We start from the raw sequence: 115,343 nt of genomic DNA, 5'->3' as shown, positions 1-115,343 counted from the left end.
GCTGATCGCTGCGCTCCGGCAAGATAATCAGGAACTGCTTTATGTCTGCGATCCCGTCATGGGCGATCTCGGCGGCCTCTACGTGCCGGAAGCGACCGCAGAGGCTATTCGCGATCATCTCATCCCGCTCGCCTCGCTGGCGACGCCGAACCGCTACGAACTCGCATGGCTTTCGGGGGCAGCGCTTGAAGACAACAGCGCGATCATGGAGGCGGCGCTGGCGCTCGGACCATCGCGCATGCTCGTCACCTCGGCCGTGCCGATGATGGCGGGCGGTACCGGCAATCTCTATCTTTCCGGCCGTCACGCGCTTCTTGCCGAGCACCGCGTCGTCGAAAATCCGCCGAATGGGCTCGGCGACCTGCTTGCTGCCGTCTTCCTGTCGCGCCTGCTTTCCGGCCTCGAGGACGAAAAAGCGCTTCAGCTTGCCACCGCCAGCGTCTTCGAGGTGCTTGCGCGCGCCGTCAAGCGCGGCAGCAACGAATTGATGTTGGCAAGCGATGCTTCCAGCCTTTCGACGCCGATGGCCATGGTGCAGATGCGCCGGCTCGTGCATCCGGCGCAGCGGCGGAAAAAATGACACATCGGCCAATGCGTTCATTTTGCAGTGCAGCAGTTGATCTTGTCTTCCGCGCGCGCTAATCCAGAAGCATGCAGCGTTTTCCAAATCCTCTTCTGGACGGCTATCGCAACTTTATGAGCGGACGTTATGCCGACGCCCGCGACAGGTATCGGCAGCTTGCCGAAAACGGTCAGAGTCCCCATACGCTGGTCATTGCCTGTTCGGATTCACGTGCGGCACCGGAGCTGATCTTCGATGCCGGCCCGGGCGAGCTCTTCGTCATTCGCAACGTTGCCAACATGGTGCCGCCTTACGAGCCGGACGGTCACTTCCATTCGACGTCGGCCGCGCTCGAATTTGCCGTGCAGGCGCTGAAGGTCTCGGATATCGTCGTGATGGGCCATGGCCGCTGCGGCGGAATCCGTGCAGCGCTCGATCCGAACGCCGAGCCGCTGTCGCCCGGCGATTTCATCGGCCGCTGGATGTCGCTGGTCAAGCCCGCCGCCGAGCAGATCCAGAGCAACGATGTGATGACGGCGGCCGAGCGGCAGACGGCGCTGGAGCGTGTCTCGATCCGCAATTCGATCGACAATCTCAGAAGCTTTCCCGACATCAAGGCGCTCGAGGAAGCAGGAAAAATGCACCTCCATGGCGCATGGTTCGATATCTCCACAGGCGAACTCTGGGTGATGGATGCTGAGACTCGTGACTTCATTCGTCCAGAAATCTAGGGCCAGAAATCTAGGGATCCGCCGCTTTATCAGTTTATTAAGAATTGCTGCTAAGATGCCGTCAATTGGTCGCGCACGACCGACGTTTTGATCACCGTGGCGATTGGCGATGAAGTTCGAAACCATCAAAAGGGTTATCCTGGCCGCCATCATGCTGCCCTTCGTCTTCATGCTCATTGAAGGCGTCGTCGTCATAAGGTCTTCGCTCAGACAATACAGGGATCTCGAAAAGGACAGGCAGTTCGCCGACGTGCTTGCCCGCGGCGGGTCGATCGCCGCCACGGAGATCCTGAGTGAAATTGGCGCCACCCGCCTCTACCTCGCACGTCCCAACAACGCGACTGCCGCCGACATGCAGAGAAGCCGGGTGACGCTCGATCGCGAGCGCTTGGCCTTCTATGCCACGCTGCCCTCCCGCGATGCGCTCGACCCAGGGCTGGCCGGCGAATTATCGATTCTCAGCCTTGCCTATAGCCGCATCGTTGCCGCCCGCAACGCCGTCGACCAGGGCCTTTACGCCGGCAGCGATCCCGGTTCTATCTACTGGTATGCAGCTCTCAAGCAGCTTGCCGTCGTCGACACGCTTTCACCACTGATCAGCGATCCGGTGCTGCTTGAGAAATCCAACCAGCTGATGGGTATTCTGCTGACCTATTACGGCGAAAGACTGATTACCGGCGTCGGCACCCGCTACCTCGATCACCGTGTTTCCGCGCGGTTTCCGGTGGAGCTGTTCGTACAGGGCAAGGTAATGCTCGGTGAGGGCATGGACCACATGGTCTTTCATTCCACGGCGCCGATCGTGCGCGACATCGTTGCCTATCTTGCCCGTAGCGACCAGGTGAAGGCGAATGCGATCACCGATGCGATCCTTGCCGGATCGCAGCCGACGCGCGTAGTGCGCGACGTCTGGGCTACTGCGCAGAGCGAACGCATGATCTTCCTGCAGCAGAAGATGGTCGAGGCCGCAAAAGATATTCATGAGACCGGCGAAAACTTGTCGACGCGCGCGCATATACATCTGACGCTGATCCTGGGGCTGTGTGCCGGCCTGTTGCTTCTCGCCACATTGGTGATGACGCTGGCGGCAAGGGGCCTGCGCCTGATCGACCGGCTGACGCGGGATCGCGAGACACTGGTCAGCGAGTTGCGCAACGCCGCCCAGACCGATCTTCTGACTGGCTTGTACAACAGGCGCGGCTTCGAGGTCGCCGCATCGGCGCTTCTGACGCAGGCCGAGCACGGGTCGCGCTGGATCTCCGTCGTCCTCTTCGACCTCGATCATTTCAAGAAGGTCAACGATATCAACGGGCATGATGCCGGCGATGCCGTGCTCCGGCAGGTCGCGGGCGTCGCGCGTCAAAATTTTCGCTCCTTCGATCTGCTGGTGCGCCATGGCGGCGAGGAGTTTTTGGCGCTTCTGCCGGATTCGACGCCTGACGATGCTGCAATCATTGCCGAGCGCGTGCGGCTGGCGATCGAAGCGGCGGAAATATCTTTGGAGAGCGGCGATGTTCTCAAGGTGACGGCGAGTTTCGGATGCGCCGGCCGGGCAAATGAAGCCGCCAACCGGAACTTCGAGGATCTGGTCAAACGCGCTGATCTGGCGCTCTATGCCGCCAAGGCCTCCGGCCGCAACTGCGTCGTTTCGGGACCGATCGTGCAGGCGCCGGCGAAGGAGGAGCGACGCAAGAAGGCGTCGGGCGGCGGTTTTGATACCCGAACATGAAAAACGCCGCATGTCGCAGCGGCGTTTTCGGGTATCGTTGTCGATGAGGGCCTATTTGCCGTCGATCTGCTGGCCGATATAGGCGATCGCCTGCTGGTAGACGCTGGCGGCGTTCCAGCCCTGGATGGCGACGAAATTCGGCTCTCCGGGCTGATAGCCGGCGCCGGCGCTCCAGCCATGGCCTTTGAGGAAATTCGCAGTCGAGGCCAGGGCATCGGCGCGGGAACCGACCATGTCGACGCGGCCGTCGCCGTCGCCATCGGCGCCGAAGCGTACGACATTGCGCGGCAGAAACTGCGTCTGGCCGATTTCACCGTGGGCAGCACCCTTGGCCTGCGGGCTCAGATAGCCCTCGGAGACGAGCTGGAGCGCGGCATAGAGCTGGTCGGTGAAATAGTCCGAACGACGGCAGTCATAGGCAAGGGTCGAAACAGCCGACAGCGTATGCTGGTTGCCCATATAGCTGCCAAAACCGGTCTCCATGCCCCAGATCGCGATCAGCGGGCCGGACGGAACGCCGAAACGGCGTTCAATCGAGGCAAAAAGTGCCTGGTTGGCGGCCTTCATGCTGCGGCCGCGGGAAATGACGGTGGCACCGCCGCGCTTCTGCATGAACGCGTCGAAGGAGAGTTTGAAGCTCTTCTGGCCGCGGTCGGCGGCGATCGTCGGTTTGTTGTAATTGACGTTGGCGAAGGCGCGGTCGAGGACCGAGCGGCTGACGCCGTTTGCCGCCGCTTCCTGCTTGAAGTCGGCGACCCATGCACTGAAACCGCTGCTATTGTTGCCGCATTGGGCGCCCTGGGCCGCTGCCGGCAGCGCGTGGAGGACGCCGGCTGCCATAGATGCGGCCAGAAGGAATGTTGTCATGCGCATGAGAAACCCCGCTCCGGTCTGCTGAAGCGCGCCGCGGCCATCAGAACCATGCGACGCGCCTTAAATCTTTGTTCTGTTCATGCCTTTGTCCCAAAACCGCTATCGGTTTCGGGCGGCATAGCTTGGCTTGACGCCAGGCAGAATGCCAGCCGACGGCGATCTTGTCACGATCACCTTTCAGTAAGCGCTTATGGATAAGGGCGCTTACTGTTCGGCAAAAAGCCCTGCCTTCATCAGCAGGGCTTTAGCATATTATGGTTTACAAATGGTATCAGGCGGCCTGCTTGCGCGGTTTGACAAGGCCACGATTGACGAGCAGCTCAGCGATCTGGATGGCGTTCAATGCCGCACCCTTGCGCAGATTGTCGGAGACCACCCAGATGTTGAGGCCGTTTTCGACCGTCGCATCTTCGCGGATGCGCGAGATGTAGGTCGCGTCCTCGCCGGCGGATTCATAAGGCGTGATGTAGCCGCCGTCCTCGCGCTTGTCGATGACGAGGCAGCCCGGCGCATCGCGCAGGATGTCACGGGCCTGGTCGGCGGTGATCTCGTTTTCGAACTCGATATTGACCGATTCCGAATGGCCGATGAAAACCGGCACGCGCACTGCCGTGCAGGTCACCTTGATCTTCGGGTCGAGCATCTTCTTCGTCTCGGCCAGCACCTTCCACTCTTCCTTGGTGTAGCCGTCTTCCATGAAGCTATCGATGTGCGGAATGACGTTGAAGGCGATACGCTTGGTGAACTTCTTATTTTCGATCGGATCGGCGACAAAAACGGCGCGTGTCTGATTGAAGAGCTCGTCCATGCCGTCCTTGCCGGCGCCGGAGACCGACTGGTAGGTCGAGATAACGACACGCTTGATCTTGGCGAAGTCATGCAGCGGCTTCAACGCCACCACCAGCTGGGCAGTCGAGCAATTCGGATTGGCGATGATGTTGCGCTTGGTGAACAGGCTGATGGCATCCGGGTTCACTTCCGGCACGATCAGCGGCACGTCGGCGTCGTAACGCCAGGCCGAGGAATTGTCGATGACAACGCAGCCCTGCTGGCCGATCTTCGGCGAGAACTTCTTGGAGATCTCACCGCCGGCCGACATCAGGCAGATGTCGGTATCGGAGAAATCGTAATTCTCCATATTGGATACCTTCAGCGTCCGGTCACCGTAGGAAACTTCGGTACCCTGCGAACGCGAGGAGGCAAGCGCCACGACCTCATCGGCGGGGAAGCCCCGCTCGGAGAGGATGTTGAGAATCTCCCGGCCGACGTTTCCGGTCGCTCCCGCAACTGCTACTTTGAAACCCATTTCTCAAGCTCTCTTTCTCTTCTCTCCTCTTTTCCGGTGAGGGGAAAGGCGCGACGGATCGCGTCTTCCTGTCCCCAGCCGAGCCGGGGAGAGAGCGGCAGGCCAGAGACATCAGACGGTTTTCGTCGTCGTTTTGGCCTTGGTTTTGGCAGAAACCGGAACGGCAATGTCCACCCCGGCAAACTGTGCCCGGTCATTGCGGTCGGCAATGGCATGTTCGTCGTGAACCATGGAGATTCCTTTTCCGTTGTTGCTCTTAGAAGGTTTTCCACAGGAGTCAAGGTTTTTGCGGTCAGAGCCGGACGGCGAAAGCGGCGGCCACAATGCTGCGACATTTTGTCATGCCGCTGTCATCCTCGAGAGATATCCCGGCCCGGTTGTTACTGTCTGCAACGAAAACGGGGGTTTTCCATGCGTACGCTTCCTGCCGCTTTTGCGGCCACCACCATCCTTGCGGGCGCCGCTCAGGCGACGACGGTCTATCCGCTTGATCGCGCGACGATTCTTGCCGGTTCGCCATTCGATTTCAAGGTCGAACTCAACAAGCAGGTCAAGCCCGAAGACGTGAAGATCACGGTCAACGGTCAGGACTACAAAACCGTCCTCGGGGGCGAGGCACGGTTCGTCGAGCTGGAAAAGGGCAAGGATGACAAGGCTCTCGGCTCCGCTCTCCTGCTGCGCGGCCTGAAGATTTCCGCTCCAGGCGCCTACAAGGTCGAGGTCGCTGCCGGCGACGAAACGAAATCCGTCACCTGGAACGTTTACGAAACCGCTGGTCAGCCAAAGGCTAAGAACATCATCTTCCTGCTCGGCGATGGTCTTTCCGTCGCGCATCGCACCGCCGCCCGCATCATGTCCAAGGGCATGACCGAAGGTAAGGCGAATGGCCGTCTGAACATGGACGATCTTGATCGCATGGCCTTTGTCGGCACCTCGGCGACGAATGCCGTTGCCACCGACTCCGCCAACACCATGTCGGCCTACATGACGGGCCACAAGACGGCCGTCAACGCGATCGGCGTTTACGCGGACCGTACGCCGGCCTCGCTGGACGACCCGCGTGTCGAAACCTTCGCGGAAGCCGTTCGCCGCATGACCAAGAAGTCGATCGGCATCGTCGCAACCGCCGAAGTCGAAGACGCCACGCCGGCTGCTGTTGTTTCCCATACCCGTAACCGCAATGACAAGGCCGACGTCGTCGGCATGCTGCTCGGCGTCAAGCCTGAAGTCCTGCTCGGCGGCGGCTCGGCCTATTTCCTCGGCAAGGAGGTCGCCGGTTCCAAGCGCAAGGACAACCAGGACTACATCAAGCTGTTTCAGGATGCCGGTTACAAGCTTGCGACCGACAAGAACGAGCTCGCAGCCAATGCGTCGGCCGAAGGCAATCTCCTCGGGCTCTTCCACACCGGCAATATGGACGTGACGCTCGACCGCGAGTTCCTGAAGAAGGGCACCGTCGACAAGTTCCCGAACCAGCCGGGTCTCGTCGCCATGACCAAGGTTGCGATCGACCGCCTCTCCAAGAATCCTGATGGTTTCTTCCTGATGGTCGAAGGTTCCTCGATCGACAAGATGTCGCATCCGCTCGATTGGGATCGCGCCGTCGTCGAAACCATCGAATTCGACCAGGCGATCGGCGTCGCCCGCGAATTCCAGAAGGCTCATCCCGATACGCTGATTGTCGTCACCGGTGACCATACGCATGGTGTCTCGATCATCGGCACCGTCGATGATGAGAAGCCCGGCACCGAAATGCGCGAAAAGGTCGGGACCTATGCCGAGGCTGGTTTCCCGAACTACAAGGACGAAAACGGCGACGGATACCCTGATAAGATCGACGTCAGCCGCCGCTTGTTTCTAAGTGCCAATAACGGCCCTGACCACTACGAAACCTTCCGTCCGAAGCTCGACGGTCCCTTCGTTCCGGCCGTCCAGAACGAAAAGAAGGAATATGTCGCCAACGAACAGTACAAGGATGTTCCCGGCGCGGTCTTCGTTCAGGGCAATCTTCCGAAGAGCAGCGAGAGCGGCGTCCATGCGGTCGACGACGTCGTCCTGCAGTCGGCCGGCCCGGGCTCGGAAGAGTTCCATGGCTACCTCGAACAGAGCGACGTCTATCGCGTGCTCGCCGACACCTTCGCTCTCGGCGCCAAGCAGACGAACTGATCGCAAGCCGATCCGGCAAGGCCGCTTGGCGGCCTTGCCTTTCTTGTCGATTATTATCCGGCCGGCTACAGCGCCGCGCGTCTTTTCAGATGCGCAAAGGACGCTGTAACACTTTGAATCTACGCATCGTGCTTTCTGAAAATCGATTCCGATTTTCAGAAAGCACGATGCGCTAACGGCCGGGATTTGCTTCCTGGAGGTCGCTATGGATATATTCTCTTCGCTGCATCTCAGCCGCCGCCGGCTGATCGGCGCCGCCGTTGCGCTTCCTTTTACCGCTTCCGTCGTTCGCGCTGCCGATCCCTCGCTCTCCTTCGACGAGCTCTATGGCAAGTTCGGGGTACTCGGCCTTGAATTCTCCGACAAGGTGAAGCGCCTCGCCGAGCAGGAAATCAGCATGAAGGGCTTCATGGCGCCGCCGCTGAAGGCCGAGGCGCAGTTCTTCGTGTTGACCGAAGTGCCGATGTCGCTCTGCCCCTTCTGCTCCTCGGATGCGGACTGGCCGGATAATATCGTCGTCGTCTATCTCTTGGAGAAACAGACCTTCGTGCAGCCGCGCCAGACGATCGAGGTGCGCGGCACGCTGGAATACGGCTCCTGGACGGATCCGGACACCGGCTTCGTCAGCCTGTTGCGTATCCGCCAGGCCGAATATTTTTCTGTCTGATCCGATATGCTCGCTCTTGATATCGAAAACCTTGACGTCACCTTCTCGGGCCTGTCCTCGCCGGCGCTGGCAATCGGTCGTCTTTCGATCGATGCCGGCAGCAGGGTCGCCATCACAGGTGCGTCCGGCTCCGGCAAGAGCACCTTCGTCAATATCGTTGCCGGGCTGGAGCGAACACGCCGGGGCCGCATCCGCTGGAACGGCGAGGATATCGCCAGTTTTTCCGAGAGCCGGCGCGATCGGTTCCGCGCCGCCAATATCGGCCTGGTCATGCAGGAGTTCTATCTCTTCCCCGGCCTGTCGGCGGTGGAAAATGTGCTTTTGCCGGCGCGGCTTGCTTGGGCCGCCACCCCCGCCGTCATCGAGCGGGCGCATGCGCTTTTGAGTTCGGTCGATCTTTCCCGCCCAGGCCAGAAGATCGAAACCATGTCGCGCGGCGAGATGCAGCGCGTGGCGATCGCCCGGGCGCTGCTGCGCAAGCCCGGCGTCATCATCGCTGACGAGCCGACAGCGAGCCTTGATGCCGAAAGCGGCGAGACGGTCGGCGATCTCATCCTCGATCTTGCCGCGGCCGAAGGCAGCACGCTGATCATCGTTTCGCATGATCTGCGCCTGGCCAGCCGCCTCGACCGGCGCATCACCTTCGGCTCCGGCCGGATCAGCGACGATTCCGCTGCAGCGGCGGGAGAGGCTGTATGATCCGCTTCATCCTTGCCGATCTTCGCCGCCTCTGGGCGGGGTCGCTGGTGGTCGTGCTGCTGGTGGCGCTGGCGACGGCGCTCGGCGTTTGCGTCGTGCTGCAGGAGCGGGCGCTTCGTCTCGGCAGCGCGCGCGCCGCCGACAAGTTCGATCTCGTCATCGGCGCAGGCGGCAGCGAGACGCAGCTGGTGCTGTCCTCCGTCTTCCTGCAGCCCTCGCCTTTGCCGCTGATGCCGGGTGACGTGCTGGTCAGGCTCGCCGCCGATCCCCGTGTCGACTGGGCAGTCCCGATCGGCTTCGGTGATTCCTTCTCCGGCTATCCGATCGTCGGCACGACGGTGACGCTGGCGGACAAGCTGTCCGGCGGCTTTGCCGAGGGTACGGTTTTCGCGCGCGAGGGGGAGGCAGTGATCGGCTCCGCCGTCAAGCTTTCGCTCGGGGCTGAGATCAAGCCGATGCACGGTTCGGTGGAAGAGGGCGGCGAGACCCATACCGAACTCGTTTATCATATCGTCGGCCGCTTGCGGCCGACAGGCACCGCCTGGGACCGGGCCATTCTGGTTCCGATCCAGGCTGTCTGGCATATCCATGGTCTGGGGGCGAGCGAGCATGAAAGCGCGGGGGCGACCGGACACGATCATGAGCATGCCGGCGCCGATCCCCACCAGCATGAGCATCACGGCGAGATCGACCCGGATGCCGTACTTGACGAGAAATGGGCTGCAGATGCTCCGGGCCTTCCCGCCATTCTGGTAAAACCGAAGACGATCGCCGATGCCTACAAGCTGCGGCAGGACTATCGCAGCGGCAATACCGTCGCCGTCTTCCCCGGCGAGGTGCTGACCAATCTCTACGCCACGCTCGGCGACGCCAAGCAGATCCTCGTCGCGGTCGCTGCCGGCGCCCAAGCTCTCGTCGCAGCCTCGCTGGTGCTGGTCACGGTCATCCATATCGGCCAGCGCCGCCGCCAGATCGGCGCGCTGAGGGCCTTCGGCGCTCCGCGCGGCGCGATTTTCGGCATCGTCTGGTTGGAGTTCTTCTTCGTGGTGGCAGTCGGCATCGGGCTCGGATTTGCACTTGGGTTTGCCGCGGCGCTGACCTTGTCCGCCATGATCTCGCAGACGAGCGGGATGGCCATCCCGGTCGGCTTCGTCCGTGACGACGCCGGGCTTGCGGCGGTGCTGCTCGTCTTTGCCACAATTCTTGCCGCGCTGCCGGCAGTGCTCGCCTACCGGCAATCGCCGGCGCAAGCGCTGAGGGCGTAACCTGGGCCGGAGGATCGCGTCGCTGGCTGCCAAAGCTCGCCCCCGTTAGACTAAAGTCATAATCCCAAAGCCTCTCTCTTTTTGATCTGTCGTTTCTGGCACACTCTCGTCAGGCGTGTCGCGGCCAGGGGTCTGCTTTGAGGAGAGTAGGTCGCGCGCGTTTTCATCACTCTGTGGAGGACAGACAATGGCAAATGTCGCAAGCATCGACGGCGCGAAGGCCGGTCCGATGACGAGGGAGGAGAAGAAGGTCATCTTCGCTTCTTCGCTCGGCACCGTTTTCGAATGGTATGATTTCTATCTCTATGGTTCCCTCGCCACCTATATCGGCGCGACCTATTTCACCCAATATCCCGAGGCGACGCGCAACATCTTCACGCTGCTCGCCTTTGCCGCCGGCTTCCTGGTGCGTCCCTTCGGCGCGCTGGTGTTCGGCCGTCTCGGCGATCTGGTCGGCCGCAAATATACCTTCCTGGTGACGATCCTGATCATGGGTCTGTCGACCTTCCTCGTCGGTATCCTGCCGGGTGCCGCCACCATCGGCATCGCGGCGCCGATCATCCTGATCGGGCTGCGCCTGCTCCAGGGTCTGGCGCTTGGCGGTGAATATGGCGGTGCTGCCACCTATGTCGCCGAACATGCGCCGAACGGGCGCCGCGGTTATTTCACGTCATGGATCCAGACGACGGCGACGCTCGGCCTGTTCCTGTCGCTGATCATCATCGTCCTGGTGCAATATCTGATGGGCGCGGTTCAATTTGCTGCCTGGGGCTGGCGCATTCCGTTCCTGGTATCGGTCGTTCTGCTCGGCGTTTCGGTCTGGATCCGCTTGAAGATGAACGAATCGCCGGCGTTTCAGAAGATGAAGGCGGAAGGCAAGGGCTCCAAGGCGCCGCTAACCGAAGCCTTCGGGACATGGAAAAATGCCAAGATCGCGATCATCGCGCTTCTCGGCGCCACCATGGGCCAGGCGGTCGTCTGGTACGGCGGCCAGTTCTATGCACTGTTCTTCCTGCAGAACGTCCTGAAGGTAGACCTGCAGTCGGCCAATATCATGGTCGCCATCGCGCTCTTCCTCGCGACGCCATTCTTCGTCATCTTCGGTGGCCTCTCCGACAAGATCGGCCGCAAGCCGATCATAATGGCGGGCCTTCTCATCGCGGCGGTGACCTATAATCCGCTGTTCAAGGCGATGACCTGGACGGCGAACCCGGCGCTTGCCGAAGCACAGGCCTCGATCCGGGCAACGGTTACGGCCGATCCGACGGATTGTAAATTCCAGTTCAATCCGACCGGCACGTCGAAGTTCACCAATTCCTGCGACGTGGCGACGGCATTCCTGACGAAAAACTCGGTGCCTTATGATGTCGTTCCCGGCCCCGCCGGTCAGCCGGCAACGGTGAAGGTCGGCAACGGGACGATTACGAGCTTCGACGTCGTCGCCGCCGGCGACAAGGCCAAGGGCATGACCGCCGCCTTCGAGAAGGGCGTCAACATCGCGCTCCACGATGCCGGCTATCCGCTGAAGCGCGGCGCCGTCAAGGTGCCGGATGCCAAGCTCGATGCCTTCATCGCGGCCAATCCGGAACTGTCGCTCAACGCCGATACCGTGCGCGCCGGCGAGAAGGAAACTGTACCGGCGGCGAAGCTGGTCGAGACCAAGCTGCTGACGGCGGATGAGGCCAATGGCGTCACCGACATGGCGGTCTACAACGTCGCCAATGGCGGCAGCTTCGCCATGACCGCCGACCCTGCCCGGGTCAATTGGACCGGTACGATCGCCATATTGTTCGTGCTCGTCCTCTATGTGACGATGGTCTACGGACCGATCGCCGCTCTGTTGGTCGAGCTCTTCCCGACCCGCATCCGTTATACCGGCATGTCGCTGCCCTATCACATTGGCAACGGCTGGTTCGGCGGCTTGCTGCCGGCGACGGCCTTCGCGATGAGCGCAGCTGCGGGCGATATCTATTACGGTCTCTGGTACCCGATCGTCTTTGCGTCGATCACGCTGGTGATCGGCCTGCTCTTCCTGCCGGAAACGAAGAACAGAGATATCCACGCAATGGATTGATCTGCGTTCAAACTTGACGAAAAAGGCCCGGCCCTCACAAGGCGCCGGGCTTTCCTATGTCAGGGAACAGTTGCTTCGACAGCGGCCATCCATCCGGCGCCAGTTTGAAGAGCAGGCCGCAGCGAGCAAAGACGATCGCCGTCAGCAGCGAGAACCAGGCGCCGAAGGCAAGGCCGGCGATGACGTCGCTCGGATAATGGGCGCCGACCATGACACGCGTCATGCCAAGCCAGATGGCGCCGGCGATGAAGACAATGCGGTAGCGCGGAAACAGCAGGGCAAATGCGGCGAAGAAGGCACCGACCGTGGTGGAATGGCCGGACGGGAAACTTTCGAAAGCGGCGTGGCCTGAAAAAGGCGTGAAGGAAAACATGCCGTAGTCGTGAAAATGATCGGGACGCGCCCTGCCGATTGCCCGCTTCAGCAGATTGGCGAGAAGCCCGGAGAAGACGACTGTGGCAAAGAGGTAGGCGCCGATCCAGCTGACATATAGCGCCTGTGCCTTGGAGCGCGCCGTCTTCACAAGCTTGTAGCCCGCCCGGCCCTGAAAGAACAGCAGGATGCTGGTGTAGATCAGCCAGGCGGAATCGCCGAAACCGGTCATCAACTCGCCGAGATGCTTCACTGGCGCGGGCACTTCGCTGGCGCCGATCGGCGCATCGAAGAGCAGCATGGAGAGGATCACGGCATTGAGCGTGATAAAGAGGCAGGCCTGCCAACGCAGAGGCGGCATGCCGACGCCGCTCCGGCGCCAGCGCCTGTCCAGGGAAGCCCAAAATGCCCGCATTGCCGTCGTCCGTTCGAATTTTGCCCTACAGCGCCGCCCGTCTCTTCAGACATGCAAAGGACCCTGTCGAACTTTGAATTGGCGCATAATCCATTGCGAAAATCGCTTCCGATTTGGGGTTAGCGCTCGCTGAAATCCGGCGCAAAAATACACGAGATTGTGGCCGAGAATAGTCCGTTTCGGAGAATTCGACCGAGCGGCTTGCGACTCCTCGGCCGTGGATTAAAAAGCCCTTCGCATCCGGGATGCGAAGGGCTGGAACTGTTTCACGTGAAATATCAGGCGGAAAGCGTCTTGAACTCGCCGAGAATCGCATCGCCCATCTCGACGGTGCCGACCTGCCTTGCGCCATCGGCCATGATGTCGCCGGTGCGGATGCCCTTGTCGAGCACGTTGGCGATCGCCTTTTCCAGGTCGTCGGCTTCCTTCACCAGGTTGAAAGAGTAACGCAGGCACATGGCGAAGGAGGCGATCATCGCGATCGGATTGGCGATGCCCTTGCCGGCAATGTCGGGGGCCGAGCCGTGCACCGGCTCGTAGAGCGCCTTGCGCTTGCCGGTCTTGCCATCAGGCGCACCGAGCGAGGCCGACGGCAGCATCCCGAGCGAGCCGGTCAGCATGGCGGCGACGTCGGAGAGCATGTCGCCGAAGAGATTGTCGGTGACGATGACGTCGAACTGTTTGGGCTGGCGCACCAGCTGCATGCCGCCGGCATCGGCCAGCATGTGTTCGAGCTGGACGTCGGAATATTTCGCCTTGTGCGTCTCGGTCACCACCTGGTTCCAGAGCACGCCAGACTTCATGACGTTGCGCTTTTCCATCGAGCAGACGCGGTTCTGCCGCGTGCGGGCCATTTCGAAGGCGACGCCGGAGATGCGCTCGATCTCGTAAGTGTCGTAGACCTGCGTGTCGATGCCGCGCTTCTGGCCGTTGCCGAGATCGATGATCTCCTTCGGCTCGCCGAAATAGACGCCGCCCGTCAGCTCGCGGATGATCAGAATATCGAGGCCTTCGACCAGTTCCGGCTTCAGCGACGAGGCCGAGGCAAGAGCCGGATAGCAGATGGCGGGGCGCAGGTTCGCAAACAGCTGCAGATCCTTGCGCAGCCGCAACAGGCCGGCTTCCGGGCGCACTTCGTAAGGCACGCTATCCCATTTCGGGCCGCCGACGGCACCGAAGAGAACGGCATCCGCGGCAAGCGCTTTCTGCATGTCGGCTTCCGAGATCGCCGCGCCGTGGGCATCATAGGCAGAGCCGCCGACAAGGCCTTCGTCGGTGACGAAACCGCCATCCATCGCCTCGTTCATATAGGCGATGATCTTGCGGACCTCGCCCATGGCCTCGGGACCGATGCCGTCACCCGGCAGCAGGAAAAGATTGCGCACAGTCATGAAACCCTCCTGGGAAAAACAAGTTGCGGTTTCTTAGACCCCGGAAATGGGCATTTCAAGCGAGAGAAGGGATGAATCGGTACGCTTCGCTTTGAGCTGCGACGGTTGCTCCTGTGCCCGCAAAAGGATTAGAACCGGTCAGCCACCTTTATGTCCCCGGATGTTCCCCATGCCTTCAGCACCCCTCCATCTCGATACGCCCTTGGTTCAGACAGCACCTGGCTACAGTGCCAGCGGCAAACCGCTCTGGCTGAAGCTCGATGCGCTGCAGCCTTCCGGCAGCTTCAAGCTGCGCGGCGTCGGCCGGCTTTGCCAGTACGAGGTGGAAAATGGTGCACGCGAGATCTTCTGTGCGTCCGGCGGTAATGCCGGCATTGCCGCCGCCTATGCCGGCCGGGCGCTCGGTGTGCCGGTCACCATCGTCGTGCCGGAGACGACGGCCGCCGATGTGCAACAGACGATTGCCGCAACGGGCGCGAAAGTGCTCGTTCATGGTTCGGTTTTCGACGAGGCCAATGCCCATGCGGTCGAACTCGCCCGCAGCCGCAAGGCGACCTATGTTCACCCCTTCGACCATCCGCTTCTGTGGGATGGCCATGCGACGCTGATCGACGAGGTGGTGGCGAAGGGTGCGAAATTCGATTGTGTCGTTACCAGCGTCGGCGGTGGTGGGCTGCTTGCCGGCATTGTCGAGGGGTTGAAGCGCAACGGGCTTTCCGATGTGCCGGTGATCGCCGTCGAAACCGAAGGGGCGGCCTCGCTGAATGCCAGCCTCGAAGCGAATGAGCGTATCACTCTTGCCGCCATAACCTCGATTGCCACTTCGCTCGGCGCGCGGCAGGTGGCGCAGCATGTCTTTGACCTGCCGAAGCAGCATCCGATCGAAAGCATTGTCGTCAGCGACGCCGATGCCGTTGCCGCCTGCCTGAAATTTGCCGATGCGCAGCGCATTCTGGTCGAGCCGGCCTGCGGTGCGGCACTGGCCGTTGCCGATGTGCATGCCGGGCTGCTCGCGCGCTTTAACAATCCGCTCATCGAAGTCTGCGGCGGCATCGGCGTGTCGCTCGAAAAGCTTAAGGGCTGGAAAGAGAAGTTTCTCTGATCTGAGATCAAAGAAAAAGCCGGGCGAAGCCCGGCTTGATCGATAATTTATTGGAGAGCACTTAGGCCGCCCAAGGGTGCGAAGCGGCGTTCTTCTTTTCGAAGCTGTCGATCGCCCTGCCCTTTTCCAGGGTCAGGCCGATATCGTCGAGGCCGTTCAGCAGGCAGTGGCGCTTGAATTCGTCGAGATCGAACTTGATCAAGCCACCATCGGGGCCGGTGATCTCCAGGTTCTCAAGGTCGATGGACAGGATGGCATTGGAGCCGCGCGAGGCGTCGTCCATCAGCTTGTCGAGATTTTCCTGGCTGACCATGATCGGCAGGATGCCGTTCTTGAAGCAATTGTTGTAGAAAATGTCGGCGAAGCTGGTCGAGATGACGCAGCGGATGCCGAAATCGAGGAGAGCCCAGGGCGCGTGCTCGCGCGAGGAGCCGCAGCCGAAATTGTCGCCGGCAACCAGGATCTTGGCATCACGGTAGGCCGGCTTGTTCAGCACGAAATCGGGGTTTTCGGAGCCGTCCTCGTTGTAGCGAGCTTCGGCGAAAAGACCGGTGCCGAGGCCGGTGCGCTTGATCGTCTTCAGATAATCCTTCGGAATGATCATGTCGGTGTCGACGTTGACGACCGGCAGGGGCGCTGCAACGCCCGTGAGCTTCACGAATTTATCCATGACCCATGCTCCATTTCAGCAAATCTACTTCCTGATTTTGCATCTAGTCCAGTTTTCCGCCGAAATGAAGGAGAATCTTTCTAAAGCGTGTCACGATCTTTCAGATGGCTTGTCACGCTTTAGGTCTTTGCTTCCCGCATGTCGTCATCGCAAAAACCGCTGCACACTTTTGCGCGACATGCTTTAAATGGCGGCCACGCGACGTTTCGCGCGGCCTGCCCTCTGCGTACGTGCCGTTACTTGGTCGGTGCGTTCAGGCCCCAGAGGACGCCGAACGGGTCGCGAAGCTGGCCGTAGCGGTCGCCCCAGAACATCAGTTCGACCGGCATGACGACCTCGGCACCGGCGGCGACAGCGCGCTCCCACCAGAAATCGATATCGTCGATAACCAGCTGGATGGCGAAGCCTTCATGGCCTTTGAAGGGATGGCCGTATTCGGGATAGGCATCCGACAGCATGAGGGAACTGCCGTTGATGTAGAGATGCACATGCATCGTCCGGCCGCTCTCGTCGACCGGCACGATATAGGCTTCTTCGGCGCCGAAGGCTTTTTTGTAGAATTCCGCGGCTTTGACCGCGCCACCGACCGTCAGATAGGGAAGTAGGCCATTCTTGACCGGCGGCATCTTGACCGGATTGTTTTCCGTCGTCGCATCCATGCTCGTCCTCCATTCGTTGTGAAGCGCCGGCAGAATGCCCGGCTGCTTCAAAGACGTATGATGGAAGCATGATGCGACAATGTCGGTCGGCTTTTTTAGCGAGAGCTGATCAGAGATCGATGATCGTGCCGCGACCGTCGTTCCAGATGCGCATCTCCGGCTTACCGTTGTTTGCCTTGGCGCGGACCGGGGCGGGCTTCATCTTCATCGAAAGCGCGCGTCCGACCATAAGCACGGTCAGGATGCCGCCGACGGCAAGCGTCACCGAGAAGGTGAAAAGCAGCATGGCCACGAAAACGGTGGCGCCGGCAAGCATGAAGAAGATGGAGCGAATGTTCTGCATGGGTTTGAGACCTTTCTTCGGAAAGGAATGTGGTCCTTCTTTTTCCTCTCTGCAAGGCAAGCGTGGCTTTTTGTTGTTCTGCGGGTCGTTCCGGGGTGGGCTGCTTGCTTCGGCCTTCAAAGCTTGGCACTAATTCAGCCATGAGCCGAAACCCAGCGACCCGCTCCGTCCGCCTGCGCCGTTCGGTGCTGAGTGTGCCCGCCATCAATCTGCGTGCGCTCGAAAAGACCCATGCGGTCGATTGCGATGCGGTGATCTTCGATCTCGAAGATTCCGTGGCGCCGGAAAAGAAGGCGCAAGCGCGGGAAAACCTGAGGCGCTTCTTTTCGGATCGGCCACTCGAAAACAAGGAGCGGATCATCCGCATCAACAGCCTGGCATCGGATTTCGGCCCGGCCGACATGGAGCTGGTGACGGCCCTTGGGCCTGATGCCGTGCTGCTGGCGAAGGTCGACGAACCGCAGGATGTCATGGCGGCCAGCGACCTTCTCTTCGAAGCGGATGCGCCGGAAGATCTGCGCATCTGGGCGATGATCGAGACGCCGCGCGGCATCCTGAATGCCGCGGCGATCGCGGAAGCCGGGCGCACGCCGGGCTCGCGGCTCGATTGCCTCGTCGTCGGGCTCAACGACCTGCGCAAGGAAACGGGCGTGCTGGCGCAGCCGGGGCGGACCTATCTCGTGCCATGGCTGATGCAGGTCGTCCTGGCGGTCAGCGCTTACGGGCTCGATGCAATCGACAGCGTCTTCAACGATTTCAGGGACGAACAGGGTTTCGATGCCGAATGCCTGCAGGGCCGGGCCATGGGTTTTGCCGGCAAGATGCTGATCCACCCCACCCAGATCGAGCCTGCCAACCGCCATTTCGGCCCGGATCCGGCGGCCATTGCGGAAGCAGAGGCGATCATATCAGCCTTTGCCGACCCCGCTTCCGATGGTTTGAACGTCATCAATTCAGGTGGGCGGATGATCGAGCGGCTGCATCTTGTCCAAGCCGAAGCTCTGGTTCATAAAGCTCGCCTGATTTCTGCAAGAAAGCCCGCCTGATGAAACTCTACCGCTTCCTGACCGGTCCCGACGATGCTTCCTTCTGCCACAAGGTCACCGCCGCCCTCAACAAGGGCTGGTCACTGGAGGGCTCGCCGACATATGCCTTCAATGCCGCGACCGGCGCGATGCAGTGCGGCCAGGCCGTCGTCAAGACTGTCGAAGGCAAGGATTACCATCCCGAGGTGAAGCTCTCCGAGCAATAGCTCGTTCTGCCGGACACCCGGCTTCAGCGATCGGCGGCTTCCTCGGCGCTTTCCTCGATCCGCTCCATATCATCGTCGCTCAGCCCGAAATGGTGGCCGATTTCGTGGATCAGGACGTGGGTGATGATGTCGCCGAGCGTCTCGTCATTCTCAGCCCAGTAATCGAGAATAGGCCGCCGATAGAGGCGGATGCGGTTGGGCATCTCGCCGGTTTCCACTGTGAAACGTTCGGAAATGCCCCTGCCCTCGAAAAGACCAAGCAGATCGAAAGGGGTTTCCAGCGCCATGTCCTCGAACACGTCGTCATCGGGGAAATCTTCGATCTCGATCGTCAGGTTGGTGGTCAGCTGGCGGAATTCTTCCGGCAGATGGCTGTAGGCCTCCATGGCCAGCGACTCGAAGGCGCTTATCGTCGGCGCATGGCGGTCCCGCCAATCATCGCTCTGGTCTATGCGGGCCATGAATAATCCTTCCTTTGCGGGCCATATAGAACCTTTATCGCCGATTTTCGAGTGCGGAATCAAAGGCAGGAATAAATTCATATAAAATGGCCGTTGACTCTTCATTAGCTCTCTGGAATCTATAAGAACATAACAGGAACAAGACGGATTGGAGAAACGCCATGGCGCAGCACGCCCTGGCGCGCGAGCGGCTTTTTGCGCTCCGCGAAACCATCGCCAGACTAGAGGGGAAGCCGGCGCCGGCGCTTGCGGCGGCCGAGCGGGAAACCCTGGCGGAAGGCGGCAAGGCGCCCCGGAGATGCATTCTGCCGCCGCTGGCGTTTGGGGTGGAATGTCTTGATGAGGCGCTGGAAGGCGGTCTGCCGCTCGATGCAATCACCGAATTCCGCTCGATTTTGTCTCGCGATGCAGGTGCTGCCAGCGGGCTGGCAATGGCTGTCGCAGCGCGGCTGCAGAAGCAGGAAGCGGATGCCGGCAGGCTTTCGCCGTTCCTCTGGATCGGCGATGCTGTCGGCACGCTGGAGGCCGGCCGTCCCTATGCCCCCGGGCTTCTGGATTTCGGGCTGAGCCCGGAGCGGTTTCTCCATGCGGCGCCGCGCAAGCTGGACGAGGCGCTCTGGCTGGTGGAGACGGCGGTGGAAAGCGCTGCTTTTTCGGCCGTCATCTTCGAAGTGCGCGGCAATCCCGCCCATTTCGGTCTGACCGAAAGCCGCAGGCTCAGCCTTCGGGCGCGTGCTGCCCGCCGTCCGCTCTTTATTGTCCGTCAAGCCGGGGCGGAGGAGGCGAGCAGCGCGGCCTTCCGTCTGCATGTCGAGCCGGCCCCGTCCGGTCTGCGGCCATTGCCGGATGGATCGAAGCTTTCCGGCAGCATCGGCAATCCGATTTTCCGTCTGACGCTGGAGAAGAGCCGTAACCCGGCCCCGCTCTCCTTTTTTCTGGAGTGGAACCCCCATGAACGCGAATTTCTCCCTGTCGCCGAACCAAACCTCGTTCGTCCTCCAAGCGAACAGTCAACGGATTCTAGCGCTCAGCTTCCCGCATCTGCCAACGGACCGAATCGCCCGCAGGCGGTGGGGGCTCTCCTGGCGTTCGAAAGGGCGTCCTGAGACGCCGCCTATCGTCTGTTCCGGCAAGCTCAACAATGCGATGCGACTGACGGCTCTGGACGAGTTGGCCGAGAGGCTGGGCCTGAAGAAGGAGCAGGGCGTTGCCGAAGCGCGCGCCATGTACCCATTGCTCGAGGTCGCGGAAGAGGATCCGGAGGCCGACCGCCGGTTGCTGGAGGCCATTGCCGACTGGTGCGACCGCTATACGCCGCTGGTGGCGTTCGACGGCAAGGACGGCCTGTTTCTGGATATTAGCGGCTGCGCCCATCTCTTCGGCGGGGAAAAGACGCTTCTCAAGGATGTGCTGTCGCGGCTTTTTCATATGGGGTTCGATGCGCGCGGGGCGATCTCGTCGTCGCCAGGCCTTTCCTGGGCCGCGTCGCGCTTCGGGCAAGGCGGCGTGATCGAGGACGAGGAAACGGAGCATGTGCTGCTGCCCTTGCCGGTCGCGGCCTTGCGGCTGGAAGGACGAACCGTCGATGCCCTGAAGAAGCTCGGTCTGAAATATGTCGGCGACGTCATCGATGCACCGCGGGCGCCGCTGACCCGCCGGTTCGGCCCGGGGCTGCTTCTGCGTCTCGATCAGGCGCTCGGACGTGAAGAGGAGCCGGTCTCGCCCCGGCGTCCGGTTGCCAGTCTCTCGGCCGAAAGCCGCCTGATCGAGCCGATCGGGACGGAAGAACAGATCCTTGCCGTCACCAGGCAGGTCGCCATGTCGCTGCAGCCGTCGCTGGAGGCGCGAGGCGCCGGCGGGCGGGTGTTCGAACTGGTGCTGTTCCGGGTCGACGGCAGGGTCTTTCGTATCTCCGTCGGCGCTTCGCAGCCGCTTCGCGAACCAAAGTTCATTGCCGGGCTTTTTTCCGAGCGATTGCAGGCGGTCTATGACGATCTCGATGCCGGCTATGGTTTCGAAATCCTGCGGTTGAATGTGTTGCGGCATGATCCCTTCAACGAGGCACAGGCTGATTTCGAGGGCGACCGCCAGGGAGAAATCTCGCTTTCGGCCTTCGTCGATCGGGTCTCGGCCCGGCTTGGCGCGGATTGCCTGCAAAGCTTCCAGCTCCGCGAGAGCCATGTGCCGGAACGCGCCGTCATCACGGTTCCTGTGATGGATAGTCTTCCCAGGCGGAAAGCGGCGCAGGACATCCAACTTCCTTTCCGCCAAGAGCGTCCGCTACGGCTCTTTGCCACGCCGGAGCCGGTCGAAATCATGCTTGCCGAAGTGCCCGATGGCCCGCCGCAGGTTTTCCGCTGGCGGCGCATGCAGCATCAGGTGGCAAGAAGCGAAGGGCCGGAACGGATCGCCATGGAGTGGTGGATCGACGGGGATGACGCCGAGGCGCGTGACTATTTCCGTATCGAGGACGAGACCGGACATCGCTTCTGGATCTATCGTCGCGGTTTCTACGGCCGGGAACTTGATCCCCGCTGGTTCATGCACGGTGTGTTTGCATGAAGAGCGGGTCCGCATTTTTCGAGATCGGCGTGAGAACGAATTTTTCGTTTCTCGAAGGCGCCGCCAGTCCGGAAGAGATGGTCGTGCAGGCCGCTCATCTCCGGCTCGGCGGTCTCGGGATTGCGGACCGGAATTCGGTTGCCGGCGTAGTCAGGGCGCATGCGCAGGCGGAGCAGCTCGAGGAGAGATACAAGAACCGCGATGCGATTATGGCCCAGGCGGAGAAGCAAGGGAAAAAAGAAACGATTCTCCATCCGATCCGGGTTCAGCCGGGCGCCCGCCTCGTCTTTTCCGATGACACGCCTGATATCCTCGCCTACCCACGCAATCGGCGGGGCTGGGCAAATCTCTGCCGTCTTCTCAGCGCCGGCAATCTGAAGGAAGAAGCGGTCAAGGGAAGCTGCATTCTCACGGAAGCGGAGCTGATGGAATGGGGGGACGAGATGATGCTTGCGCTCGTTCCCGATCGCACCCTTATCGATCATCAGGCGGGTCAGTCGACGCTGGAAGATTATCTGGAACGATTTCGCAGACGGTTCCGCAAGGCTTTTTTTATGGCGCTGGCGCCAGCCTATGACGGCCGCGACAGGCAGGTCTTTGCGGTGCTTGCCATGCTTGCGGCACAAAATCGCGTGCCGCTGATTGCGACCAACCAGCCGCTTTATCATCATCCTGAACGCCGGCCGCTTTCGGATGTGGTGATCGCGATCCGGGAGCATATACAGATAGCGCAAGCCGGATTCCTGCTGGCGCCGAATGCCGAGCGCTACCTCAAGGATTCACGTGAAATGGTCCGGATCTTCCGGGACTATCCTGGTGCGATCGAAAATAGCCAGGCCTTCTTCGGCAAGCTGAGCTTTTCGCTGAAGGAATTGGAGCATAATTATCCACCTGAAAACGATCCCGGCGAAACACCGCAGCAGACGCTCGAGAGGCTGACGAGGGCAGGAGCCGCAAGGCGCTATCCCGAGGGTGTTCCGCTCAAGGTGGCGACGCAGATCGATTACGAGTTAAAACTCATCGGCGACAAGAACTACGCTTCCTACTTCCTGACGGTTCACAGGATCATCCAGCACGCCCGTTATGACCTCAAGGTCTTGTGCCAAGGACGCGGATCGGCGGCAAATTCGGTCATCTGCTATTGTCTCGAAATTACGGAAGTCGATCCTCAAAAGAGCACGCTGCTGTTCGACCGTTTCATTTCGATGGATCGCGACGAACCGCCGGATATCGATGTCGATTTCGAGCATGATCGGCGCGAAGAGGTCATCCAGTTCATCTACAGAACCTACAAAAGAGAACATGCCGGGCTGACGGCGGGGGTGACCACCTACCGTACCCGTTCGGCCGGCCGCGAGGTCGCCAAGGCCTTCGGGCTGTCGGAGGATGTCCAGTCGGCGATCAGCAGCCTCATCTGGGGCTGGTCGGAGGATAATCTTTCCGAGAGGGATGCAAAGGCGGCTGGTCTCGATATCAAGGATCCGGTCACCAGGAACGTGCTGAAATATGCCTCCGAGCTTCTCGGCTTTCCGCGCCACCTCACCCAGCATGTCGGCGGCTTCGTCATCACGCGGGACCGGCTCGATGAAGTGGTGCCGATCATGAAGACGGCAATGCCGGATCGCTACATGATCGAATGGGACAAGGACGATCTCGACAATGTCAAGATCCTCAAGGTGGATGTGCTGGCGCTCGGCATGCTGACCTGCTTGCGGAAGGGTTTTTCGCTGCTTGAACTGCATTACGACGTGAAGAAGACGCTCGCAGATCTCGGCAACAGGGAGCATGGAGACGAAGGCAGGCCGGTTTACGAGATGATGGGCCGGGCCGATACGCTTGGCGTCTTCCAGATCGAGAGCCGGGCGCAGATGAGCATGCTGCCGCGTCTTAAGCCGAAGGTATTCTACGACCTCGTCATCGAGGTGGCGATCGTCCGGCCAGGACCGATCCAGGGCGATATGGTACATCCCTATCTGAAGCGCCGGGAGCAGCGGGCCAAGAATATCCCGATCGAATATCCGAGTAAGGAGCTGGAAGCGGTTCTGGAAAGAACCCTCGGCGTGCCGTTGTTCCAGGAACAGGCGATGCAGATCGCCATCACAGCTGCAGGCTTTGCGCCTGGAGAAGCCGACAAGCTTCGCAGAGCGATGGCGACATTCAAGCGAACCGGCACGATCGGCAATTTCGAGAAGCGGTTCCTCGAGGGAATGGTCTCAAAGGATTATGCCCCGGAATTTGCACAGCAGTGTTTCAACCAGATCAAAGGCTTCGGTGAATATGGTTTCCCTGAAAGCCATGCCGCCTCCTTTGCACTGCTGGTCTATGCCTCCTCATGGCTCAAGGCCTATTATCCCGACGTCTTCTGCGCGGCGATGCTGAATTCCCAGCCCATGGGGTTTTATGCGCCGGCGCAGCTGGTGCGGGATGCACGCGAGCACGGGGTAAAAATCCTGCCGGTCGACATCAACGAATCCGACTGGGACTGCGGTCTGGAAGCGGCCGCTTTCGATCCGAATGCCATCGATTTTCGCCACCATGAGATGCGCGGGGTCATCAAGGCACGGCACGCGGTGCGGCTCGGCTTTCGGCAGATCAAGGGCGTTTCGGATAAAGAGATGGAGCTGCTCATCAGAAATCGAGGCAAAGGCTACAGCTCCGTTCGGGATCTCTGGCTGCGGTCTGGCCTGCAGAAATCCGTCATCGAGCGACTGGCGGATGCGGATGCGTTCCAATCCCTCAAACTATCACGACGCGACGCGCTCTGGGCTGTGCGGGCGCTGGATGTGAAGAGCGCCGCCGAGGAGCTGCCGCTTTTCGAGCAGGCCCGTCATCTCGACCTCCAGATCGAGCCTGCAACGAAGCTGCCTGAAATGCTGCCGGGAGAGCAGGTCATCGAGGATTATCGTTATCTCTCGCTGTCGCTGAAGGCGCATCCGGTCTCCTTCCTGCGCGAGGAATTGCGCAAGGTGGGCGTGACGCGCAATGTCGATCTTTTAAAGGTCGCAAACGGGCATCGGGTGACGATTGCAGGCCTCGTGCTGGTGCGCCAGCGGCCGGGTTCGGCCAAGGGCGTGATCTTCATGACGCTTGAGGACGAGACCGGGGTGGCCAATGCAATCGTCTGGAACAAGATATTCGACACATACCGTTCGGTTGTGATGGGCGCCCGGCTGGTGAAAATCCGCGGCAGGCTGCAAAGCCAGAGCGGTGTGATCCATACCGTCGTCGAGCATATCGAAGACATGACGCCGACGCTCGGTATCCTGCAACGCGAGGCCCGGCGTTTCGGGGTCTGCGAGCGAGCAGACGAAGTGCTGAGACCGGGAGTCGATCAGCGGCAGAAAAAGCTTGCACAAGAGAGGGCGGAGCTGGAAAAACGGATGGCTGCCACAGACAGCAATTCCGGCGCAGCGGAAACCGCTGTGGTGATGCCGCGCGGCCGCAACTTCCATTAATAAATATCGCACCGATCAGGGCCATGCGGTGCGCCTTCATCTGCTTTCTGGCTGCATCCCCCTGGAACCGCTACATAATCACCAGCGATATGCCTGTGGCCCGATTCGGACGCCGCTGTTCTCTGATGCGGGGCTCGAATTTTTTCTTGACAGCCACCATCTTCTTTAGCAGAAAACACGATAGTCAGTGTCATGTTTGGAATGAAGACGTGCTTGTCTGCAGCTGCAATTATATAACCGACAAGGAAATCCGGGAGGTTATCACCAACCTTCTCGACGAAGACTGTTGGCAGCTTATCGTGCCGGCGAAGGTCTATCACGCCATGGAAAAACGCGGTCGTTGCTGTGGCTGCTTTCCAAACGTCGTCGACATCATTGTGCAGACAACCGAGGAGTATCATGCCCGTCGCCACTCGACGGAGGCCGAGATATTTGATTTCATGTCCCGCTTGAAGCAATTCCATGAGGAAAACAGGAGAGCGGACATTGAAAGGCGACAAAAAGGTCATCGAGCGGCTTAACGAGGCGTTGTTCCTCGAGCTCGGGGCGGTCAATCAATATTGGGTTCACTATCGTCTGCTTGAGGACTGGGGCTACACCAAGCTCGCCAAAAAGGAGCGCGCCGAATCCATCGAAGAGATGCATCATGCCGACCGGCTTGTTGCCCGCATCATTTTCCTCGAAGGCCATCCCAATCTGCAGACCCTTGCGCCTCTGCGCATCGGCCAGAACGTCAAGGAAGTGCTGGAAGCCGATCTCGCCGGCGAATACGACGCCCGCGCGGCCTACAAGAAATCGCGCGATATCTGTCACGAGGCCGGTGATTACGTTTCGATGAAGCTCTTCGAAGAGCTGCTGATGGATGAGGAAGGCCATATCGACTTCCTCGAAACGCAGCTCGATCTGCTCGGGAAAATCGGCGAGAGCAAATACGGCCAGCTCAACGCCGATTCCGCCAACGAAGCTGAATAGTATTCGATGACAAACCGGCCGCCTGGGCGGCCGGTGTTCCGCATCTGACAGTATCAGGTGCCGACCAGTCCGCTCAGCCCGTATCGATCAGTCTTCCGATTGCAGTCCTGCCAGATGCTGGAATTCGGCCACCACCTGATCGTAGACGCTGCGCTTGAAGGAAACGATCAGCCTCGGCAATTCCTGCATCGGCTTCCATTCCCAGGAATCGAATTCCGGCTCGTGGCCGCCAGGCGGCGGATTGATGGCGATCTCGCTGTCGTCGCCGTCGAAGCGGAAGGCGAACCAGCGCTGCGTCTGGCCGCGGAACTTTCCCCTTAGCCCGATACCGATCAGTGCCGGCGGCAGATCATAGTTGATCCAGTCTCTCGCTTCGGCAAGCAAGGTCACCGTCTTGATGCCGGTCTCCTCGTAGAGTTCGCGGTAGGCGGCGTCCAATGGATCCTCGCCCTCGTCGATGCCCCCTTGAGGCATCTGCCAGAGCTGCGGCGAGCCGTCATACTCCGAATTGCCGTCGGGAATGCGTCGTCCAGCCCAGACAAGGCCAGCGCGGTTCAGGATCATTACGCCGACGCAAGGGCGGTAGGGCAGATCCTCGGCTTTCACGGTCGCCTGGCTCATCTTCTTCTCCGTTCAAGGATTTTCTCGGGGATTTCAGGGGTTACGAGGATCGGTGGAAAGGGCGGCGACGCCGACGATCTCGATGCCGCGCATCGCAGCCTCCTCGCTCCATTTGGCGATGGCGTCAACACTCTCATCGAAAGCCGAAGCGACGCCGATTGCCTGGCCGTTCTTGCGGGCAATGCGCTCGAGCTCGTCGAGCTTCTTCAGTACGGCGTTTATATCGAGCTGGCCATCGAGCTGCAGATCGGCGAAGGCATAGGGCAGTTCGGTTCCCTTGGCGACCGCCGCCGTCTTCGACTGCGCCGACGTGCCGTCGTCGAGGAACAGCAGGCCGCGCTTGCCGATATCGCGCATGACAGGTTCCATGGCGGTGGAATCGGACAGGAAACGTCCGCCGAGATAATTCATGACGCCGGTATAATTGGTGATCTCGCCCATCGCCTTGTGCAGGTTCTCGATATTGCGGGCGGGCGGTTTCGTGGTCAGCAGCGTTTCCGGACCGGGATCATTCGTCGGGTAATCAAACGGCTCGAGCGGCACTTGCAGAAGAATTTCGTGGCCGCCGCGGCGGGCTTCCTGCATCCAGCGCTGCAGGCTGTTGCCGCTTGCGGCAAAGGCAAAGGTGATTTCCTCCGGCAATTCAGCGATGGCGCGCTGCGTTCCGGTCTGGCTGAGCCCGAGGCCGCTGACGACGATGGCGATGCGGACACCGCGCGCGCCGGACGCGGGACGGGCATATTGATCCATCGGCCGCCGGCCATCGGGACCGACGATCGGAAGCCTGCCAAACGGGGTTTGTTCGAGCAGTGCTTCATTCGGCTGGGCCGCCATGCGCGGATCCTGGCCGATCTGCATGGCATCCACAAGCACCGGCCCGCTGCCATCGCGCGGGCGGGGGCTGTATTTGGTGACGACGGAGCCGTCGCCGGTGACCATCTGTTCGACAGTGGCGCCTGAGCGCGGTTCGGCGCGCGGCATGCCGTCCGGCGTCTTTGTGGCGGTTGTCGTCGGTGGCGGAGGCGTATTGGGGGGCGTTGCGGCTCGTTCTGCCGCTGGTGGTTTGGTGCGTTCGAGCCCATCGCCGCGAAACGCCGTATAGAGGGAAAAGCCGCCTATCGCGAAAAGACAAAGACTGGCGGCGATGCGGCCCAGGCGCAAAACACCCGGCCGCCGGCTGCCGGTTTTGCGGTTGCCGCCCAAAGGCGCATGCAGGTCCGTTCCCAATTTTTCGCCCGCTCCAAAACCGGGAAACAGCAGAAAGGGTCAAGGCCGGGCAACTCGCCCGGCCTTGAGGTGATCATTACTTGGCGACGACGGCTTTGTCAGGGTTTGGCGGGAAGGCCGGATCGGTCTTCTTGCCGCGCAGCAGATCGAGCGCGTAGTTCAGCTGAACGTCGTCCTTCGGGTCCGGCGGCACATAGGCAACCGAGCCCGAACCTTCGTCCGTCTCGCTCTGGCCCTTGATATGGCCGCGCAGACTGGATTCGCCTTCGGTCACCATCTTGCCCTGCAGTTCCTGCGGCAGCGGCTCCTCGACCTTGATGTCGGGGGTGATGCCGGTGCCTTGGATCGAGCGGCCCGACGGCGTGTAATAGAGCGCCGTGGTCAGGCGCAGCGCGCCGTTTTCGCCGAGCGGGATGATCGTCTGGACGGAGCCCTTGCCGAAAGAGCGTGTGCCGAGAACGGTGGCGCGGCGCAGATCCTGAAGAGCGCCGGCGACGATTTCCGATGCGGAAGCCGAACCGCCGTTGATCAGCACGATAACCGGCTTGCCATCCGTCAGGTCGCCCGGACCGGCATTGAAGCGGCGGGTTTCATCGGGATTGCGGCCGCGCGTCGAAACGACTTCGCCACGCTCCAGCAGGGCATCGGAGACATTGATCGCCTGGTCGAGCAGGCCGCCCGGATTGAGCCGCAGGTCGAGGACATAACCTTTCAGCTTGTCGGCCGGAACGGTGTCCTTGATCTTCTTGATCGCCTTTTCCATATCAGGATAGGTCTTCTCGGTGAAGGAGATGATGCGGAGATAACCGACATCGTCCTCGACACGCGACTTGACGGCCTGGACGGCGACGACGTCACGGACGATCGTCAGCTCGATCGGCTTGTCGGCGCCCTTGCGGATCAGCGTCAGCTTGATCGGTGTGTTGACGGCGCCGCGCATCTTCTCAACGGCGTCTTCCAGCTTCAGGCCGCGCACGGACTGGCCGTCGATCTCGGAGATATAATCGCCGGCGAGAACACCGGCCTTGGCGGCGGGCGTATCGTCGATCGGGGTGATGACCTTGACGAGGTCGTCTTCCATGGTGACTTCGATGCCGAGGCCGCCGAACTCACCCTTCGTCTGGGTGCGCATGTCCTCGGCGTCCTTCGCATTCATATAGCTCGAATGCGGATCCAGCGAGGAGAGCATGCCGTTGATGGCGTTCTCGATCAGCTTGTCTTCGGCCGGCGGCGTCACGTATTGGGCGCGCACTCGCTCGAAGACATCGCCGAACACCGAGAGTTCCTTGTACGTCGAGGATCCGGCCGCTTCTGCCGGCGCACCCGCCGAGTAAATGACGCTCATTGCGGTCGCACCCATCAATGCGCCGACCAGAACAAAAGAAGCCCTACGAATCATTGCGTGCCTTTCCAGTGTCTTTGGCGGTCCACCATGGTCGGGAATCGACCGGTTTACCGTCCTTTCGAAATTCAATGTAAAGCGTTGGCCGGTCCGTTGCCAGCGCCAATGCAGTTGCGCTTGCCACTCTTTTCGCACCCATCACGGCGAGCGGCTCGCCGGAGAAAACGAACTTTCCCTGACGGGTATTGATCGTATCCATTCCCGAGAGAACCAAGTGGTACCCATCGCCGGTGTCGAGGATGATCATCTGGCCGTAACTGCGGAAAGCGCCGGCGAAAACCACCAGCCCATCCGCAGGCGCCGTCACCACCGTCTCCGGATTGGTGGCGACCGTCATTCCCATGGCCTCGTGCCCGGTGCCGTCGGCATCGCCGAACTGGCGCAGGATATCGCCCGCGACGGGCACCTCCAATTTCGCCTTCAATTCTCCGAAGGGATATGCGGGCGCAATGCGGTTTTTATCGGGCACGCCGCTGTCGGCCAAGGCCTTGGCCTGGGCGCGCTGCTCGTCCGTCATCAGCTTGCGGTTCTCCTCCGCCTGGCGGGCAGCGGCAGCAGCGTCGCGCACCGAAGCGATCTCGGATTCCATAGAGGCGACAAGGCCTTCAAGGCTGGTCGCCTTGCCCGCCAGCTCCTCGGAGCGTTTTCTCTCGGCGGTGAGTTCGGTGGCATTGCTGCGGCTGAGCTTGTCGTTTTCGGCAAGCAGCAGGTCCATGCGCCGCTCTTCCTCGATACCGTTCGTCATCGTCGCGGTCAGGCCGGCCTTCTCGGCGGTACTTGCGGTCTGCAATGCGGCGAGGCTTGCAAGGTCTCCGGCAAGCTTGTCAGTCTCCTTGCGGATACCGGGCACGACGGCGCCGAGCAGGATGGCGCTGCGCACCGAGGCGAGCGCGTCATCAGGGGTGACGAGCAAAGCGGGCGGTGGGTTGCGGCCCATGCGCTGGAGGGCTGCCAGCACCTCGGCCAGGAGGCCGCGGCGCTCGTGCAGGGAGCGGCGGATGCCATCCTCCTTGACGCCGAGATCGGCAAGCTTCTTCTCGCTTGCCAGGATCTGCTTGTCGAGCGCCTTGCGGCGGGCCGCGGACTCGATCAGTGCCTGGCGGATGCTTTGCGTGCTCTTTTCCAGATCGGCGATGCTCTGTTTAAGCGCACTCACCTTGTCGGAGGAGAGGCTGATCGTTTTCGACAGGGTTTCGAGTTCGGTACGGGTCTGATCCCGTTTGGCGGCCAGTTCGGCGGCCGGATCGGGAGGCGCCGGCTCACCTGCCGGCTGCGGTGCCGATTGTGCTGCCTCGGGGGCGGCATCTTGCGCCAGGACGATGAAGGGATTTGCCGACACGGCAATCACCGCCACGCCGACCCCGGCTGCGATAGCCGGCAGGATCATGCGGTATCGCCTGGTTGCTTCTCTCGTCATGCGTGTTGGGGCACTTTCTCAAAACGCGTGCAGACTAAGCTGATTTGGCACGCTTTGCCAGAAAGTTTGAAGCATAACAGCCGGCTGACAGAACACGGCTGCGTGACAATGCGAATTGCCGAGCGGCGGGGAATCAGACGCGGTGATAGGGGTGGCCGGACAGGATGGTCACGGCGCGATAAAGCTGTTCGGCGATCAGCGTGCGCACGAGTTGATGCGGCCAGGTCATCTTGCCCAGGCAAAGCGTGGTGTCGGCACGGTCGTAGAGGGATGGATCGAGGCCGTCGGCGCCGCCGATGGCAATGGTCAGCTCGCGTTTGCCCTGGTCGCGATAGGAGCCGAGCAGGTTTGCGAAGGCTTCGCTGTCAAGCGCCTTGCCGCGTTCGTCGAGAAGGATGAGGATGCTGCCATCGGCAAGCGATTTCAACAGCAGCGCCGCTTCCTCGCGCTTGCGGGTTTCCCCGTTGGAAGCACGGCTTTCGGCAACTTCGGCAATACGGGACAGTTCGAGGCCGACGGCAGGGCCGGCCTTGGCGAAACGGTCGAAATAACGGGCCGCAAGATCCTTTTCGGGGCCGGATTTCAGCCGTCCCACCGCAAAAAGACCAACTCGCATTCATCCGCTCCTGCTGATGCGGCACATCTTGCGCACAAGGCGTCACCGGCCGGCTTCTGATGTTTTCCGGCCAGTCAATGCCACGTTTCAGGCGTCGGGCAGAATGCCGGACCGCCTGTCAGTGCCGTGTTTCTTCATCCATATCCGGAGCCGCCCACATCTTTTCGATGTTGTAGAACTCGCGGATTTCGGGACGGAACACGTGCACGATAATGTCACCGGTGTCGATCAGGACCCAATCGCCGCCCTCCTGACCTTCGACGCGGGCCGTGCCGAGGCCGTCGTCCTTCAGGTCGGTGAGCAGGTGATCCGAGATCGCCATGACATGCCTGCTCGAGCGGCCGGAGACGACGATCATGTAGTCTCCCAGCGCCGATTTTCCGGCAATGTCGATGGTGACGATATCTTCAGCTTTGGAGTCCTCGAGGCTGGCGAGGACGGTTTCTAGGGCGCGGGCGGCGGCATCGGCGCCACGTTCCGCACTCTTCGGGATAACGGCGAACGTTTTTCCCTTGGCGTGTACTGTTGTCAGTGCTTTCCCTTTCCTGGAATGACAAACCATGCACAACACAGATCCGATCGAGACCGGACCATGGTTAAGATAGGCATCAAACCACTAATGTTTCAAGACGCGCTAAGATACAGAACGGTCGAAAATCCGATCTGGCGTCCGAATTGAAGAATATTGCCGCGCGGGCTGCTTGTGCGGCCCGTGTACAGTTTCCGTACCGCGGCGTAAAGTGCGGCAAATTTCACGATTTCACGATTCGATGACCGATCCAGCCGCAAAAACCCTCGTGCCCGTCCTGCGAATCAGCTTCCCGGATGAGGATCGGCTCGGCCATGGGAAGATGGAGCTGCTGGAGCATATCCGCCAGACCGGATCGATCTCGGCGGCGGGGCGGGCGATGGACATGTCCTATCGCCGCGCATGGCTGCTGGTCAGCGAGATGAACCGGATGTTCTGCGAGCAGGTGGTGGAGCCGCAGCGCGGCGGGCAGAAGGGCGGTGGCGCAGCGCTGACGCCGTTCGGCGAGGAATTGCTCGAGCGTTTCCGCCGGATGGAAAAAACGATGCGCACGAGCCTTGCCGGCGATCTCGCCTGGCTCGAGGGCAAGCGCAACCTGCAGCAGCGACACGGCTGATCAGGCCTCCAGGGCCACGGTCTTGATGACGGCGAAGACGACACTTCCCGGTTGGAGATCGAGACGCTCGCAGGAGAGTGTGGTGATGCGGGAAAGAATGATATCGCCGTCGCAATCAAGCCGGATTTCCACCGTTCCGTCCTCGTCCGACGATATCGCCGCGATCCTGCCTTCGAGAATGTTCAGCGCGCTGAGGCCCTCGGGTCTGGTGGTCGCCAGCATGACGTCGCGGGACGGAATGCGGATGCGCACCGGTCTGCCTGAAGTAAGGGCTGCACTCGGAATATGGAGCTGAGAGGATTTCAGGGCGACGGTCGACAGGCGGTGACGCGGATCGAAGCTTTCGACGGTGCCTTCGAGGAGCGCGCCCGCCTCTTTCCGGTCGGCCGCCGCAGAGGGACGGCTCAATATGTCGACGGCGGGACCCGTCGCTTCGACCTTGCCGTCGCGCATGACGACGACCTGGTTTGCCAGCCGCGCCACCTCGGCGATCGAATGGCTGACATAGACGATCGGGATTTCCGTCTCGTCGCGCAGCCGCTCCAGATAGGGCAGGATCTCGGCCTTGCGCGCCTCGTCGAGGGCGGCGAGCGGCTCATCCATGAGAAGCAGGCGGGGCGCGGAGAGAAGGGCGCGGCCGATGGCGACACGCTGCTTCTCACCGCCGGAAAGTTTTGCGGGGCTGCGTTCCAGCAGCGGCTCGATACCGAGCAGGTCGACGATGTGATCGAAGCTTTCACCGCGTGCCGTTCGGGCCGCGAACCAGTGGCCATAGGCGAGATTGGCCCGAACGCTGAGATGCGGGAAAAGCCGGGCCTCCTGGAAGACATAACCGAAGCGGCGGCGATGTTTCGGGACGAAGATGCCGGTTGCTGTTTCGGTCAGGGGCTCGCCGTCGAGGACGACGCGGCCTTCGTCCGGGCGGGCGAGGCCGGCGATGATGCGGATCATCGAGGTCTTGCCGGAGCCGGAGCGGCCGAACAGCGCGGTGACGCCGCGTTCGGAGGTGAAGGCGGCGTCGAGCGAAAAGGTGCCGAGCCTCTGTTTTGCCTCGACAATCAGCGTCATTCCGGGTCGATCCTTTGGCCGGCGAGACGGGCGAGGAATTCGGAGGCGAGCAGCGCGGCCATGGAAATGACGATGGCGACGAGCGTCAGGCGCAGTGCGCCGGCATCGCCGCCCGGCACCTGGGTGAAGGTATAGATCGCCGCCGACAGCGTCTGGGTTTCGCCAGGAATGTTGGAAACGAAGGTGATGGTCGCGCCGAATTCGCCCATCGCCTTGGCAAAAGAGAGGATCATGCCGGCGATGATGCCGGGCAAGGTCAGCGGCAGGGTGATCGTCAGGAAGACCCAGAAGGGACCGGCGCCGAGCGTTCCGGCCGCTTCTTCGAGCTTGCGGTCGACCGCCTCGATCGACAGGCGGATGCTGCGCACCATCAGCGGAAAGGCCATGATGGCGCAGGCGAGCGCCGCACCCGTCCAGCGGAAAGAAAAGACGATGCCGAAATACTGGTCGAGCAGGCTGCCGATCGGACCACGGCGGCCGAACAGGATGAGGAGAAGGAAACCGGTGACGACAGGGGGCAGGATCAGCGGCAGGTGAACGATGCCGTTCAACACCGACTTGCCCCAGAAGCGACCGCGAGCAAGCAGCAGGGCGACGAGGATGCCGAAGGGCAGGCTCGCCAGCATGGCGACAATAGAGACACGCAGGCTGAGCAGGATCGCCGTCCATTCCTCATTGCTCAGGCCCAATATATTCAAATGCAGCTATCTCCAAGATCGAAGGCTCGCTCAGGCGAGCCTCAGTTTGACGACAAATCTCGCTCCTTCTCCGATGTCATCCTCGGCCTTGTGCCGGGCAGATGCTCGGGACAAGCCCGAGCATGACGAAAGAGGAGTTGCCGACTTTGAACCTATGTGAGCCTTCACGCTAAGCTGTCACTGTTGATTCCGCAATCAATTCAGCCCATCATTTCAGGACAGTAAAACCCTGCGCCGTGAAGAAGGCGGCTGTCTTGTCGGATTTCAGGAAGTCGAGATAGGCTGTTGCGTCCGGATTCTTGCTCTCGGCAAGTATGGCGATCGGGTAGATGATCGGCGGATGCGAATCGGCCGGGAAGGTGCCGACGATGGCCACACCCTTATCGGCCGCGGCGTCCGTCTGGTAGACGATGCCGTAAGGCGCTTCGCCGCGGGAGACGAGGGCGAGAGCAGCACGGACGCTTTCGGCGCCGGCGACCTTGGTTTCCACCGATTTCCAGACGCCGAGTTTTTCCAGCGCGGCCATGGCGTATTTGCCGGCCGGAACCGATTTCGGCTCACCCATGGCAAGCTTGTCGTCGCCCAGGAGCCCGGCAAGATCGAAGCCCTGCTTGATCTCGACCGATTTTGCCTTGTCCTTTTCGGCAACGAGCACGATGCTGTTGCCGAGCAGGTTGGAACGGGTGTCGACCTTGATGAGGTTTTTCTTGGCGACGTAGTCCATCCAGTCGAGGTCGGCCGAGATGAAGATATCGGCGGGAGCGGCGTTTTCGATCTGCTTGGCGAGCGCCCCGCTTGCCGCATAGGAGGCAACGGCCTCCTTGCCGCTCTCCTTGGTCCAGGCGGCATTGACGGCGTCGAGCGCATCCTTGAGGCTCGCCGCCGCAAAGACGGTGAGCTTTTCGGCCGCGCCGGCGGGCGCTGGAAGCGCTGCTGCGCCAAACCAAAGCGCGGCGAGCGCGACGGTTGCCAGTTTCATCCATCGGCGGCGGTCTTGCATAAATCATTCTCCAAGGTTCGAAATATTGCGACGAATATAACGGGTAGCGCGCCTTGGCTAGGGATATATCCGGAAAAATATAGCGCACCGGCCGTCTCGTTCGTAGGAACCCAATGCTTCAAACATTCGGCGAGTGCATGGCTTGGACGCAAAATGGGATCTATAGAGCCGGAATATCCAGGCTGCACTTTTGTAAACTTCAAGAATTCTCCGGCGGCAGAACCATGCTCCGTTGATTCCGCCGATAAAAACGGCAGCGCCAAAGCGGCCTATTCGGACAGGATTGCAGTTGGTGCATTGCTGCAATGCACCAATCGATATTCACCTTCGTGCGGAATATGATAAAACACGAGCATCGAAGCGGCGACCTCCTCCTCCCATAGCCGCTCGATAGGTCGACAACACTCCTCCTCCCAGTTGTCGATCGAGTTTATAAGCCCGACGGATCCTCCCCCGTCGGGCTTTCTCGTTTTCGAACCTTCCTTGAAATTTATTCGGCTTGGCCGTGCGACGAGCCGTTGCGGATTGCCGTCGAGCTCAGGCCGGAGCGCGGCCCGTGGATGAAGGTCCAGGCCGGGGCCTGCTTCTTCCAGAGAATACGGGCATCATCTTCGTCGACACGGGCGAAATCGAAGGTCCGCGTCATTTTCGAGGAGAGGTAGGAGAGCGTCGCGCCCGGCCGGTCGATCACGGCGATCGGGAAGGTGCGGACAATTTCCTGCCATTTCTGCCATTTGTGAAAGGTCTGCAGGCCGTCGGCGCCCATGACCCAGATGAAATGCACATGCGGATTGCGGGCCTTGACGCGGGCGAGCGTATTGGCGGTGTAGCTGACGCCGAGTGTCTGTTCGAAGGCGGTGACCTTGACGCGCGGATCGGCGGCAACACGTTCACTTTCGGCAATACGCTCGGTAAGCGGTGCCAGCTGGTTGCGGCTCTTCAGCGGATTTCCGGGGGTAACCATCCACCAGAGCTGGTCGAGGCCGAGCCGCTTGATGGCGATCTCGGCGACGAGTGCGTGGCCCTGGTGCGGCGGATTGAACGAACCGCCGAACAGACCGACGACCATGCCGCGCTCGCTGTGCGGCATGCGGAGATAATGCCGGTCCAAACTCTCCGCCGTCACGTCAGGGCCGCGTCTGTCCGGCGCCGTGCACCCGATATTTGAAGGAGGTGAGCTGTTCGACACCGACGGGGCCGCGAGCGTGCATCTTGCCGGTGGCAATGCCGATCTCCGCACCCATGCCGAACTCGCCGCCATCGGCAAACTGGGTCGAGGCATTGTGCAGCAGGATCGCCGAATCGACTTCGGTGAAGAAACGCGCGACGACGTGGGGATCCTCGGCGATCACCGCCTCGGTGTGGTTCGAGGAATAGGTCTGGATATGGGCGATCGCGCCCGATATGCCGTCGACGACGGCGACCGAAATGATCGCGTCGAGATATTCGGTCGACCAGTCCTCTTCCGTTGCGGGCTTCAGGCCGGGGGCGACCTTCAGCACGGTTGGCGAAGCGCGGACCTCGCAGCCGGCATCGATGAGAACCTCGAGCAGCGGCGTCAGGTGCGTGCCGATCGCCGCACCGTCGACGAGCAGGGTTTCGGCCGCGCCGCAGATACCGGTGCGGCGCATCTTGGCATTGACGACGATCTTCTTCGCCATCTCGATATCGGCCGAGCCATCGACATAGATATGGCAGAGGCCTTCGAGATGGGCAAAAACCGGCACCCGGGCCTCGTTCTGCACGCGGGCGACCAGGCTCTTGCCGCCGCGCGGCACGATGACGTCGATTGCCCCGTCCAAACCGCGCAACATGGCGCCGACGGCGGCGCGGTCGGTGACCGGGACGAGTTGGATAGCATGCTCTGGAAGTCCTGCCGCCTTCAGACCTTCGACAAGGCAGGCATGGATCGCCTGCGATGAACGGCGCGAATCCGAGCCACAGCGCAGGATGACTGAATTGCCCGCCTTGAGGCAGAGGGCGCCGGCATCAGCCGTGACGTTCGGCCGGCTTTCGAAGATGACGCCGATGACGCCGAGCGGCGTGCGGACGCGCTCGATCTGCAGGCCGTTCGGCCGGTCCCAGGCGGCGATGACTTCGCCGACCGGGTCGGCAAGGGCGGCGATGGCGCGGAGCCCCTCGGCCATCTCGGCGACGCGTTTGTTGTTCAGCGTCAGCCGGTCGACGAAGGAGGCAAGCGTCTCGGTGCCTTCGATGTCCTGCAAATCCTTGACGTTCTCGGCAAGAATCTCAGCCTTGTTGGCCAGGATTGCATCGGCCATGGCGTTCAGCGCCCTGTTCTTCGCCTCGGCGGACGCAAAGCTCAGCGGTCGTGCGGCAGCCTTTGCCTTGCGGCCGATGTCATTCATCAGCGCGTCAATGTCAGGGCTTGGCGCAACGGTATCAAGCATAGCTCGCGTCCTTCTTCTGCCTTTCCGATTTCGAACCGACCTGTGCGGTCATCACCATGTCGTCACGATGGACCATGGCCGCGCGGCCGGGATAACCGAGAATGGCCTCGATCTCCGCCGACTTGCGGCCGGCAATCCGGCGGGCGTCCTCGGCATCGTAGCTGACCAGGCCGCGGGCGATCTCGCGGCCGGCGGGGCCGATGATCGCCACCGGATCGCCGCGGCTGAACAGGCCGGTAACGCTGCGCACGCCGGCGGGAAGCAGGCTCTTGCCGGCCCCGAGTGCGGTGACGGCGCCGTCATCGACATGCAGTTCGCCGGCCGGCTGCAGCTGTCCGGCGATCCAGGTCTTGCGGGCGGTCACCGGTGTGCCGGACGGCGCGAACCAGGAGGAACGCGCGCCGTTTTCGATCGCCGACAGCGGGCTGTCGGTCTTGCCGGAGGCGATGATCATGGCGCAGCCCGATGTCGTCGCTATCTTGCCGGCATCGATCTTGGTGCGCATGCCGCCACGCGAGAGCTCGGAGGCTGCGCCGCCGGCCATCGCCTCGATCTCCGGGGTGATTTCGGAAATCGTCTCCAGGAAGGTGGCGTTCGGGTCGAGATGCGGCGGCGCGGTATAGAGGCCGTCAATATCGGAAAGAAGGATGAGCAGGTCGGCGCCGGTCATCGTCGCGACGCGGGCGGCCAGGCGGTCGTTGTCGCCATAGCGGATTTCGCTGGTGGCGACCGTGTCGTTTTCGTTGATGATCGGCACGGCGCCGATTTTCAGAAGCTGATTGATGGTAGCCCGCGCATTGAGATAGCGGCGGCGCTCCTCGGTATCGCCAAGCGTCAGCAGGATCTGGCCGGCGACGATCTCGCCGCGCGACAGGCTCTCCGACCAGGCGCGCGCCAAGGCGATCTGGCCGACGGCGGCAGCGGCCTGGCTTTCCTCCAGTTTCAGCGCACCCGAGGGCAGGTCGAGCACCGAGCGGCCGAGCGCGATTGCGCCTGATGACACGACGAGCACATCGATGCCTTTGGCCTTCAGGCCTGAGATATCGGCGCACATGGCGTCGAGCCAGGCCTTCTTCAGCCCGGCCTTTCGGTCGACGAGCAGGGCCGAGCCGATCTTGATGACGACGCGGCGATAGCGGCCAAGCGGCTTACGGCTGGTCATCGGCTCCATCCTCGCCAACGTCCTCAGCCTCATCGGTGACAACAATGTCGCGATGGCGCTGCTTCAGCACCTTGGCCGGCTTTTCCTCGGCATTTTCCTCGACGATGATGTCGCGCAGCGCGCGCAGCACCTCGGTCATGCCCTTGCCGGTGACGGCCGAAATCTGGAACGGCGTCTTGCCGCAGGCCTTGGCCAATTCCTTGGTCTTCTTCTTCAGTTCGGCCTCGTCGAGCACGTCGATCTGCGACAGCGCCACGATCTCCGGCTTGTCCGTCAACTCGTTGCCATAGGCTTCGAGCTCGTGCTTCACCGTCTTATACGCCTTGCCGACCTTTTCCTCCTGGGCGGAGACGAGGTGCAGCAGCACGCGGGTGCGCTCGACATGGCCGAGGAACCGGTCGCCGATGCCGACACCCTCATGGGCGCCTTCGATCAGGCCCGGAATGTCGGCCAGAATGAATTCCCGTTCGTCGATGGTGGCGACGCCGAGATTGGGATGCAGCGTGGTGAAGGGGTAGTTGGCGATCTTCGGCCTGGCGCGAGTGACGGATGCAAGGAAGGTCGACTTGCCGGCATTTGGCATGCCGACGAGGCCGGCATCGGCAATCAGCTTCAGCCGCAGCCAGAGGGTCTTTTCCTCGCCGGGCAGGCCGGGATTGGCCCAATCCGGCGCCTGGTTGGTCGAGGTCTTGAAATGAGCGTTTCCGAAGCCGCCATTGCCGCCATGGGCGAGGCAATAACGCTGGCCTTCGACGGTGAGATCGCAGATCAGCGTTTCCCGATCTTCCTCGAAGATCTGGGTTCCCACGGGAACCTTCAGCGTCACGTCGCTGCCATTGGCGCCGGTGCGGTTTCTGCCCATGCCATGGGTACCGATCGTCGCCTTGAAATGCTGCTGAAAGCGGAAATCGATCAGCGTGTTGAGGCCGTTGACGGTCTCGACCCAGACATCGCCGCCACGTCCGCCATCGCCGCCATCCGGGCCGCCGAACTCGATGAATTTCTCGCGCCGGAAGGAAACACTGCCCCCGCCGCCGTCTCCGGATCGAATATAGACCTTTGCTTCGTCGAGAAATTTCATTTTACTTCCAGTATCCGGTGGCAGTTGGACGGCCCGTCTTGGCCCATTCGATATAGGCGGTTCCGACGGAGGTCAAAGATTATCGTGAATTTTGCGAGCTATAACATACAGTACGGCTTTGGTCTCGACGGCAGGTACGATCTCACGCGCATTGCCCGGAGCCTTGAGGGCGCCGATGTCATTGCGCTGCAGGAGGTGACCCGCGGCTTCTCGCGCAACGGTTTTGCCGACGCGGTGGCCGACATTGCAGCCGTGTTTCCCGACCATTTCTGGGTGTATGGACCGGCCTGCGACATGTTTGTCGAGGTTGATGAAGGCAGGCGCCAGCGGGTGCCGGGCACGCGCTTCCAGTTCGGCAACATGGTTTTGTCGCGCTGGCCGATCCTTTCGACCCGAACGCTGCTTCTGCCGCGCAGCCGGACGGTCGGCAAGATCAACCTGCAGCGCGGCGCAACCGAGGCGGTGATCGCGGCACCCGGCGGGGCGATCCGCGTCTATTCCGTCCATCTCGACCACGTCTCTCCAGACGAGCGCATCGCCCAACTGCAATTCCTGAACGCCCGTATCAACGCTTTCGTTCAGGAGGGTGGATCGCTGACCGGGGGCGGCGAATTCGATCTGCCGGAGCCGCCGCTGCCGGAGGATTACGTCATCATGGGCGATTTCAACATGGAGCCGGAATCGCCGGAATATTGCGCCTTTGCCGGCGCCGTCGGCGGATATTACGGCCGTATCGCCAGGATCGGCACGCCGGTCGACGCCTTTGCGGCGCTCAAGGCCTACCGCCCGGAGAGCTACAGCTGGATGAATCCCGAGGATCACGGCGAACGCATGCATCTCGATTATTGCTTCGTCAGTTGCGGCCTCGAGGGCCGGTTGAAATCCGCCCGGATCGATACGCAATCCGTTGGCTCCGATCATTTCCCGCTATGGGTCGAGATCGGCAATTGACGGAGACGCCGCCGCGGGGCGGCGACATCTCCTTTTTGATTAAGCCACCTTGCGCGGCTGCAGCATGCCCGGCTGCAGCACGGTTTCGATGTGCGAGACCATGGTGTTGCGGGCGAAACAATAGATTTCGCCGCAACCCGTCATGCGGAAACCGAGCTTCTCCTGCAAGCGCAGCGAAGCCGGGTTGTCGGAGAAGACGCCTGAATGGATCGGCGTCTCCGGCATGCGGCGCGAAAAGCGCTCGATGATCGCCGCCACCGCCTCGCTCATATAACCGCGCCGCCAGTAGTAGCGGTTCAGCCAGTAACCGAGGTGCCAGCGGCCATGCCGCAGCTCGATGGCGACGTTACCGATATGGACATCGTCCTTGCCGGTGATCGCCAGCGGCCAGTCCGGCAGGGCGCCTGATGTGACCGGGACCAGCCAATCCAGCGCATCCTGCCGGTCGAACGGCGCGGGTACGCGGGACAGCATGCGCGTGACGGCGAAATCGGACAGCGATTCCGCAATCGATGGCGCATCGCTCAGCCTGTGAGGGCGGAGCGTCAGCCGGGCGGTCGAGATGACAGGCGCGGGGCCTGGCATCATCGGCTTGGTCTCCGGCCTTTGCAGCGCGGTCGTGCTCATGCGATGTTCCCCCAGCTTCTGAGGGACATCCAGGTCTTGCGGTCGAGCCTGTACCATTCCACAGGCACGTTGCTGCCGAGCGCCAGCGAGGCGGCGAGCCCCGAACCCTGGAACTGGAAGCCGCACTTCTGAATGACGCGGCGCGAGGCGACGTTCATCACCCGGCAACGGGCGTCGATCTGATCGACGTCCTGACGGGTCCTGAACACCATATCGACCAGGGCATGGCAGGCCTCGGTCGTATAACCCTTGTTCCAATAGGGCTCGCCCAGCCAGTAACCAATCTCGACGGTTCTGCCGTCGGCATGCGGCTCGACGCCGCAGCAGCCGACGAAGGCGCCGTTTTCGGCTTTGGTGATCGCATAGACGCACTTGCCAATTTCGCCATTTTTCGTGCGACGCACGAAGTCAGCAGCATCATCGGCGGTATAGGGGTGCGGCATACGCGATACCATGGTGGCGACTTTGGCGTTGTTGGCGAGATGGGCAAGGGCGTCGATGTCTTCTTCGTGGGGCGCGCGCATGACGAGCCTTTCCGATAACAAGACAGGGCAATCGGTCCTTAACCGTTCCGGCCTCAGCCGTTCTTCGGAAGACACCTGGTCTTCCCGGGGCGACCGTGATTGGTCTACCCTTAACAATTCGCCTTGCATGGTTCAGTCCTCCTGTTTGGACAAAGAAAAAGGGGAGATGGCGCCCCATCTCCCCTGTTTTCTAGACTGAACCTGATACGGACAGCCGGGTCGATGAGACGCCGGCTGTTTTTGAGCGCTACCGGCTTATTCCGCTGCTTCCGCTTTCGGCATGACAGACACGTAGACGCGACCGTTGGCCTTGGTTCGGTAGTTCACATTGCCGGCGGTAAGCGCAAAAATCGTGTGATCCTTGCCGAGGCCGACGTTGGAACCCGGATGCCACTCAGTACCGCGCTGACGCACGATGATATTGCCTGCGATGACGGCTTCGCCGCCGAACTTCTTCACGCCAAGGCGCTTGGACTGAGAATCGCGACCGTTGCGCGATGAACCGCCAGCTTTTTTGTGTGCCATTGGAGTTCTCCTTTAAACCCTGTCCCGTTGATCTTACTTGGCAGCCACGATGTCCGTGATACGGACGACCGTGTGATGCTGACGATGGCCGCGCGAACGCTTCGAATTCTGACGACGGCGCTTCTTGAAGGCGATGACCTTCTTGCCGCGGTTCTGTTCGACGACTTCTGCCTTGACAGAGGCGCCGGTTACGAAGGGCGCACCGATCGCAGCGTCGGCGCCTTCGCCGATCACGAGCACTTCGGTGAATTCAATGGAATCGCCAGCGGTGGCTTCCAGCTTTTCGATGGTCAGCACGTCGTTGGCTGCCACACGGTACTGTTTACCGCCGGTCTTGATGACTGCGAACATTTTTTATCCTTTCATGTTCGTTCCAGCTCTCCCCGCTGCTTCAGCAGGGTGGCCGTCTTTTTATCAGTCGAAGTTAAGCAGGGATTTCAGAGGCTAATCCTCGAATTCGTCCTGCCGGTGAAGCCCCGCGCGAGCGCGGGACGGCCGAGGCACGGATTACTCCGAACCTAGTGCGCAGCCGAGATACGCGAGTGACAAAAAGGTGTCAAGGCAAAAGGATGGAATGCTTCGACTTTTCGGCTTGCCAACCTGTCATAGGCCCGTTATGAGAACGCCCGCGCCGAACAAGCGCCGACCAGACCGCGGAGAGGTGGCAGAGTGGTCGAATGCACCGCACTCGAAATGCGGCATACCTGCAAGGGTATCGTGGGTTCAAATCCCACCCTCTCCGCCATAAGCTCCCGGGCGTCAACGCCAGCAATTTTTGAACGTCGGCATAGCTGGTGTCACTGGCCCAGCACCTTCTTCACCCAGGCTCCAACCTCATCGCCGCTGCTCATATCTGCCTGCACCAGCCCGTCGATCGTGAAGGTCGGCGAGACGTGGATGCCGTTTTGCCGGGCGTATTTGCAGTGCCATTTGATCTCCCGGTCGAGATTCGGGATTGCGAAGGCGTCCTTCAGCTTGATGCCGCTGTAGCCTTCCAGGCGCTCGATGATCTGGTTCGGTGTCACGTCCATTCGCGCCGCCGGCATGACGCTCGAATTCGAATTCCTCGCGATGCGCGGCGATGGCGGCCATCACCTTCCTGGCGGTGTCTTTGCCGCCTTCCAGCGTCGAGGCGGCGATGATGCAGCGGACGAGGACGCCGGAATACATGTGCCACGGCTGCGACTGCAGGCGGATCTTGACGGTGATCTTGTCTTCGCCAGCCTGGCTGAGCAGCGCATCGAGCTTGTTGAAGGCTCTGACCGAATAGGGGCAGGTCGGCTCCAGGAAGATTTCGAAGATACGCGGTCCGGTTCCCCAGGTGAGCGGGTCGGCCTGCCATTGGGCGCCTGTCATGGAATTCCTCTCCGAAAGATAAGCTATCCCGAGCGACTTAGGTCAGCAGGCTCCAGAAGCCATGCTTCTTGCCGTGCCGACGCTTCAGGTCTGTGACATAGGCGTCATGGGATTTGGCGTTGCCGAAGTCGTCGATATGAGGGGCAAAGGATGCGCAGTCGGCAAGATGCCTCGCCGCGTATTTATAGCGGCTGGACCGGCCGCTATCGAGAGTGAAATCGATCATGGAGCGCAAGACGAAGGTTGCTGCGAGCGGATGTTTCTCCGCCAGAACCTCGGCAGCCGGCGGCATCAGCTCATAGAGATCGCCGTCCAGTTCCGCCTTCCGCCTGATCACCAGTTTCGCTGCCTCGGCAGGTGCCGGCCAATTCAGGAAAAACGCCAGTGCCCGGTGAATATCCGGGAAAGCCTGGGCATGGACGAATGCCTTCTCTTCGGCTTCGAGATCGTCGAAATCCGGCAGTCGCTTGAGGAAGGCCTTGAGATGCTGGTGATGCAGCGATTGCTCGAAACACGTCCATCGATAGGCCTGCGCCTCGTCCGCGCGCCCCAGGGCCTCAAGCGTCGCGATGTGAGCCAGCTGCCATTCGAGCGGGATATCGGCCAAGCTTCTCGTATCGACCTCACCCAACACCGCAAGCGCTTCTTTCGCCCGCCCGGCGGTGAGCAGACGATCGGCGATTTCGGCCGCTACTATCGGCGTGCTGCGTGTTTCCGCGGGTTGCTGAGCGATGTAGGCATCGACATCCCCCTGGGCATCGGCAATCTCCTGCAGGGCAATGCGCACCGTCAATTCCCGGCTCGTGGCGTAGATCTCATCCTCGTAAACCGAGCCTGCGCTGCCCCAGCCGATGACCTCGCGCTTGTCCTTCGCCGGTTTGTCTTCCGGTTCCTTGGCCCATTGGACAAGAAGATCTTTCAAGCGATCGAGGCCATCATGACCGAGGGCTGGCGTCATCGCTGCAATCAGGTTTTCGTACAGACCGTAGCCATCGTCCTGCACGGCTCTGAACACCTTGTCGGCCAGGACGTCGATCTCGATCTTTGCGGATGCCGCGATGGCGCCGGCATCCTCGCAAGCCTGCCGAAAGCTTTGGATGAGCGACTCGCTGCCGGCGTTGGATCTCTCGAAAATCGAATCCGCCAGGGCGAGGAACTGCCAGATCAGCTCGAAGGCCTCCTCGGGATTATCGGCGGCAACGCTCTCCGTGATCGTCTTGCGCTGGGTTTCCAAGTCGCTCTTCAGCGCCTTCACTTTGTGCCAGTTGATGAAGGTGCGAGCCCGGGCAATGCTGGCAAGCCGCTTTCGCACCTCCCGTGCGATCTCGACGCTGCCGTGATTGCCGGCAAGCTCCATTCGAAGCCGTCGCTTGTGGGCGGCGCTGCCCGTACTGATTTCGATCAGCAGTTCGGCAAGGCGCTGCGCGCCGAGAGGTTCGAGATTCTTCGCATTGAGTGTTGTCTTGGCTGCCATCGGTCATCGCTGTCGTTTCTGCGATGACCCTATCCCGGAGGCGATGCGAGGCCAAGGTCTGGAAGTGTGTGCAAGGGGATAATCCCTTGGTACCTAGGTATTATCTAAAAACTAACGCTGCCTCGTAACGACTCCTAAAGCCGGTTTTGGCACCTTGTTGGCTGTCGAATATTGCTTCCAAATTTTCCGCTGGGGTTAATCATGAGTCATAATAGAGACGCCTGGGTCAGCCAGCGCGCTTATTCATTGTGGGAAGCAGAAGGCAGGCCGGATGGGCGTGGGGAAAGTCATTGGGCGCAGGCGCTGAGGGAGTTCGAGCAGCTGGAGCTGACGAAGGCCTCGCCGGATGGAAACGATCTCATCGAGAAGCTGAAGGCAGCTGGGCGGCTGATGCGGATCTTTGACGAGGCGGATCCCGCCGTCGACAACGATCGGCAGCTGAAAGCGGTCCGTTAGGCCGTATTACAATTTCCCGGGTTGCCGAAATATTCAGCGGCATTCCAGGCGGACGATCGGTCAGACGTCTTGCCACTTCAATGAAGCCGGCATCGAGGAATACCGAAAGCGTTGCCGAGATCGGCCACCCTCAAGGCGTGGACTTGGTTGACATCGCCCGTCACCATCCGTGACGCGCGACCCTTCCCAAATCTACTGGCGGGCGGCCCAGCCGAGGCCGCGGCGCAGGATGAGGGGCATATAGGGATGGTCGAATTCGGCGGCGACATGGCCGAGAGCGGAATAGAAGATGCGGCCGGCGCCGAAATGGCGCTTGAAGACGACGGGCATCACGACATTGCGGGCTGCCGGATCGTATGCGCCGGTGAAGGTGGTGGTCGCCAGGATTTCGACTGTCGGATCATAGTGCAGATAATATTGCTCCGAACGGTAGTCGAAATCGGGAATGCCCTCCATGACCGGATCGTCCTGGCGGGTGACCGCAACGCGGAAGTCGATGATATTGCCGGGATGGGCGACCCAAGTGACGCCGGAGACATAGCGGAAAGGGGCGCTTTCCTTGAAGGATGTGGCGAGCGCGCCGTGATGGCCGGCAAGCCCGAGCCCGCCGCGCACCGCCTCGACCAAGGCGCTCGCATGGGTTTTTTCGAGCGTTTCGCCGGTGATGATCGGCACCAGCAGATCGAGCTTCGCCAGCGTCGGAGACCCGAATATGCCGAGATCGCCGGTGACCTCGATCGCAAAATCGTCCTCGCGCAGCAGGTCGGCGACGATATGAGCGCATTGCTCCGGCTCATGGCCCTGCCAGCCGCCCCAAACGACCAATGCCTTCCTCATTCGCGCTCTCCCTGGCTGATGGCCGCGGACGTTGATCATCACATGGCGGTGCAAGCCCCTTAGATCGGGCACTTATGCAAATCACGCGAATAATTCTGAATGCCGCCGGTCTGGCGCAAATCGCACGGGTCGCGCCGGCTTCGGCATTTGACGTATTGTTCGTTCACGCTTATCGCAATTCCTTCTTTTTATTGACGTCTATCTCGTCTAGGCTTCTTTCGTCTTTTTCTAATAATAAGGGTGGTGCATGGCAGGGGAAACGGTTCTTGTCGTCGGCGGCGCCGGCTATATCGGCTCGCATACGTGCCTCGATCTGGCGAACAAGGGCTATAAGCCTGTCGTCTTCGATAATTTTTCGAACGGCCACCGCGAGTTCGTCAAATGGGGGCCGGCCGAGGAAGGCGATATTCGCGATCGCGCCCGGCTGGATGAGGTGCTGGCCAAGCACAAGCCGGCGGCGATCCTGCATTTTGCGGCGCTGATCGAGGTCGGCGAATCGGTGAAAGATCCGGTCTCCTTCTACGAAAACAATGTGGTCGGCACTTTGACGCTGTTGTCGGCGGCGCAGGCGGCCGGCATCAACGCCTTCGTCTTCTCCTCCACCTGCGCGACCTACGGTCTGCCACAGAGCGTGCCGCTCGACGAAACCCACCGGCAGGTGCCGATCAATCCCTACGGGCGGACGAAATATATCGTCGAGCAGGCGCTTGCCGACTACGATCAATACAGAAGCCTGCGCTCGGTGGTGCTGCGCTATTTCAATGCGGCCGGTGCCGATTTCGAAGGCCGGATCGGCGAGTGGCACCAGCCTGAGACGCATGCGATACCGCTGGCGATCGACGCGGCACTTGGCCGCCGCCAGGGCTTCAAGGTGTTCGGCAGCGATTACGAGACCCGCGACGGCACCTGCGTGCGCGACTATATCCACGTGCTGGATCTTGCCGATGCGCATGTGCGCGCCGTCGAATATTTGCTGAAGGGCGGCCAATCCGTTGCGCTCAACCTCGGCACCGGCACCGGAACGACGGTCAGGGAATTGCTCGGCGCGATCGAGGACGTGTCGAACAGGCCTTTCCCTGTCGAGTATATCGGCCGGCGCGAAGGCGATTCGCATACGCTGGTCGCCAACAACGACAAGGCGCGCGACGTGCTCGGTTGGGTGCCGCAGTATGATCTCAGTCAGATCATCCGCTCCGCCTGGAACTGGCATGCAAAAACCAACCAGCATTGAGCCCAGAATTGAGAAGGTTCGCCGGCCGAACATCCTGCTGATCACCGCGGACCAGTGGCGCGGCGATTGCCTGTCGGCCGTCGGTCACCCTTGCGTGAAAACGCCCAATGTCGATGCGCTGGCACGCGAAGGCACGCTCTTCCGGCGGCACTATGCCGGGGCAGCGCCCTGCTCGCCGGCCCGGGCCACGCTCTATACCGGCCTCTACCAGATGAACCATCGCGTCTGCCGCAATGGTTCGCCGCTCGATGCCCGCTTCGACAATCTGGCGCTGGCCGCCCGGCGGGCGGGATACGACCCGACGCTGTTCGGCTATACGGACACGGCGCCCGATCCGCGCGGGATGGATGCAAGCGATCCGCATCTGACGACCTATGAAGGCGTGTTGCCGGGCTTTACCTCACGCCAGCTGCTGCCGGAGCATGAAAGGCAGTGGCTCTCCTGGCTGAGGTCGCGTGGGCATCAGGACGCCGTCAGCCGCGACATCCACATTCCCGTCGGCGCGCGGGCCGGCGACATTTCCGACGCGGCGCCGGCCTATTCCAGCGACGAGACCCAGACGGCCTTCCTGGCCGGCGAGTTTGTTCGCTGGCTCGGCGAACAGGATCGGCCGTGGTTCGCGCATGTCTCGTTCTTGCGGCCGCATCCGCCCTTTTCCGTGCCGGAGCCGTTCAACCGGATGTTCAAGCCGGGCGAGGGGCCGGCCTTTGCGCGTGCGGAAAACCGCGAGGCGGAACAGGACGCTCATCCCTATCTCGCTTATGCCATGCGGAGTTCTGACAAAGGCAATTTTATCCGCGGAGCAACGGGGCTGCTCAGCGGCTGGAGCGGCGAGGATTTCGCCGCGATCCGGGCGATCTATTACGGCATGATATCAGAGGTCGATGCGCAGCTCGGCCGGATCTGGCAGGCGCTGAAGGATGCGGGCGCCTGGGACGATACGCTTATCGTCTTCACCTCCGACCATGCCGAGATGGCGGGTGATCACTGGACGCTCGGGAAGGGCGGCTTTTTCGACGGCAGCTACCAAATTCCGCTTGTCATTCGCGATCCCGCAAGCGGTGCAGCGGGCCGGGTCGCCGACGAATTCACCAGTGCCGCGGATATTTTTCCGACCCTTTGCCAAAAGCTCGGCATCGACGCGAAGAACGGCCTCGACGGCCGGTCGCTGATGCCGTTTGTCGACGGCGGGAGCGGGCAGGGCTGGCGGGACGCGGCATTCTGGGAATTCGATTTCCGCGATATCGCCGCGGGCGAGGCGGAGCGGCATTTCGGGCTGAAATCCAATCAATGCAATCTCGCAGTAATCCGCGATGCGCGGTTCAAATATGTGCATTTTGCCGGCTTGCCGCCGCTGCTCTTCAATCTCAGCGACGATCCGATGGAGCTCGACAATGTCGCGGCGGATCCGGCCTATGCGGCGATACGGCTCGAGTATGCCGAAAGGCTGCTGTCGCTCCGGGCGCGGCATCTCGATCAGACGCTCGCCTATACCGAGCTGACGGAAAAAGGGCCGGTGACGCGCCGGCCCTGATAGAGCTTTGTCTTCATGCCATTCCGGACGCAAACCGTGCGTGGAACCGCTTGTTGTTTAGCCGAGATAATCGCGCTTGCCGATCGGCGCACCCTGGTTGCGCAGGATGGCGTGGGCCGTCGTGACGTGGAAATAGAAGTTCGGCAGGGCGAAGGTGGTGACATATTCGTTACCCGGGAGCACGATGCCGCTCTTGCCCGGCAGGGTGATCTCACGGCTTTCGGTGCCCTCCAGCGCTTCTTGCGAGAAGCTGGCGAGATAGGCGTCGGTCTTTGCCAGGCGCTCGCGCAGCTCGTCGAACGTCTTTTCGTTGTCCTCGAACTTCGGAGCGTCGGTCGCGGTCAGGCGGGCGAGGGTGAATTTGGCGCTGTCGCTGGCGCGTTGATACTGGCCGGAAAGCGGCAGCATGTCGGGCGCGAGGCGAGCTGCAACCAATATGGTTGGGTCGATATTCTTTTCCTTGGCATAGGCTTCGGCCTTGTCGAGATAGGTTTTCAGGCTGGCGAGGCCGCGCTGAAACATCGGAACGGTGAGGCGATACATCGAAATGGACATTGGTCCTGTCTCCAAAATCTTCAAATAATCTGGCCGCGGCGAGAGATCGAAGGCGCCTGCGGCCCCGAGCCTGTCTTCGACCCTGCCATAGATGGATGCTCTCTTCGTGTTTCACAATGCGGGGGACTCCAGGCCTGCCGCTAAAGAGGCTTGACGTTGTTCATGGAAAATGGAATGAATATTCCGAAGAGCGGATTTCACGGTTTGTTTGTTCCGTTTTCGGAGCGCTGCGGGAGAGCGGCGCGGGGAATTTCGGCTTCAAGGCAATGCCTGGAGCTCCGGCGTGAGGAGGGTGCAGCCGGGCACCGCTTTGTGGAGGGAAGTGAAATGAAAAAGTTTATCCTGGGCACTGCGATGGCGCTCGTCATGTCGACGGCGGTCCACGCGGAAACCGTCGGCGTTTCGATGGCGAAATTCGACGACAATTTCCTGACGGTTTTGCGCAACGGCATGACCGATTATGCGAAGACGCTGAGCGGCGTGACGCTGCAGGTCGAAGACGCACAGAACGACGTTTCCAAGCAGCAGAGCCAGATCCAGAATTTCATCGCCTCGAAGGTCGATGCAATCATCGTCAACCCCGTCGATACCGACGCGACCACGGCAATGTCCAAGCTCGCCGCCGATGCCGGCATTCCGCTGGTTTACGTCAACCGTCAGCCAGTCAATGTCGACACGCTGCCGGAGAAGCAGGCTTTCGTCGCATCCAACGAGCAGGAATCCGGCACGCTGGAAACCAAGGAAGTCTGCCGCATTCTCGGCGGCAAGGGCAAGGCCGTCGTGATCATGGGCGAGCTTTCCAACCAGGCTGCGCGCATGCGCACCCAGGACGTCCATGACGTTGTCAGAACGGATGAATGCAAGGGACTTGAGATCGTCGAGGAGCAGACGGCCAACTGGAACCGCACCGAGGGCGCCGACCTGATGGCCAACTGGCTCTCCAGCGGCATCGAATTCGACGCAGTGATTTCCAACAACGACGAAATGGCAATTGGCGCGATCCAGGCGCTGAAGGCCGCCGGCAAGGATATGACCAAGGTCGTCGTCGGCGGTGTCGACGCCACGCAGGATGCGCTTGCCGCCATGCAGGCAGGCGATCTCGACGTCACGGTATTCCAGGATGCCGCCGGCCAGGGCAAGGGCTCGCTCGATGCAGCCCTGAAGATTGCCAAGGGCGAAAAGGTCGAGAAGAAGGTTTACATTCCCTTCCAGCTCGTCACCCCTGCCAACGTCAAGGACTTCGTCGCCAAGAACTGAGGCGAACGCAAACAGGATGCGGGGCTTTGCCCGCATCCTTTTCGCCTGTCCGTATCCGGAGGAGATGATATGGCCGTCAGCCCGACAACCATGGCCGCCGTGCGTGCGAGCGGCGCAGTCCCGAATGCGGAATATCTGTTGAGCGCCGAGGGCGTTCGCAAGGAATTTCCGGGTGTCGTCGCCCTCGACGACGTGCAATTCCGGCTGAAGCGCGCTTCCGTGCATGCGCTGATGGGCGAAAACGGCGCCGGAAAATCGACGCTGATGAAGATCCTCGCCGGCATCTACATACCCGACAAAGGCGATATCCGGCTGAAGGGGGTCGAGATCCAGCTGAAATCTCCGCTCGACGCGCTGGAGAATGGCATTGCCATGATCCATCAGGAACTGAACCTGATGCCGTTCATGACGGTCGCAGAAAATATCTGGATTCGCCGCGAACCGAAGAACCGCTTCGGTTTCGTCGATCACGGCGTCATGCATCGCATGACCGAAGAGCTGTTTGCCCGGCTCAATATATCAATCGATCCCGATATCGAGGTCCGGTACCTGTCGGTTGCCAACCGGCAGATGGTCGAGATCGCCAAGGCGGTTTCCTATAATTCCGACGTGCTGATCATGGACGAGCCGACTTCGGCGCTGACCGAGCGCGAGGTCGAGCATCTTTTCCGCATTATCCGCGATCTCAGATCTCAGGGCATCGGCATCGTCTACATCACCCACAAGATGAACGAGCTTTTCGAGATCGCCGACGAGTTCTCGGTCTTTCGCGACGGCCGATATATCGGCACGCATGCCTCAACCGAAGTGACCCGCGACGACATCATCCGGATGATGGTCGGGCGCGAGATCACCCAGATGTTTCCGAAAGAAGAGGTGCCGATCGGCGAGGTCATGCTCTCCGTCAAGGATCTCTGCCTCAACGGCGTCTTTAAAAACGTCTCCTTCGAGGTGAGGGCGGGCGAGATTCTCGGAGTGGCCGGCCTTGTCGGCTCCGGGCGGTCGAATGTCGCCGAAACGCTGTTCGGCGTGACGCCGGCAAGCTCCGGCTCGATCGAACTCTACGGCAAGCCGGTGACGATTTCTTCGCCGACCGAGGCCATCCGTCACCAGATGGCGTTCCTCACCGAAGACCGCAAGGACACCGGCTGTCTGCTGATCCTCGATATTCTCGAGAACATGCAGATCGCCGTGCTCCAGGACAGATACGTCAAGGGCGGCTTCGTGCAGCAGGGCGCCATCGAGGCGACCTGCGAAGACATGGCAAAAAAACTCCGGGTGAAAACGCCTAACCTTTACGAGCGGGTGGAAAATCTTTCGGGCGGCAATCAGCAGAAGGTGCTGATCGGGCGCTGGCTGCTGACCAATCCGCGGATCCTCATTCTCGACGAGCCGACGCGTGGCATCGATGTCGGCGCCAAGGCGGAAATCCACCGGCTGGTCACCGAGATGGCGCGAAACGGCGTCGCAGTCATCATGATTTCGTCCGAGATGCCTGAGGTTCTCGGGATGAGCGACCGCATTATGGTCATGCATGAGGGGCGCGTGACCGGGTTCCTCAATCGCGATGAAGCAACGCAGATCAAGGTGATGGAGCTGGCTGCGCAGTGATGCGCCGCCCGCGATCGCCCAAGGGAGGTTTGACATGAGTACCAAGGCAGCAGAGGGCGCAGCTCCGCTCGCAACCCGGCAAAGGCGGCGGCGTTTACCGACCGAGCTCAGCATTTTCCTGGTGCTGGTCGGCATCGCGCTCATCTACGAGGTGCTCGGCTGGATGTTCATCGGCCAGAGCTTCCTGATGAATTCGCAGCGTCTGACGATCATGATCCTGCAGGTCTCGGTCATCGGCATCATCGCCGTCGGCGTCACGCAGGTCATCATCACCGGTGGCATCGACCTTTCGTCGGGCTCGGTCGTCGGTATGACGGCGATGATCGCAACAAGCTTCGCCCAGTCGTCGACCTGGGGACGGGCGGTCTTTCCTTCGCTGACCGACTTGCCGGCTTTCGTGCCGATCATGGTCGGCCTGCTGATCGGGGCGGCGGCGGGTCTCGCGAACGGCGCGCTTATCGCCTACACGAAAATCCCGCCGTTCATCGCAACGCTCGGCATGTTCGTTTCGGCCCGCGGTGTCGCGAAGTGGTATACGAAGGGACAGCCGGTTTCCGGGATCACCGAGCAGTTTCACTTCATCGGAACCAAAGCCTGGCCGGTCGTCGTCTTCCTGGTCGTTGCGCTGATCTTTCACATCGCGCTGCGCTACACCCGCTATGGAAAGTTCACCTATGCCATCGGCGCCAACCCGCAGGCGGCGCGCGTTTCCGGCATCAATATCGAGGCGCATCTCGTCAAGGTCTATGTGATCGCCGGATTGCTTGCCGGCCTTGCCGGTATCGTCACGGCGGCACGCGCGGAAACCGCACAGGCAAGCATGGGCGTCGGCTATGAACTCGATGCGATCGCCGCGACCGTCATCGGCGGCACCTCGCTCACCGGCGGCGTCGGGCGCATCACCGGCACGGTCATCGGCACCATCATCCTCGGCGTCATGACCTCCGGCTTCACCTTCCTCAGGATCGACGCCTATTACCAGGAGATCGTCAAGGGTCTGATCATCGTCGCGGCTGTGGTCATCGACGTCTACAGACAGAAGAAGCGCCGCAAGCACTGATCTCAGATGATGCGATCCGATGGTTTTTGCGGGGGCTTCGGCCCCCGTTCCGTTTTTGGCGCGTGAAGACGGAATTTATAAAAAAGAGGTGGCGAATTCCGTCAGCTTTTCTATTCTGGTCTTCATTCTCGCCCGATCGGGCAGCGCAGGAAGATAGATGCAATTCGTATTTGACGGTCACAACGACGTTCTCCTTCGACTTTGGACACATTCAAAAGACGGTAGCGACCCGATTGCGGAATTCGCAGACGGCACGACCGTCGGCCATATCGATGCGCACCGGGCCAAAAAGGGCGGACTTTCGGGCGGTCTCTGCGCCATCTATATTCCCTCGGGCGATCTCGTCTTCGCCGATCCTGATGCCGATGGCCGTTACATCACGCCGATGGCGGCCCCTCTTGATCCGCTGCCTTCCCTTGCCATTGCCAATGAAATGGCGGCGATCGCGCTGCGGCTCGACCAGGCGGGTGCTTGGCGGCTCTGCCGGACGGTGAAGGATATCCGCGGCGCCATGGTCGACGATATTTTCGCCGCCGTCCTACACATGGAAGGCTGCGAGGCGATCGGCGCCGATCTTTCGGCGCTTGAAGTGTTTTATGCGGCGGGGCTGCGGTCGCTCGGGCCAGTCTGGAGCCGGCACAATGTCTTCGGCTACGGCGTGCCCTTCGCCTTTCCGATGTCGCCGGACACGGCACCCGGCCTGACCGACGCCGGTTTCGCTTTGGTGAGGGAATGCAATCGCCTCGGTATCCTGATTGATCTTGCCCATATCACCGAGAAGGGGTTCTGGGACATAGCGAAGACGACGGACCAGCCGCTGGTCGCCAGCCATTCCAACGCCCATGCGCTGACGCCGGTCGCGCGCAATCTGACGGACAGGCAGCTCGATGCAATCCGCGAAAGCCGCGGGCTCGTCGGCATCAACTATGCCACCGCCATGCTGCGTCCCGATGGGCGTTCGGACGGCGATACGCCGCTTGCCGACATGATCCGCCACATCGACTATCTGGTGAACCGCATCGGCATCGACTGCGTGGGCCTCGGATCGGACTTCGACGGCGCCACTATTCCTGAGGAAATCGGCGATGCAGCGGGCAATCAGAAGCTGATTGCCGCTCTCAGGGAGGTTGGTTATGCTGAGGCTGACCTGACCAAACTCGCCCGTGAAAACTGGCTTCGCATTCTGGCAAAGGCTTGGCGGGAAGACCGTGCCTAAGCCTTTCGTATCCAATCAAAAAACAAGGGGAACGGACCATGATGATCACCAAGCTCAGCCGCAATTTCCGACTGCTTTCCGCGGGAGCGGCACTTTCGCTGCTGATGATGGCAGCACCCGCCGCCTTCGCCGAGACGCCCAAGGATACGCTGGTCGAGGGTTTCGCCATCGATGACATCATCACGATGGATCCGGGCGAGGCGTTCGAGCTCTCGACCGCCGAAGTTACCACCAACAGCTACAGCCTGCTCGTCCGTCTCGACATGGACGATACATCCAAGGTGAAGGGCGATCTGGCCGACAGCTGGAGTGTTTCCGATGACGGTCTGACCTATACGTTCAAGCTGAAATCGGGCCTGAAATTCGCCTCCGGCAACCCGATCACCGCCGGAGACGTCGCCTGGTCGTTCGAGCGCGCCGTCAAGCTCGACAAAAGCCCAGCCTTCATCCTCACCCAATTCGGCCTGACCGGCGACAACGTTACGGAAAAAGCCAAAGCGGCCGATGCCGGCACCTTCGTGTTCACCGTCGACAAGGCCTATGCGCCGAGCTTCGTGCTCAACTGCCTGACGGCAACGGTCGCTTCCGTCGTCGACAAGAAGCTGGTGATGGAGCATGTGAAGGCGGTGACGCCCGATGCCGAGCACAAATACGACAGCGATTTCGGCAATGAGTGGCTGAAGACCGGCTATGCCGGCTCCGGCGCCTATAAGCTGCGCGAATGGCGCGCCAATGAAGTGGTCGTTCTGGAACGCAACGACAATTATTACGGCGACAAGGCAAAGCTCAACCGCGTCATCTACCGCTACATGAAGGAAAGTGCTGCGCAGCGGCTGGCGCTCGAAGCCGGCGACATCGATATCGCCCGCAACCTCGAGCCTGGCGACATCGACGCCGTTTCGAAGAATGCCGACCTCGCAACGACGAGTGCGCCGAAGGGCACGATCTATTATGTCAGCCTGAACAACAAGAACGAGAATCTGAAGAAGCCGGAAGTCCAGGAAGCCTTCAAGTATCTGGTCGACTATGATGCGATCGGCGCAACTTTGATCAAGGGAATCGGCGAAATCCATCAGACCTTCCTGCCGAAGGGCCAGCTCGGCGCGCTCGACGAAAATCCCTACAAGCTCGATGTCGCCAAGGCCAAGGAACTGCTCGCCAAGGCCGGCGTACCGGACGGTTTCTCGATCACCATGGACGTGCGCAACACTCAGCCGGTGACCGGTATCGCCGAATCCATGCAGCAGACGCTGGCGCAGGCCGGCGTGAAGATGGAAATCATTCCGGGCGACGGCAAGCAGACGCTGACCAAATACCGCGCCCGCACTCACGACATGTATATCGGCCAATGGGGGTCGGACTATTTCGACCCGAATTCCAATGCCGATACCTTTACCGGCAATCCCGACAATTCCGATGCCGGCACGGTGAAGACGCTCGCATGGCGCAATACCTGGGAAGCGCCGGAACTCGACAAGCAAGCCAAGGCAGCGCTTCTGGAACGCGACGCTGCAAAGCGCGCCGCCATATATCAGGATATCCAGAAGAAATATCTTGAAAACAGCCCCTTCGTCTTCATCTTCCAGCAGACCGAGGTGGCCGGCTACCGCAAAAGCGTGAAGGACTTCAAGCTGGGTCCGAGCTTCGACACCAATTTCGTCGGTCCGATCGCCAAGGAATAGTCCGGCAGGATTGGCCGCTTGAGCACCGTCGAAACGACACAGGCGGCGCGGCCCCGAAAGGGCCGTGCCGGCGCCTTCGCAAAGGCGCTGGGGCGGTTCCTGTTTGCCGCCGTCACCACCTATTTCGGCCTTCTGGCCGTCACCTTCTTCATCGGCCGCGTTGTGCCGATCGATCCCGTGCTCGCCATTCTCGGCGATCGCGCCCCCACCCATGTCGTCGAGCGCGTGCGCGAGGAGATGGGCTTCAACCTGCCGCTCTATCAGCAGTTCTTCATCTATATCAAAGGCATACTGTCCGGCGATTTCGGTAATTCGGTGCTGACGACCAATCCGGTCATGGTCGATATCCGCCGTGTCCTGCCGGCAACCATCGAACTCGCGACACTCGGAACGCTCATCGGTGCTTTCGTCGGCGTGCCGCTCGGCGTTCTCGCCGCCGTGCGTCGCGGCAGCATCGCCGACCAGGTCGTGCGCGTCGTCGGCCTGATCGGTTATTCGGTGCCGATCTTCTGGCTGGCGCTAATTTCGCTCGTCATCTTCTATGCGCAGCTGCGCTGGGTGGCGTTTCCCGGCCGCATCGACATCGTCTTCGAATACACGTTCACGCCGATCACCGGCTTGTATCTGCTGGACAGTGCCTGGCAGGGACAATGGGATGTGTTTTACGATGTCTTCCGCCACATCATCCTGCCTGCATCGCTGCTCGGCTATTTCTCGCTCGCCTATATCAGCCGTATGACGCGCAGCTTCATGCTGAACGAGCTTTCCCAGGAATATATTGTTGCCGCGCGCGCCAAGGGGCTTTCGGAAACGCGGGTGATCTGGGGCCATGCGCTGCGTAATGCCGCCGTGCCGCTGGTCACCGTTATCGCGCTTTCCTATGCCGGCCTGCTTGAAGGATCGGTGCTGACCGAGACCGTCTTTTCCTGGCCGGGCATCGGGCTCTACATCACCAATTCGCTGCAGAACGCTGACATGAATGCCGTGCTCGGCGGGACGATCGTTATCGGCACGGTCTTCATCGGCATCAACCTTCTGTCCGATCTTCTCTACCGGACACTCGACCCGAGGACGCGAAACCGATGACGGTTCCCGCCAGCCCATCCCAGCCGATGAGCCGCCGCGAATGGCTGCTTTCCGACCGGCCGCAATCGCGCATGCAGGCACGGCTCGGCCGCGCCTACGTCACCTGGCGGCAGTTCACGGCCAACAGGCTCGCCGTCGTCGGCCTGCTGATCATCATCGCGCTGCTTTTCATCGCCGCTTTTGCAGATTTGCTCGCCACGCACAATCCCGTCGTTGGCGATCTGCGCAACGCCCGTCTGCTGCCGCCCGGAACGGGGGAATTCCTGCTCGGCACTGATGATCAGGGCCGCGACATCTATTCGCGGCTGATTTATGGATCGCGATTGACGCTGTTCGTCATCGTGCTCGTCGCGGTCATCTCGGCGCCGATCGGTCTGATCGTCGGCACGGTATCGGGTTATGCCGGAGGCTGGGTCGATGCGACGCTGATGCGCATCACCGATATTTTCCTTGCCTTCCCGAAGCTGGTGCTGGCGCTCGCCTTCGTTGCCGCGCTCGGTCCCGGCATTCAGAACGCGATCATCGCCATCGCCATCACATCCTGGCCGCCCTATGCCCGCATCGCCCGCGCCGAGACGCTGACGGTCCGGCGGTCCGATTATATCTCGGCGGTGAAGCTGATGGGCGCCTCGCCGTTCCGCATCATCCTGCGCCATGTCATGCCGCTCTGCATTTCCTCGCTGATCGTGCGCGTGACGCTCGACATGGCGGGCATCATCCTGACCGCCGCCGGTCTCGGTTTTCTCGGCCTCGGGGCGCAGCCGCCGCTGCCGGAATGGGGGGCGATGATTGCCTCGGGACGGCGCTTCATCCTCGATCAATGGTGGGTCGCGGCGATGCCCGGCATCGCCATCCTCATCGTCAGCCTCGGCTTCAATCTGCTTGGCGACGGCCTGCGCGACGCGCTCGATCCGAAGGAAAGCGGCCAATGACGACACTTCTGACGGTTGATAAGCTCAAGGTCAGCTACCCCACGCGCACCGGCGTGATCGAGGCCGTGCGCGGCGTCTCCTTCACGCTCGGCAAGGAAAGACTCGGCATCGTCGGCGAATCCGGTTCCGGCAAATCGCAGACCGGCAGGGCGATCATGGGGCTGACGCCGAAACATGCTATCGTCACGGCCGACCGGCTGGATTTCAACGGCATCGACCTGATCGAGGCTTCCGCCGGCGAAAGACGCAGGCTGCGCGGCAAGCGCATCGCCATGATCCTGCAGGATCCGAAATATTCGCTCGATCCGGTCATGACCATCGGGCGGCAGATCTGCGAAACGCTGCGTACCCATGAGAGGGTCGGCAAGGCGGAGGCGCGCGAGCGCGCGCTCGCCATGCTGGAAGCGGTGCAGATCCGCGATCCGAAACGTGTCTTCGACCTGCATCCGCACGAGGTTTCGGGCGGCATGGGGCAGCGGGCGATGATCGCCATGATGCTGATTGCCGGGCCTGAATTGCTGATTGCCGATGAGCCGACCTCGGCGCTCGACGTGACGGTGCAGCTCGACGTGCTGAGAATCATGGACAGGCTGGTGGCGGAGCGCGGCATGGGGCTGATCTTCGTTTCCCACGATCTGAGGTTGGTCTCGTCCTTCTGCGACCGGGTCATCGTCATGTATGCCGGAAAGATCGTCGAGGAGCTCGCGGCCGCCGATCTCAAACATGCGCAGCATCCCTATACGAAGGGATTGCTGAATTGTATGCCCGAGATCGGCCAGAGCCGTCATCCGCTGCCGGTGCTCGATCGCAGGCCGGAGTGGGCGGCATGAGCGCCGCTCTTGAGGCCGAAAATCTCAGCGTCGTCTACGATCAATTCCACGCGCTGAAGGATGTCAGCGTCACGGTCGAGCGCGGCGAATCCTTCGGTCTCGTCGGCGAGTCCGGCTCGGGAAAATCGACTTTGCTGAGGGCCGTGGCCGGGCTGGCGCCGATCAGCGGCGGGGCGATCAACATCGACGGCGAAGCGTTGAAGGGCTCGAAACGCAGTAAAATCTTCTACCGCCGCGTGCAAATGGTCTTCCAGGACCCGTATGGTTCGCTACATCCGCGCCAGACGATCGACCGGCTCCTGCTCGAGCCGCTGGCGATTCACGGCATCGACGACGGCGAGGCGCGTATCGCCCGCGCGCTCGACGAGGTCGGCCTTGGCAACGGCTTCCGTTTCCGCTACCCGCACCAGCTCTCCGGCGGCCAGCGGCAGCGTGTGGCGATTGCTCGGGCATTGATCGTCGAACCGTCGATCCTGCTGCTCGACGAGCCGACCTCGGCGCTCGACGCCTCGGTGCAGGCCGAGGTGCTGAATCTCTTGGAGCAGATCCGACGCGACCGCAAGTTGACATTCGTGATGGTGAGCCACGATCTCGGCGTCATCACCCATATGTGCGAAAGGTTGGCCGTGATGCGCAACGGCGCTGTCGTCGAACGGTTGAGTTCGGAAGAACTGGCAAGCGGCGCGGTTCGGGAGGACTACACGAAAAATTTGATGATCGCCAGCAAGGGGTTTGTCAAAGCCTGAAAGACAATCTTTTCAACCCGTTGAAAAGAAGGGGTCAGGGTCGGCGTTAAGGATAAGACTTCCCTAAAAGACGACCATTCAACTAGACTATTGACAGCTGCCCTGCTTCTGTCATGATCCTGTTAACGATTGTTAGCTTTCGTGATCGATGGAGGTTGAGGCATGTTCTTTCTCGGCGGGATGACCATGGGCTACCTAGATCCTCCGGTCAAAGCCGATCGCAGGGAACAGATTTCGGTATCTCTTCCCGCGGAAAAGGACCGCCGGCTGATCGACACGTCTTCCAATTCGCCGCAAAGCGAGAACGCCGTCGAGCGCTCGTTGATCTGGGCATGGCGCGTACTCTGCTAAAATGGCGGGCTGCTAAAAGGACTGGTTGAATTTTCTCCTCCGTTCGCTCTGGACGGAATTTTATCTCTACCTACTTGATAGAGAAAATACGAATATCAACGCGAGCCGCACAACCGGCCGCACGAAAACAACGGAGGCGACATATGGCAGATCTGGGTATTTCGCATGCTCACGTGAACCAGTATGGTTCCATCCCGGCCAAGAAGGTGCTCACCACGCGCCATAGGCTTCAGACGCTGCTTCATGGAGCGATCTTCACCGCGGCATTCCTGTTCGTCGTCGCCATGGTTTGCGGGGTCGTCGGGTAATCGGCAAATGGCAGGCGCCGGTGATGCCGGCAGCTGCGGGCGGTTTTCGCCCTTATTGAATTCCGGAACATCTCATTCGGCGTTCTCCCGACACTCGAATGTCAAAGGCGAGTTGCCATAAGGGGGCATCTTGCTCTGGTTGATCGAAGCCGATCCCATCATCATTCTTCCGTCCTTCTTTCATTCATCGAAAACGGCCGCATCGACCTTGTTGGTGCGACCGGAATCGATGAGTTCCTGCCTGCCGGCACCTTAGTGCCGGCATTTTTGTGCCTACCGCCCAGATCAGCTCGCTGAGGGTGGCCCGTGCTTTTTGACTTGAATTATTTCGATACTGTCCAAATTTTCGACATGGCTTTCGCGGAGAGGTATCGATGGTCCCAATACCCGTCGGGCCGCGTCCTTTGCCAGAGCTCAGCCCGTTGCATAGCTTGGCCCAAGTGTCGTTCACCCCGGCTTCATCGATCTTTGAAGAATGGGGCTCCGTTCATGTAGCAGTCATGATAAGCAGTGCAAAAGGCTGCGCAAAACAGCCATAACTTCGTTTGGATCCAGAACCGAACCCATGTCTATTTCCAATCTTTCTCCGAGCCTTCCGCGCGAACCCGAGATTAAGCAGATCGATCATAACGATTCGATCCGCTCGACCTATCTTGCCATCGAGGACATCAAGGCGATGGGCGATGCGGTCGCCCGCAACGGCGTCGACCAGCTGCCGGCTTTCGCCCCATTCGATTTCTTCGCGCGCCATAAGGAAAACGAGAAGGAAATTCTGCGCGTCTACCGGACCACGGCGACCGACGTCGAAGCAGGCGAGACGATCACGCCGGCGGCAGAATGGTTGCTGGACAATCATTATATCGTCGAAGAGGCGATCCAGGAGGTGCGGCGCGACTTCCCCCGCCGCTTCTATCGCGAATTGCCGACCATGGTCGTCGGCGGTGTCGAGGTGCCGCGCACCCTCGTGCTTGCCTGGCTCTACGTCGCCCATACCCATAGCACGATCTCGCAGGAAAGCCTGACGGCGCTGGTCGACGGTTTTCAGGCCAGCGAGACGCTGAGGATCGGCGAACTCTGGGCATTGCCTTCGCTCGTGCGCTACGTGCTCGTGGAAAACCTTCGCCGCATTTCCAGCCGCGTCGAAGCCAGCCGCCGCCTGCGCCGCCGCGCCAACGAGGCGGCCGACGAATTGGTGCGGCTGACCGATCCGGCCGGGGCGGCGGCCTACCTGAAGACGCTGGAACCGCTTGCCGAGGACAATACTTTCTCGACACAGTTCCTCTATCGCCTTCGTGACGGCTCGCAGACGTCGAGTCTCGCCATCACCTGGCTCGACGAGCGGCTGGAAGAACTCGGCCGCAACAGCGAAGAGACGACGACGGCCGAACACAGCCGCCTTTCTTCCGGCAACGTGACGATGGGCAACATCATCCGCAGCCTTCGCGAGATCGACGATGCCGAATGGTCGGTCTGGGTCGAGCAGGTAAGCCATGTCGACAAACTGCTCTGGGAGCATTCCGATTACGGCATCCTCGATTCCGGCTCGCGCAACAAATATCGCAAACAGATCGAAAAGCTGGCCAAACGCTCGCCGCTGACGGAAATGGAAATCGCCCAGCTGGCGCTCGACATGACGGCTGCTGCCAAGGCCTCCGACGAGCCGCAGCCGCATGAACCGAATGTCGGCGGTTTCCTGTCCGGCGCGCAGCGGCCGAAGCTGGAGGCGCGGGCGAATTATCGCCCGACGATCATCCAGCATTTCGTGCGCGCCGTGCGTCGGTTCAACTGGCTGGCAATTGCCGTGCCCGTCATGCTGCTGACGATCATCGCCATGGCGATCGTCGGCCGGTTCATGGCGAATGCCGGCATGGGGGCGATCGAAATCGCCCTGCTGCTGATCATGTTCTCAGTGCCGGCGTCGGAAGGGGCGACGGGTCTCTTCAACACCGTGCTGTCCTTCTTCGTGACGCCGGCGCGCCTTGTCGGATACGAGTTCAAGGAAGGCATTCCGGAGGATGCGCGCACATTGCTCGTCGTGCCCTGCCTGATCTCGAACCGTGACAGCGTCGATGACCACGTGCGCAATCTCGAGGTTCATTATCTTGCCAATCCGCGCGGTGAGCTCTATTTCGCGCTGCTCAGCGATTGGCCGGACAGCGAGGCCGAGGAAACGCCCGCCGATCTCGAGGTTCTCGACTATGCCCGGCGCGAGATCGCCAATCTTTCCGCCCGCTATGCCTATGACGGCAAGACGCGTTTCTATCTGTTGCATCGCCGCCGTCTCTACAATCCCTCCGAAGGCGTCTGGATGGGTTGGGAGCGCAAACGTGGCAAGCTGCACGAGCTGAACATGCTGCTGCGCGGCGACCGCGACACGACCTATCTGCCCGGCGCCAACACCGTGCCGGCCAAGGTGCAATATGTGATGACGCTCGATGCCGATACGCGCCTGATGCGCGATGCCGTCACCAAGCTCGTCGGCAAGCTCTATCATCCGATCAACCGGCCGGTCATCAATCCGAAAACCGGCCGTGTCGAAAGCGGCTATGGCGTGCTGCAGCCGCGCGTCACCCCGTCGCTGACGACGGGCAAGGACGCATCGGTCTTCCAGCGCGTCTTTTCGATCAACCGCGGCCTCGATCCTTACGTCTTCACCGTTTCCGACGTCTATCAGGATCTGGCCGGCGAGGGCACCTTCACCGGCAAGGGCCTTTATCATGTCGATGCCTTCGAGGCGTCGCTGAAGGGTCGGATCGATGAGAACTCCGTGCTCAGCCACGATCTTCTCGAAGGCTCGATGGCGCGTTGCGCCCTCGTCACCGATCTCGAACTGGTTGAGGATTTCCCGATCCGCTACGAGGTCGAGACCTCGCGTCAGCATCGCTGGGCGCGTGGCGACTGGCAGCTGCTGCCCTATATGTTCAATCCGAAATACGGTGTCACGGCACTCGGCCGCTGGAAGATGTTCGACAATCTGCGCCGCTCACTGACGCCGATCGCCTGGTTTTTCGCCTCCGTGCTCGGCTGGTATTTCATGAGCCCGCTCGGCGCACTGATCTGGCAGATTCTGCTGATCTTCTGCCTCTTCGTCGCGCCGACGCTGTCGCTGATCAACGGCATCATTCCGCGCACCAGCGATATCATCGCCCGCGCCCACCTCTATACGGTCTGGTCCGATATCACGGCCGCCAATGCGCAGGTTGCACTGCGTATCGTCTTCATCGCCGATTCGGCCGCCATGATGGCCGATGCGATCGGCCGCTCGCTCTACCGCCTCTTGGTCAGCCGCAAGCTGATGCTGCAGTGGCGGACCGCCGCCAGCGTTCACGCCAGCGGCCAGGGAACGCTGATCTCCTATTACAAAGGGATGTGGCACGCACCGGCGCTGGCGCTGCTGGCGCTTGGGTTTGCAGCCCTCCCCGGCGGCAGCGCCTTCGTCGTCGGCATTCCCTTCGCTCTGTTGTGGATCCTGTCGCCTGTCGTCGCCTGGTATGTCAGCCAGTCGGCAGAGACCGAGGACCGGCTCGAGGTCGCCGATTCGGTGTCGAGCGAACTGCGCAAGATCGCCCGGCGCACCTGGCGTTATTTCGAGACCTTCACCACGGCCGAGCAGAACTATCTGCCGCCGGACAATATCCAGGAAACGCCGCATGTGATTGTTGCGGCGCGCACCTCGCCGACCAATATCGGCGTCTATCTGCTCTCGGTCGTTTCCGGCCGGCAATTCGGCTGGTTCTCCTTCGAGGAGACGCTCGAGCGGCTGGAGCAGACGATTTCGACGATCGACAGAATGGAGAAATTCCGCGGCCATCTGTTCAACTGGTATCACACCGATACGCTGCAGACGCTTGGGCCGCGTTATGTCTCGGCCGTCGACAGCGGCAATCTCGCCGGCCATTTGATCGCTATTTCGTCGGCCTGCCGCAACTGGGCCGAGGCGCCGTCCGCTCATATGCAGGGCAACCTCGACGGCGTCGGCGACACAGCCGGCATTCTCGGTGAAGTGCTGGCCGACCTGCCCGACGACCGCAAGACCGTGCGGCCGCTGCGCCGGCGGCTGGAGGAACGCATCGTCGGCTTCCAGAATGCGCTTGCCGCCGTCAAGCGCGAGCATGAATTCGCCTCGATCCGCATCATCAATCTCGCCGTTCTCGCCCGCGACATCGAGAAGCTCGCCGCCAATCTCGACCATGAGGTCAAGTCGAAGCAGAGCGAAGAGGTCACCCAATGGGCGGCCTCCCTGGTGAAGGTCTGTGAGGCGCATATTTCCGACAGCACCTTCGACCTTTCCAAAGTCGATGCGCTGAGGCCGCGCCTGGTGGCACTGCGCGACAAAGCCCGAGATCTGGCGTTCTCGATGGATTTCGGCTTCCTGTTCCGGCCCGAGCGGCGCCTGCTGTCGATCGGCTACCGCGTCGAAAGCGGTGAACTCGACCAGGCTTGCTACGATCTTCTCGCCTCGGAATGTCGCCTGACCAGCCTGTTCGGCATTGCCAAGGGCGATCTGCCAACGGAGCACTGGTATCGCCTCGGCCGCCAGGTCGTTCCTGTGGGGTCGCGCGGCGCGCTGGTCTCCTGGTCCGGCTCGATGTTCGAGTATCTGATGCCGCCGCTGGTCATGCAGGAGCGCGGCGGAGGGATTCTCAACCAGACCAACAATCTGGTCGTCGTCGAACAGATGAATTACGCCCGCAAGCTCGGAATTCCGTGGGGCATCTCGGAAGCGGCCTTCAATGCCCGCGACCATAATCTCAATTATCAGTACACGAATTTCGGCGTGCCGACGCTCGGCCTGAAGCGCGGCCTCGGCCACAATGCCGTCATTGCGCCTTATGCATCGCTGCTCGCCAGCCAGTACGACCCGCCGGCCGCGCTCGAAAATCTGCAGAGGCTGCGCAAGGTCGGTGCGCTCGGCAAGTTCGGCTTCCACGATGCCGTCGACTTCACGCCGACGCGCGTGCCGGAAGGCAAAAAATGCGCTGTGGTCTATAATTATTATGCCCACCATCACGGCATGTCGATCGCCGCCGTCGCCAACGTCGCCTTCAATGGTCATCTGCGCGAGCTCTTCCACGCCGATCCGGTCATCGAGGCAGCGGAGCTTTTGCTGCAGGAAAAGGCGCCGCGCGACATTCCGGTGATGAGCGGCAAGCATGAATCCGACACGCCGGCCAGCATCCAGGACGACCTGCTGCGGCCGGAGATCAGGAAGATCAGCGATCCGGCTTCGCGTGATCGCGAACTCGTGTTCTTGTCGAACGGCCATTATTCGCTGATGCTGACGGCTACGGGCGCCGGTTATTCCCGCTGGAACGGCCTCTCCGTTTCCCGCTGGAAAGCCGATCCGACCGAAGACCGCTGGGGCAGCTTCATCTTCCTGCGCGATACGGCCACGAATGAATGGTGGTCGACGACCTCGGAGCCGAAGGGCGTCGAAGGCGAAAAGATCAAGGTCGAATTCGCCGACGAGAAGGCGCAGTTCACCAAGACGGTCGGCGACCTCACAAGCGAGGTAGAGTGCATTATTGCGACCGAGCATGATGCCGAGGCCCGCCGCGTCACCCTGCTCAACATGGGTGGGGAAGACCGTTTCATCGAAGTCACCTCCTATCTCGAACCGGTGATCACCTCCGACGATACCGACAATGCGCATCCGGCATTTGCCCGGATGTTCGTCAAGACCGAGATCGGCAAGCGCGGCGACGTCATCCGCGCCGAACGCAACAAGCGCGATCCGAACGAACCGAACATCAGCATCGCCCACTTGATCGTCGACAATGCCGGCGACACCCGCCACACGGAATTCGAGACCGACCGGCGCAAATTCATCGGCCGTGGCCGCAGCCTTGCCGATGCGGCAGCCTTCGATCCGGGCGCTACGCTTTCCGGCAGCGACGGCTTCATGCTCGATGCGGTGATGTCGCTGCGTCGCACCGTCCGCGTGCCGGCCGGCAAGAAAGTCAGCGTGATCTTCTGGACGATCGCTGCGCCAAACCGCGACGAAGTCGACAAGGCGGTCAATCGCTACCGTCATCCCGACGCTTTCAACCACGAGTTGGTGCAAGCCTGGACGCGCACGCAGGTGCAGATGCGCCATGTCGGCGTTACCTCGCAGCAGGCAGCGGCCTTCCAGCATCTCGGACGCTACCTCGTCTATCCCGACATGCAGCTGCGCAAGGACGAGGCGACCGTCGAGGCCGGCCTGCAGTCGCAATCGGCGCTTTGGCCGCTGGCGATCTCCGGCGACTTCCCGATCTTCACGCTGCGCATCAACGACGACATGGATCTCGAGATCGCCCGCGAGGCGCTGCTGGCGCAGGAATATCTGCGTTCGCGCGGCGTCACCGCCGATCTCGTCATCATGAACGAACGCGCCTCTTCCTACGCGCAGGATATGCAGCACGCGCTCGACGCAATGTGCGAAAACGTGCGCCGCATGGGCCAGGCCGACGGCTTGCGCCAGCATATCTTTGCTGTTCGCAAGGACCTGATGGAGGAGAGCACCTATCACGCGCTGATTGCGGCTTCCCGCGTCACGCTGCATACGAAGAACGGCAAGGTGGTCGACCAGATCGGCCGCGCCGTGGCGCTGTTTGCGCCCTCCAAGGAGGAGCTGCAGGAGATGGAACGGGCCGAGCGCAACAAGGCCCCGGTCAAGCGTGTTGCGCCGGTGCCGCCGCCTGTCGTGCCCGCCGTCGTCATCGAGGAGGAAGGCGATCTCGACTTCTGGAACGGTATTGGCGGTTTTGCCCGCGATGGACGCGAATATGTCGTTCGGCTGCCCGGAGGTCACGCGACGCCGCAGCCGTGGATCAATGTCATCTCCAATGACAGGTTCGGCTTCCACGTGTCGGCTGAGGGCTCCGGCTTCACCTGGAGCGCCAATTCGCGCGACTATCAGCTGACCTCCTGGTCGAACGATGCGGTGGTCAACCGTTCCGGCGAGGCGTTCTATTTGACCGATCTCGAGAGCGGTGCCGTCATGACGCCGTTCGCAGCGCTTTCCGGCCGGCCGGACATCCGCTTCGAAACCCGTCACGGGCTCGGCTATTCGGTCTTTTCCAGCATTCAGAACGATATCGCTCTCGAGCTGACGCAGACGATCGACCGCGAAAGGCCGGTTAAACTGCAGCGCCTGCGCTTGCGCAACACCGGTTCGACCAGCCGCAAGCTGCGTCTCTACGGTTATGTCGAATGGATCCTCGGCAGCAATGCGGCACGCACGGCACCGTTCATCCTGTCTAGATATGACGAGGAGACTGGGGCGCTGTTTGCCACCAATCCCTACAGCATCGATTATTCCAGCCGCACCGCCTTCTTCGCGGCGAGCGAGGCCCTTTCGAGCTTCTCGGCAAGCCGGCGCGAATTTGTCGGCAAGGCGGGAACGATCCACGCGCCGCAGGCCGTTACCTCCGCCGCCGCCCTTTCCAGCACGGCCGACCTCGACGGTGATCCGGCCGCAGCGCTTGCCATCGACATCGAGCTCGGCGCCGGTGAGGAGCGCGACTTCACCTTCTTCCTCGGCGATACGCCGACGGAGGAAGAAGCGCGCAGAGTCATCGCCGAGATCCGCAAGGCCTCGTTCGACGATGCCGTCGAGGCGAACCGAACCTTCTGGCGGGATTTTACCGGCAGGCTGCAGATATCGACGCCAGATCGTGGAATGAATAATCTCGTCAACACCTGGTTGCCCTATCAGAGCCTCGGCTGCCGCATCATGGCCCGCACGGCCTTCTACCAGGCAAGCGGCGCCTTCGGCTTCCGCGATCAGCTGCAGGACACGCTGGCCTTCGTGCTGCACGAACCCTCCCTCGCCCGCGGGCAGATCCTCAATGCCGCGTCACGCCAATTCCGCGAAGGCGACGTGCAGCATTGGTGGCTGCCCGGAACGGGTGCGGGCGTGCGCACGTTGATCTCGGACGACGTCGTCTGGCTCGCTTACGCGATCCATCATTATTGCAGCGTCACCGGCGATAGGAGCGTGCTCGACGAGCAGATCGCCTTCCTGGAAGGGCCGGCTCTGCTCGAAGGCCAGCACGACTCCTTCTACAGGCCGGAGATTTCCGAGGACAAGGCGAGCGTCTACGAGCACGCGGCGCTGGCGCTCGATCTCGCCATCGCCCGCAAGGGGGCAAACGGCCTGCCGCTGTTCCTTGGCGGCGACTGGAACGACGGGATGAACCGCGTCGGCGTCGGCGGGCGCGGCACCAGCGTCTGGCTCGGCTGGTTCTTGGCGGGCGCATTGCGCTCCTTTATTCCCTATGCCGAAGAGCGCGGCGACACGGCCCGCATAGAGCGCTGGTCGGCGCATCTGATCGAGCTGAAGAAGGCGCTCGAAACTGCGGCCTGGGATGGCGGCTACTATCGCCGCGGCACATTCGACGACGGTGCGCTGCTCGGCTCCAGGGAAAGCCCGGAATGCCGGATCGATTCGATTGCGCAGTCATGGAGCGTGCTGTCGGGCGAGGGTGATCCGGCCCGCGCCGTCACAGCGATGGACGCTGTGCTCGACCAGCTGGTCGACGAGGATGCCCGGATCATCCGGCTGTTCACGCCGCCTTTTGTCAATTCCGCCAGGGATCCCGGCTATATCAAAGCCTATCCGCCGGGGGTGCGCGAAAACGGCGGACAATATACCCACGCCGCAACCTGGGTGGTGATGGCGTTGGCGGAGCTGAAGCGGGGCGATGATGCCTTCCGTTGCTTCCAGATTCTCAACCCGATCACCCACGCGCTCGACAAGGCTTCGGCGGAGCAATACCGCGTCGAACCCTATGTCGTGGCTGCCGACGTCTACGGCCATGAGCCCTATACGTCGCGCGGCGGCTGGACCTGGTATACCGGCTCCGCCGGCTGGCTCTACCGCGCCGCCGTCGAAGGCATCCTCGGCATCCGGCTGAAGGGCGGCCGGCTCTATGTGCGGCCGTCGCTCCCGTCGGAATGGGACGGTTTTGCGGCAGAGGTGGAGCAGGGCGGCGGCAAATACCGCATTTCGGTCTCAAAAGCGTCCAATGACAGCGGCTACACTCTGACGATCAACGGCTGCGAAGTCACCGATCCCGAAGAGGGATATCCGCTCGGATAACAGCGTCCTCCACGCTGAAAAACACGGCGATTCGCGGCGGCCAAAAGGGAACCCTTTTGGCCGCCGTCGCGTTTGCAAATCGGATGACAAGGAGACACCCATGGCTAGCACGCCGACCCAAGCCATCGTCACTGGGCGCAGTTCCCTATCCGCCGCCGCGCCAATACGTGATACAAGGCTCGACGTCTTGCGCGGCGTGGCGCTGATCATGATCTTCATCAACCATGTTCCCGGACAGATCTTCGAATATCTGACGACGAAGAATTTCGGTTTTTCCGATGCTGCAGAAGCCTTCGTGCTGATCTCGGGCATTGCCGTCGGCCTTGCCTACGGTTCCGGGTTCCGGCCGGGCAACCGGCTGACGATGGCGATCAAGGCGGTGAAGCGCGCCTTCACGCTCTATCTCGCCCACATGATCACCACCTTCATGACGCTGGCGCTGTTTATCTGCGGCGCGTGGCTGTTTCACCGGCCGGGCTTGCTGGTCGAAATCAACATCCTGGCGGTGCTGATGAACCTGAAGGAAGGCATTCCGGCGTTGCTGCTGCTCGGCCACCAGATCGGCTATAACAATATCCTGCCGATGTACGGCGCGTTGATGTTGATGGTGCCGATCATCCTGCTTTTGAATGCCCGGAGCCCGTTGCTGGCGCTCGGCGTTTCCGGCACGGTCTGGCTGCTTGCGGGCATCTACCAAGTGGCGCCGCACAACATGCTGATCGAAAGCTACTGGTTCCTCAATCCGCTTTCATGGCAGTTCCTGTTTTCGATCGGCATCGTTTCGATGCTGCATATCAAGCGCGGCGGCACCATCCCCCGGCATCGGCTGCTGCTTGCGGCCGCTGCCGGTTACGTCGCGCTGTCCTTTGTCTGGGTGACCGGCCAGCTCTGGGTCTTCGGCAATTCGCTGGCCGCACTTGGCCTGCCGACGGTCATCACCGGTTTCGACAAGACCTTCCTGTCGCTGCCGCGTCTGTTGCACGTGCTGGCACTGACCTATCTGGTCATCAGCATTCCGGCGCTCTCGCGCATTCTGCGCCGTCCTGCAGACCATCCGCTGGCGATCCTCGGCCGCCATTCGCTGAACATTTTCGTCGCCGGCACGATCCTCGCCATGATTGGCCAGGTAGTGCTCTATATTACCAATAAGGATCCGCTGGTCGGTCCGCTCTTGGTGATCGTTGGTATCGCGACGCAATTCGCCTATGCCTATTATCTCGAACGCAAGCGCCAGCAGGGCAAGGTCAAGGCGAAACTGGTCACGGAGCTCGCCAGCGTCCCGGTGCCCGTCCGCATTGGCGGAACGGCCAACGTCTATCGCCGCAACGATCGGAAATAGGCTTTGGATATGCCTGTGAGATGAAGGGAGCCGGCGGCCGATGGCCGCCGGCTTAGTTTTTGTGAACAAGGATGTTCACCAGCTTGCCCAGAGGATCGCGCACATAGAAGCGCCTGACGCCCCAGGGCTCATCGGCCGGGCCGTATTCGATGGGAAAGCCAGCCGCCGACATTGCCTTAAACACGGCGTCGAGGTCGTCGACCTCGATCGAGAGATCCGGTACCGGCGTTCCGGAGCCACCTTCGCTGGCCACGCTGAGTTGAACGGTCATCGAGCGCGGGGCGCCGAACGTCGCGATCCATCCGTGATCCATGATGACGTCAAGACCGAGGATATCCTGATAGAACCGCCGGGCCATGGTGATGTCAGGTGCCTGGACATTGGCAACGATGCGCAGGACCTTCATGGTTTTTCCCTTCGGTAGTCGGTATCAAACCGGAAATTAGGAAGATCGGTAGGGTGGTCAATCGGTTTGGCTTGGAATCGAGACGTTGCTGCGTGTGAGCCCCTTCTGCCCTGCCGGGCATCTCCCCCACAGATGGGGAGATCAGCCAGTGGTTGGCCCTCAATTCCTCTCTACTGCCGTGCGGGACATCAGTTGGTCATTGTTTGGGGAAACCATCGCGCCAGCCGATCTCCCTCCTTGTGGGGAGATGCCCGCCAGGGCAGAGGGGATATCCACACGGCACAGTGCCAATGCATATCGTCCACGGCGGTATTCGGATAAAGCAAAGTCTTAAAGCGTGTCGTAGGAATGCCGTTCGATGCAGCCTCTTAACCCAGCCCAACAAAAAAGGCCGAAAGGGAGTTACCCTCCGGCCTTTGTTTGAAACCCAAGCCGATCAGGCGGCTTCGGTGGTATGGGCCTTGCGGACCTCTTCGTCCGTCAGGATACCGCTGGCGCGCAGCAGGGCGGCGAAGCGGCCGTTGCTGTGGCTGAGTTCGTCGAAGCTACCCTGTTCGACCACGCGGCCGTCGTCTAGGAAGAGCACCATATCGGCTTCGCGGACCGTCGACAGGCGGTGGGCGATGATGAAGGTGGTGCGGTTCTGGCGCAGGTTGTCGATTGCGGCCTTGACGCGGTTTTCAGTCTCGACGTCGAGCGCCGAGGTCGCCTCGTCGAGCACCAGGATCGGCGCGTCCTTGAGGATAGCGCGGGCGATGGCGATGCGCTGACGCTCGCCGCCAGAGAGCTTGTTGCCGCGTTCGCCGACATGCGTATCGTAGCGATCCTCACGGGTCTCGATAAAGTCGGCGGCAGCGGCGGCTTCGGCCGCACGGCGCATGTCCTCTTCGCTGGCGCCTTCACGGCCGAGGCGGATATTGTCGCTGATCGAACGGTTCAGCAGGCCCGCATCCTGGAAGACGGTGGCGATGTGACGACGCAGCGACTTGCGGGTCACCTTGGTGATATCGGTGCCGTCGACAAGGATCTGGCCGCCTTGGGCGTCGTAAACACGCTGCAGCAGGTTGACCAGCGTCGTCTTGCCGGCACCGGTCGGGCCGACGATCGCGACCGTCTGGCCTGCCTTCACCGAGAAGGAGACATTGTGCAGGCCCTGCGAGCTATTGCCGAAGCCGAAGGAGACGTCGCGGAATTCGATCGCACCCTTGACGTCCTTGATCTCGCCATTGCCGGCCGGTTCTTCGCGTTCACGCACCGAGTCTTCGAGCGCATAGAATTCCTCGAGCTTGGAACGGGCTTCGAAAATCTGCGTGGCGAACTGGCGCATCAGGTCGAGGCGGCCGATCAGCAGGTTGGCAAAGCCGATGAAGGCGATGACGTCGCCGACGCGCAGCTGGCCGGCCTGAACAAGCATGGTGCCGATGATCAGGACCACCATCATTGCAATGGTCGACGCCATGCGGTTCAACGCGCTGGCGATCGCCCACCAGTCGAGCACCGGATACTGGGCTTCGAGCAGGCGGTCGGCAAAGGATTTCAGCGCCTTGGTTTCAGCCTCGATGCGGTTGTAGCTGTGCAGGACAGACACGTTGCTGATCGAGTCGCTGACATGCGAAAAGACGGTGTGATAATGGTTTTCGACCGAAGCCTGGCCGTCTTTGGTGCGGCTCATGACGACGCGACCGATCATCCAGTAGGCGACGGCGAGCACCATGAGCACGGCGGAAAGGCGCAGGTCCATCGCCATTGCCGTCGGTATCAGAAGGGCAAGCGCGATAACCGTCGACAGGTGGTTGCGCATGAATTCCAGCCAGAGACCGAACAGCGTCTCGCAGGCGCGCAGCAATGTATGCAGCGCGTTTGAGGTGCCGCGCTGATGGTGCCAGCCAAGCGGCATGGAGATGATCCGGCCGAAGGCTTCCGTCAACAGCGTCGCGCGCCGGCCATGGGCCAGCCTGTCGGCCTCGCGGGCGACCAGGACGAAGGCAACCGTGTTGAAAACGGCGAAGGTCGCCCACATGAAAAGGATGGGCTTGACCTCACCCTTGCCCGAAATCGCATCGATAATGCGACCGAACAGGATCGGCTCCGCAATGGTAATTGTCGCCAGAACGATGTTTGCGACCACGACCAGGGATACGCGCAGCTTGTAGGCGCTGAGATAGCGCAGAGCTCTTGCATAGACCTTGAATAGCGTCACGTCGAACCTCTTATGCATCTGCGAAACGGGATGATGCGATGCTACAAAAGGTTACCTGAACCGGCGATTAACGGAGTATTCAGGGTCCATCGAGGCGACGAGTAACCCGATCGCATTATCGTGGGATTCGACGAGATGACTATGGCGCTGAATTTTCTGCTCGGTTATATCCCTGCAACAATTTGCGCTTGCATTTTAATAAATATTTAGCGCAGCATTAAATTAGAGACTGCATTTTTTGAAGAAGACCGTTTCGCGACCAATTTGAAAAGCCGCCGACGGCCTCGATGCGGGCATCCGTCCGGGCAAGGGGCATTTTGTGAATATTAATTTGTTAATTCAATTGCTTATCATTCTGGAAGAAACGTCAAATCCTCAGGCCGTGGTTACCGAGCTGGAGCAGGTCATCCAAGATTGCGGCTTCGAATATTACGGCCTACGGCGCCATTTGCCGCAGAATCCGGCGCAGCAGAATCCGGAACCCTGGGCTGCGGCGCTTGCCGGCCGCTGGCCGCAACAATGGCCGCAAATCTATACCGCGAAAAAATATGTGCTGATCGATCCGATGGTGCGCTACCTCGCTCATGCGCAGCGGCCCTTCCGCTGGCGGGAAAGCCTGGCAGCATTCCGCAAGGATGCGCAGAAGCGTCGGATGGAGCAGATGATGGTCGATGCTTTCGGTCACGGACTGGAAGACGGTTATATCTTTCCGATCCACGGACGGAACGGCATTCTCGGCAACCTCAGTCTCGCCGGCAAGCCGATCGAGCTGTCGCCGGTGGAGATCGCCCTTTTCGAGGCCGTGGCACGCAAAAGCTTCTGGCGATTGCTCGAGCTGAAGGATGAGGCGGAGGCGCTGGAAACCGTGCTGCCGGCCGACACGCCGCTGACGCGACGCGAAATGGAGATCCTGCATTATCTCGCCGAAGGCATGACCTCGATGGAAATCAGCAAGATGCTGAAGATCTCAAACCACACCGTCGACTGGTATATGAACGGCTTGCAGAACAAGCTGAAGGCGAAAAACCGGCAGCAGGCGGTGGCGCTTGCCTTCCGTCACCGCTTGATAAGCTAGAGCATGATGCCGAAAGGATGAGCGGTTTTCATGCTATGCCTTTGATTTTGATAAGAAATACGATTTATGCCGATCCGGCCTGACATCATCAGCATTTAGAATGGCGAGAAATTGCATTTCGCAGTCGCAAGAGAAATTGAACTTCCTGTAACAAGAAGTTAAGAATTTCCTTCGCGGGTGCAGCATGCCCGCGTCTGAACGCCTGAGGAGACCGTTTTGCCCATTTCCAAGATACTCGTTGCCAATCGCTCCGAAATTGCCATTCGCGTGTTTCGCGCGGCCAACGAGCTTGGAATAAAAACCGTGGCGATCTGGGCGGAGGAAGACAAGCTGGCGCTGCACCGTTTCAAAGCGGACGAAAGCTATCAGGTCGGCCGCGGCCCGCATCTTGCCAAGGACATGGGCCCGATCGAAAGTTATTTGTCGATCGAGGAAGTGATCCGCGTCGCAAAGCTCTCAGGCGCCGATGCCATTCATCCAGGTTATGGCCTGTTGTCGGAAAGTCCCGAATTCGTCGATGCCTGCAACAAGGCCGGCATCATCTTCATCGGCCCGAAGGCCGATACGATGCGCCAGCTCGGCAACAAGGTCGCAGCGCGCAACCTGGCGATCTCGGTCGGCGTGCCTGTGGTGCCGGCCACGGGGCCGTTGCCGGAGGATATGGCCGAAGTGGCGAAGATGGCCGAGGAGATCGGCTATCCCGTCATGCTGAAGGCCTCCTGGGGCGGCGGCGGTCGCGGCATGCGCGCCATCCGCGATCCGAAGGATCTGGCCCGTGAAGTGACCGAGGCCAAACGTGAGGCGATGGCCGCCTTCGGCAAGGACGAGGTCTATCTGGAAAAGCTCGTCGAACGCGCCCGCCACGTCGAAAGCCAGGTTCTCGGCGATACACACGGCAATGTCGTTCATTTGTTTGAACGTGACTGCTCGATCCAGCGCCGTAACCAGAAGGTCGTCGAGCGCGCGCCTGCGCCCTACCTCTCGGAAGCGCAACGCCAGGAGCTTGCCGCTTATTCGCTGAAGATCGCCTCGGCGACCAATTATGTCGGCGCCGGCACCGTCGAATATCTGATGGATAGCGATACCGGCAAATTCTACTTCATCGAGGTCAATCCGCGTATCCAGGTCGAGCATACGGTGACCGAAGTCGTCACCGGCATCGACATCGTCAAGGCGCAGATCCACATTCTCGACGGCTTTGCGATCGGCACGCCGGAATCGGGCGTTCCCGCTCAAGCTGACATCCGCCTGAACGGTCATGCGCTGCAGTGCCGCATCACCACCGAGGATCCGGAGCACAATTTCATTCCGGATTACGGCCGCATCACCGCCTATCGCTCGGCGTCGGGTTTCGGCATCCGTCTCGACGGCGGCACCTCCTATTCGGGCGCTATCATCACCCGCTATTATGATCCGCTGCTCGTCAAGGTCACGGCCTGGGCGCCGAATCCGTCCGAAGCGATCAGCCGCATGGACCGGGCGCTGCGCGAGTTCCGTATTCGCGGCGTCGCTACCAACCTGACCTTCCTCGAAGCGATCATCGGCCATCCGAAGTTCCGCGACAACAGCTACACGACACGTTTCATCGACACGACGCCGGAACTCTTCCAGCAGGTCAAGCGCCAGGACCGCGCGACGAAGCTCTTGACCTATCTGGCCGACGTCACCGTCAACGGTCATCCCGAGGCCAAGGACAGGCCAAGGCCGCTTGATAACGCTGCCCAGCCGGTGGTTCCCTACGCCAATGGCAACACGGTCAAGGATGGAACGAAGCAACTGCTCGACACGCTCGGTCCGAAGAAATTCGGCGAATGGATGCGCAATGAAAAACGCGTGCTTCTGACCGACACGACGATGCGCGACGGCCACCAGTCATTGCTCGCCACCCGCATGCGCACCTATGACATCGCCCGCATCGCCGGCACCTATGCGCATGCACTGCCGAGCCTTTTGTCGCTCGAATGCTGGGGTGGCGCCACCTTCGACGTCTCGATGCGCTTTCTGACGGAGGATCCGTGGGAACGCCTGGCGCTGATCCGCGAGGGCGCGCCGAACCTTCTGTTGCAGATGCTTTTGCGCGGCGCCAACGGCGTCGGCTACACCAACTATCCCGACAATGTCGTCAAATACTTCGTCCGCCAGGCAGCCAAGGGCGGCATCGATCTCTTCCGCGTCTTCGATTGCCTGAACTGGGTCGAGAACATGCGGGTGTCGATGGATGCCATTGCCGAGGAGAACAAGCTCTGCGAGGCGGCGATCTGCTATACCGGCGATATCCTGAACTCGGCCCGTCCGAAATACGATCTGAAATACTATACCGACCTTGCGGTCGAGCTTGAAAAGGCCGGCGCGCATATCATCGCGCTCAAGGATATGGCCGGCCTCCTCAAGCCTGCGGCTGCGAAGGTTCTGTTCAAGGCGCTGCGTGAAGCGACCAGCCTGCCGATCCATTTCCATACGCATGATACATCAGGTATTGCGGCCGCGACCGTGCTTGCCGCCGTCGATGCCGGCGTCGATGCGGTCGATGCGGCGATGGATGCGCTATCCGGAAACACCTCGCAGCCCTGTCTCGGCTCGATCGTCGAGGCGCTGCGCGGTACGGAGCGCGATCCGGGCCTCGATCCGGAGTGGATCCGCCGCGTCTCCTTCTATTGGGAAGCGGCGCGTAACCAATATGCCGCCTTCGAAAGCGACCTCAAAGGCCCGGCCTCGGAAGTCTATCTACATGAAATGCCGGGCGGCCAGTTCACCAACCTCAAGGAACAGGCCCGCTCACTCGGCCTCGAGACCCGCTGGCATCTGGTGGCGCAGGCCTATGCCGATGCCAACCAGATGTTCGGCGATATCGTCAAGGTGACGCCGTCCTCCAAAGTGGTCGGCGACATGGCGCTGATGATGGTCTCCCAGGACCTGACAGTTGCCGATGTCGTCAGCGCCGACAAGGAAGTCTCCTTCCCGGAATCGGTGGTGTCGATGCTGAAGGGTGATCTCGGTCAGCCGCCCTCAGGCTGGCCGAAAACGCTGCAGAAGAAGGCCCTGAAGGGCGACAAGCCCTATACCGTGCGGCCCGGCTCCTTGCTCAAGGAGGCCGACCTCGATGCTGAGCGCAAGGTCATCGAGACGAAGCTGGAACGTGAGGTCAGCGATTTCGAATTCGCCTCCTACCTGATGTACCCGAAAGTGTTCACCGACTTCGCGCTTGCCTCCGATACCTACGGCCCGGTTTCGGTGCTGCCGACGCCGGCCTATTTCTACGGGCTTGGAGATGGCGAGGAACTGTTTGCCGATATCGAACGCGGCAAGACGCTGGTCATCGTCAACCAGGCGATGAGCGCGACTGACAGCCAGGGCATGGTGACCATCTTCTTCGAACTCAACGGCCAGCCGCGCCGCATCAAGGTGCCGGACCGGGCCCATGGGGCAACAGGTGCAGCCGTCCGCCGCAAGGCGGAACCGGGCAATGCCGTCCATGTCGGTGCGCCCATGCCGGGCGTCATCAGCCGTGTCTTCGTCTCTCCAGGTCAGGCGGTCAGTGCCGGCGACGTGCTCGTCTCCATCGAGGCGATGAAGATGGAAACGGCGCTGCATGCGGAAAAGGACGGGACGATCTCGGAGGTGCTGGTGCGGGCCGGCGATCAGATCGACGCCAAGGACCTGCTCGTCGTCTATGGCGCTTGAGCAACGGGCGGGCGATCGTCGCCGAGAGGCTTCGTTCTGCTGTCCAACGACTGCGGCCAATCACCCGATTGTGTATGATCGGGCGGTGAAAAGCAGATTTTTCGACGAGTTGGCAGTCTCCTTGCCTTGCCCGGCGAGGAGACTTTCTCATAGACTTGCGCTCCCACCATCCGCCCCCAAGACCCATCAGGAAATCATCTCCATGAGCAAGTTGAAGATTGCCGTCATTGTCGGCAGCACGCGTATTGGCCGTTTCGCCGAACATCCGGCCAAGTGGATTGCCGAGCTGGTCGGCCAGCGCTCCGATCTGGAAGTCGAAGTTCTCGATCTTATCGACTATCCCATGCATTTCTTCGGCGAAGCGCGCGCCACCACAGCGGAAAGCGACTCCGCCGAGCGCTGGAAGAAGAAGCTGCGCGAATTCGACGGCTTCATCTTCACCGCCGCCGAGTACAATCATGCTCCGACGGCCGTTCTGAAAAACGCGATCGATCTCGGCGAATTCATCCAGAAGCCGGTCGGTTTTGTCGGTTACGGCGGCGTCGGCGGCGCACGTGCGGTCGAGCAACTGCGTTTGATCTTCGTGGAAATGGGCGCTGCTTCCGTCAAGACCGGTGTCCACATCGCATTCAGCGAATATCTTGCCGTTCTCAAGGAAGGCAAGAGCCTTGGCGATTACGCCCATCTCAACGAGGCTGCCAAGAACCTGCTCGATCAGATCACATGGTGGGGCAATGCGCTGAAGGCTGCGCGCGCCGTCGTCACGGCCTCCTGATTGGAGTTCCAGCAATGCCGGGATGGCCGCATCCCGGCATTGCTTCAAATGTCGTAGGTATGCGCCGCGTTGATCGTCGAGATGAAGCGCTTGGTGCGTTCGCGCTCCGGCGCAGTGAAGATCGCCCTGGCGCTACCCGTTTCCACCACGCTTCCGGCTTCCAGAAAGACGACGTCATTGGCGATCTTCGAGGCAAGCCTGAGATCATGAGTCGCCATCACCATGGTCGTGCCTTCGCGGGCAAGCTGACCCAGCACATCGACCACTTCTGCCGAGAGTTCCGGATCGAGCGCCGAGGTCGGTTCGTCACAGAGAAGCACGCGCGGCGACGGCGCCAAGGCGCGAGCGATCGCCACACGCTGCTGCTGACCGCCCGAGAGCGTCGAAGGCCATGCATCGGCCTTGTGGGTCATGCCGACCTTGGTCAGCAACTCCATCGCCCGCTCGCGCGCCCTTTCCCTCGGCCATTTCAGGACTGTCACCAGGCCCTCCATAACATTCTCAATCGCGGTCTGATGCGGGAAGAGCTGGAAGTTCTGGAAGACCATGCCGGTCTGGCGGCGGATCTTCTGGATCGCCTGCCAGCTCGTTCGTTTGCCCGGCGCAAAGGCCAGCGTTTCCTCTCCGAGGCGGATGGAACCGGCGGTCGGAATTTCGAGCAGGTTGATGCAGCGCAGCAGCGTGCTCTTGCCGCCGCCCGAAGGCCCGACCAGGGCGGTGACGCTGCCTTCGGGAATGCGGATGCTGATATCCTTGAGGATGACGGCGTCGCCGAAGCGCTTTTCGATGTTGGAAAGCTCGATCATGCATTTGCCTCCAGCATGCCGCCATAACGCGCGAAGCGGCGTTCCAGCCGCACCTGCAGCTGCGAGAGGACGGAGCTTAGGGCAAGATAGATCAGCGCCGCCTCGATATAGAGGATCAGCGGCTCATAGGTGGTGGCGACGATGCGCTGCGCCGCCTGGAAGAGCTCCGGCACGGTGATTGCGGCGGCAAGCGAGGTGTCCTTGACCAGCGAAATGAAGGTGTTCGACAGAGGCGGCACGGCGACGCGGGCGGCCTGCGGCAGGATGGTGCGGCTCATCGCCTGGCGCCAGCTCATGCCGATCGAATAGGCGGCTTCCCACTGGCCCTTCGGCACCGAGGAAATGACGGCGCGGATGATCTCGGAACTATAGGCGCCGATATTCAGCGTGAAGCCGATCAGGGCGGCTGGAAAGGCGTCAAGCAGGATGCCGAGGCTCGGCAAGCCGTAGAAGATGACGAAGAGCTGAACGAGCAGCGGCGTGCCGCGGATGACCCATACATAGAAACGAGCGATGGCGGAAAGCGGCGCCGGCCCGAAGAGTCGGGCGATTGCGGTGGCGAGCCCGAGGGCCAGGCCGAAGACGAAGGACAGCAGCGTCAGCGGAATGGTGAAGATCAGCCCCGCCCAGAGGAGCGAGGGCAGCGAATCCGCCATGAGTTGGAGCCAGTGCGGCAAGGGGCGTTCCCTCTCGTCAGTTGGGTGGTGATATCTCGAATACCCCTCCCCAACCCCTCCCCACAAGGGGGGAGGGGCCATTCTTGAGTGGGACTTACTTCGAAACGTCCTGGCCGAAATACTTGTCGGCGATTTTCTTGTAAGTGCCGTCGGCCTTGATGTCGGCAAGCGCCTTGTTGATTTCGGCAAGAAGCTCCGGCTCGTTCTTGCGGATGATGATGCCGGAATAATCGGCATTTTCCTGCTCTGCGGCGATCTTCACCGGCGCGTCCGGCTTGTGCTTCTTGAAATCAAGGAAGGAGAGGCTGTCGTTGATCGTGGCGTCGGCGCGCTTGGTCAGCACGAGCTGGATCGATTGATCGAAACCGTCGGTGCCGACGAGTTCGGCACCGGCTTCGGTTGCGATCTTGCCGAAATTGCTGGTCAGCGATTGGGCGGATTTCTTGCCCTTCAGATCGGTGAAGGTCTTGATGCTGTCGTCGCCGTCGCGGATGATCAGCACGGCCTTGGAAGCGATATAGGGTTCGGAGAAATCATATTTCTGTTTGCGGGCTTCGGTGATGCCGACCTGGTTGATGACGGTGTCGTAGCGCTTGGCGTCGAGGCCGGCGATCAGGCCATCCCACTTGCCCTCGACGAACTCGGCCTTGACGCCGAGTTTGGCAGCGATCGCTTCGCCGATCTCGACGTCGAAGCCGACGAGCTTGCCGCTTTCGTCATGAAAGGTGAAGGGCGCGTAAGTGCCTTCGGTGCCGATCTTGAAGACGCCGGCCGATTTGATGGCGGCGAGGTTCTCGCCGGCATGGGCAGGCAGGAGGGCAGCAGCATGAATGAGGGCAGCGGCGGCGACGGTTTTCAACCAGTTCATTGTTTTATCCATCCTTGGGAGGTTGTCATCGGATGAGCGATAGTTCGCAGAAAATTAGGGCGTCGGAAGCGTAAAAAACTGCGAATAAAAGCAGCAACTGCAAATATTTTTCTCAAGCGGCCGGTTAAACCGTGAATCCTGTAGAAACCGGCTCCATCCGCCAACCAGGCTGTCCGGATTCCACTCTGGTCGTAGAGCTTTGTTTCAGACCGTCAGGAAACGTGTGTTTATGCATGTTGTGCGCATGATCATAAGTGTTTATGCACGTTTCTGGTTCCAATGATTTCGACCCGGTAAAAACATGCAGGATTTCCTATTGCGCGAGCGCCAAGGCGTGATTTCCGACAGGCTGCGGATCAACGGCCGCGTCCTGGCGACGGAACTTGCCCTCGAATTCGGCGTCTCCGAGGATACGGTGCGCCGCGATCTGCGGGAGATGGCCGCTGCAGGGCTCTGCGAGCGGGTCTATGGCGGCGCACTGCCGGTCTCGCCGGCGCACGGGAACCTGACGCAGCGGATGGGTTTTGCGGCTGACCGGAAACAGGCATTGGCGCGCGCTGCGGCACAGCAGATTGCCGCCGGTTCGACTGTGTTTTTCGATGCCGGCAGCACCAATCTGGCGATTGCCAACGCATTGCCGGCCGAACTGGCGCTGACGGCTGCGACGAATGCGCCGGCGATTGCCGCCGAGCTGATCGATAAGCCTGCCGTCAACGTCATCCTTATCGGCGGAATGGTGGACCGGCAGACGGGCGGTTCGCTCGGCGCCAAAGCCTTGCGGGATATGGAACAGCTTGCGCCCGATCTCTGTATTCTTGGTGCCTGCGGCGTCGATCTTGAGGCCGGCATCACGGTGTTCGGTTTCGAAGATGCCGAGTTCAAGCGGTATGCGGCGTCGAGAAGCAGAAAAGTGCTGGTGGCGGCAACTTCGGAGAAGTTCGGCACGGCTGCCCCGCACAGCATCCTGCCGGTTGCTCATTGTGACTGCCTGGTCGTCGAGCACGATGCCGATCCGGCCATACTCGCCGGTTATCGCGAGCGCGGATGCAGAACTGTTATCGCCGAGAAAACGAACTAGGCGGTTGTCATAGAGTTTAGGGAAACCGGGCGCGTATAAGCCCGGCAATGAGGAAGACCGAGAAATGGATAGTCATGTGAATGCGTCGCCGGGAGCGCGGAGCGGCTTCGTTACCAAAAGCAGGGCGGCGGTTTCCCTGCTTTTTCTGATGAACGGCTTCGTCGTCGGCTGCTGGGCGCCGAAGATCCCGGATTTTGCCGAGCGCCTGGCGCTCTCCAAGTTCGAACTTGGGCTGATGATCCTGGTCTTCGGCGTCGGCTCGCTGGTGATGATGCCGATCGCCGGGGCGCAGATTGCCAAACACGGCTCGCGTGTCGTCGTTCAGGTCCTGGCTGTCTGCGTGCTGCCATTGCTGCTGGCATTGACGCTGGCGCCAAATGTCGTCACCGCGGCAATTTCGCTCTTCCTGTTCGGCGGCTTCATCGGTGCCATGGATGTGGCGATGAACGCCAATGCGGTGTCGGTGGAGAAATCCATGCGCCGCTCCATCATGTCGTCCTGCCACGCTTTCTGGAGCCTTGGCGGGCTGATCGGCTCAGGCCTCGGCGGCATCGCGATCTCCAAGCTCGGCATTCTCGGTCATGCCGAACTGGCGACGGTGCTGGCGGCGATCTTCCTGGCTATCTCCTGGCCTATGATCCTTGCTGATCCGCCGCATCCCGACACAAGGAAGGAAAAGACAAGACTGCCGATGGTGCCGCTGCCGTGGCTGCTCGGTTTGATGGCCTTGTTCAGCATGGTGCCGGAAGGCGCGGTACTGGACTGGGGTGCGCTCTATCTCCGGCAGGAAATGGATGCATCCGTGGCGCTTTCCGGCCTTGGTTTCGCAGCCTTTTCGGCGACGATGGCGATTATGCGCTTTGCCGGCGACCTGGTGCGCGACCGCCTGGGCGGCGTCAAGACGCTGCGGATCTGCACCTTGTTTGCCATCGTCGGCATGCTGTTTGCAGGCCTGGCACCCAACGCCGAGATCGCCATTCTGGGCTTTGCCTTTTGCGGCATCGGCATTTCCAACATGGTGCCGATCGCTTTCTCGGCGGCGGGCAACATTCCCGGCCTCAAGCCCGGCATCGGCATCTCTGTGGTGACCACCATGGGCTATTCCGGCATGCTGGTTGCGCCGTCCTTGATCGGCTTCGTCGCCGAGCATATCGGTTTCGCCATCGTTTTCATGGCGCTGCCGGTGCTGCTCCTTGTTGTTCTCCTGCTTTCTAACCTGGCCCATTATGCCGATGGAGTCTCCGGAAGCGGCCACTAGACCAGAATGATTTTAGGTCGGGACGGCCTAAAATCTGAATCCTGTTCTGAGCCGCCTCCCAACAAAAGTGATATCAGGGGCGGTTGACAAGAAAGCGGTCATGATCCACCTGAAAGACACTGTTTCTAAAGCGCGTCGCAATCTCTCGGATTCGCTTCTTGCGCTTTAGGTTCTTATTTTTACGCATGTCGTTATCGCAAAACCGCTGCACACTTTTGCGCGACATGCTTTAGGGGTGCAAAAACTCTTCATGTCCTCAGCCGCCGATTTTGATCCGAAACCGCGCCGCGCTTCTATTGCCGTCGATGTCGGCGGCATCATCGTCGGCGGCGGGGCGCCGGTCGTCGTGCAATCGATGACGAACACCGATACGGCCGATATCGATTCGACCGTTGCCCAGGTCGCTGCCCTCCACCGGGCGGGCTCGGAACTGGTGCGCATCACCGTCGACCGTGACGAGAGTGCGGCCGCCGTGCCGAAGATCCGCGAGCGGCTGTTGCGGCTTGGCATGGACGTGCCGTTGATCGGCGACTTCCATTATATCGGCCACAAACTGCTTGCCGATCATCCTGATTGTGCCGAGGCGCTGGCGAAATACCGCATCAACCCCGGCAATGTCGGCTTCAAGGACAAGAAGGACAAGCAATTCGCCGAGATCATCGAGATGGCGATCCGCTACGACAAGCCGGTGCGCATCGGCGTCAACTGGGGCTCGCTCGATCAGGATCTCTTGACGGCGCTGATGGACAGGAATGCCGAAGCCGGTTCGCCGCTTTCGGCCCGGCAGGTGACCCGCGAGGCGATCGTGCAATCGGCACTGCTTTCGGCAGCCCTTGCCGAAGAGATCGGCCTGCCGCGCAACCGCATCATCCTGTCGGCCAAGGTCAGCCAGGTCCAGGACCTGATCGCCGTCAATTCCATGCTCGCCGAACGCTCCAATCATGCTTTGCATCTCGGTCTGACCGAAGCCGGCATGGGCACCAAGGGTATCGTCGCCTCGTCGGCGGCGATGGGCTTCGTACTGCAGCACGGCATCGGCGATACGATCCGCGTGTCGCTGACGCCGGAGCCGAACGGCGACCGCACGCGTGAAGTCCAGGTGGCGCAGGAGATCTTGCAGGTCATGGGCTTCCGCCAGTTCATTCCTGTCGTTGCCGCCTGTCCCGGCTGTGGACGCACGACGTCGACGGTGTTCCAGGAGCTTGCCCAGAACATCCAGAACGACATCCGCAAGAACATGCCGATCTGGCGCGAGAAATATCCTGGCGTCGAGGCGCTGAACGTCGCCGTCATGGGCTGCATCGTCAACGGTCCCGGCGAAAGCAAACATGCCGATATCGGCATTTCGCTTCCGGGCACCGGCGAGACGCCAGCGGCGCCCGTCTTCATCGACGGCCGGAAGGCTCTGACGCTGCGTGGCCCCCATATCGCTGCCGATTTCGAGGCGCTTGTCGTCGACTATATCGAGAAGCGTTTCGGTCAGCGGACGGCGGCGGAATGAGCGACCGCAAGTTCGGATGAGCCGGTACTGGTCGCCAATCGTCAGCAAGCTGCAGCCCTACGTCGCGGGGGAGCAGCCCCGTATTCCCGGACTGGTCAAGCTCAACACCAATGAAAATCCCTATGGGCCGTCTCCAACGGCGCTCGAGGCGATCCGGCAAGCTGCGGACGATCGTCTGCGGCTCTATCCGGACCCCGCCGCCACGGAATTGCGCCAAGCGATCGCCGCCGGTCACGGTTTGACGGCGGAAGAAGTCTTCGTCGGCAACGGTTCCGACGAGGTTCTCGCCCACGCGTTTCAGGCGCTGTTGAAACACGAGCGGCCGCTTCTCTATCCAGATGTGACTTACAGCTTCTATCCGACCTATAGCCTGCTATACGGCGTCGAGACGGTCGAAGTGTCTGTCGATGACAGGTTTCAGATCCGGCTGGCAGATTACGACAGGCCGTGCGGTGCGATCATCATCGCCAATCCGAACGCGCCGACCGGCATCGGCCTGCCGCTTGCCGACATAGAGGCGCTTATCGCCGCCCATCCGGATGCGGTCGTCGTGATAGACGAGGCCTATATCGATTTCGGCGGTGACAGCGCTATCCCGCTCATTTGCAAATATCCCAATCTGCTTGTCGTTCAGACCTTGTCCAAATCGCGCTCGCTTGCGGGTCTGCGCGTCGGCTTTGCGCTGGGGCAGCGGGAACTGATCGAGGCGCTGGAGCGCGTCAAGGACAGCTTCAATTCCTATCCGCTCGATCGCCTGGCGCAGGTTGCCGCGACGGCGGCAATCAAGGACGAGGCGTGGTTCGAGACATGCCGAAAGATGCTCATTGCCAGCCGGGACGGTCTCGTCCGGGAACTCGAAGCGCTGGATTTCGAAGTGCTGCCGTCTCAAGCAAATTTCGTTTTTGCAAAGCATGAGAGCCAGTCGGGTGCAGCGCTTCAAGCGGCTCTGCGGGAGCGTGGTGTTCTCGTCCGGCATTTCGCCAAACCGCGTATTTCGGAGTTTCTGCGCATCAGCATCGGCACGGACGAGGAATGCGCGCGCCTGGTTTCGGCTTTCAAGGAAATATTGTCGGCGTGATCCGACGATTCAGCTCTTCCGGTCGGCGATGAAATGCGCGGTGGCGATGAGGGTCGAGGCGCGGGCACCGTAGGGGGCAAGCAGTGTCTCGGCATCGCGGACATGCTGATGGAGTTGGGCTTCGGCCCATTCCATGCCGCGTAGCGCTACAAGCGTTCCCTTGCCGCGGGCTGCATCTTTGCCGGTCGCCTTGCCCATGGTTGCAGTGTCCGAGGTCAGGTCGAGGATGTCGTCAGCCAGTTGGAATGCAAGTCCGATCTTTTCGCCGAAGGCGCGCAGGCGGCGGCGATCTTCCGGCGGGCTGGCCGAGATGAGGGCGCCGGCTTCGCAGGCAAAGCGGATCAGCGCGCCTGTTTTCATCGCCTGCAGGCGGATGATGCCGGCCTCGTCAGGCGCTTGTCTTTCTGCCGCGAGATCGAGCGCCTGGCCACCGGCCATGCCGCCGAGACCGGCGGCGCGAGCAAGAGCCAGTACCAGCGATGCCTTGCTCGTTTCGGGAAGGGCTGTTTCCGGCGTGGCGATAATGTCGAAGGCGTAGGTCAGCAGGCTGTCACCTGCGAGGATCGCGGTGGCTTCGTCGAATTTTTTGTGTACCGTCGGTTTGCCGCGGCGGAGATCATCATCGTCCATGGCCGGCAGGTCGTCATGCACGAGCGAATAGCAGTGAACGCATTCGAGTGCAGCGCCGACGCGAAGCGCCGCCGCGGCGTCACCGCCGAGAAGGGCGGCACTTTCGACGACGAGAAATGGGCGCAGTCGCTTGCCACCGTTCAACACGGCATAATGCATGGCGTCGCGCAGCGTCTCAGGTCTGACGATTTCATCGGAGAGAGGGCTCGGTGACAGCAATGCGTCGAGCAACGCCTCGATCTCGCGGGCGTTGTTCCTCAGCCTCGTTTCGAAAGTGTCCCGGTTCGCGTCCATGGGCGCTGTTTGGCATGAGCGCCCCGGGGCTTGCAACGGAATTGTCGATGGCGCAGCAAGATTTGCCACGCACTCTGGCATAAGCTCCGTACAGGCGCTATGACAACGACAGGGGCGAAATCGGACTGGGGAACATTGGATATAGCGCCGGAGAGAGAGGACAGCGTCGACATGCCGGCTCGTCGGCAATGGTTCGGAGACCGGCGTCTATTGAAACGCATTGTTCTTTCCGTGCTGATCGTGCTGATCCTTCCCTATGCCCTGATCTTTTTCTATCTGCTGCCGTTCATTCACCCGGTCTCGACGTTGATGCTGCGCGATCTCGTGCTGCTGCGCGGTTACGACAGGCAATGGGTGTCGCTTGATGACGTCGCCCCGGCTCTGGTGCAGTCGGTGATGATGTCAGAGGACGGGCAATATTGCTTTCACGGCGGCGTCGACTGGGCGGAAATGCGGATGCTGGTCGAGGATACGCTGAAAGGTCAGGCGACGCGCGGCGGCAGCACCATCCCGATGCAGACGGCTAAGAACCTCTTTCTCTGGAACGGCCGCTCCTTCGTGCGCAAGGCGATGGAGCTTCCGCTCGCTGTCTCCACGGATTTCGTCCTGTCGAAACGGCGGCTGATGGAAATCTATCTGAACATCGCCGAATGGGGTCCCGGCATTTACGGCATCGAGGCTGCGGCCCAGCATCATTTCAAGGTGCCGGCGTCGAAACTGACGCGACGCCAGGCATCGCTGCTTGCCGTTTCATTGCCGAACCCGATCGACCGCAATGCCGGCAAACCAGGACGAGGCCTTCGTCGGCTTGCCGGCGTGATCGAGAGGCGCGCACAGGGCTCGGCCGATTACATCAAGTGCATCTATAGGTGAGATCGGAGCTTATGGTTACAGCGCCGCGCGTCCTTCAGACGCGTACAAGGGCGCTTTAAAGCCTTGAATTGCTGCATAAGATTGTCCTTGAATCGATCACGCTTTAAGGAATTATGCAGGAGAAGGACCAAACGTCATCTGACATTCTTGGTTCTGCCATATGGGCGAATGCAGTCCAACTGGAGCCCCTGAGTCGCCCATGACCATTACGACGCTTTCGCAAGAGCTTCTCTGTTACTCGAAGACACGCAATCCGAACCCGCCTGCGCACCTCGGCAGCCGCTATCGCAAGGTCGGCGGTTTTCTGCCGGAAGCCGGCAATACCATCGTCTGCCATCTCGACACGGGCTCGCAGACGCAGGCGGCGTTGATCGAGGCGCGTGAGAGATATCTGGCGATGCCCGAAGCGTCACAGTTCCTGTTCACGCCGATCTCCAGCCTTCACATGACGCTGTTCGAAGGCATCATCGAGACCAGGCGCCGGCAGGATTGCTGGCCGGGCGATCTCCCTCTCGAGACGCCGATAGACGACATGACGGAACTGCTGGCTGCCAGGCTTGAGGGTTTTTCGATGGCCGAGCCCTTCAAGGTGGAGATCGTCGAAGCTCGCCCGTCGGGCCTGCTCGTCGACGGGGTGACGGAGAACGACCGCAAGGTCATGCGCGCCTGGCGCAACGCGTTTGCTGATCTTCTGGGCTACCGCCAGCCGAACCAGGAGGACTACAAGTTCCACGTGACCTTCGCCTATGCGATCGAACGGCTGGAGGATGAAGCCTTGCCGCGCTGGCAGGCAATGCTCGACGAGGTCGCCGACGATATCCGCCGCAAGGCCCCTGTTTTAGAACTGGCACCGCCGGCATTCTGCGTGTTCGAAGACATGAACCATTTCCACGAATTGCTGATTTTCGATTTCGACGCCTGAACGGGAGAGGCCCATGGCTAGACCGACGCTCTACATCGCCAACAAGAATTATTCCTCCTGGTCGTTCCGACCCTGGATGGCGCTGACGGGCGTCGGCATCGATTTCGAGGAGGTGCTGATCCCTTTCGACGACGCGGGCGGCAATCCGAATATCAAGGCGGTCTCTCCGACCGGGCGCGTGCCGCTTCTGCAGCATGGCGCATTGAAGGTCTGGGAATCGCTGGCGATCATCGAATATGCCGCCGAGCTTTATCCGGACGCCGGTCTTCTGCCCGCGGATCGTGCCCAGCGGGCGCTCGCCCGTTCGGTTTCGATGGAAATGCTCTCAAGCTTCCGGGCTCTGCGCGGCGCCTGCCCGATGAATATCCGCCGGCCGAAGGCCAGGATCGCGCTGCCGGATGGGGTCGAGGCCGACATCAGCCGCATCGAGACGATCTGGCGGGATCTGTTGCAGCAATCCGGCGGGCCGTTTCTCTTCGGCGCGTTCGGGGCCGCGGATGCGATGTTTGCGCCTGTCGTCAACCGGTTCGAGATCTATGACCTGGTCAGCGGGGACGACACGCTGGCCTATATGGCGACCATGAAGGCGCATCCGGCCTGGCGCAAATGGGAAGAGGCAGCCCGCGCCGAGGCTTGGATCGTGCCGGAAGACGAAGTCTGATACGGAATCATCGGCTTCGCAAAAAATACGCATGGGGACTGGTCAAGGCCACCCCTTGCATGTATAAGCGCGCGAAATTCCGAAATCGCGACATGTCCGTTTCGGCCGCCGGTGTGGCCGTGGGAATGTTTTGCCCGCAAGTGGAGTAAGAGAAATGGCTGTACCGAAGAGAAAAACAAGCCCGTCCAAGCGCGGTATGCGCCGTTCGGCAGACGCCCTTAAGGCTCCGACCTACGTCGAAGACAAGAACTCCGGCGAACTGCGCCGCCCGCACCATATCGACCTGAAGACCGGCATGTATCGCGGCCGCCAGGTTCTGACGCCGAAGGAAAGCGCATAATTTCCGATCCGGCTTGTCCGATCGAAGTTGCAAGGCCGGCCTCAAGCCGGCCTTTTGCTTTTCGGCGATATGATATTTGCAATGACTTGCAGTGTGGCAGCGGTTTGCGGCAGTATTCTTCCAGCCCGCTACAGCGCCGTGCGTCTTTTCAGGCGCGCAAAGGACGCTGTAGCACTTTGAATCGACGCAATATGCTTTGCGAAAATCGAATCTGATTTGCGCAAAGCATATTGCGCTGGGAGATTGCCGATGATCGCCGCCATGCCTCTGATGATTATCCCGTTTATTCTCTACAATCTGGCGATGCTGGGCCTGATGGGCGATGGCGGCATTCCGGCCCTGCAGCATGATATCATCGTGCTGTCGATGATCTCGGGCGCGATATGGAGCATGGCGCTCGGCGATCTCATTATCGTCATAGCGCTTGTCGTGCTGTTCTTCGAAATCCTGAAGGCAACCAGAACCGGGCCTGGCAACCTTATCAACCACATGCTGTCGATGCTGGTTTTCATCGCCTTCCTGGTCGAGTTTCTACTCGTCCGGGACGCTGCGACGCAGGTATTCTTCATTTTGATGACGATCGCTTTGATCGATGTGATCGGCGGCTTTGCCGTCTCGATCCGGAGCGCCGGGCGAGATGTTTCTATCGGCTTATAGGTTGTCGAGCTTGTTCTGAAGGGCGCGGAGCTGTTCCTTCAGCTCATCGATATCCTTAGCCTCGGCCTTGCGGCTTTCCTTGGCGGGTGGCGTCATGAAGGGCGAGAACATCTGCATGGCCTGCTGAAACAGCTCGGTGTTGCGGCGAACCTGGTCCTCGACCATCTGCATCGGCAGTTGCAGGTTCTTGCCGAGAGGTGTTTCGCCCAAGGCGCGGTTCACCTGCTCGCGCATCTGAGACTGCTGTTCGGCGAAGGCGCGCATCGAATGTTCGAGAAAGCTCGGCACGACCATCTGCATCTGGTCGCCGTAATAGGTGATGAGCTGGCGCAGGAAGGAGATCGGGAGCAAGGTGTTGCCGGTCTTCGATTCCTGTTCGAAGATGATCTGGGTCAGCACCGAATGGGTGATGTCATCTCCGCTTTTTGCATCCTGGACGGTAAAATCTTCGCCCTTCTTCACCATCTCCGCCAGGTCTTCCAGCGTGACGTAAGTGCTGGTGCCCGTATTGTATAGCCGGCGATTGGCGTATTTCTTGATTACGATCTGACCCTCATGCTTCGCCATATCAGTCTCCTGGACCCCCGTCTGAATTATGGATATTCCTCCACTTCAGACTGTAAACGCAAAAGAAGGCCGGTGACAATCTCTTTGTGCGATGCGGCAAACCTTTAACAGAGCAGATGAATCGGGCTTTCGCAGGCTCTGCCGAAAAATGACCGCAGCCGGTCTTCGCGTTTGACTTGCGCTCCAAGCTTTGCCAGTTTCCTCTTATGTAAGTGAGACGAAAACGAGGAGCGTCCCCATGAGCAATTCATCCATCGTCATCGCCAGCGCAGGTCGAACAGCAGTCGGCTCGTTCAACGGCGCTTTCGCAACGGTTCCCGCGCATGAGCTCGGGGCGGCCGTCATCAAGGGTGCGCTCGCGCGCGCCGGCGTCGATGCCGGCGAAGTGGATGAGGTGATCCTCGGCCAGGTTCTCGCTGCCGGGGAGGGCCAGAACCCGGCTCGCCAGGCGGCGATTAAGGCCGGAATTCCGAATGAAGCGACGGCCTGGGGCGTCAATCAGCTCTGCGGTTCGGGTCTGCGCGCCGTCGCGCTCGGCATGCAACAGATCGCCAACGGCGACGCCAAGATCATCGTTGCCGGCGGCCAGGAATCCATGTCGATGGCGCCGCATGCCATGCATTTGCGCGGCGGCGTCAAGATGGGCGACGCGAAGATGATCGACACGATGATCAAGGACGGCCTGACCGATGCCTTCCATGGCTACCACATGGGGATCACCGCCGAAAATGTCGCGCGTCAGTGGCAGCTTTCGCGCGACGAGCAGGATCGGTTCGCCGTCGCCTCGCAGAACAAGGCGGAGGCGGCGCAGAAGGCCGGCCGCTTTGCCGACGAGATCATCCCCTACATCATCCAGACGCGTAAGGGCGACGTTACGGTCGATGCCGACGAATATATCCGCCACGGCGCTACGCTGGAGGCGATGGGCAAGCTGCGCCCGGCCTTCGATAAGGAGGGCACCGTTACGGCCGCGAATGCGTCCGGCCTCAATGACGGTGCGGCCGCAGCGGTGCTGATGAGCGAAGCGGAGGCGGTCCGGCGCGGCATCCAGCCGCTCGCCCGCATCGTTTCCTGGGCAACGGCGGGCGTCGATCCGCAGATCATGGGCACTGGCCCGATCCCGGCTTCCCGCAAGGCGCTCGAAAAGGCCGGCTGGTCGGTCGGCGATCTCGATCTCGTCGAGGCCAATGAGGCATTTGCAGCGCAAGCCTGCGCCGTCACCAAGGATCTCGGATGGGATCCTGCGATCGTCAACGTCAACGGCGGGGCGATCGCCATCGGCCATCCGATCGGCGCTTCCGGCGCGCGCGTTCTCAATACGCTGTTGTTCGAAATGAAGCGCCGCGGCGCCAAGAAGGGCCTTGCAACGCTTTGCATCGGCGGCGGCATGGGCGTCGCCATGTGCTTCGAAGCGCTTTAAAGTAGCATACGATCCGTCATTGATTGAAAATCTCGCCACAAGGCGGGGCAAAAACAAAAAGGGAGCGGAACATGAGCAGAGTGGCTGTGGTCACCGGGGGTACGCGTGGAATCGGCGCGGCCATATCCATGGCGTTGAAAAATGCCGGATACAGGGTTGCTGCCAATTATGCCGGCAACGACGAGAAGGCCAAAGCCTTCCATGACGTTACCGGCATCCCGGTGTTCAAATGGGATGTTTCGGATTACCTCGCTTGCGGCGAGGGGATTGCCAGGATCGAAAGCGAGATCGGGCCGGTCGAAATCCTCGTCAACAATGCCGGCATTACCCGTGACGCGATGTTCCACAAGATGACGCCGCAGCAATGGCACGAGGTGATCAATACCAACCTCACCGGTCTGTTCAACATGACGCATCAGGTCTGGACCGGCATGCGCGACCGCAGCTTCGGCCGGATCGTCAACATCTCCTCGATCAACGGCCAGAAAGGCCAGATGGGTCAGGTGAATTATTCGGCAGCCAAGGCGGGCGATCTTGGCTTCACCAAGGCGCTGGCCCAGGAAGGCGCGGCCAAGAACATCACCGTCAACGCCATCTGTCCCGGTTATATCGGAACGGAAATGGTGCTTGCCGTGCCGGAAAAGGTGCTGAACGAACGCATCATCCCGCAGATCCCCGTCGGCCGTCTCGGCGAGCCGGAAGAGATCGCGCGATGCGTCACCTTCCTCGCCTCCGACGATGCCGGCTTCATCACAGGTTCGACGCTGACGGCCAATGGCGGGCAGTTCTTCGCCTAAAGTACATCTCGCAAAACTGTATTGTCGTTTGCGATTACGACATGCGTGACTTTCCGAGTAGATCAGCGGTGGATTGAAGCAAGAGCGCGTCCCGTCGGATGCGCTCTTGCTTATTTCATGCCCCATGCCCGCGCGAGCAGCAAAGAAAAACGGGCGCCGAAGCGCCCGTTGGGAGTCCGATATGCTTTTTGCCGATCAGCAACGGGCCTCGTAGCGGCGGCCGTAACGGTCGCGATAGACGCAGTAGCCGCGGCGTTCGACCGAGTGGCCGATGAGAGCGCCGGTCAGACCGCCGGCAACGGCGCCGACCGCAGCACCACCCCAGCTGTTGGTGACAACACCGCCGATGACCGCACCGGTGCCGGCGCCGATCGCGGTACCTTGCTCGGTCGCTGTGCAGGATGCCAGAGCGCCAACGAGCGCACCAATAAGAACAATCTTCTTCATCATGTCGTAACTCCCCAGGTTTGTTGGCCTTTAGACGCGGCCCATGAGTACAAGAATAATGATAATCACGAGAACTAGCCCCAAACCGCCGGAAGGTCCATAGCCCCAGCCACGGCTATAACCCCAATTCGGCAAGGCTCCGATCAAGAGCAGAATGAGGATAACAAGAAGTATTGTGCCAAGCATGGTGTGTTTCCTTCATTTCATCGGCAATTTGAATGGACGAGAAACACGTATTGGCGATTTTTGTTCCCGGTTAAGCCAGGAAATGTCATGCGTCCTGACCTCCGCCTATCGGAAATTTGCTCGTATGGTTAAAAAGGCGTTTAAATACAATATGTTGCGGTGAACAAAGCGAGAAAGTCCCGATGTCGCCGATTCGTCAGCGATTCGTTCCGTTTTTGATCGGTGCGCCGCCATTGACCATCCCGAGTTAACCGCATCTGAATCCGCCTTGCTAAAGCTTAACGCCAACACGACGAGGCGGAACGGGACATCCGCTACCGATCCGCATCTAGCGCGCCGATTGAAATCCGGCCACCAGATATTGCCGTGAACAGAAGGCGAAACCAATACAGTCGGCGATTCGTCGCCGATTTGTTCGGGCTTTGGTCGACAGGTTAATTACGGGCGCAATTTTCGATTGTTCGTCGCAGGACAGACTCGTCTTCTACGACAGCGAAATACAAAAGGGGAGGGAGTCCAGCGATTCAGCATCTAGTGGGAAAAACTGATTCAAAATCAATACTTAGCCGTGAACAAAAGCTGAATCAGCGCGAGTGAGCGATTCGTCGCTGATTCGTTCTCACGCTGTTCCGAATCGGAAATTCGGGTGTTCCGCAAGACTCGCAAAGGTCGTAATCCCAGAAGCAATTTGAAATCTGCCCTTGCGTTTGCGGTGACAGCTGTCCATGTGTTCTCTAGCTTCCATGAGAAGCCGAGATTTTCCTGGGGGCGCCCGCCCTCATTTGCATGGACCCATGATTCTGACTTCGCAGCCGACTATTCTGAGTGGACGCGGTGTGACCGCGGTGCTCGGGCCGACCAATACCGGCAAGACCCATTATGCCATCGAGCGCATGGTCGCGCATGGGAGCGGCGTGATCGGCCTGCCGCTCAGGCTGCTGGCGCGCGAGGTCTATACGCGGGTGGTGGAGAAGGTCGGCGTCCAGAATGTGGCGCTGGTTACCGGCGAGGAAAAGATTTCGCCGCCCAATGCGCGTTTTTCGGTCTGCACCGTTGAGGCGATGCCGCGCGAGACCAAGGCCGCCTTCGTCGCGATCGACGAGGTGCAGCTCGCCGGCGATCTCGAACGCGGCCATATCTTCACCGACCGCATCCTGCATCTTCGCGGCCGTGAGGAAACGCTGCTGCTCGGCGCGGCGACGATGCGGCCGATCCTGCTGCAGCTTCTGCCCGGCATCAATATCGTCGAGCGGCCGCGGCTTTCGCATCTTTTTTACGCCGGGCAGAAGAAAATCACTCGGTTGCCGCAGCGCTCGGCCATCGTTGCCTTCTCGGCCGACGAGGTCTATGCCATCGCCGAGCTCATACGCCGGCAGCGCGGCGGTGCGGCCGTCGTGCTTGGCGCGCTCAGCCCGCGCACCCGCAACGCGCAGGTGGCACTTTATCAGGCGGGCGATGTCGAATATCTGGTGGCGACCGATGCGATCGGCATGGGCCTCAACCTCGATGTCGATCACGTTGCCTTCGCCCAGGACCGGAAATTCGACGGCTACCAGTTCCGCAATCTCAATCCGGGTGAACTCGGTCAGGTCGCTGGGCGCGCCGGGCGGCACGTGCGAGACGGTACCTTCGGCGTCACCGGACAGGTTTCGCCGTTCGACGAAGAGCTGGTGCAGCGCATCGAGGGGCATGAATTCGACAACGTCAAGGTTTTGCAGTGGCGGACGACCGAGATGGACTTCTCCTCGATTCCATCGCTGCGCGCCAGCCTCGAGGCAGGGCCGCGCGTGCCGGGGCTGACGCGGGCGCTGCCTGCGGTCGACCAGCAGGCGCTCGAACAGCTTTCGCGCTACCCCGAGATCGTCGGTCTTGCCGACAGGCCTGCCCGCGTCGAAAAACTCTGGGAGGCTTGCGCGCTTCCCGACTATAGGCGTATCACCCCGGCACAACATGCCGATCTTATCTCGACCCTCTTTTCCGATCTCGTCCGCTATGGCACGGTGAACGAGCAGTTTCTCGCGGAGCAGGTTCATCGCTCCGATCGGACAGATGGGGAAATTGACACGCTTTCGGCGCGAATCGCGCAGATAAGAACCTGGACCTATGTTTCGAATCGGCCGGGTTGGCTTGCCGATCCGACACACTGGCAGGAAAAGACGCGGGAAATCGAAGATCGATTGTCCGACGCGTTACATGAAAGGTTGACGAAACGCTTTGTTGATCGCAGGACATCTGTGCTCATGAAGCGCCTGAGAGAGAATGCGATGCTGGAAGCTGAAATCAGTGTGAATGGCGATGTCTTCGTTGAAGGACATCATGTAGGGCAATTGAGCGGATTCCGTTTCACGCCGGTGACGGGAACGGACGGGCCGGACGCCAAGGCGGTTCAGGCTGCGTCGCAGAAAGCGCTCGCGCTCGAATTCGAGGCCCGTGCGGCTCGAATCCATGCCGCGGGCAACAGCGACCTGGCGATCGGCTCGGATGGGTTGATCCGTTGGATCGGCGACCCGGTGGCGCGGCTTTCGGGCAGCGATCACATCATGCGTCCGCGCGTGATTCTGTTGGCCGACGAGCAGTTGACGGGCAATGCCCGCGATCATGTCGCCGCCCGGATCGAGCGCTTCGTCAATCATCATATTAGCACGGTGCTGAAGCCGCTCGATGATCTGTCGCGCGCCGAGGACCTGCAGGGTCTTGCCAAGGGGCTGGCCTTCCAGCTCGTGGAGAATCTCGGCGTGCTGTTCCGCCGCGACGTGACCGAGGAAGTGAAGTCACTCGACCAGGAGGCGCGAGCCTCCATGCGCCGTTACGGCGTGCGTTTCGGGGCTTATCATATTTTCGTTCCGGCACTTCTGAAGCCGGCGCCGGCCGAGCTCATCACCCTGCTCTGGGCGCTGAAGAACGACGGTTTGGACAAACCGGGCTACGGCGATCTCATTCCGGTGCTTGCCGCCGGCCGTACCTCCGTCGTCACCGATCCGAGTTTCGAGCGGATGTTCTACAAGCTTGCCGGCTTCCGGTTCCTCGGCAAGCGTGCCGTGCGCATCGACATCCTCGAACGGCTTGCCGATATCATCCGTCCGCTGCTGCAGTGGAAGCCGGGTCAGAACAACCGTCCGGAAGGCGCCTATGACGGCCGCCGCTTCACGACGACGACAGCCATGCTGTCGATCCTCGGTGCGACGCTCGAAGACATGGAAGAAATCCTCAAGGGCCTCGGTTATCGCGCCGATGCCGTGAAGGCGGAAGAGGCATCGGCACATCTTGCGACGCAGGATGCGGTTTCGGCACCGGCTGCCGCCGCCGAAACGCCCGCGGACGAGGCGGAAAAGGCCGATCACGACGACGCCGACGGGGCAGCGGACGAGATTGCCGCCGAGCCATCGGCAACCGAGGCGGTTTCGGCTGACGTCGACACGGCTGTGGCAGAAGCGGTCGAAACCCCCGCTCCTGATGAAGCGATCGAGACGTCCGCTCTGGCGGAAGCCTCCGTTCCCACAGATGCGGCTTCCGCGTCTGTGGAAGCGGTATTGACTCCCGAGGAAGCGGCATCCGCTTCCGGGGAAGCCGGCGAGCCGGCGGAACCGAAGCCGGTTCTTCTGTGGCGCCTCGGCGGCCGCAACGACAATCAGCGCCAGGCGCGCGGCGGGCATGGCGAACGCCGTGGCGGCCAGGGCCAGGAGCGCGGTCAGAACCAGGAGCGCGGCGACCGCAATCGCCGGCCGGGCGGTGGTGAAGGCGGCGAAAGCCGCGACAACAATCGTCAAAACCGCGGCAAGGACGGCGGCAATCGCGATGGCGGCCGGCCGCAGCAGGCAAGAGGCGATCGCAACCAACCACGGGGCGACCAGCCGCGCAGCGACCGGCAGGACCGCAAGGATCGCGGCGAGCGAAATGACCGCAACGATCGCAACAACAATCGCGGCGGTTCGCAGCCGTTGCGCTTCGAGGCCAAGCCGCCGCGCAAGGAAAAGCCGATCGATCCGGATTCACCTTTCGCCAAGCTCGCGGCTCTCAAGGAGCAGATGAAGAAGTAGTCATGAGCGGGGAGACCCAGCCGACAAGCGGTTCGCGCCAGCGCATCGATAAGTGGCTGTTCTTCGCGCGCATGGCGAAGTCGCGCTCGCTGGCGCAGAGCCACATCCAATCGGGCCACGTGCGCATCAACGGCGAGCGCTGCAAGCATCCGAGCCAGATGGTCAAGCCGGGCGACCGTATCGAGATGACGCTGGAGCGGCGCGATCTCGTTCTTCTCGTGCGCCTCGCCGGCGAGCGGCGAGGGCCCTACGAGGAGGCACGACTGCTTTACGAAGACCTGTCGCCGCCGCCCGATGAGGCAAAACGTCTCACGCCCTACGAGCAGGCGATCCGGGCGACCGGCACCGGCCGTCCGACCAAAAAGGAAAGACGGGCAATCGACAGGCTGATGTCGGACGAGGATTAGAAAACTCTGTCTGCGGCGGCGGCTTTTGCAGGTCGTTTATCCTTGAAATCCGGCGTTAAAGCCGATACGTCACTGACAACCTGCCGGAAGCGTGCTTGCCTCCCAAGCCTGCCCACGATTTTCCTCCGGCACGGGGATAGGCGCGACGTTCCAGGTTGCCCGGCCCCATTCGCATGGAATCCTGGAGTTCTTCATGACCTATGTCGTGACCGACAATTGCATCAAGTGCAAATACACCGATTGCGTGGAAGTCTGCCCTGTCGACTGCTTCTACGAGGGCGAGAATTTCCTCGTCATCCATCCTGACGAATGCATCGATTGCGGCGTCTGCGAGCCTGAATGTCCCGCCGAGGCAATCAAGCCCGACACCGAGCCGGGCCTCGACAAATGGCTGAAGATCAATACCGAATATGCCACCATCTGGCCGAACATCACGGTCAAGAAGGACCCATTGCCCGAGGCCAAGGACATGGATGGCGAGACCGGAAAGTTCGAGAAATATTTCTCCGAGAAACCCGGTTCCGGCGATTGAGACGGCGGCCATATTCGGTCGCCGGATTCGGGCGGCCGCGGGGCGAAACGTTTTAAAAGCTGCGGGAGGCATATGGGTGACATGTGTTGCCCGCATGACTCAAGCGAAGCAAATTATTGATTTCCTCATATTTTTATGATAGGTTTTGGCTACTGTTCCATTTGTGGCATGACGCATGCCCAAAACCATCACGAAAGCAAAACCAATCCGCACGCGGTTTCCGTGACATATCAACGCTTTGAGCGCCGGGTCCCAAGATCGTGCGCAAGAAGTTCTTTGCTTTTGCCCGATGGGACCAGAGTGAAGTCACCCGACGGATACTACCGTCTCACCCGGGCCTGACTGACCCGGCTCCGGCCGCCGCCGGGAGCGTAACAGGGAGTTTTTGAATAGAATGACGACTCAGCAGAAAAAGCCTTCCATCGCACGCCATGGCTTCAAGACCGGTGAATCGATCGTCTACCCCGCTCACGGCGTCGGTACCATCACCGCTATCGAAGAGCAAGAAGTTGCCGGCATGAAGCTCGAACTTTTCGTTATCGATTTCGAAAAGGACAAGATGCGGCTGAAGGTTCCGGTCGCCAAGGCGATGAGCATCGGCATGCGCAAGCTTTCGGAAACGGATTTCGTCGAGCGTGCGTTGAAGGTCGTGCAGGGTAAAGCGCGCGTCAAGCGCACCATGTGGTCGCGCCGTGCCCAGGAATATGATGCCAAGATCAATTCCGGCGACCTGATTTCCATCGCTGAAGTCGTGCGCGATCTCTATCGTGCCGAAAACCAGCCCGAACAGTCCTATTCCGAGCGTCAGCTTTATGAGGCTGCGCTCGACCGCATGGCGCGCGAAATCGCCGCCGTCAACAAGATGTCGGAAACTGAAGCCGTCCGCCTGGTCGAGACCAATCTCAACAAGGGTCCGAAACGCGGCAAGGCGATAGAAGAAGACGACTCACAGGACGAAGCCGCATAAGGCGACCCTGTTTTTCCCCTATCAAAAAACCCGGCTTGCGCCGGGTTTTTTTTGGAACTTTTTTTCGACTGCCGCGTTTAACACACGTAATTGCGGACTGCTCGCAGGGCAATGGGCCTCGACGGGCGAACTGTCATTCCGTCAATGTTCGATGAGGAGCGGATCATGCCTTTTCAATATTGCCCATCCGGCAACGTGAAGAAACAGGTCCGGCCCGGCCGTCTTAACGGTACATGATGAGAAATAGGGCCTCCCCCTGAAAAGTCCAGGGGCGAGGCCTTCATGCATTCAGAACCCCATTCAGTCCGGACAGCGATGTTCCGGAAGGTGCGTTTTATTGTTCATTTAGGGCGAGAGGCCTGTTTCAGGAGATCGAAATGAAGAACATGTCTGCAGATCGGCGCATGATCAAAATCGCGATGGCCGCCCCCTATCTCGCCCGTCAGGAAGAGCACGATCTTGCCATTCGTTGGAAGGATCACGATGATCGCGGCGCGCGCAACCAGATCGCCATGGCCCATATGCGCCTCGTCATATCCATGGCGGGTAAGTTCCGCAATTTCGGCCTGCCGATGAGCGATCTCGTGCAGGAGGGCTATGTCGGCCTTCTGGAGGCTGCCGCTCGCTTCGAGCCGGAACGCGACGTACGTTTTTCCACTTATGCGAGCTGGTGGATCAGGGCTTCGATCCAGGATTATATCCTGCGCAACTGGTCGATCGTGCGCGGCGGCACGAGTTCGGCACAGAAGGCGCTTTTCTTCAATCTGCGTCGTCTGCGCGCCAAGCTCGCCAAGGGTGACACGCAGCTGACTCTGCAATCCATTCACCAGGAAATCGCCGCGGCGCTCGGCGTCAGCCTCTCCGATGTGCAGACCATGGACGCCAGGCTTTCCGGCAATGATGCCTCGCTGCAGGCGCCTTCGGTCTCCGGCGATGCCGAGAGTGCGGAGAAGATGGACTTCCTCGTCAGCGATGATCCCCTACCGGACGAGCAGGTTTCCAACATGATCGACGGAGAGCGGCGCCGCGTCTGGCTCGCCTCGGCGCTGACACATCTCAACGAACGCGAAATGAAGATCATCAGCGCCCGGCGTCTGGCGGAAGACGGTGCCACGCTCGAAGAACTCGGCGCCGATCTCGGCATTTCCAAGGAACGTGTGCGGCAGATCGAAAGCCGGGCGATGGAGAAGCTCCGCAGCGCGCTTGTCAGCGCCGATCCGCATATGGCGGCTTACGCCTGAACCGAAACTATTCCCTGCAGCAGCACAGACTGGCCCGGCGCAAGCCGGGCTATTTTTTTACTCGGCGATGATCTTGACGCGATCGCCTGGTGAAACGGCTGCACCCGTGGGCAGGGCGTTGATGAGTTTGAAGAGATCGAGCTTGCGGTCGGTACCCATCATGCGGGCGGCGAGCGTCGAGATGTTTTCACCCAGACGGACGGTGACGACGCGGATGCGCAGCGGCTTGAGCGAGGCTGCCTCTGCCGGCGTCATGCGTCGGAAACTCGCACGCAGGACATTGGCCGTTGGCTCAAGGGCGTCGCTGCCTTTCGGCACGGCGGTGAGGAAGCGGAAGATCTGCGAATTGTTGCGGATCACGGTGACATCGAAATCCCAGCGGTCGGCGCTTGCCCGCGCTGTGGCTGCTTCCATTCCGTTGATGGTGACCGGTTGGATGGTCGACGGGTCGAGGCCGGTCACCCAGCCGCTGGAGATATAGTTGGTGAGGCTCTGGTTCTGATTGTCGGCGACGCCGTCGAAGCGGACGGCGATGTCGTTCGGGCCGGTGGCCATTACGGCTTCGACCTTGTTGTCGATGTGGAAGTCCGGCGGCACGTCGAAGCGGATGCCGAGGCCGCCGTGCAGGAAGGTCTGGCCGCGCACGTAGCCTTCCTCAGGGCTGTCGCCATAGAGCAGGCCGTCGATGCCGTCGAGATAATAGTCGCGGCCCTTGTCCCCGACCGAACCCTCCTGGCCGAAGGCCCGGGCATGGGTGCGGGCAAGCTCGATGCGCTGCGCCGAATTCGGATGGCTCGACAGGAAGTCTAGGCTCTGGTCGGCTTCGGGATCGACCGACATGAAGCGACTGTAAGCCGCCATGGAATCGAGGAAACGCGCAGCGGAATAGGGGTCGTAGCCGGCTTCGCCAAGCATGCGCACGCCGATGACATCGGCCTGCAGTTCCTGCTGGCGTGAGAAGGCGGCGAGCCGCAGCTTGCCGCGGGCCAGCGCCTGCTTGCCGGCGATATCGCTGGAGAGAACCTCGGCGACGACGCGGCTGGCGATGACCTCAGCCTCCTCGCGCTTCTGCCGCTCGATGCCGTGGTTCGCCGTCACGTGGCCCATCTCGTGCGATAGCACGGCGGCGACTTCCGAAGCGTCGTTGGCAAGGGCAAGCAGGCCGCGGGTGACGTAGAGATAACCGCCGGGCAGCGCAAACGCGTTGATCGCCGGCGAATTCAGGATGGTAATGCGGTAGGATTGGCTCGGATTTTCCGACACCGCCGTCAGCGCGCCGGCGATGCGGGCGACGAGGCGCTCGGTCTTGGCGTCCTTGTATTCGCCGCCGTAGCTTGCGACGATGCGTGGATGCTCACGGGCGCCCATCGCCGCGCGCGGATCGTTCTTCTGCACCTCGTCGACGATCTGCGGATTGGAAGAAGGCGAGACGCTCGGCTGGTAGGATTGGTCGATCAGCGTTTGACAGCCATTCAGCGCCATTGCGACGGCCGAAAGCAGCATCAGGCGACGCGCGAAACGCCGCGGCGCGGAGATGGCATCACTGGAAAGCGCGGGCGATTTCCACGTCGTCAAGCTGTCCAGTCTGGTTCTCCGCATCATGTCGCTGTCTTGCCGGTTTGCCGCAGATTGGCACCGACCGTGGCAAGGGGAATTCAACAGGTGCGCACCCCTGATCTCGCGCTGCACAATCGGCCGATACAAGTCCTTGCTGTAGCTGATTTATGCATCGGTTGCATAGCGAGACTCTGTTTAAATGTGGCGCCGTTGCATTTTAGCCAGCCTCGATCGTGAGGCCTTCCCTTCGCTCGGATGAAATTATGGCGAAAGTTCCGTCACAACGCGGAGATTCGTCGGTGGCGAAGAAAAAGAACGGGCCGATTGAAGTAACCGAGCCGATAGCGACAGCGATGCGAGAAAATTGCAACCACCGATAATATCATCGCGGAAGGAACTCCTCCCGATGAGGTATTCTGCGGGGTCGATCCGGTTACTCCGCCGCATTCGCCGTCGTCGGTTGCGGCATCTTCGCTTCACCGGCGCGGGGCAGCTGCACAGGTTTCAGCATGATGGCCGCCACAAGGCCGATCAGGGCAATAGCACAGGAGGTCATGAAGAGCGGCGAGAAGGCGGCGGCATAGACATCGGCGACAGCCTGGCGGCTTGCTTCGGGAAGGGCGGCCATCATCTTCGGCGTCAGCTGCTCGATATCGATAACACCGGGAATGGAGACGCCGACCTTGTCGAGCTGAGAGGCGATGATGGCGCCATAGATGGAAATGGCGATCGATGCACCTCCCATGCGCGACAGCGTCACCGAACCGGTGGCGGCGCCGACATCGCGGGCCGGCGCTGCATTCTGTACGCCGATGATGGGAACCTGCTGGGCAAGGCCGATGCCGATGCCATGCAGCATCATGATCGCCCCGATGAAGGCGATCGGCGTTCCCGCGTGGATCTGCGACATCAGCGCAAAGGCGATGGCGCTGCAGGTCAGGCTTGCGATGGCAAAGGGCTTGTAACGCCCCGTTTTTGAGATGATGCGGCCTGCGGACAGCGATCCGCAGACGAGGCCGCCCGTCAGAAGAATGAAGAGCGCGCCGGCGGCAGAGGGCGAAAGGCCGGTGGTGGTCTGCAGGAAGAGGGCGAGATAGTTGACCATGCCGATGGCGATGGCGCCGCCCATGATCGACATCACCAGGAGCAGGCTGAATGTCGAATTGCGAAAGAGCTGTAGGGGAACGATCGGTTCCGGCGCGCGGCGTTCGACGAGCACCCAGGCGACGGCGCAAACGATACCGAAGGCGATGATGACGATGCTCTGTGGCGAGACCAATGCGCCGAAGAGTTCGCTGCTGTCGGTGGCAAGCACGATGCTGGTCGTCGTCAGGGCGAGAAGCAGCGCACCGGCATAATCGATCTTGGGCCGGCGATGCGGTTTGCGATAGGGCAGCATCACGGCAAGGCCGGCAAGTGCGATTAAGCCGATCGGCACGTTGACGAGGAAAATCGAGCGCCAGCCGAAAAGGTCGCTCATCGTGCCGCCAAGCACCGGTCCGATCGCACCTGACGCCATCAACACGAGGCTGGAATAGCTTTGGTAGCGGGCCCGCTCGCGCGGCTCGAACAGATCGGCATTGACGGAGAAGATCGACACCATGATGCCGCCGCCGCCAAGGCCCTGTAGCACGCGGGCGGCGATCAGCGTGTTCATGGAGACCGCAAGGCCGCAGACCGCCGAGCCGACAGTGAAGATCATGATCGCCGTCATCATCACGTATTTGCGCCCGAAGAGATCGCCAAGCTTGCCATAAACCGGCATGACGGCGCTCAGCGACAGCAGATAGGCCGAGCCGATCCAGCCGAAGCGCTCCAGATGGCCGAACTCGCCGACGATCGTTGGCAGCGCCGTGGAAACGATCTGATTATCTAGTGTCGCCATGAACATGGCCGTCATCAGGAAGAAGAAGAGGATGAGCCGGCGACGAGGATCTGTCACGAGCGGCGCAGGCGCGAGTTGCATATCCATGGAGCATCATTCCGGGTTGGGTAGATTTTTATGTGCTAACAGCATGTATTTGTCAATGGCACATTAATGACATCGGCATATTCAAATTCCGCCGCGGCTCTGTTATGGTCCCGGCATGAACGAAGTGCTGACCAAGACCATTTCCACCGAGCCAGAGCCGGTTGAGGAAAACGTGCCTCGCATCGGCCGGAGCATGGGGCGCATGCGGTTGATGACCGGGCGGCGATTGATCGGCCGGCTGGCGATCCAGAGTGCTGCACCGGGCCTTGAACTTTCGCATCTCGACGTGCTCGATGCGGTGCGGAGGGCAAAGCCTGCCGGCGAGGTCACCGTCGGCATGATCGCGGAGATGCTGCGCATCGATCCGTCACGGGCTAGCCGGGTGGTGGCCGACATGGTCGGGCGGAACGTGCTGCGCCGCGAAGCTTCGCAGGCCGATGCGCGACGGATTGTCGTTGTCATGACCGAGGTCGGCCAGAATCTGCTGGCCGAGATCGTCGCGCAGAAACTCGCGATCATCTCCGAGATCGTCTCCGACTGGCCTGAGCAGGATGTCGCTCGTTTCGCAATGCTTTTCGAGCGTTTCATCGGCGGTTACGAGGCGGTCTTCCGGTCGCGCGACAAGGATACGCCGGGCTAGAGCATGATGCCGAAAAGTGTGTGCGGTTTTCGGGCGACATCCTGTTCTAGTGGCGCTCGAAGGGAAATGGCGCCGATCCGCCGGCGCCCCTTCCCCTCGACCCCCGGTTTGCGCTAAGGGCAATGCCCATGAGCCCATCCACCTTCACCATTCTCCTCGGCGGCGAACTCAGCCTGACGGAGCGCCTGCGCCAAGCCATCGGCGGCAGCCGTTCCATCGCGGCCGATGGCGGCATGCGGCATGCGGTGGCACTCGGTATCGAGCCGGAGCTCTGGGTCGGCGATTTCGATTCGACGCCTGATGATCTCGAGGGTGCCTTTCCCGATGTGCCGAAACAGCCCTATCCCGCGGCAAAGGCGGCGACGGATGGCGAAATCGCCGTGTCGGAAGCGATCGCGCGGGGTGCGCGGCGGCTGATTCTGGCCGGTGCTCTTGGCGGCGAACGCTCGGACCACGCGCTTCAGCATCTGCTGTCGGCCGTCAGTCTGGCGGAGGAGGGTTTCGACGTGCTGCTGACCTCGGGCAAGGAAGAGGCAGTGCCGCTGCTTGCCGGGACGGTCGAGCTGGATCTTCCCAAGGGGAGCCTGTTTTCCGTGCTCGGGTTCAGCGAGCTGACCGGGCTTTCCATCGAGAATGCGCGTTATCCGCTGGCCGATTTCCATCTGCCTTTCGGCTCGTCGCGCACCATTTCCAATGTTGCAGAAAGCAAGATTCGCTTTTCGCTCCGCAGCGGCCGGGCGATCGTGCTCGCCAGGCCCTATGATCTTTCCGGAGTCTGATTTTTGGCCCCTCCCATTCTGAAACTCGACGATATCTTCCTGAGCTTCGGCGGCGCACCGCTGCTGGCTGGTGCTAGCCTGCAGATCGAGCCCGGGGACAAAATCTGCTTGGTCGGGCGCAACGGCTCGGGAAAATCGACGCTGCTGAAGATCGCCGCCGGCCTGGTCGAGGCGCAGTCTGGCGAAGTCTTCCGTCATCCTTCCTCGACGGTGCGCTATCTCGAACAGGCGCCGGATTTTGCCGGCTTCAACACCGTCCATGCCTATGCCGAAGCCGGTCTCGGGCCGGGCGACGACCCTTATCGCGTCACCTATCTGCTGTCGCATCTCGGGCTGACCGGCGAGGAACATCCGAGCATGCTGTCCGGCGGCGAATCGCGTCGGGCCGCCCTTGCCCGCGTGTTGGCGCCGGAGCCCGATATTCTCCTGCTCGACGAGCCGACCAACCATCTCGACCTGCCGACCATCGAATGGCTGGAAGGCGAGTTGCAGAAGACGCGCAGCGCCCTGGTGCTGATCTCGCACGACCGACGTTTTCTCGAAAAGGTCTCGACGGCAACCGTCTGGCTCGACCGCGGCACCTCGCGCCGGCTCGACAGGGGATTTTCGCATTTCGAGGCCTGGCGCGACCAGGTGCTGGAGGCCGAGGAGCTGGAGCAGCATAAACTCGGCAAGGCGATCGAGCGCGAGGAGCACTGGCTGCGTTATGGAGTCACGGCGCGGCGCAAGCGCAACATGCGCCGCCTCGGCGAGTTGCAGACGATGCGCTCGAATTATCGCGGCCATAAGGGGCCGCAGGGCTCGGTGCAGGCGACGGCTTCGGACGCGCAGGAATCCGGCAAGCTGGTGATCGAAGCTCACAAGATCACCAAAAGCTTCGGCGACCGGGCAATCGTCACGCCCTTCTCGATCCGCGTGCACCGCGGCGATTGCATCGGTCTGGTTGGGCCGAATGGTGCCGGCAAGACGACGCTCTTGAAGATGTTGACCGGTCAGCTTTCCCCGGATAGCGGCACGATCAAGCTCGGCACCAATCTGGAGATCGCCACACTCGACCAGAAACGCGAGGATCTCGATCCCGAGGATACGCTCGCCAACTACCTGACGGATGGGCGCGGCGAAAACCTGCTCGTCAACGGCGAACAGCGTCATGTCACCGGCTACATGAAGGAGTTCCTGTTCCAGCCGGAACAGGCGCGGACGCCGATCAGAAGCCTTTCCGGCGGCGAGCGCGCCCGGCTGATGCTGGCGCGGATTCTCTCGCGCCCTACGAACCTGTTGATCCTCGACGAACCGACCAACGATCTCGATATCGAGACGCTCGACCTGCTGCAGGAAATCGTCGCTGGCTTTCCCGGCACCGTCATTCTCGTCAGCCATGACCGCGATTTCCTCGACCGCACCGTGACCTCGACGATCGCACCTGCCATGGCGGACGCACCTGACGGCCGCTGGATCGAATATGCCGGCGGCTATTCGGACATGCTTGCGCAGCGCAAGGGCGCGATCGAGGAGCGCAAGCGGGCCGAGAAGGCGGCGGAGAGGCCGAAGACCCAGGAGGCAGCGTCTTCTGCTGGAAGTTCGAGGGGCAAGCTTTCCTTCAAGCAGAAATTCGCGCTGGAAAATCTGCCGAAGGACATGGCGAAAGCCGAAGCCGAGATCGCCAAGCGCGAACAGGTGATGGCCGATCCCAATCTTTTCACGCGCGATCCCGTAGCTTTCAACCGGCTTGCCGTCGAGATGGAAAAACTACGCGCCGGCCTGATGAAAATGGAGGAGGAGTGGCTGGAGCTCGAAATGCTGCGCGAAGAGCTGGAAGGCTGAGGCTTCGCAAACTCGCAGTCTCACCTTTCCTTGATTGGCCAGTGTATCGACGCGCGGCATAGAGTGTCGCCCGGCAGCTGGGGATAGCGCCGATAGCAATGGCGACAAGGAAAAGTCATATGTCTCGCAAGGCCTATTCCAAGATTTTCACAGCACTTGCCGGCGGCGGTCTTGTCGCGATTGCGCTCTTGCAGGCCGCACAGGCGCGGGATGGCAACCGCGTTCGCGTTCGTGGCACCATCGAAAGCCTCAGTGGCGATAGTCTCGTCGTCAAGACGCGCGAAGGCAGCGATGCGATAATTACGCTGAAAGCCGGCTGGAAAGTCGGCGGCATCAAAAAAGCCTCGGTCGAGGATATCAAGCCCGGCGATTTCGTCGGGGTCGCCTCGCTTCCGAAAGGCGCCGGCCCTGACGGGGCGATCGAGGTATTAATCTTTCCGGCGTCGATGAAGGGGACCGGCGAGGGCAACCGTCCCTGGGATGCTCAGCCGAACAGCCAGATGACCAATGCGACCGTCAGCAATGCCGTCAAATCCGTCGACGGCCACACGATCACGCTGACCTATCAAAGCAAGGAAAAAACCATCACGATTGCCGACGGCACGCCGATCGTGACCTTGGCGCGGGCGACCAAGGACGATCTGAAGGCCGGCGCCAGCGTCATCGTCACCGGCGAGAAGGCGGCAGACGGCAGCATCTCGGCCAGCCAGGTGGCCGTCGGCCTGAATGGCATCACGCCGCCGATGTGACCAGCGTGAAATTCAAAGTGATATAGTGTCTATCGGACGCACGGCGCTCTACAGCGCCGGCGCGGGCATGGCGGCAGCGCCTGTACTGGCGCTGGTGCCGGTCTGAGCGACTTGCTGTTGCTGCTGCGGTTCCTCAGATCTTGCCGGCAGCGCCTGCAGATGCAGTACGCGCGGCTTGAGCGCCTCGAGATAGGCCTCGGAGCGGCCGATGTAAATCATGCCGCTTTCCGGCATGGAGGTCAGCAGTTTGGCCATCATCTCCTGCCATTCCGGCTCCATGCCTTCCAGCACTTCGTCGAAGATGATCCAGCGCGGGCGCACAAGAAGCAGACGGGCAAAGCCGATCGCCTTCTGTTCATCGCTGTCGAGCAGCTTGTCCCAACGGGCGCGGGTATCGAGCCTTGCGATCAGCGAATGCAGGCCGGCTCTGTCGAGGGCCGTCTCGACAGCGGCTCGCTCGTAGGCATCAGGACTTGCGGGAAAGGCCAGCGCCTCGCGCAGCGTGCCGCCGGGAACATAAGCGATCTGCGGGACGAACAGCATGTCGTCGATCGGCGGCAGGCCCATCGTGCCGCTGCCGCACGGCCAGAGGCCGGCCATCGCCTGGAAGAGTAGCTTGCGGTTGACGCTGTGATCGCCGTTGATCATGATTTTTTCGCCGGCCTTGATCACGACATCGGTTTCACGCAGGCGGAAACCGCCGCATTCGTCGATCTCTTCACCGATCTTGGCAACGATCACCACATCCTTCAACGTCAGCGTGTCGGGCGCAGTGTTTTCATAGGCGATGCCGTCCTTCTGGGCGAATTCCTCCTCCATGTCGAGCAGCGCCTGGCGGAAATCGGTGACGCGCATCAGTGTCGCGCGCCATTCGGCGATCGGGCCAAAGTTGGCGACATACCAGCGCAGCGCCGTGTTGACCTGATTGAAGGCGCCGACCGACATCATCAGCTGGCCGAGGGTGAGGCCGCCGGAGAAATAGGCGGGGGCGGCGACGATGATCGGGATGACGATCACCAGCCAGCCGTAGCCGGCCGAAACCCAGGTGAGGTTGGTATTGGCCATGGCGAGCCGCTTGACGACTCTCAGTACCGAGCTGATGTCGGTGTTGATGCGCCGGCGCTCATTCTCCTCGCCGCGGGCGACGGTGATCGCCGGCATGTTCTCGTTGGCGTGCATCAACGTGAAGCGAAGCTCGGCCTCCTTCGAGAAGCGGTCGGCATTCAGCTTGACCAGTTTGCGGCCGACGACCTGGCTCAGCACCGAGGCGGAGGCGGCGTAGAAAATCGCCGCCCAGACCATGTAGCCGGGAATGGAGAAGCTGTGGCCGCTGATGTGGAAGATGAAGCCGCTGGAAAGCTCCCAGAGCACGCCGATGAAGCTCACCAGAAGAATGGTCGACTGCAGCAGGCCGAGAACGAGCCCTGTCGTGCTTTCGGCGAGGTTGCGGGAATCCTCATGCAGGCGCTGGTCCGGATTGACGCCGATCAGACCGCTCGAAGCAAGCCGCAGTGCCCGCTTGCGCTTCAGCCACTGATCGACGAGGTCGCGCGATAGGCCCTCGCGCATATAGAGCGCGGTCATCTGATTCAGCCATGCCTGCAGCACGTTGAGCAGCAGCAGCGTGCCGGCGATCATCGCGAAGATTTCGAGCTGGTGGAAGAATTCACCGAGATCGCGGCGCTCCAGCGAGTCGTAGAAGGGAGCATTCCACTGATTGAGGATGACCTGGCCGTAGGACGTCAACAGGATGACGAGGATCAGCACGGTCGCCAGAAACAGCACCTTGCCACGCACTTGCGAATTCCAGAATGCGGAGAACATAACCCCGAGGCGATTCGTCAGGCTGAGATCATACCCCACCCTATCGTGCCTTCGGATGCCCGGCCTCCCCTCGATCTTATCTGCCATTACGCTTTTCCAACATCGCCCATGCTTACCATTATTAACATGGTGGCGTTACCGGTCTATCAACAGATTCTATCAGTCATTAAACTGTGATGATGCTTGCATGCATCGCTCCTGCGTGCATTCGGCAGTTGATTCGCGGTCCGACTGGGGCTAATTAAAGCTCCGTGGTGATTTGGCCGGCCGGCTTGCAGCCACGTTAAAAAAGTCGCTAAAGGGCCGCGTGCGGACCGGTAGCGATTTTTTTCGCCGCCGGTTTTTTGTTTTTTTGATCGAGTGACCGCAATGCCCATCAAGATCCCCGATACGCTGCCCGCCTTCGAAACCCTGGTTCAAGAGGGTGTGCGGGTGATGACCGAGACGTTGGCGATCCGTCAGGATATCCGACCGCTGCAGATCGGGCTGCTCAACCTTATGCCGAACAAGATCAAGACCGAACTACAGATGGCCCGACTCGTCGGCGCCTCGCCACTGCAGGTCGAGCTGTCGCTGATCCGCATCGGCGGCCACAAGGCGAAGAACACGTCCGAAGATCATCTGCTCGCCTTCTACCAGACCTGGGAGGAAGTGAAGCACCGCAAGTTCGACGGTTTCATCATCACCGGGGCGCCGATCGAGCTTTTGCCCTATGAAGACGTCACCTATTGGCCGGAAATGCAGCAGATTCTCGACTGGACGGAAACGAACGTGCATTCGACGATGAACGTCTGCTGGGGCGCGATGGCGGCGATCTATCATTTCCACGGTGTTCCGAAATACGAGTTGAAAGAAAAGGCCTTCGGCATCTACCGCCACCGGAACCTGAAGCCATCCTCCATCTATCTCAACGGCTTTTCCGACAATTTCGAGGTGCCAGTGTCGCGTTGGACCGAGGTGCGCCGCGCCGATATCGAGCCATCCGAAAGCCTGGAGATCCTGATGGAATCAGGCGAGATGGGTGTCTGCCTCGTGCACGAAAGGAGGGGGCGGCGGCTCTACATGTTCAATCATGTCGAATATGATTCCACGTCGCTTTCCGACGAGTATTTCCGCGACGTCAACGCCGGCGTGCCGATCAAGATGCCGCACAACTACTTCCCGCATAATGATCCGGCGCTGACGCCGCAGAACCGCTGGCGCAGCCATGCGCATCTCCTGTTCGGCAACTGGATCAACGAGATCTACCAGACGACCCCCTTTGATGTGGAGGAGATCGGCACGGACCTCTGAAGCGTCGGACTGCACCTCGGCCGATGCCGGGGCGTTTCTTCTGATCCGACCGGTTGCGGTTTGGAGCAAATGCGGGCAGGTTCCGCTCCTGAAACCGAAAGCGTTGTGGGTCTTTGTGACGCACAACGCTGAAAAACTTTGAATGAGAATGGACGGTCGATCATGTCGGATAAGTTGGAGCGGGAAGTTTTCGGGCAGACGAAGGCAGGCGAGACCGTCTATCGCGTCGAGATCAAGGGCGGCGGGCTGACGGCCAAGATCATCACCTGGGGCGCGGTCATCCAGGATCTGCGTCTTAAGGGACATGAGGCCCCACTGCAGCTCGGTTTCGACGATTTTGACAGCTACCCGCTCCATTCGGCCTATTTTGGCGCGACGCCGGGCCGCTGCGCCAACCGTGTCGGTGGCGGCGCCTTCACGCTCGACGGCAAGGACTGCCAGCTCGAGCTGAACGAAAATGGCGTCACCCATCTGCATGGCGGCAGCGACAATATCGCCAAACGCAACTGGACGGTCGTCGAGCATGAGGTCGACCGGGTGGTGCTGAAGATTGTCGATCCCGATGGCCGCGCCGGCTATCCCGGCAATTGCACCATCCAGGCAACCTTCTGGGTGCACGGCAACGGCGAACTGTCGGTGATCTATGAATCGACCAGCGACCAGCCGACGCTCGCCAATGTCTGCCAGCACGCCTATTTCAATCTCGACGGCCGTGAAGATGCGCTTGGCCACGACATCATGATCGCTGCCGACCACTATCTGCCGACCGACGAGAAACAGGTGCCGACCGGCGAGATCCGTTCCGTCGAGGGCACGGAATTCGATTTCCGCGAGATGGCGCCGATGAAGCGTTTCGTCGGCAGCGAACAGGCCTTGTACGACCATAATTTTTGCCTGTCCGGCGAGCGCACCGCCAAGCGCAGCGTCGCGCTTGCCCGCAGCCTGTATTCCGGTGTGTCGCTGGAAGTGCGCAGCACCGAGCCGGGCGTGCAGTTCTATGCCGGTTTCAAACTGGATACCGGCGCTCCCGGCATCGGCGGGCGCAAGTACGGCCCGTTTGCTGGCTTCTGCCTGGAGACGCAGGTCTGGCCGGATGCCGTCAATCACCAAGGTTTCCCGAATGCGGTGCTGCGCCCCGGCGAAGTGTTGCGCCAGGAGACGGACTATATCTTCACCAAGAGCTGACGTCTTTTTCAGACGCACGGCTCTATGGACGCACGGTTGTCAAATTCTAAAGCGCGTCGCATCAAATTTGATTCATGCGACGCGCTTTAGTCCTTTGTTTTTATGCATGTCGTTATCCCGGAATCGCTGCGCCCTTCTGGGCGACATGCATCAGCGCTATGAACCTCTCCGGTCTCCGGGGAGGTTTTTTCTTGGCCGGGTGCGATTCCGCCTTGTGGATTGGTTCTAGATAGGTTCTATTGTGTGCTTATGGATAGAACCAGTCTGATAGCGGAACTGAACAACCGCGGCCTGCGTGACGAGGCGTTGTCCGGCCCGCTCTATAAGCGGCTGGCGCAGGCGCTGACCGGCCTTATTCAGGAAGGCCTGCTGAAGCCTGGCACGGCGCTGCCAGGGGAGCGCGACCTTGCCGAGGCCTTGAAGCTCGGCCGTGTCACCGTGCGCACCGCCTATCGCGATCTGATGGCTTCAGGTGCACTGGAATCGCGCCACGGAAGCGGTACCTTCGTATCGAGCAGAGTGGAGCGTATGGAGCAGTCGCTCTGGCGGCTTTCCTCCTTCTCCGCCGACATGCGTTCGCGTGGGCGTCTGCCAGCCGCGCGGATCTTGTCGCGGGCGGTCAATACGCCGTCGCCGGAAGAATCCTTCCTGCTGGGCCTTGGCGGCGACGAGCCGGTGTTGAGGCTTGACCGGCTGCGTCTCGCCGACGGCCTGCCGCTTGCGATCGAACGCGCCGTGGTGCCGATCAAATTCTTAGGCGGCGATCCCGGCGGCGAGGGGTCGCTCTATGATGCGCTGGCGGCCAACGGTCACAAGCCCGTACGTGCGCTGCAGCGGCTGACCGCAGTTACGCTCGATCCGTCCTCAGCGGCGATCCTGAACGTCAAATCAGGCGCGCCGGCGCTGCTGATCGAACGCGTCTCGCGCCTGGAAGACCAGCGCGTCGTTGAGTACACCCGCTCGCACTATCGCGGCGATGCCTATGATTTCGTTGCCGAATTGAGAATCGGAGATGACCTATGAATGAGAACCAGTCGTTGATGCTGCAGGAAGCCGGCCAATCCCCAGAGGTGGTGGCCACGCTTCTCGAAAAGGAAAAGCCGGCCTTTGCCGAGATCGCCCGGCTGTTTTCGTCCTCCCGCCCGAGCGTGGTAACGACGGCGGCGCGTGGCTCCTCGGACCATGCCGCCACCTTCTTCAAATACCTCTTCGAGATCACCTGCGGCGTCCCGGTCGCCTCGGTCGGCCCGTCGATCGCTTCGGTCTACGGTGCCGCGCTGCATCTGAAGGGGGGTGTGCATTTCACCGTCTCGCAGTCGGGTGCAAGCCCCGACATCATCGCATTGCAGGATGCGGCCAAAAGGGGCGGGGCGACGACGATTGCCGTTGTCAACGTCGCCGACAGTCCGCTTGCCAAGCAAGCCGATATCGTTCTCGGGCTTAATGCCGGCGCGGAAAAGAGCGTCGCGGCGACCAAATCCTTTATCGCTTCCGTCGCCGCCCTTGCCGGCGTGACCGTTGCGGTCGGCGGCGCGTCCGACCTACAGGCTGCGCTTGGCAGGCTGCCGGAGGCGCTTTCGGCAACCGCCGGGATCGACACGGCGGCAGCCGAGGAGGTGCTTTTCAATGCGACCTCGCTCTATATGGCCGGCCGCGGCCCGGCCTTTGCAATCGGGCTCGAAGCGGCGCTGAAGGCCAAGGAAACCTCCGGCCTGCATGCCGAGGCCTTCTCGCTGGCGGAACTGATGCACGGCCCGATGCGCCTGGTGCAGCCGGGCTTTCCGATCATCGCCTTTGCGCCCGACGATGCGGCCTTCGTCAACAACGTTCAAGCGCTGGAGCGCCTGCAGAAGCTCGGCGCCACCACCGTCGGTTTCTCCACGCAGCCGCTTTCCGGGGTCAATCTGCGCGTGCCGACGACGGGCAATGGCCTTATCGATCCGCTGGTGTCGCTGCTCGTCTATTACCGGCTGATCGAGTCGGTGACGCGCC

General features: G+C 61.0%; 102 protein-coding genes, 1 tRNA gene, 1 pseudogene and 1 riboswitch (2 of these 105 only partly in view). Of the genes and pseudogenes, 62 read left to right on the top strand and 42 right to left on the bottom strand.

All coding sequences use genetic code 11. The features are described from left to right. From pdxY to J3O30_RS22245, 3 genes are all read left to right on the top strand, one after another. Window positions 1-580, top strand: partial view of a pyridoxal kinase PdxY gene (gene pdxY / locus J3O30_RS22255; RefSeq protein ID WP_207582296.1) — the 3' portion only. The gene continues 296 nt to the left of window position 1, outside the view; the window shows 580 of its 876 coding nt (coding positions 297-876); its start codon lies beyond the left edge, outside the window; the stop codon is at window positions 578-580. A 71-nt stretch (window positions 581-651) separates the two neighbouring features. Then, complete coding sequence (locus J3O30_RS22250) at window positions 652-1,293, top strand: carbonic anhydrase (protein ID WP_207582295.1); 642 nt, start codon at window positions 652-654, stop codon at window positions 1,291-1,293. Between the two features lie 109 nt (window positions 1,294-1,402). Beyond that, window positions 1,403-3,022 (top strand): GGDEF domain-containing protein, encoded by a 1,620-nt coding sequence (locus J3O30_RS22245; protein WP_207582294.1) that lies wholly within the window; start codon window positions 1,403-1,405, stop codon window positions 3,020-3,022. 51 nt (window positions 3,023-3,073) lie between these two features. Here the strand turns inward: J3O30_RS22245 and J3O30_RS22240 are convergent, their stop codons facing one another. From J3O30_RS22240 to J3O30_RS33770, 3 genes are all read right to left on the bottom strand, one after another. Continuing rightward, on the bottom strand, window positions 3,074-3,895 hold the full coding sequence (locus J3O30_RS22240) for a lytic transglycosylase domain-containing protein (protein ID WP_207582293.1): 822 nt from the start codon (window positions 3,893-3,895) through the stop codon (window positions 3,074-3,076). Between the two features lie 271 nt (window positions 3,896-4,166). Then, window positions 4,167-5,201, bottom strand: a complete 1,035-nt coding sequence (locus J3O30_RS22235; protein ID WP_207582292.1) for an aspartate-semialdehyde dehydrogenase — start codon at window positions 5,199-5,201, stop codon at window positions 4,167-4,169. Between the two features lie 111 nt (window positions 5,202-5,312). Beyond that, complete coding sequence (locus J3O30_RS33770; RefSeq protein WP_207582291.1) at window positions 5,313-5,525, bottom strand: hypothetical protein; 213 nt, start codon at window positions 5,523-5,525, stop codon at window positions 5,313-5,315. 87 nt (window positions 5,526-5,612) lie between these two features. On the opposite strand from J3O30_RS33770, the gene J3O30_RS22225 reads away from it, so the two are divergent. From J3O30_RS22225 to J3O30_RS22205, 5 genes are all read left to right on the top strand, one after another. Next, window positions 5,613-7,367, top strand: coding sequence for an alkaline phosphatase (locus tag J3O30_RS22225; RefSeq protein WP_207582290.1), 1,755 nt, complete (start codon window positions 5,613-5,615; stop codon window positions 7,365-7,367). Between the two features lie 205 nt (window positions 7,368-7,572). Beyond that, window positions 7,573-8,034, top strand: a complete 462-nt coding sequence (locus tag J3O30_RS22220) for a hypothetical protein (RefSeq protein ID WP_207582289.1) — start codon at window positions 7,573-7,575, stop codon at window positions 8,032-8,034. A 6-nt stretch (window positions 8,035-8,040) separates the two neighbouring features. After that, on the top strand, window positions 8,041-8,733 hold the full coding sequence (locus J3O30_RS22215) for an ATP-binding cassette domain-containing protein (protein ID WP_207582288.1): 693 nt from the start codon (window positions 8,041-8,043) through the stop codon (window positions 8,731-8,733). Beyond that, window positions 8,730-9,998, top strand: a complete 1,269-nt coding sequence (locus tag J3O30_RS22210) for an FtsX-like permease family protein (RefSeq protein WP_207582287.1) — start codon at window positions 8,730-8,732, stop codon at window positions 9,996-9,998. The genes J3O30_RS22215 and J3O30_RS22210 overlap by 4 nt, the downstream gene beginning before the upstream one ends. Window positions 9,999-10,185: 187 nt before the next feature. Then, window positions 10,186-12,072, top strand: a complete 1,887-nt coding sequence (locus J3O30_RS22205; protein WP_207582286.1) for an MFS transporter — start codon at window positions 10,186-10,188, stop codon at window positions 12,070-12,072. Between the two features lie 34 nt (window positions 12,073-12,106). On the opposite strand, the gene lpxE is transcribed toward J3O30_RS22205, so the two are convergent. Together lpxE and leuB are read right to left on the bottom strand one after the other, a co-directional pair. After that, a complete protein-coding gene (gene lpxE / locus J3O30_RS22200) occupies window positions 12,107-12,859 on the bottom strand; it encodes a phosphatase PAP2 family protein (protein ID WP_207582285.1) in 753 nt (250 codons plus the stop codon). Between the two features lie 278 nt (window positions 12,860-13,137). Then, window positions 13,138-14,250 carry a 3-isopropylmalate dehydrogenase gene (gene leuB / locus J3O30_RS22195; RefSeq protein WP_207582284.1) on the bottom strand — a complete coding sequence of 371 codons (1,113 nt, stop codon included), beginning with the start codon at window positions 14,248-14,250 and terminating at the stop codon, window positions 13,138-13,140. Between the two features lie 169 nt (window positions 14,251-14,419). Here leuB and J3O30_RS22190 point away from each other — a divergent pair, with 169 nt between their 5' ends. After that, entirely contained in the window at window positions 14,420-15,352 is a 933-nt protein-coding gene (locus J3O30_RS22190; RefSeq protein WP_207582283.1) for a pyridoxal-phosphate dependent enzyme, read from the top strand. Window positions 15,353-15,413: 61 nt separating this feature from the next. Here the strand turns inward: J3O30_RS22190 and leuD are convergent, their stop codons facing one another. The 3 genes from leuD to J3O30_RS22175 all read right to left on the bottom strand — a co-directional run bounded on the left by leuD (window position 15,414) and on the right by J3O30_RS22175 (window position 17,024). Next, window positions 15,414-16,022 (bottom strand): 3-isopropylmalate dehydratase small subunit, encoded by a 609-nt coding sequence (gene leuD, locus J3O30_RS22185; RefSeq protein ID WP_164007297.1) that lies wholly within the window; start codon window positions 16,020-16,022, stop codon window positions 15,414-15,416. 236 nt (window positions 16,023-16,258) lie between these two features. Continuing rightward, window positions 16,259-16,681 carry a glyoxalase/bleomycin resistance/extradiol dioxygenase family protein gene (locus tag J3O30_RS22180; protein WP_207582282.1) on the bottom strand — a complete coding sequence of 141 codons (423 nt, stop codon included), beginning with the start codon at window positions 16,679-16,681 and terminating at the stop codon, window positions 16,259-16,261. Between the two features lie 109 nt (window positions 16,682-16,790). Then, a complete protein-coding gene (locus J3O30_RS22175) occupies window positions 16,791-17,024 on the bottom strand; it encodes a hypothetical protein (RefSeq protein ID WP_164007301.1) in 234 nt (77 codons plus the stop codon). Between the two features lie 140 nt (window positions 17,025-17,164). Here J3O30_RS22175 and J3O30_RS22170 point away from each other — a divergent pair, with 140 nt between their 5' ends. Together J3O30_RS22170 and J3O30_RS22165 are read left to right on the top strand one after the other, a co-directional pair. Continuing rightward, window positions 17,165-18,070, top strand: a complete 906-nt coding sequence (locus J3O30_RS22170; RefSeq protein ID WP_207582281.1) for a CoA ester lyase — start codon at window positions 17,165-17,167, stop codon at window positions 18,068-18,070. Beyond that, window positions 18,070-18,276: a DUF1737 domain-containing protein gene (locus tag J3O30_RS22165; protein WP_207582280.1), complete on the top strand. Its 207-nt coding sequence runs from the start codon at window positions 18,070-18,072 to the stop codon at window positions 18,274-18,276. Before J3O30_RS22170 ends, J3O30_RS22165 begins: the two co-directional genes overlap by 1 nt. A gap of 23 nt (window positions 18,277-18,299) precedes the next feature. Here the strand turns inward: J3O30_RS22165 and J3O30_RS22160 are convergent, their stop codons facing one another. Continuing rightward, window positions 18,300-18,737 (bottom strand): metallopeptidase family protein, encoded by a 438-nt coding sequence (locus J3O30_RS22160; RefSeq protein ID WP_164007305.1) that lies wholly within the window; start codon window positions 18,735-18,737, stop codon window positions 18,300-18,302. 161 nt (window positions 18,738-18,898) lie between these two features. On the opposite strand from J3O30_RS22160, the gene J3O30_RS33280 reads away from it, so the two are divergent. The 5 genes from J3O30_RS33280 to bfr all read left to right on the top strand — a co-directional run bounded on the left by J3O30_RS33280 (window position 18,899) and on the right by bfr (window position 25,726). Then, window positions 18,899-19,843: a hypothetical protein gene (locus J3O30_RS33280; RefSeq protein ID WP_246762705.1), complete on the top strand. Its 945-nt coding sequence runs from the start codon at window positions 18,899-18,901 to the stop codon at window positions 19,841-19,843. A 40-nt stretch (window positions 19,844-19,883) separates the two neighbouring features. After that, the gene (locus J3O30_RS22155) at window positions 19,884-21,299 is read left to right on the top strand and encodes a DNA polymerase Y family protein (protein WP_246762704.1); all 1,416 of its coding nucleotides are present in this window, start codon (window positions 19,884-19,886) and stop codon (window positions 21,297-21,299) included. After that, on the top strand, window positions 21,296-24,754 hold the full coding sequence (locus J3O30_RS22150) for an error-prone DNA polymerase (protein WP_207582278.1): 3,459 nt from the start codon (window positions 21,296-21,298) through the stop codon (window positions 24,752-24,754). The genes J3O30_RS22155 and J3O30_RS22150 overlap by 4 nt, the downstream gene beginning before the upstream one ends. 122 nt (window positions 24,755-24,876) lie before the next feature. Further along, a complete protein-coding gene (locus J3O30_RS33275) occupies window positions 24,877-25,275 on the top strand; it encodes a (2Fe-2S)-binding protein (protein WP_246762769.1) in 399 nt (132 codons plus the stop codon). After that, on the top strand, window positions 25,241-25,726 hold the full coding sequence (gene bfr / locus J3O30_RS22140) for a bacterioferritin (RefSeq protein ID WP_003589587.1): 486 nt from the start codon (window positions 25,241-25,243) through the stop codon (window positions 25,724-25,726). Before J3O30_RS33275 ends, bfr begins: the two co-directional genes overlap by 35 nt. Before the next feature lie 87 nt (window positions 25,727-25,813). On the opposite strand, the gene J3O30_RS22135 is transcribed toward bfr, so the two are convergent. From J3O30_RS22135 to rsfS, 6 genes are all read right to left on the bottom strand, one after another. Further along, entirely contained in the window at window positions 25,814-26,347 is a 534-nt protein-coding gene (locus tag J3O30_RS22135; RefSeq protein ID WP_207582276.1) for an RNA pyrophosphohydrolase, read from the bottom strand. 33 nt (window positions 26,348-26,380) lie between these two features. After that, window positions 26,381-27,574: a divergent polysaccharide deacetylase family protein gene (locus tag J3O30_RS22130; protein ID WP_207582275.1), complete on the bottom strand. Its 1,194-nt coding sequence runs from the start codon at window positions 27,572-27,574 to the stop codon at window positions 26,381-26,383. Between the two features lie 76 nt (window positions 27,575-27,650). Continuing rightward, the gene (locus tag J3O30_RS22125; protein ID WP_207582274.1) at window positions 27,651-28,973 is read right to left on the bottom strand and encodes a S41 family peptidase; all 1,323 of its coding nucleotides are present in this window, start codon (window positions 28,971-28,973) and stop codon (window positions 27,651-27,653) included. Further along, window positions 28,963-30,363 carry a murein hydrolase activator EnvC gene (locus J3O30_RS22120; RefSeq protein WP_207582273.1) on the bottom strand — a complete coding sequence of 467 codons (1,401 nt, stop codon included), beginning with the start codon at window positions 30,361-30,363 and terminating at the stop codon, window positions 28,963-28,965. Before J3O30_RS22120 ends, J3O30_RS22125 begins: the two co-directional genes overlap by 11 nt. 163 nt (window positions 30,364-30,526) lie before the next feature. Then, window positions 30,527-31,009 carry a 23S rRNA (pseudouridine(1915)-N(3))-methyltransferase RlmH gene (rlmH, locus tag J3O30_RS22115; protein ID WP_207582272.1) on the bottom strand — a complete coding sequence of 161 codons (483 nt, stop codon included), beginning with the start codon at window positions 31,007-31,009 and terminating at the stop codon, window positions 30,527-30,529. Between the two features lie 118 nt (window positions 31,010-31,127). Further along, on the bottom strand, window positions 31,128-31,571 hold the full coding sequence (rsfS, locus tag J3O30_RS22110) for a ribosome silencing factor (RefSeq protein WP_007632221.1): 444 nt from the start codon (window positions 31,569-31,571) through the stop codon (window positions 31,128-31,130). A 208-nt stretch (window positions 31,572-31,779) separates the two neighbouring features. On the opposite strand from rsfS, the gene J3O30_RS22105 reads away from it, so the two are divergent. Beyond that, a complete protein-coding gene (locus J3O30_RS22105; protein ID WP_207582271.1) occupies window positions 31,780-32,154 on the top strand; it encodes a winged helix-turn-helix domain-containing protein in 375 nt (124 codons plus the stop codon). Here the strand turns inward: J3O30_RS22105 and modC are convergent, their stop codons facing one another. The 7 genes from modC to obgE form a co-directional block, all read right to left on the bottom strand. Beyond that, window positions 32,155-33,222 carry a molybdenum ABC transporter ATP-binding protein gene (gene modC / locus J3O30_RS22100; protein ID WP_207582270.1) on the bottom strand — a complete coding sequence of 356 codons (1,068 nt, stop codon included), beginning with the start codon at window positions 33,220-33,222 and terminating at the stop codon, window positions 32,155-32,157. Further along, on the bottom strand, window positions 33,219-33,920 hold the full coding sequence (gene modB / locus J3O30_RS22095) for a molybdate ABC transporter permease subunit (protein ID WP_207582269.1): 702 nt from the start codon (window positions 33,918-33,920) through the stop codon (window positions 33,219-33,221). The genes modC and modB overlap by 4 nt, the downstream gene beginning before the upstream one ends. A gap of 208 nt (window positions 33,921-34,128) precedes the next feature. Next, window positions 34,129-34,920 carry a molybdate ABC transporter substrate-binding protein gene (gene modA / locus J3O30_RS22090; protein ID WP_207582268.1) on the bottom strand — a complete coding sequence of 264 codons (792 nt, stop codon included), beginning with the start codon at window positions 34,918-34,920 and terminating at the stop codon, window positions 34,129-34,131. Between the two features lie 490 nt (window positions 34,921-35,410). Beyond that, window positions 35,411-36,010, bottom strand: coding sequence for a nicotinate-nucleotide adenylyltransferase (locus J3O30_RS22085; RefSeq protein WP_246762703.1), 600 nt, complete (start codon window positions 36,008-36,010; stop codon window positions 35,411-35,413). 37 nt (window positions 36,011-36,047) lie between these two features. Next, window positions 36,048-37,331 (bottom strand): glutamate-5-semialdehyde dehydrogenase, encoded by a 1,284-nt coding sequence (locus tag J3O30_RS22080; protein WP_207582266.1) that lies wholly within the window; start codon window positions 37,329-37,331, stop codon window positions 36,048-36,050. Continuing rightward, on the bottom strand, window positions 37,324-38,493 hold the full coding sequence (gene proB / locus J3O30_RS22075) for a glutamate 5-kinase (RefSeq protein ID WP_207582265.1): 1,170 nt from the start codon (window positions 38,491-38,493) through the stop codon (window positions 37,324-37,326). Before proB ends, J3O30_RS22080 begins: the two co-directional genes overlap by 8 nt. Then, window positions 38,480-39,574, bottom strand: a complete 1,095-nt coding sequence (gene obgE, locus J3O30_RS22070; protein ID WP_207582264.1) for a GTPase ObgE — start codon at window positions 39,572-39,574, stop codon at window positions 38,480-38,482. Before obgE ends, proB begins: the two co-directional genes overlap by 14 nt. Window positions 39,575-39,658: 84 nt before the next feature. On the opposite strand from obgE, the gene J3O30_RS22065 reads away from it, so the two are divergent. Next, a complete protein-coding gene (locus J3O30_RS22065; RefSeq protein WP_207582263.1) occupies window positions 39,659-40,525 on the top strand; it encodes an endonuclease/exonuclease/phosphatase family protein in 867 nt (288 codons plus the stop codon). A gap of 39 nt (window positions 40,526-40,564) precedes the next feature. On the opposite strand, the gene J3O30_RS22060 is transcribed toward J3O30_RS22065, so the two are convergent. The 4 genes from J3O30_RS22060 to rplU all read right to left on the bottom strand — a co-directional run bounded on the left by J3O30_RS22060 (window position 40,565) and on the right by rplU (window position 42,552). Next, window positions 40,565-41,152: a GNAT family N-acetyltransferase gene (locus tag J3O30_RS22060; RefSeq protein WP_207582262.1), complete on the bottom strand. Its 588-nt coding sequence runs from the start codon at window positions 41,150-41,152 to the stop codon at window positions 40,565-40,567. Continuing rightward, window positions 41,149-41,805: a GNAT family protein gene (locus J3O30_RS22055; protein ID WP_007632239.1), complete on the bottom strand. Its 657-nt coding sequence runs from the start codon at window positions 41,803-41,805 to the stop codon at window positions 41,149-41,151. Before J3O30_RS22055 ends, J3O30_RS22060 begins: the two co-directional genes overlap by 4 nt. Before the next feature lie 126 nt (window positions 41,806-41,931). Further along, entirely contained in the window at window positions 41,932-42,201 is a 270-nt protein-coding gene (rpmA, locus tag J3O30_RS22050; protein WP_003543909.1) for a 50S ribosomal protein L27, read from the bottom strand. 33 nt (window positions 42,202-42,234) lie between these two features. Continuing rightward, window positions 42,235-42,552: a 50S ribosomal protein L21 gene (gene rplU / locus J3O30_RS22045; RefSeq protein WP_003543907.1), complete on the bottom strand. Its 318-nt coding sequence runs from the start codon at window positions 42,550-42,552 to the stop codon at window positions 42,235-42,237. Window positions 42,553-42,856: 304 nt separating this feature from the next. On the opposite strand from rplU, the gene J3O30_RS22040 reads away from it, so the two are divergent. Continuing rightward, window positions 42,857-42,946 (top strand) — tRNA-Ser (locus J3O30_RS22040). A 52-nt stretch (window positions 42,947-42,998) separates the two neighbouring features. Here J3O30_RS22040 and J3O30_RS22035 read toward each other — a convergent pair. Both J3O30_RS22035 and J3O30_RS22030 read right to left on the bottom strand, forming a co-directional pair. Continuing rightward, window positions 42,999-43,557, bottom strand: a pseudogene (locus J3O30_RS22035) (thioredoxin domain-containing protein). Window positions 43,558-43,594: 37 nt separating this feature from the next. Then, entirely contained in the window at window positions 43,595-45,031 is a 1,437-nt protein-coding gene (locus J3O30_RS22030; RefSeq protein WP_207582261.1) for a DUF6880 family protein, read from the bottom strand. 201 nt (window positions 45,032-45,232) lie between these two features. Between J3O30_RS22030 and J3O30_RS22025 the strand changes: the two genes are divergently transcribed. Next, a complete protein-coding gene (locus J3O30_RS22025) occupies window positions 45,233-45,487 on the top strand; it encodes a DUF2934 domain-containing protein (protein WP_207582260.1) in 255 nt (84 codons plus the stop codon). A 192-nt stretch (window positions 45,488-45,679) separates the two neighbouring features. Here J3O30_RS22025 and J3O30_RS22020 read toward each other — a convergent pair whose 3' ends face one another. Next, window positions 45,680-46,324: a ThuA domain-containing protein gene (locus J3O30_RS22020; RefSeq protein WP_207582259.1), complete on the bottom strand. Its 645-nt coding sequence runs from the start codon at window positions 46,322-46,324 to the stop codon at window positions 45,680-45,682. A 247-nt stretch (window positions 46,325-46,571) separates the two neighbouring features. Between J3O30_RS22020 and galE the strand changes: the two genes are divergently transcribed. Together galE and J3O30_RS22010 are read left to right on the top strand one after the other, a co-directional pair. Next, window positions 46,572-47,555, top strand: a complete 984-nt coding sequence (gene galE, locus J3O30_RS22015) for a UDP-glucose 4-epimerase GalE (RefSeq protein ID WP_207582258.1) — start codon at window positions 46,572-46,574, stop codon at window positions 47,553-47,555. Further along, entirely contained in the window at window positions 47,533-49,089 is a 1,557-nt protein-coding gene (locus J3O30_RS22010) for an alkaline phosphatase family protein (protein ID WP_207582257.1), read from the top strand. Before galE ends, J3O30_RS22010 begins: the two co-directional genes overlap by 23 nt. Before the next feature lie 57 nt (window positions 49,090-49,146). On the opposite strand, the gene J3O30_RS22005 is transcribed toward J3O30_RS22010, so the two are convergent. Then, a complete protein-coding gene (locus J3O30_RS22005; RefSeq protein WP_207582256.1) occupies window positions 49,147-49,644 on the bottom strand; it encodes a DUF1993 domain-containing protein in 498 nt (165 codons plus the stop codon). 327 nt (window positions 49,645-49,971) lie between these two features. Here J3O30_RS22005 and J3O30_RS22000 point away from each other — a divergent pair, with 327 nt between their 5' ends. From J3O30_RS22000 to opgC, 13 genes are all read left to right on the top strand, one after another. Continuing rightward, the gene (locus J3O30_RS22000) at window positions 49,972-50,901 is read left to right on the top strand and encodes a sugar ABC transporter substrate-binding protein (protein ID WP_207582255.1); all 930 of its coding nucleotides are present in this window, start codon (window positions 49,972-49,974) and stop codon (window positions 50,899-50,901) included. A gap of 69 nt (window positions 50,902-50,970) precedes the next feature. Next, the gene (locus tag J3O30_RS21995; RefSeq protein ID WP_207582254.1) at window positions 50,971-52,512 is read left to right on the top strand and encodes a sugar ABC transporter ATP-binding protein; all 1,542 of its coding nucleotides are present in this window, start codon (window positions 50,971-50,973) and stop codon (window positions 52,510-52,512) included. A gap of 34 nt (window positions 52,513-52,546) precedes the next feature. Then, complete coding sequence (locus J3O30_RS21990; RefSeq protein WP_207582253.1) at window positions 52,547-53,572, top strand: ABC transporter permease; 1,026 nt, start codon at window positions 52,547-52,549, stop codon at window positions 53,570-53,572. A gap of 157 nt (window positions 53,573-53,729) precedes the next feature. Next, complete coding sequence (locus J3O30_RS21985) at window positions 53,730-54,788, top strand: dipeptidase (protein WP_207582252.1); 1,059 nt, start codon at window positions 53,730-53,732, stop codon at window positions 54,786-54,788. 38 nt (window positions 54,789-54,826) lie between these two features. Beyond that, on the top strand, window positions 54,827-56,470 hold the full coding sequence (locus J3O30_RS21980; RefSeq protein ID WP_207582251.1) for an ABC transporter substrate-binding protein: 1,644 nt from the start codon (window positions 54,827-54,829) through the stop codon (window positions 56,468-56,470). An 18-nt stretch (window positions 56,471-56,488) separates the two neighbouring features. Beyond that, on the top strand, window positions 56,489-57,556 hold the full coding sequence (locus tag J3O30_RS21975; RefSeq protein WP_207582250.1) for an ABC transporter permease: 1,068 nt from the start codon (window positions 56,489-56,491) through the stop codon (window positions 57,554-57,556). Beyond that, window positions 57,553-58,488: an ABC transporter permease gene (locus J3O30_RS21970; RefSeq protein WP_207582249.1), complete on the top strand. Its 936-nt coding sequence runs from the start codon at window positions 57,553-57,555 to the stop codon at window positions 58,486-58,488. Before J3O30_RS21975 ends, J3O30_RS21970 begins: the two co-directional genes overlap by 4 nt. Continuing rightward, entirely contained in the window at window positions 58,485-59,318 is an 834-nt protein-coding gene (locus J3O30_RS21965) for an ABC transporter ATP-binding protein (RefSeq protein WP_207582248.1), read from the top strand. The genes J3O30_RS21970 and J3O30_RS21965 overlap by 4 nt, the downstream gene beginning before the upstream one ends. Then, entirely contained in the window at window positions 59,315-60,064 is a 750-nt protein-coding gene (locus J3O30_RS21960) for an ABC transporter ATP-binding protein (RefSeq protein WP_207582247.1), read from the top strand. The genes J3O30_RS21965 and J3O30_RS21960 overlap by 4 nt, the downstream gene beginning before the upstream one ends. Window positions 60,065-60,226: 162 nt before the next feature. Continuing rightward, window positions 60,227-60,415: a hypothetical protein gene (locus tag J3O30_RS21955; protein WP_207582246.1), complete on the top strand. Its 189-nt coding sequence runs from the start codon at window positions 60,227-60,229 to the stop codon at window positions 60,413-60,415. Window positions 60,416-60,558: 143 nt separating this feature from the next. After that, window positions 60,559-60,723, top strand: a complete 165-nt coding sequence (locus J3O30_RS21950) for a hypothetical protein (RefSeq protein WP_007632282.1) — start codon at window positions 60,559-60,561, stop codon at window positions 60,721-60,723. 565 nt (window positions 60,724-61,288) lie between these two features. Then, on the top strand, window positions 61,289-69,808 hold the full coding sequence (locus tag J3O30_RS21945; RefSeq protein ID WP_207582245.1) for a glucoamylase family protein: 8,520 nt from the start codon (window positions 61,289-61,291) through the stop codon (window positions 69,806-69,808). Between the two features lie 100 nt (window positions 69,809-69,908). Next, window positions 69,909-71,147, top strand: coding sequence for an OpgC domain-containing protein (opgC, locus tag J3O30_RS21940; protein ID WP_207582244.1), 1,239 nt, complete (start codon window positions 69,909-69,911; stop codon window positions 71,145-71,147). A gap of 52 nt (window positions 71,148-71,199) precedes the next feature. Here the strand turns inward: opgC and J3O30_RS21935 are convergent, their stop codons facing one another. Beyond that, window positions 71,200-71,553: a VOC family protein gene (locus tag J3O30_RS21935; RefSeq protein ID WP_207582243.1), complete on the bottom strand. Its 354-nt coding sequence runs from the start codon at window positions 71,551-71,553 to the stop codon at window positions 71,200-71,202. 436 nt (window positions 71,554-71,989) lie between these two features. Then, complete coding sequence (locus tag J3O30_RS21930; RefSeq protein WP_207582242.1) at window positions 71,990-73,753, bottom strand: glucan ABC transporter ATP-binding protein/ permease; 1,764 nt, start codon at window positions 73,751-73,753, stop codon at window positions 71,990-71,992. 319 nt (window positions 73,754-74,072) lie between these two features. Between J3O30_RS21930 and J3O30_RS21925 the strand changes: the two genes are divergently transcribed. The 3 genes from J3O30_RS21925 (at window position 74,073) to J3O30_RS21915 (ending at window position 79,284) form a co-directional block, all read left to right on the top strand. Then, window positions 74,073-74,828 (top strand): LuxR family transcriptional regulator, encoded by a 756-nt coding sequence (locus J3O30_RS21925; protein ID WP_207582241.1) that lies wholly within the window; start codon window positions 74,073-74,075, stop codon window positions 74,826-74,828. Window positions 74,829-75,044: 216 nt separating this feature from the next. Continuing rightward, a complete protein-coding gene (gene pyc / locus J3O30_RS21920; protein ID WP_207582240.1) occupies window positions 75,045-78,509 on the top strand; it encodes a pyruvate carboxylase in 3,465 nt (1,154 codons plus the stop codon). Window positions 78,510-78,711: 202 nt separating this feature from the next. Beyond that, on the top strand, window positions 78,712-79,284 hold the full coding sequence (locus J3O30_RS21915; protein ID WP_207582239.1) for an NAD(P)H-dependent oxidoreductase: 573 nt from the start codon (window positions 78,712-78,714) through the stop codon (window positions 79,282-79,284). Between the two features lie 44 nt (window positions 79,285-79,328). On the opposite strand, the gene J3O30_RS21910 is transcribed toward J3O30_RS21915, so the two are convergent. The 3 genes from J3O30_RS21910 to J3O30_RS21900 all read right to left on the bottom strand — a co-directional run bounded on the left by J3O30_RS21910 (window position 79,329) and on the right by J3O30_RS21900 (window position 81,635). Continuing rightward, the gene (locus tag J3O30_RS21910) at window positions 79,329-80,090 is read right to left on the bottom strand and encodes an amino acid ABC transporter ATP-binding protein (protein ID WP_207582238.1); all 762 of its coding nucleotides are present in this window, start codon (window positions 80,088-80,090) and stop codon (window positions 79,329-79,331) included. Next, window positions 80,087-80,767 carry an amino acid ABC transporter permease gene (locus tag J3O30_RS21905; protein WP_164007407.1) on the bottom strand — a complete coding sequence of 227 codons (681 nt, stop codon included), beginning with the start codon at window positions 80,765-80,767 and terminating at the stop codon, window positions 80,087-80,089. The genes J3O30_RS21910 and J3O30_RS21905 overlap by 4 nt, the downstream gene beginning before the upstream one ends. 94 nt (window positions 80,768-80,861) lie before the next feature. Continuing rightward, the gene (locus tag J3O30_RS21900; RefSeq protein ID WP_207582237.1) at window positions 80,862-81,635 is read right to left on the bottom strand and encodes an amino acid ABC transporter substrate-binding protein; all 774 of its coding nucleotides are present in this window, start codon (window positions 81,633-81,635) and stop codon (window positions 80,862-80,864) included. A gap of 301 nt (window positions 81,636-81,936) precedes the next feature. Here J3O30_RS21900 and J3O30_RS21895 point away from each other — a divergent pair, with 301 nt between their 5' ends. From J3O30_RS21895 to hisC, 4 genes are all read left to right on the top strand, one after another. Further along, entirely contained in the window at window positions 81,937-82,713 is a 777-nt protein-coding gene (locus J3O30_RS21895) for a DeoR/GlpR family DNA-binding transcription regulator (protein WP_207582236.1), read from the top strand. A gap of 64 nt (window positions 82,714-82,777) precedes the next feature. Beyond that, entirely contained in the window at window positions 82,778-83,971 is a 1,194-nt protein-coding gene (locus J3O30_RS21890; RefSeq protein WP_207582235.1) for an MFS transporter, read from the top strand. Between the two features lie 250 nt (window positions 83,972-84,221). Next, window positions 84,222-85,472 (top strand): flavodoxin-dependent (E)-4-hydroxy-3-methylbut-2-enyl-diphosphate synthase, encoded by a 1,251-nt coding sequence (gene ispG, locus J3O30_RS21885; RefSeq protein WP_207582234.1) that lies wholly within the window; start codon window positions 84,222-84,224, stop codon window positions 85,470-85,472. 16 nt (window positions 85,473-85,488) lie between these two features. Next, window positions 85,489-86,550: a histidinol-phosphate transaminase gene (hisC, locus tag J3O30_RS21880; RefSeq protein WP_207582233.1), complete on the top strand. Its 1,062-nt coding sequence runs from the start codon at window positions 85,489-85,491 to the stop codon at window positions 86,548-86,550. A gap of 9 nt (window positions 86,551-86,559) precedes the next feature. On the opposite strand, the gene J3O30_RS21875 is transcribed toward hisC, so the two are convergent. After that, window positions 86,560-87,474 carry a polyprenyl synthetase family protein gene (locus J3O30_RS21875; protein WP_207582232.1) on the bottom strand — a complete coding sequence of 305 codons (915 nt, stop codon included), beginning with the start codon at window positions 87,472-87,474 and terminating at the stop codon, window positions 86,560-86,562. 135 nt (window positions 87,475-87,609) lie between these two features. Between J3O30_RS21875 and mtgA the strand changes: the two genes are divergently transcribed. From mtgA to J3O30_RS21850, 5 genes are all read left to right on the top strand, one after another. Further along, window positions 87,610-88,347, top strand: coding sequence for a monofunctional biosynthetic peptidoglycan transglycosylase (mtgA, locus tag J3O30_RS21870; RefSeq protein WP_207582231.1), 738 nt, complete (start codon window positions 87,610-87,612; stop codon window positions 88,345-88,347). A 199-nt stretch (window positions 88,348-88,546) separates the two neighbouring features. Beyond that, window positions 88,547-89,269 carry a DUF1868 domain-containing protein gene (locus J3O30_RS21865; RefSeq protein ID WP_207582230.1) on the top strand — a complete coding sequence of 241 codons (723 nt, stop codon included), beginning with the start codon at window positions 88,547-88,549 and terminating at the stop codon, window positions 89,267-89,269. A gap of 13 nt (window positions 89,270-89,282) precedes the next feature. Then, entirely contained in the window at window positions 89,283-89,930 is a 648-nt protein-coding gene (locus J3O30_RS21860; RefSeq protein ID WP_207582229.1) for a glutathione S-transferase family protein, read from the top strand. 154 nt (window positions 89,931-90,084) lie between these two features. Then, window positions 90,085-90,270, top strand: a complete 186-nt coding sequence (gene rpmF / locus J3O30_RS21855; protein ID WP_003543812.1) for a 50S ribosomal protein L32 — start codon at window positions 90,085-90,087, stop codon at window positions 90,268-90,270. A gap of 249 nt (window positions 90,271-90,519) precedes the next feature. Beyond that, window positions 90,520-90,927, top strand: a complete 408-nt coding sequence (locus tag J3O30_RS21850; RefSeq protein ID WP_164007425.1) for a hypothetical protein — start codon at window positions 90,520-90,522, stop codon at window positions 90,925-90,927. On the opposite strand, the gene phaR is transcribed toward J3O30_RS21850, so the two are convergent. Continuing rightward, entirely contained in the window at window positions 90,922-91,494 is a 573-nt protein-coding gene (phaR, locus tag J3O30_RS21845) for a polyhydroxyalkanoate synthesis repressor PhaR (RefSeq protein WP_007632334.1), read from the bottom strand. The two genes, J3O30_RS21850 and phaR, sit on opposite strands and share 6 nt — an antisense overlap. A 238-nt stretch (window positions 91,495-91,732) precedes the next feature. Between phaR and J3O30_RS21840 the strand changes: the two genes are divergently transcribed. Beyond that, window positions 91,733-92,914, top strand: coding sequence for an acetyl-CoA C-acetyltransferase (locus J3O30_RS21840; RefSeq protein WP_207582228.1), 1,182 nt, complete (start codon window positions 91,733-91,735; stop codon window positions 92,912-92,914). A 71-nt stretch (window positions 92,915-92,985) separates the two neighbouring features. Continuing rightward, window positions 92,986-93,711, top strand: coding sequence for a beta-ketoacyl-ACP reductase (locus tag J3O30_RS21835; protein ID WP_207582227.1), 726 nt, complete (start codon window positions 92,986-92,988; stop codon window positions 93,709-93,711). Window positions 93,712-93,906: 195 nt separating this feature from the next. Here the strand turns inward: J3O30_RS21835 and J3O30_RS21830 are convergent, their stop codons facing one another. Both J3O30_RS21830 and J3O30_RS21825 read right to left on the bottom strand, forming a co-directional pair. After that, window positions 93,907-94,161, bottom strand: a complete 255-nt coding sequence (locus J3O30_RS21830) for a YMGG-like glycine zipper-containing protein (protein WP_018071981.1) — start codon at window positions 94,159-94,161, stop codon at window positions 93,907-93,909. 27 nt (window positions 94,162-94,188) lie between these two features. Continuing rightward, complete coding sequence (locus tag J3O30_RS21825; protein WP_007632343.1) at window positions 94,189-94,344, bottom strand: DUF3309 family protein; 156 nt, start codon at window positions 94,342-94,344, stop codon at window positions 94,189-94,191. Window positions 94,345-95,138: 794 nt separating this feature from the next. Here J3O30_RS21825 and J3O30_RS21820 point away from each other — a divergent pair. From J3O30_RS21820 to J3O30_RS21800, 5 genes are all read left to right on the top strand, one after another. Beyond that, window positions 95,139-98,381, top strand: coding sequence for a helicase-related protein (locus J3O30_RS21820; RefSeq protein WP_207582226.1), 3,243 nt, complete (start codon window positions 95,139-95,141; stop codon window positions 98,379-98,381). Between the two features lie 2 nt (window positions 98,382-98,383). After that, complete coding sequence (locus J3O30_RS21815; protein ID WP_207582225.1) at window positions 98,384-98,788, top strand: RNA-binding S4 domain-containing protein; 405 nt, start codon at window positions 98,384-98,386, stop codon at window positions 98,786-98,788. A 193-nt stretch (window positions 98,789-98,981) separates the two neighbouring features. Beyond that, window positions 98,982-99,320, top strand: a complete 339-nt coding sequence (fdxA, locus tag J3O30_RS21810; protein WP_003543777.1) for a ferredoxin FdxA — start codon at window positions 98,982-98,984, stop codon at window positions 99,318-99,320. Between the two features lie 394 nt (window positions 99,321-99,714). Continuing rightward, the gene (locus J3O30_RS21805; RefSeq protein WP_207582224.1) at window positions 99,715-100,287 is read left to right on the top strand and encodes a CarD family transcriptional regulator; all 573 of its coding nucleotides are present in this window, start codon (window positions 99,715-99,717) and stop codon (window positions 100,285-100,287) included. Between the two features lie 377 nt (window positions 100,288-100,664). Continuing rightward, window positions 100,665-101,528, top strand: a complete 864-nt coding sequence (locus J3O30_RS21800; RefSeq protein ID WP_164007435.1) for an RNA polymerase factor sigma-32 — start codon at window positions 100,665-100,667, stop codon at window positions 101,526-101,528. 57 nt (window positions 101,529-101,585) lie between these two features. On the opposite strand, the gene J3O30_RS21795 is transcribed toward J3O30_RS21800, so the two are convergent. After that, complete coding sequence (locus J3O30_RS21795) at window positions 101,586-103,130, bottom strand: M48 family metalloprotease (RefSeq protein ID WP_207582223.1); 1,545 nt, start codon at window positions 103,128-103,130, stop codon at window positions 101,586-101,588. Window positions 103,131-103,518: 388 nt separating this feature from the next. After that, on the bottom strand, window positions 103,519-105,057 hold the full coding sequence (locus J3O30_RS21790) for an MDR family MFS transporter (RefSeq protein ID WP_207582222.1): 1,539 nt from the start codon (window positions 105,055-105,057) through the stop codon (window positions 103,519-103,521). Window positions 105,058-105,172: 115 nt separating this feature from the next. Between J3O30_RS21790 and J3O30_RS21785 the strand changes: the two genes are divergently transcribed. The 4 genes from J3O30_RS21785 to J3O30_RS21770 all read left to right on the top strand — a co-directional run bounded on the left by J3O30_RS21785 (window position 105,173) and on the right by J3O30_RS21770 (window position 109,049). Continuing rightward, window positions 105,173-105,697, top strand: coding sequence for a MarR family winged helix-turn-helix transcriptional regulator (locus tag J3O30_RS21785; protein ID WP_207582221.1), 525 nt, complete (start codon window positions 105,173-105,175; stop codon window positions 105,695-105,697). Between the two features lie 122 nt (window positions 105,698-105,819). Next, window positions 105,820-106,476 carry a thiamine diphosphokinase gene (locus J3O30_RS21780; protein ID WP_207582220.1) on the top strand — a complete coding sequence of 219 codons (657 nt, stop codon included), beginning with the start codon at window positions 105,820-105,822 and terminating at the stop codon, window positions 106,474-106,476. 3 nt (window positions 106,477-106,479) lie between these two features. Further along, window positions 106,480-108,300: an ABC-F family ATP-binding cassette domain-containing protein gene (locus J3O30_RS21775; RefSeq protein ID WP_207582219.1), complete on the top strand. Its 1,821-nt coding sequence runs from the start codon at window positions 106,480-106,482 to the stop codon at window positions 108,298-108,300. A gap of 119 nt (window positions 108,301-108,419) precedes the next feature. After that, complete coding sequence (locus J3O30_RS21770) at window positions 108,420-109,049, top strand: hypothetical protein (RefSeq protein ID WP_207582218.1); 630 nt, start codon at window positions 108,420-108,422, stop codon at window positions 109,047-109,049. Window positions 109,050-109,097: 48 nt separating this feature from the next. Here J3O30_RS21770 and J3O30_RS21765 read toward each other — a convergent pair whose 3' ends face one another. Next, entirely contained in the window at window positions 109,098-110,960 is a 1,863-nt protein-coding gene (locus J3O30_RS21765; protein WP_207582217.1) for an ABC transporter ATP-binding protein/permease, read from the bottom strand. A gap of 154 nt (window positions 110,961-111,114) precedes the next feature. Beyond that, a riboswitch (SAM riboswitch) is annotated at window positions 111,115-111,192 on the top strand. Window positions 111,193-111,242: 50 nt separating this feature from the next. Between J3O30_RS21765 and metA the strand changes: the two genes are divergently transcribed. From metA to J3O30_RS21745, 4 genes are all read left to right on the top strand, one after another. Further along, entirely contained in the window at window positions 111,243-112,166 is a 924-nt protein-coding gene (gene metA, locus J3O30_RS21760; RefSeq protein ID WP_207582216.1) for a homoserine O-succinyltransferase, read from the top strand. 162 nt (window positions 112,167-112,328) lie between these two features. Continuing rightward, complete coding sequence (locus tag J3O30_RS21755) at window positions 112,329-113,351, top strand: aldose epimerase family protein (protein ID WP_207582215.1); 1,023 nt, start codon at window positions 112,329-112,331, stop codon at window positions 113,349-113,351. Window positions 113,352-113,600: 249 nt separating this feature from the next. Beyond that, window positions 113,601-114,374 carry a GntR family transcriptional regulator gene (locus J3O30_RS21750; RefSeq protein WP_207582214.1) on the top strand — a complete coding sequence of 258 codons (774 nt, stop codon included), beginning with the start codon at window positions 113,601-113,603 and terminating at the stop codon, window positions 114,372-114,374. Continuing rightward, window positions 114,371-115,343 carry the 5' portion of an SIS domain-containing protein gene (locus J3O30_RS21745; RefSeq protein WP_207582213.1) on the top strand. The gene runs 59 nt beyond the window's last position, so the window shows 973 of its 1,032 coding nt (coding positions 1-973); its start codon is at window positions 114,371-114,373; its stop codon lies off the right edge, out of view. The genes J3O30_RS21750 and J3O30_RS21745 overlap by 4 nt, the downstream gene beginning before the upstream one ends.

Origin of the sequence: Rhizobium sp. NZLR1 (assembly GCF_017357385.1) — a bacterium.
In the GTDB taxonomy this organism is placed as follows: Bacteria; Pseudomonadota; Alphaproteobacteria; order Rhizobiales; family Rhizobiaceae; genus Rhizobium.
This window is presented reverse-complemented; position numbering and strand designations above follow the sequence as displayed.

Bases quoted from the DNA above. Each gene is read 5' to 3' on its own strand.
- J3O30_RS22250 (WP_207582295.1), top strand. From the start codon at position 652: ATGCAGCGTTTTCCAAATCCTCTTCTGGACGGCTATCGCAACTTTATG.
- J3O30_RS22245 (WP_207582294.1), top strand. From the start codon at position 1,403: ATGAAGTTCGAAACCATCAAAAGGGTTATCCTGGCCGCCATCATGCTG.
- J3O30_RS22240 (WP_207582293.1), bottom strand. From the start codon at position 3,895: ATGCGCATGACAACATTCCTTCTGGCCGCATCTATGGCAGCCGGCGTC.
- J3O30_RS22235 (WP_207582292.1), bottom strand. From the start codon at position 5,201: ATGGGTTTCAAAGTAGCAGTTGCGGGAGCGACCGGAAACGTCGGCCGG.
- J3O30_RS22225 (WP_207582290.1), top strand. From the start codon at position 5,613: ATGCGTACGCTTCCTGCCGCTTTTGCGGCCACCACCATCCTTGCGGGC.
- J3O30_RS22220 (WP_207582289.1), top strand. From the start codon at position 7,573: ATGGATATATTCTCTTCGCTGCATCTCAGCCGCCGCCGGCTGATCGGC.
- J3O30_RS22215 (WP_207582288.1), top strand. From the start codon at position 8,041: ATGCTCGCTCTTGATATCGAAAACCTTGACGTCACCTTCTCGGGCCTG.
- J3O30_RS22210 (WP_207582287.1), top strand. From the start codon at position 8,730: ATGATCCGCTTCATCCTTGCCGATCTTCGCCGCCTCTGGGCGGGGTCG.
- J3O30_RS22205 (WP_207582286.1), top strand. From the start codon at position 10,186: ATGGCAAATGTCGCAAGCATCGACGGCGCGAAGGCCGGTCCGATGACG.
- lpxE (WP_207582285.1), bottom strand. From the start codon at position 12,859: ATGCGGGCATTTTGGGCTTCCCTGGACAGGCGCTGGCGCCGGAGCGGC.
- leuB (WP_207582284.1), bottom strand. From the start codon at position 14,250: ATGACTGTGCGCAATCTTTTCCTGCTGCCGGGTGACGGCATCGGTCCC.
- J3O30_RS22190 (WP_207582283.1), top strand. From the start codon at position 14,420: ATGCCTTCAGCACCCCTCCATCTCGATACGCCCTTGGTTCAGACAGCA.
- leuD (WP_164007297.1), bottom strand. From the start codon at position 16,022: ATGGATAAATTCGTGAAGCTCACGGGCGTTGCAGCGCCCCTGCCGGTC.
- J3O30_RS22180 (WP_207582282.1), bottom strand. From the start codon at position 16,681: ATGGATGCGACGACGGAAAACAATCCGGTCAAGATGCCGCCGGTCAAG.
- J3O30_RS22175 (WP_164007301.1), bottom strand. From the start codon at position 17,024: ATGCAGAACATTCGCTCCATCTTCTTCATGCTTGCCGGCGCCACCGTT.
- J3O30_RS22170 (WP_207582281.1), top strand. From the start codon at position 17,165: ATGAGCCGAAACCCAGCGACCCGCTCCGTCCGCCTGCGCCGTTCGGTG.
- J3O30_RS22165 (WP_207582280.1), top strand. From the start codon at position 18,070: ATGAAACTCTACCGCTTCCTGACCGGTCCCGACGATGCTTCCTTCTGC.
- J3O30_RS22160 (WP_164007305.1), bottom strand. From the start codon at position 18,737: ATGGCCCGCATAGACCAGAGCGATGATTGGCGGGACCGCCATGCGCCG.
- J3O30_RS33280 (WP_246762705.1), top strand. From the start codon at position 18,899: ATGGCGCAGCACGCCCTGGCGCGCGAGCGGCTTTTTGCGCTCCGCGAA.
- J3O30_RS22155 (WP_246762704.1), top strand. From the start codon at position 19,884: ATGCGACTGACGGCTCTGGACGAGTTGGCCGAGAGGCTGGGCCTGAAG.
- J3O30_RS22150 (WP_207582278.1), top strand. From the start codon at position 21,296: ATGAAGAGCGGGTCCGCATTTTTCGAGATCGGCGTGAGAACGAATTTT.
- J3O30_RS22135 (WP_207582276.1), bottom strand. From the start codon at position 26,347: ATGAGCCAGGCGACCGTGAAAGCCGAGGATCTGCCCTACCGCCCTTGC.
- J3O30_RS22125 (WP_207582274.1), bottom strand. From the start codon at position 28,973: ATGATTCGTAGGGCTTCTTTTGTTCTGGTCGGCGCATTGATGGGTGCG.
- J3O30_RS22120 (WP_207582273.1), bottom strand. From the start codon at position 30,363: ATGATCCTGCCGGCTATCGCAGCCGGGGTCGGCGTGGCGGTGATTGCC.
- rlmH (WP_207582272.1), bottom strand. From the start codon at position 31,009: ATGCGAGTTGGTCTTTTTGCGGTGGGACGGCTGAAATCCGGCCCCGAA.
- rsfS (WP_007632221.1), bottom strand. From the start codon at position 31,571: ATGGTTTGTCATTCCAGGAAAGGGAAAGCACTGACAACAGTACACGCC.
- J3O30_RS22105 (WP_207582271.1), top strand. From the start codon at position 31,780: ATGACCGATCCAGCCGCAAAAACCCTCGTGCCCGTCCTGCGAATCAGC.
- modC (WP_207582270.1), bottom strand. From the start codon at position 33,222: ATGACGCTGATTGTCGAGGCAAAACAGAGGCTCGGCACCTTTTCGCTC.
- modA (WP_207582268.1), bottom strand. From the start codon at position 34,920: ATGCAAGACCGCCGCCGATGGATGAAACTGGCAACCGTCGCGCTCGCC.
- J3O30_RS22085 (WP_246762703.1), bottom strand. From the start codon at position 36,010: ATGCCGCACAGCGAGCGCGGCATGGTCGTCGGTCTGTTCGGCGGTTCG.
- J3O30_RS22080 (WP_207582266.1), bottom strand. From the start codon at position 37,331: ATGCTTGATACCGTTGCGCCAAGCCCTGACATTGACGCGCTGATGAAT.
- proB (WP_207582265.1), bottom strand. From the start codon at position 38,493: ATGACCAGCCGTAAGCCGCTTGGCCGCTATCGCCGCGTCGTCATCAAG.
- obgE (WP_207582264.1), bottom strand. From the start codon at position 39,574: ATGAAATTTCTCGACGAAGCAAAGGTCTATATTCGATCCGGAGACGGC.
- J3O30_RS22060 (WP_207582262.1), bottom strand. From the start codon at position 41,152: ATGAGCACGACCGCGCTGCAAAGGCCGGAGACCAAGCCGATGATGCCA.
- J3O30_RS22055 (WP_007632239.1), bottom strand. From the start codon at position 41,805: ATGCAAGGCGAATTGTTAAGGGTAGACCAATCACGGTCGCCCCGGGAA.
- rpmA (WP_003543909.1), bottom strand. From the start codon at position 42,201: ATGGCACACAAAAAAGCTGGCGGTTCATCGCGCAACGGTCGCGATTCT.
- rplU (WP_003543907.1), bottom strand. From the start codon at position 42,552: ATGTTCGCAGTCATCAAGACCGGCGGTAAACAGTACCGTGTGGCAGCC.
- J3O30_RS22030 (WP_207582261.1), bottom strand. From the start codon at position 45,031: ATGGCAGCCAAGACAACACTCAATGCGAAGAATCTCGAACCTCTCGGC.
- J3O30_RS22025 (WP_207582260.1), top strand. From the start codon at position 45,233: ATGAGTCATAATAGAGACGCCTGGGTCAGCCAGCGCGCTTATTCATTG.
- J3O30_RS22020 (WP_207582259.1), bottom strand. From the start codon at position 46,324: ATGAGGAAGGCATTGGTCGTTTGGGGCGGCTGGCAGGGCCATGAGCCG.
- galE (WP_207582258.1), top strand. From the start codon at position 46,572: ATGGCAGGGGAAACGGTTCTTGTCGTCGGCGGCGCCGGCTATATCGGC.
- J3O30_RS22010 (WP_207582257.1), top strand. From the start codon at position 47,533: ATGCAAAAACCAACCAGCATTGAGCCCAGAATTGAGAAGGTTCGCCGG.
- J3O30_RS22005 (WP_207582256.1), bottom strand. From the start codon at position 49,644: ATGTCCATTTCGATGTATCGCCTCACCGTTCCGATGTTTCAGCGCGGC.
- J3O30_RS22000 (WP_207582255.1), top strand. From the start codon at position 49,972: ATGAAAAAGTTTATCCTGGGCACTGCGATGGCGCTCGTCATGTCGACG.
- J3O30_RS21995 (WP_207582254.1), top strand. From the start codon at position 50,971: ATGGCCGTCAGCCCGACAACCATGGCCGCCGTGCGTGCGAGCGGCGCA.
- J3O30_RS21990 (WP_207582253.1), top strand. From the start codon at position 52,547: ATGAGTACCAAGGCAGCAGAGGGCGCAGCTCCGCTCGCAACCCGGCAA.
- J3O30_RS21985 (WP_207582252.1), top strand. From the start codon at position 53,730: ATGCAATTCGTATTTGACGGTCACAACGACGTTCTCCTTCGACTTTGG.
- J3O30_RS21980 (WP_207582251.1), top strand. From the start codon at position 54,827: ATGATGATCACCAAGCTCAGCCGCAATTTCCGACTGCTTTCCGCGGGA.
- J3O30_RS21970 (WP_207582249.1), top strand. From the start codon at position 57,553: ATGACGGTTCCCGCCAGCCCATCCCAGCCGATGAGCCGCCGCGAATGG.
- J3O30_RS21965 (WP_207582248.1), top strand. From the start codon at position 58,485: ATGACGACACTTCTGACGGTTGATAAGCTCAAGGTCAGCTACCCCACG.
- J3O30_RS21960 (WP_207582247.1), top strand. From the start codon at position 59,315: ATGAGCGCCGCTCTTGAGGCCGAAAATCTCAGCGTCGTCTACGATCAA.
- J3O30_RS21955 (WP_207582246.1), top strand. From the start codon at position 60,227: ATGTTCTTTCTCGGCGGGATGACCATGGGCTACCTAGATCCTCCGGTC.
- J3O30_RS21950 (WP_007632282.1), top strand. From the start codon at position 60,559: ATGGCAGATCTGGGTATTTCGCATGCTCACGTGAACCAGTATGGTTCC.
- J3O30_RS21945 (WP_207582245.1), top strand. From the start codon at position 61,289: ATGTCTATTTCCAATCTTTCTCCGAGCCTTCCGCGCGAACCCGAGATT.
- opgC (WP_207582244.1), top strand. From the start codon at position 69,909: ATGGCTAGCACGCCGACCCAAGCCATCGTCACTGGGCGCAGTTCCCTA.
- J3O30_RS21935 (WP_207582243.1), bottom strand. From the start codon at position 71,553: ATGAAGGTCCTGCGCATCGTTGCCAATGTCCAGGCACCTGACATCACC.
- J3O30_RS21915 (WP_207582239.1), top strand. From the start codon at position 78,712: ATGAGCAAGTTGAAGATTGCCGTCATTGTCGGCAGCACGCGTATTGGC.
- J3O30_RS21910 (WP_207582238.1), bottom strand. From the start codon at position 80,090: ATGATCGAGCTTTCCAACATCGAAAAGCGCTTCGGCGACGCCGTCATC.
- J3O30_RS21900 (WP_207582237.1), bottom strand. From the start codon at position 81,635: ATGAACTGGTTGAAAACCGTCGCCGCCGCTGCCCTCATTCATGCTGCT.
- J3O30_RS21895 (WP_207582236.1), top strand. From the start codon at position 81,937: ATGCAGGATTTCCTATTGCGCGAGCGCCAAGGCGTGATTTCCGACAGG.
- J3O30_RS21890 (WP_207582235.1), top strand. From the start codon at position 82,778: ATGGATAGTCATGTGAATGCGTCGCCGGGAGCGCGGAGCGGCTTCGTT.
- ispG (WP_207582234.1), top strand. From the start codon at position 84,222: ATGTCCTCAGCCGCCGATTTTGATCCGAAACCGCGCCGCGCTTCTATT.
- hisC (WP_207582233.1), top strand. From the start codon at position 85,489: ATGAGCCGGTACTGGTCGCCAATCGTCAGCAAGCTGCAGCCCTACGTC.
- J3O30_RS21875 (WP_207582232.1), bottom strand. From the start codon at position 87,474: ATGGACGCGAACCGGGACACTTTCGAAACGAGGCTGAGGAACAACGCC.
- J3O30_RS21865 (WP_207582230.1), top strand. From the start codon at position 88,547: ATGACCATTACGACGCTTTCGCAAGAGCTTCTCTGTTACTCGAAGACA.
- J3O30_RS21860 (WP_207582229.1), top strand. From the start codon at position 89,283: ATGGCTAGACCGACGCTCTACATCGCCAACAAGAATTATTCCTCCTGG.
- rpmF (WP_003543812.1), top strand. From the start codon at position 90,085: ATGGCTGTACCGAAGAGAAAAACAAGCCCGTCCAAGCGCGGTATGCGC.
- J3O30_RS21850 (WP_164007425.1), top strand. From the start codon at position 90,520: ATGATCGCCGCCATGCCTCTGATGATTATCCCGTTTATTCTCTACAAT.
- phaR (WP_007632334.1), bottom strand. From the start codon at position 91,494: ATGGCGAAGCATGAGGGTCAGATCGTAATCAAGAAATACGCCAATCGC.
- J3O30_RS21840 (WP_207582228.1), top strand. From the start codon at position 91,733: ATGAGCAATTCATCCATCGTCATCGCCAGCGCAGGTCGAACAGCAGTC.
- J3O30_RS21835 (WP_207582227.1), top strand. From the start codon at position 92,986: ATGAGCAGAGTGGCTGTGGTCACCGGGGGTACGCGTGGAATCGGCGCG.
- J3O30_RS21830 (WP_018071981.1), bottom strand. From the start codon at position 94,161: ATGATGAAGAAGATTGTTCTTATTGGTGCGCTCGTTGGCGCTCTGGCA.
- J3O30_RS21825 (WP_007632343.1), bottom strand. From the start codon at position 94,344: ATGCTTGGCACAATACTTCTTGTTATCCTCATTCTGCTCTTGATCGGA.
- J3O30_RS21820 (WP_207582226.1), top strand. From the start codon at position 95,139: ATGATTCTGACTTCGCAGCCGACTATTCTGAGTGGACGCGGTGTGACC.
- J3O30_RS21815 (WP_207582225.1), top strand. From the start codon at position 98,384: ATGAGCGGGGAGACCCAGCCGACAAGCGGTTCGCGCCAGCGCATCGAT.
- fdxA (WP_003543777.1), top strand. From the start codon at position 98,982: ATGACCTATGTCGTGACCGACAATTGCATCAAGTGCAAATACACCGAT.
- J3O30_RS21805 (WP_207582224.1), top strand. From the start codon at position 99,715: ATGACGACTCAGCAGAAAAAGCCTTCCATCGCACGCCATGGCTTCAAG.
- J3O30_RS21800 (WP_164007435.1), top strand. From the start codon at position 100,665: ATGAAGAACATGTCTGCAGATCGGCGCATGATCAAAATCGCGATGGCC.
- J3O30_RS21795 (WP_207582223.1), bottom strand. From the start codon at position 103,130: ATGATGCGGAGAACCAGACTGGACAGCTTGACGACGTGGAAATCGCCC.
- J3O30_RS21790 (WP_207582222.1), bottom strand. From the start codon at position 105,057: ATGGATATGCAACTCGCGCCTGCGCCGCTCGTGACAGATCCTCGTCGC.
- J3O30_RS21785 (WP_207582221.1), top strand. From the start codon at position 105,173: ATGAACGAAGTGCTGACCAAGACCATTTCCACCGAGCCAGAGCCGGTT.
- J3O30_RS21780 (WP_207582220.1), top strand. From the start codon at position 105,820: ATGCCCATGAGCCCATCCACCTTCACCATTCTCCTCGGCGGCGAACTC.
- J3O30_RS21770 (WP_207582218.1), top strand. From the start codon at position 108,420: ATGTCTCGCAAGGCCTATTCCAAGATTTTCACAGCACTTGCCGGCGGC.
- J3O30_RS21765 (WP_207582217.1), bottom strand. From the start codon at position 110,960: ATGGCAGATAAGATCGAGGGGAGGCCGGGCATCCGAAGGCACGATAGG.
- metA (WP_207582216.1), top strand. From the start codon at position 111,243: ATGCCCATCAAGATCCCCGATACGCTGCCCGCCTTCGAAACCCTGGTT.
- J3O30_RS21755 (WP_207582215.1), top strand. From the start codon at position 112,329: ATGTCGGATAAGTTGGAGCGGGAAGTTTTCGGGCAGACGAAGGCAGGC.
- J3O30_RS21750 (WP_207582214.1), top strand. From the start codon at position 113,601: ATGGATAGAACCAGTCTGATAGCGGAACTGAACAACCGCGGCCTGCGT.